We start from the raw sequence: 115343 nt of genomic DNA, 5'->3' as shown, positions 1-115343 counted from the left end.
TGTGATAATGATACTTTACTTGTCAATGTTTATCCCAATGGGCCAACCTGCCACACAGGAGCAGACACCTGCTGGAAAGAAGATAATAAAGCGACTTTTGGATTCCTAACCAACTTAGAATCAACCATTGCTCAACGCAAACTGGAGGCTAATTCTAAAGAGAGTTATGTGGCTAGTTTATTCGAAGAAGGAATCAATAAAATCGCTCAAAAAGTAGGAGAGGAAGCTGTTGAAGTTGTTATTGAAGCTAAAGATAACGATGATAATTTATTTTTGAATGAAAGTGCAGATTTGCTTTTTCATTATTTAATTCTGCTTCAACAAAAAGGATTTCAACTTGAGGATGTTGTAGATGTTTTGGAGCGACGAAATAAAAAATAAATGTCAATTTGATTTTTAGTTCAAAATGCAGTATAAACGTTTCTACTATCTCATTCAGCTTCAGTATTTAGGCTTTCGGTATCACGGCTGGCAAAAGCAACCTGGTGTCCTTACAGTGGAGCATATGCTCCACAAAACTCTAAATTTTATACTGGAGAATCAGCGTTTTAAGGTTCTTGCTGCTGGACGTACAGATGCTATGGTATCTGCAAATCAAACCTACATTGAATTGTTTGTTTATGAAGATGAACTTGATTTGGAAACCTTTCTAGATCAATTCAATAAAAATCTTCCTCAAGATATAAGGGCTTTGTCTATAGAAGAAACCACTGCCGACTTTAATATTATTCAGCATCCAAAAATTAAAGAATACCTTTATTTTTTCTGTTTAAAAGAAAAAATGCACCCGTTTTGTGCCCCATTCATGGTAAATTTTCAAGAAGATCTTGATATTGAATTGATGAAGCTAGGAGCTAGGCTTTTCGAAGGAGAGCATGATTTTTATTCCTTCACGTTCAGACCCAATCCAGAAACCAAGACCGAGGGGAATATAGAACGCTGTGAACTCAGAGAAAATGATATCTATACTGCCAACTTTTTTCCAAACCAAAGTTTTGTCTTAAAGGTAGTAGGAGAAGGTTTTAAACGTCAACAAATTAGATTGATGATGGGTGCTTTAATCGATCTGGGGAGACATAAGATGAGCTTGGAAGAATTGGAAAAAACCATCGACGGTAGTCATAAAATAAAGCTTGAACACATAGCTCAAGCTTCGGGGTTAATTCTTAATAAAGTGAGTTTAAAACTTTAAAACCATTTCTTTTTTCTGAAATAGAAAATGAGGAGAGCAGTCATTAATATCATGACTCCCCAAACGATAAAATATCCAGATTTCAACTTGAGTTCTGGCATATAGTCGAAGTTCATCCCGTAGATACCGGCTAAAAATGTAAGTGGAATAAATATGGTAGACATAATAGTTAACACTTTCATGACTTCATTCATCTTAATGCTCAAACTACCCATGTACATGTCCATTAATCCCCAGACAATTTCTCTATAGATATCTATATTTTCTGTGACTTGAAGAATATGATCGTATAGATCAGCAATATATGCTTTTGTAGATTTATCATAAAGCTGATGTTTTGAGATCTGCAGCTTGTTTATAAGTTCTTTTGCAGGAAAAACAGCCTTTCTAATGCTTAAAATCTCTCGTTTCAGTAGCTGTATTTCTGAGGTTGAAGCTTTGTTGGCATCCTCAATTATTCTTTCTTCAAGATCTTGAATTTTTTCTTCCATGGTTTCTAATAAATTGTAGTAATTATCTACAACTGCATCTATTAGGGCATAAAAGAGATAGTCTGTATTCCTCATACGAATTCTTCCTACTTTATTATGAATTCGCTCTCGAATAGAATTGAAAATGATATCCTGAGACTGCTGAAACGAAATGATATAAGACTTATTAAAAACAAGTCCAAAATGATTTTTAATCAATAGGTCTGTTTCGTTATGATAGATCATTTTTAAAGCAAAAAATACATAATCTTCAAACTCATCTAATTTTGGTCGCTGTTTGGTATTGGCGATATCTTCAAGCACTAAGGGATGGATATCTAATAGGGTACCAAGTTTGGATAATTTTTCCACATCATGGACTCCTATAAAATTAATCCAATGTTTGAATTGAGTTTCGTGAGTCACGAGATCGAGCACTTTTTCTATAGAACAATTGCTATTATAAATAACCTTCTCCTCGTTATAACTAATCACATTTATAACTGTATCCTCCGAAGTTTCCTCACCTACATAAGTTATTTTACCTGGAATTTGATTCTGGATAGGTTTACGTTTAAAACTTAAACGCTTAGGGTATTTTAAGCTCGGAAGAGTTTTACGCACTTTGTTTTTCAAAATAGTGGATCTGAGTTTGTAGGCGTTCTTTAGTTAAATTGATAATCCTTTTATTCACTTCTGAAGCATTTTCAATATAAAATTTATACTCATCAATTGTAAAATGCCCCATAAAGATTCCCCTTATAAGATTTTTAAATTTTGAGTCTTTCTTGACAGTATTCTCAATGTATTTAAGCTTTTCCTCATGTCCAAGTTTATGGAACACATTTTTATATCGGATGATATAATCTTCAAAAATAGATAGTAGAATATCATTTTGAAATTTAGCGATAGGTCTTAAGGTCGAATTCTGAAAAGATTCAAAGCTTAAGGTGAGAGAGCTTACTTTAGCATTGGGAACTTCTACGCGTATAGATAGAATCTCCTCATCTCTTGTCTTCATAATATAAGTTTTGTCTAAAGTAAGGATTCTTTTTTAAAAGGTAAAAATTATAAAGAATACACTTCTAAGTATATTTAGCTTTAAGAATAATAGATATACTTCCTTTAAAATATTTTATTATTGCTAGATTTGAAACATAAAAAAGCTGTCCGTTATATGTTTTAAAGTATTTAAAGGACTAATTCAGGAAGAACTTTAAATATCAGCAGAACATTAAGGACAGCTCTTTTTTTACGACAGAGTTCGTGGAACTTATGCTATGTGTTTTTACTCTACAGTGACATCAAAAGTCACTTCGATATCTGTTTCTCCTCCAACTTCAGGAGATAAATCTCCTTCACTTGCTCCAGGAACATTTTTATCACCTTCATGAATAAGAATTACAGTAAAGTTCCCTTGGCTAGCTTCACCTATTGCTAAGCTAAATTCTACACCAATAGGGTTCCCGTCGTTGTCTAAAGCTCCAGTATAAGTAGGAGTAGCGTCTAAAGAATCCTCTACAATATAAAACACTTGATGCTCTTCAGCTTCTTCAAGAACCTCAATGGTGATGTCTTCAGCAGGATTTTCCAGCTCATTCAAAAACTGTACACGTCCAGTATAGGTAGTATTCGCAGATAGTGCTGGACTTATAATTTCTGGATTGGATCCATCTGCATCCAAATCTCTGTAAATAAAATCAATAGTTTCACCACCTCCCTCAGGAGTTAATTTTAAATTCAAAGTCGTAATTACTTCTTCTTCGTTGATCACTTGTGGTGCATCATCGTCATCAGAACAGGCGCTAAAAACGAGCGTTGCTAAAAGGCCTAAGCTTAATAATTTAATTGTTTTAATTGTTTTCATAGATTTAATTTTTAAAAATTTAATTTGTGTTAATAATTGAGTTTTAATTGTAACATAGCATTAGTGCCAACTTCATCGGCATAAAATCTTAATCTATTGAGATAATCTCTATAATTGGTATTTAAAACGTTGTTGATCATCACGTTGATGCTTAGCTTAGTTTTATCAAAGTCGAAGTCTAGTCCTGAGCTAAAATTGAGAAGATGATAAGCTTCTGGTGTAGAGCTAACATCCACTTCAACTTCTTCAAATTCGCCAGTAGTAGTATTGACTATATCTGTCCTAAAATTATTATCAGGAAAAGCATTTTGCTGAGTAACCAACTGGCTATTTAAAGAGATATAAAAGTTATTCCATTCTTTTTTGGAATAGGTTATTGTATTTGAAACATTGAATGGAGGCATATGTATAAGCGCCTCATTTTGTTCGACGTCTCTTCCATTGACATAAGCAAAATTGGACGAGAACTCCAAATTGTCAAAACTATAATTTGCACTTACATCTATACCATAAAGTCTTGCATTGGTTTGTCTATACTCATATACGGGAAAAGCTCCTCTTATAGTTGTTTCTATACCATTGGGCTCCAAGACTATAAAGTCTTCAATATAATTGATATAAGGCTGAATATTGAAGCCAAACTTTTCTACAACACCTTGAAATCCGACTCCTGCTTTAAAGGATTGTTCTGAATTGAGCTGAAGATCACCAAGTTCTATACTAGAAATGCTGTGATGTAAGCCATCACTGAACAATTCTGATGGGTTTGGTGCTCTACTTGCTGAACTTAAATTCCCAATCAATTTAAAATCATTTTTGAAAGTATATGATGCTCCTACAGTTGCAGAAATATTGTGATAGTCGAACTGTGGATTGGTTAAAATCTGATTTCCATCTTCTCCAATTTCAAACTCAGGAAAGAGTTGATCGTAACCTAAATTTTCCCATCTCGAAGTGATATAGAACTTATCGGCATCTATAGTATTAAAGTCATAGCGAACTCCCGCATCTAGATCCCAACCCTCTGAGACCTTATAAGCGGTGGTGGCAAAAATTCCAGCAGTGTACATGTTATAGTCTGGAATAAGTCTTCTCACTCCAGTATTTGGATTTGCAAAGTTATTCTGAGCATTGAATTCTAAACCAAAATTAGAGTCAAAACCCTCCAAACTCGTCCATTCCAGTTGAGTGAGTAGGGTATGGGTTTTAAGTTCCATATCCATAGCGGGAGTGTCTCCACGTCCTCCGCGTCGAATATCAAACTCCAATCGGTTATTTTGTTGAAAAGAATATTGTAAACTTAATTCCCCAAGGTTTTTAAGTTTTTTGAAAGTTTCAAGTTTATATATTTGATGTGTCACTTCTTGTTGTGGGCTATCGATTGTATAAGAAAAATCTTCAATAAAAAAAGGCTCCTGTCTGTTGATAGAATTTACTAGATCTCTAGCGTTTCCGATATGGGATGCTCTCAAAATACCAATTTCAGAATTAGTTAATCGATAACTAAAATCAATCCCATAATCTATTTTATTGAGGCCAATCCCCAAACTGATATTGTTTTCCCTTTGTCCTGTATTGGTCAGTTGATAATCTGGGGCTCTGAGATCGCCAAGACGTTTTAAACTCCCTTGAAATCTATAATTGAATCCTGAAGATTTTGCTTTTATAAGGCTGGTAGAGATACTTCCCCCTCGGCCATTGCTAGAACCATTAAGAATGGTTTTACCCATCACTGTGTCTTTAATAGGGGCTTTTTGTGGTTCTATGACAATGGTTCCTCCAATAGCATCACCGCCATACTTTAAGGCTGAGGCTCCTTTTATGACAGTTATATTGGCTGCGGAGTTAATATCGACATTGGGAGCGTGATCAACACCCCATTGTTGGTCATGAAGTCTCACATTGTCGTTGATGACAAGAACTCTCGAACTATGTAAACCTTGTATAATGGGTTTAACAATAGAATTTCCAGTATTTAAAGAGGATACGCCACTTATACTCTTAAGTGCATCTCCTAAAGAGGCATTGCTAAATTTTTCAAGCTTCTGTGTTTTTATTTGATTGGATATAGAGGAATTAGATTCGTTATTATAAAGCTTACCTTTAAGTAAGACTTCATTCAATTCTTCAAGATGATGTTCAAGTTTAAAATGGATTTGACGATTTTCTTTCAGATAGATACTTTTTGTTTTTGGTTCACAAGAAGGATGAGAAACTTTGAGTTGGACTTCACCCTCACAGATACCTTCAATCTTGTAAAGACCATATTCATCCGTATAAACGCCTTTATTAAGTCCAACGAGTTGAACAACAGCTCCAAATAAAGGGGAGTTATCGTGTATATCTATCACTTTCCCTGATATAGCTAACTCACAATCTTGAGCTTGAATAACAAATGAAAAAAATATAAATAGGTACAAAAGAATAGACTTTTGGTACATAAAATCCAGTGTAAAAAATTAGTATTCTAGTATATAATAAAAAGAGGAAGGTAAAGACTATACTAGAAGAGAGGGAGGAGGCTTGTTGTAATACTCACCTGAAGGCCTTAAAATAATAGTTAATGAAATATCTATTATATCAGATTTTAATGTCAGATATTCAAAAGAGTTTGGAATATCGACATCTAAAATAGGGGGAGTAAACAGAACATTATTAGAATGTGTGACAATAAATTCATCACAAGTGTCACATTGTTCTACTGAAGATATATCGTCATCAAATAAATGGCTAAGCGCATGTGCATTAACAACGGATGTTGTTAACAACATTAAAAGACAAATACTGATGATTTGTTTAAACTTCAAAGTGAAATTAATTTTGGCAAAGTTAAGCAATTTATAAAAAACTAAAATAATTATTATTGAAATAAAAAACCAAGCCCTAATCTAGAAAGCATTTTCTTTTCGAAATTCCAAAAAAACTTATTTTGTCCAAACAGAGTTCCAATGGCAACCAACAAAACTTGATAAATTGGAAAAATAATTAATATTCGTAATGAGTAATAACCAAAGGTTCCAAAGAAATGCTCTGGGAAAGAAGTCCTTGTTAATTCCAATAAATTTAAAATGGGCTTTGCTAAATAGGCCGATAATGAACCTGTAATAGCGAAAACGATAAAAATGATGACCAATTGAAAGTTGGATTGTATACCCCAGCGTTCTTTTAATTTCTTCATTTTGCAAAAATACAAACCTTATCTCAATCTCTGATTATATTTTTCTTCAAAAAATAAAAAATAATGATAGAGTAAATAATTTACCTCGTATCCGTAATCAACATCCATTTCATAATTTATACGAAAAGGATATAAATTCGGATCAAAACTCATGGGGTCGTTTACTCTCATGTTATAAATAGTAACGTAGAATTTATTGCGTTGATCTAGATAATTGAGTCCATAATAGCCTCTAGGTCTTTGAGAGGCTAACCAAGCGTTAAAACCTGGTTCTATAATAACGATTTCGTATTCAAGGGAATCATTGGCGATTCTAATCGTATCGTTGTCTACTTTTGAATCCTCAAACCTCTGGTTACCCCCTTTTTTCTGGGTGGAGCAACTCATTACAGAAGCTGCTAGAAGAAGTATGATTAAATAACGCATTTTTAAATTTAATCTTTTATAGTCATATCTACAATGAAAGAGTCAGGATATTTATCTAACATTCTGCTCTGAAAGTTTTCTGCTGCTTTCCTGCTTTTATATTGGCCTAAAATGATTGTATAGACCTTGGACCCGCTAACCGTTTTTACCTGCACAAGCACTTCATTGTTATAGCTTACTTTAAGCCTGTTGGCCATTCTTAATAGATTTTCAGTATCCTGGAAACTCGCAATTTGTACGCCGAAGAAATCTGGTGTGATTTCATCGATATTCATCTCATAAAACTCATTTACCTCAAAGGTCTCTTTAGATTGCATTGGCGAGTTATTGCTAGTTTCATCTTTATTTGATGCAGGTTTAGCAATAGGTGCTTGAGGCGTTGAAGGTGGTGTAGATGCTGAAGCTATGTCAACATTTTGGTCTTTTAAAACTTCAATTTTCACCTCTGTGACACCATCATCTAGTATGTCTAGACTCTGTGCAACAGATCTTGACAAGTCTATAATGCGACCTCTTATAAAAGGGCCTCTATCATTAATGGTAACTGTAGCCGTTTTATAATTCTGAAGATTTATCACTTTCACCTTGGTTCCAAAAGCTAGTTTTCTGTGAGCTGCGGTAGGTAAGTTGTGCTTATAAATTTCACCACTTGCAGTCTGTCTGCCTTCAAATTTATCAGCATAAAAAGAAGCTTTGCCTGTTTGTGTTTGAGCTAAAGCAATACTGCTCAATATAAATAAAAAATAAAAGAGGTAAAGTTTCATGTGATTTAGTTTAAGTAAGATAGGATTTGATTAGCTAATTCAATAGCGATTCTATCTTGAGTTTCCTGTGTGGCTCCGCCAATATTTGGACTCAAGGATAATTTAGGATTCATCAGTAATTGGATTGGAGGTTGAGGCTCGTCTTCAAAGACGTCTAATGCGGCAAATCTCAACTCATTACTTTCAAGTGATTTAACCAAGGCTACCTCGTCTATAGCTTTAAAGTACGAAGTATTTATTAGTCCTGCTGTAGGCTTCATCTCTTTGAGCTCTTTAGCACCAATAAAATAATTTTTTTGTTTAGTGGTTACATGAAGACTTACAAAATCTGAAGTTGAAAGCACCTCTTTCAATGGTGATGATGAAAGATTGAATTTTACAGTTTGTTGATCATAAAAGTCTAAAGTGATTTCAACATGCTCTTCATTTTTATCATAATATAAAACCTTCATTCCTAAACCAATGGCCTTTTTAGCCACTTCTTGTCCCACATTTCCAAAACCAATAATCCCAAGTGTTTTACCTTCAACTTCTGTTCCTGCAGAATAAGAGTGTCTTAAATTTTCAAATTTACTATCCCCTTCGAGGGGCATTTCTCTATTAGAATCTTTTAAATGTCTCACACAACTGAGGAGATGACCAATAGTCAATTCTGCAATACTAGTGGAGGAAGCGGTTATCGCCTGAAAAACGCTTAAGCCTTTTTGTTCTGCAAATTCAACATCGATATGAGTGGAGATGATATCACAATTACCAATAAATTTTAAGGTTGGGCTCTCAGAAAGAATTGCCTTGGTAAGTGGAGTAGACCTTTTAACCAAAACACCATCAAACTCATTGGTAGTAATGTAGTTTGATAACTGGTTCTGTGCTACTTTTTTTATAATAACTTCGTGGCCAGCATTTTCGAGCAATTGAACTCCTATGCCTGAAAGACCATCTGTTGCTAAAATTTTCATTTTCATTTTTTATGCGGTTTTTTCAAAATGTTTCATAACGTCAACAAGTACTTTAACGCTATCTAGAGTCAATGCATTATACATAGAAGCTCTATACCCTCCTACGCTTCGGTGACCGCTTAAGCCATTGATATGGCTAGCTTTCCATAATTCGTCAAATTTAGGGCCAAGTTGTTTTTCTTTTAATGAGAATGTTGCATTCATCATTGAACGATCCTCCAAGGCTGTAAATCCTTCAAATAGGGGGTTTCTATCAATCTCAGAATAAATTAAATCAGCTTTGGCTTGGTTCTTTTTCTCTATGGAAGGAACGCCACCATTTCTAGAGAGCCATTCCAAATTCAACATAGAAACGTAGACCGAAAATACTGGAGGTGTATTGAACATGCTCTCTCTTTTGATCATTAATTGGTAATCCATCATAGAAGGTATTGCTCTAGACACCTTGCCTAAAATATCCTCTTTCACTACAACGAGGGTTGCTCCCGCAGGCCCCATATTTTTTTGGGCCCCAGCATAGATCAAATCGAATTGTGAATAATCGAGTTGGCGAGAGAAAATATCGCTACTCATATCACACACTAAAGGAGTGTTTGCTTTTTTCGGGAACGTCTTCATTTGAGTTCCATAGATGGTATTATTACTCGTATAGTGAAGATAATCTAAGCCTTCTGGGATCGAAAAATCTTTTGGAATATAGTTATAATTGCTACTTTTTGAACTGGCCAAAACTTCAGTTTCTCCAAAATTATTAGCTTCTTTTATAGCATTAGAAGACCAAGTTCCAGTGTCTAAGTAGCCCGCTTTTTTTTCTAATAAATTATAGGCTGTCATTAAAAACTGCAGACTAGCTCCTCCTTGTAAAAATAAGGCTTTATAACCTTTGCCCTGTAAATTAAGATGCTCTAGTGCAAGTTCTCTTGCTTTCTCTATAATCCCCACAAATGCTGTACTTCTATGAGAAATTTCCAAAATAGAAAGTCCAGAGTTATCCAAATCAATTACCGATTGTGAAGCCTTTTCAAAGACTTCCAACGGAAGTATACAAGGGCCTGCACTAAAATTATGTGGTCTTTCCATGTCTTATCGTTTTAGTGTTGGATTAAAAATTCTAAAGTGTCCACTCCGTCTGCATAATCCGACAACTTTGGATGTTGTGTTTGCCCAAAGTTAACCTCCGCAAAATCTTCATTTCCAACGATACACTGTATGTCATCACGTCTTTTTCTCAGGGTGATTTTAAGCTCCTTAGTATTGGTGTACTTTTCATAAAACAAAGTCCCAATGGGGGATGAAAATTGTTTGTCTTCTTTTAAGAGTAAGAAACCATTGTCTAAAAGTTTTACGGAGCTCATTAAGTAAACGGCCTTATTATAATCGTAATTATTAGCGTATTTGTGATGATTGATGTAGTCTTTAAATTTAAACATAGCTTTGTAAAATTCATCAACATCATAATCTTCAGGGATAAATAGCTTTGATACGTTTCTACATCCCAAGCCAAAATATCTAAATACATCCTCCCCTAAGGCTTCAAGTTCAGCTTTAGATTCATTTCCGTTTAAAATAGCTACAGAATTTCTATTTTTTCGAATAATGTGAGGTTTATTTTTAAAGTAATATTCAAAATACCTTGCTGTATTATTACTTCCTGTAGCTATAACCATATCAAATTTTGGTAATCTATCTTTTGTAAATTCAATCTTATCTTCAAAACCCGGTTGAATTTTAATCAACTCTTCAGCCATAAAAGGAAGTAGCAAATTATCGTTGGAAGATAACTTACCAATCACTTTGTGGCCAATAATAAGAACGCATAAAAAATCATGAAAGCCCACTAAGGGTATATTTCCAGCCATAATAACAGCGACATCTTTTTTAGGCATCGGCGATATCTTGTAGGGAGTAAGCCAATTACGAAGCTGTTCTTTTGTTAAAGCTTTTGCCCAAGCCGCTATCGATAAATGAACCTGGTCTTGAGTAAACCAGGCATTTTGGATTTCAGCTTGCCTAATGATATTAGTCAATTTTTGTGAAAAATTAGAGCTTAAATCTTTAGAATCTGTGTAATTTTGTAGGCATAATCCAAGTTCTGAAAAGGCATCTATTCTATCATCTAAAGTCATAAAAGTTGGCTAACCGTTAGAGTATTCCTATTTTTGAACAAACTTACATAAATATTACTCAAATGGCTATAAAAATAACAGACGAATGTATCAATTGCGGTGCTTGCGAGCCAGAATGCCCTAATACAGCAATCTATGAAGGCGGTGATGATTGGAGACACGCAGATGGAACAGATTTGGAAGGTGATGTTGTTCTTCCAAACGGAAAAGAGGCAAATGCTGAAGAAGCTCAGGAACCTATTAGTGATGAATTATATTATATAGTAGCAGACAAATGTACGGAGTGCATGGGATTTCATGAGGAACCCCAATGTGCAGCGGTTTGCCCAGTAGATTGTTGTGTTCCTGATGATGAACACGTGGAATCTGAAGAAACACTTTTAGAAAAGCAATCTTTTATGCATAAAAAATAAGCTTACTCGATACTTTTAATTTGCTAAAGCCTTCATTATGAAATTAATGAGGGCTTTTTTGGTTTTTAAAAATATTTCTACCTTAAAGATGCTCCAAAAGCTTTAAGATTTTAAATTTGTGCTATGATTTTTATTTTACAGAAATCGTAGTATATTTCGATGTTGAGAAAAACTATGGCACAAGAAACAAAGTACACAGAGGATAACATAAAATCACTAGACTGGAAGGAACATATACGCATGCGTCCGGGTATGTACATAGGTAAACTTGGAGATGGGTCTAGTGCAGACGATGGTATTTATATTTTATTAAAGGAGGTTTTGGACAATTCTATCGATGAATTTGTAATGGGATCTGGAAAAACTATCGAAGTATCTATACAAAGCTCAAAAGTCATTGTAAGAGATTATGGACGTGGAATTCCCTTAGGGAAAGTGGTGGACGTAGTTTCCAAAATGAATACTGGAGGAAAATACGACACCAATGCCTTTAAGAAATCTGTTGGTCTTAATGGTGTAGGTACCAAAGCCGTTAATGCACTTTCGAGTTATTTCAGGGTTGAATCTTCACGAGATGGAAAATCGGTGTCTGCTGAATTTGATCAAGGTAATTTAGTAAATAAAGAAGATCTTGAGCAATCCTCAAGACGCAGAGGCACTAAAGTAACTTTTATTCCCGATGAAGTTATTTTTAAGAAATATTCATACAGAAATGAATATATCGAAAAGATGCTCAAGAATTACGTCTATTTAAACCCAGGACTTACTATAATGTTCAATGGTGAGAAGTTTTACTCTGAAGAGGGTTTAAAAGACTTACTCAGCGACAGAATCCGAGAGGAAGATCGATTATTTCCTATTATTCATTTAAGGGGTAACGATATTGAAGTGGCGATCACCTTTAGTAAAGCACAATATTCTGAAGAATACCACTCTTTTGTAAATGGTCAAAATACCACACAAGGGGGAACTCACCAGACTGCTTTTCGAGAAGCTATCGTGAAAACCATTAGAGATTTCTACAAGAAAAACTTTGAACCCAGTGATATAAGAAAGTCTATTGTTTCTGCTGTGAGTATTAAAGTCATGGAGCCTATTTTTGAAAGTCAGACCAAAACAAAATTAGGTTCTACAGACATGGGAGGGGACTTACCAACGGTTAGAACCTTTATCTCGGATTTTATGAAGCAAAAGCTTGATAATTACCTCCATAAAAATAACGAGACTGCTGAACAATTACACAGAAAAATTCTAAGAGCAGAGAAGGAGCGTAAAGATCTTTCTGGAATCCGAAAACTAGCAAAAGATAGAGCCAAAAAATCAAGTGTTCATAATAAGAAATTAAGGGATTGCAGAATACATTTAGAAGATACCAAAAAGGAAGGTTATCTTGAAACTACACTGTTTATAACCGAAGGAGATTCGGCTAGTGGAAGTATTACAAAATCTAGAGATGTAAATACCCAAGCCGTATTTAGCCTAAAAGGGAAACCTCTAAATTCTTATGGACTGAGTAAAAAAATCGTTTATGAAAACGAAGAATTCAATTTGCTTCAAGCCGCTCTTAATATCGAAGATTCTCTAGAAGACCTGCGTTATAATAATATAGTGATAGCAACCGATGCAGATGTAGATGGTATGCACATTAGGTTACTTATCATCACCTTTTTCCTCCAATTTTTTCCAGAACTAATTAAGGAAGGTCACCTTTATATTTTGCAAACACCACTCTTTAGAGTTAGAGATAAAAAGGAAACGTTTTATTGTTATTCTGAAACAGAAAGGCGAGAAGCTTTAAAAAAATTAAGAGGGAAGCCAGAAATCACCCGCTTTAAAGGACTAGGGGAGATCTCTCCAGATGAGTTTAAAAATTTTATAGGTGATGATATCCGTTTGGATCCTGTAATGTTGGATAAATATAAAAGCATACCCGAAATTTTAGAGTTCTATATGGGGAAAAATACACCAGATAGACAAAATTTCATCATAGATAATTTGAAAGTAGAAATCGACCTCGTAGAAGAAGTCAAAGAAGAAATTAATGAGGTTAAGTAATCATAGATTGGTAAAGGTTATTCCGGGAGTGTATTACTTTTCAGTAATACTTTTTCTATTAATTATCTTTTTAAATTATCAATTAGGTCAGCAATTGTTTCCTTCCGAGAACTACTTTTACGCAGCTTTGACAGGGGTGGGATTGTGGTTAATTTATATTTACTTCGCTGGAAAGTATTTTGAATATGACAGTGAAGGGAGTTTAGTTTCATTTTTAAACAGAGGAGCTATACTATCTGAATTCGTAAATTATAGGACCAAAATTCATGAAATAAAAAAAGACAAAATAAAATCTTATAGAATAACCAACTTCATCATTTACAGAAGATTACATATTGTGCATTCAACAAAGAATTCAATAAAAGATGTTCATACCAATATCAGCTTATTAAGCCCCAGAAAAACTAGATATTTGAAATTATCCTTAGATAAAATCATAGCAAAAAACCAAACTAACTTATGAGTGACGATCTAGATTTAAATCCTGAATCTCAAGAGCCTTTCGATCCTACTGCAAAAGACGAGTCTGTAAAAGTAACTGGAATGTTCCAAGAATGGTTCCTAGATTACGCTTCATATGTTATACTAGAAAGAGCAGTACCCGCCATAGAAGATGGTTTTAAGCCTGTACATCGTAGGATTTTACATTCTATGAAAGATCTAGATGATGGAAGATATACAAAGGTTGCCAATATTGTAGGCCATACGATGCAATACCACCCGCACGGAGATGCAAGTATAGGGGATGCTATCGTTCAAATTGGTCAAAAAGACATTTTAATAGACACTCAAGGTAACTGGGGAAATATTCTTACAGGAGACAGTGCGGCAGCATCTCGGTATATAGAAGCAAGGTTATCCAAATTTGCTCTGGAGGTTGTTTTTAATCCAAAAACCACGGAATGGCAAATTTCGTACGATGGCCGGAAACAAGAGCCCGTTAACTTACCGGTTAAATTTCCAATGGTATTGGCCCAAGGTGCGGAAGGTATTGCTGTGGGTTTAAGCACAAAGATTCTTCCCCATAATTTTATTGAACTTATTGACGCGTCCATCAAGCATCTAGAAGGTAAGCGTTTTACAATATTCCCAGACTTTGCAACTGGAGGAATCGCGGATGTCTCAAATTATAACGATGGCCTTAGAGGAGGGAAAATAAGAGTGAGAGCCAATATTGAAGTAAAAGACAAGAATTTACTGGTGATTACCGAAATTCCCTATTCAACAAACACATCAACACTCATAGATTCTATCCTGAAGGCAAATGACAAGGGTAAAATTAAAATTAAAAAAATTGAAGATAATACGTCTTCAGATGTTGAAATATTGGTTCACTTACCCAATAACATTTCACCAGACAAAACTATAGATGCTTTATTTGCTTTTACCAATTGTGAAGTTTCAATCTCTCCCTTAAGCTGTGTTATCATTGACGATAAGCCTCATTTCCTAGGAATGTCCGAGCTATTGAGAATGAGCACTGAAAATACAGTAGAGCTCTTGAAAACCGAGTTAGAAATAAAACTTGGAGAACTTGAAGAGCAATGGCATTTTGCGTCCTTAGAGAAGATATTTATAGAGAAACGCATCTACCGAGATATTGAAGAAGAAGAAACTTGGGATGGTGTTATAGATGCTATTGATAGGGGGTTACAGCCTCATATAAAGCATTTGAAACGAGATATTACTAGAGACGATATTTCTAGGCTTACTGAAATCAAAATCAAAAGAATTTCAAAATTCGACCTTGACAAAGCGGAGCAAAAAATAGAAACCTTGGAAGCGGATATCGAAGCCGTAAAGAAAGATCTTGACCACTTGATAGATTATTCTATCAATTACTTCAAAATGCTTAAAGAGAAATATGGCAAAGGAAAAGAACGCAAAACGAGAATTCAATTATTTGAAGATATCGAAGCCACCAAAGTCATAATCCGAAACACTAAGCTTTACGTCAACAGAAGTGAAGGCTTTATAGGCACTTCAATGAAGAAAGATGAATATGTTACCGATTGTAGTGATATTGACGATATCATTTGTTTTACTGAAGATGGGACTATGATGGTAACTAAGGTAGAGGGGAAGACCTTTATTGGAAAGAATATCTTGTATGTAGGAATCTTCAAGAAAAAAGATAAAAGAACCATCTATAATCTCATCTATCGGGATGGAAAAGCTGGTTATAACTATATGAAGCGTTTTGCAGTTACCTCGATAACAAGAGATAAGGCATACAGTGTTGGAAAAGATAAGCCGGGTACAAAAGTTTTATATTTTTCTTGTAACCCTAACGGTGAAGCGGAGTTGGTGACTGTCTTTTTAAGACAAAAGAAAGGTTTAAAACGCTTAAAATTTGATATTGACTTCTCAGATTTAACCATTAAGGGCAGAAATGTGAAGGGAAATTTAGTCTCCAAAATGCCCATTAAAAGCGTTGAGCTAAAAGAAGAAGGAGTTTCTACCTTAAAACCAAGAAAAATATGGTTCGATGAAACGGTAAGACGTCTTAACGTGGATGAAAGGGGAGAGCTCTTGGGAGCCTTTAAAGGTGAGGATAGGTTACTCATCATTAGACAAAACGGAATTGCTAAAACCATTGTTCCTGAACTTACTACCCGTTTTGAAAACGACATCATAGTTATGGAGAAATGGAATTCTAAAAAACCAATTTCGCTTGTATACTGGGAGGGAGAGAAAGAAAAATATTACGTCAAACGCTTTCAAATTGATAACCCCGACAAGGAAGAATTAATTATCACTGAACATCCTAACTCTCAACTGGAAGTAGTCTCTACAGACTATATTCCTCAAATTGAAATTGAGTTTAAAAAGACTAGAGGTAAAGAGAGAAGATCCAATGAAGTCGTAAATCTAGAAGACTTTATATCTATTAAAGGAATTAAGGCTCAAGGCAATCAACTCACCTCAGATCAAATTAAGCAGATTGATCTGATAGAACCATTACCCTCTGATAAAGAATCCGAGGAAGTTATAGTCCCAGAAATAGAAGATAAAAAAGAAGATAACCAGCAGTCCTCATTGTTTGATTAATCCACTTTTACGACCCGTCCTTTTTGCTTCTTATTTTTCCCTACAATTTTATACTCAAAAGTATAAGAATTGTTTGTGGTAGATATAATTTTCATGTGGATGGGCTTTTCTTCCGCTAAATTTTTCGGATTCAAGGATTTTAAAACGTATTCACAGTCATTAATCCAACGAATCGAGGCCGTATCTTTTTTGTCCTTGTAGATTTCGATTTCTGTCGAATCATTTCTTATAAAAGTAGTCTTAACTAAATCTCCTTCCAAATAAACTTCAAACTCAAAAGTTCCTGTTTTGAAATCTTCACAATTTCTTTCAGGATTATAACAGGATATAAAAAGGAGACATAAAATTAATACAGAGAGGTAACGCATGTTTTTAAGCAAAAATAATTAAATCAAAAGTTATTAGAGTAGACTATAACAACTAATTCTGAAAAGATTCGAAGCTACCATCGGTGTAACATATAATTACTTTTTGAATTTCTTTTTTAGGTTGTGAAGCCTGATTTGGATTTAATAGAGATTCCGCAGTCTTTGGTTCAACTGGTTTTATGTCATCGACAAGCTCTTCCTTGGTACTATTGCCATTCCTATTATCTTTGGAAGAGGGGAATTGCCCTTTTCCATTTAAAAGCCAATACAGCTCAACTTCCTTAAAGCTGGATACAACTTTCATTACAAAATCTAAACTTGGTTTGTTACGTCCAGATAGGATGTGAGAAATAGAAGCTCTGCCCACATCAATTTGATCTGCAAATGAAGAAGCAGATAGGTCGTAATACTCAAAAATTTCTTTGAGTCGTTTTGTAAAATCAGCACTGTTTACCATTGTAAACTATAAGTAGTTTAAACATTTAAATTATATACGAATGTATACAAAAAAATTGAAACAGAGTGTATTCACTTGTTCATAAGTCACTCATGGCTTAAAGTAAACATCCTCAATATACACTTAACTAACTGTAAACATGTAATTTAATCTCTAAAAAAAGGGCTTTGGGAAAATTTCCAGTGTGAGTTAGTCTTCATCGACCATAGTGATCAAAACTAAGTTACAAATGTAAATTATAGAATACTTTTATTTGTTTACAATTGTATATTTTAGTTTTTATACATTTGTAAACATGAAATTAGACACACTAGATTTTACTCAGTTATTAGAAGATTATTCTCATTTCAAAGTTTCGTCTTTGCGGGGTCGATATTTAAAGGAGGAGGATTTAATCAAGGAGTTTAAAGCCATCTCTCATAAATTTAAAATCAATAACGAAGGCTATTCAGAAGAAGATAGAATTATCTCTTCATTTCATTTAGGTCAGGGGTCTAGAAAGATTTTAATTTGGTCTCAAATGCACGGTAATGAAACCACAACAACAAAGGCTGTTTTGGATTTACTTAATTTCTTTAGCCTATATAAAGATATTACCGATTCCATTTTTGAACTCTGTAGTTTTGTTATCATCCCTGTTTTGAATCCAGATGGTGCAGTAAGATATACGAGAGCTAATGCAAATTTAGTAGATTTAAATCGCGATGCCTCTAGTCGAACTCAATTAGAAAGTCAATTATTGAACAGAGTCTACACTGAGTTTCAACCTGATTTTTGTTTTAATATGCATGATCAAAGGACTATTTTTAGTGCGGGTACCAATCCTTTTCCTGCAACAGTTTCTTTTTTATCCCCTTCCTTTAATGAAGAAAGAGGACTCAATGTCACTAGAAAGAAGTCTATGAGTTTAATTGCTTCTGCAAGTCTTATGCTAGAAAAGTTTATTCCAAATCAAATAGGACGCTACGACGATAGTTTTAATTTAAACTTTATAGGTGATTTTTTTCAGGCTCAAGGGACTCCAACTATCTTATTTGAGGCTGGACACTTTCCTAATGATTATGCACGAGAAGAAACTAGGAAATATATTTTCTTAGCCTTACTGAAAATGGTTCAAGATATTTGCCTTGATGTTGAAGACCAATTAATTGACGTCTACTTTGAAATTCCGGAGAATAAAAAACTCTTTAATGATGTGATTGTTCGAAATGTGAAAAGTGAAGATTCTACTATAAAGGATATTGTTATTCAATATAAGGAAGTGGTGGAAGATGAACATATAAACTTTGTTCCTTTTATTGAAAAAATTGAAAAAAATATACCTTTCTTTGCCCACCGTGAAATCAATGTAGATGGACAATCTTTGATTTTGGAAAAGCATTTTTCCTTAAAAGTGGGTGATGTTTTATCGTCATTTAAAGTCAACGATAACGTTTTCGTTATCTAATTAATAAAGATTTTGATTAATCTTTCCTTTTTAATCAGAAATATTGATTATTTTTGATTTTTATTAAATATAATATAATTCACAAATGAAAGGAAAACTCAAGTTAGACGAGACTGATCACCAGATTCTTAATATGCTAATTGATAACACACGTACGCCTTTTACTGATATTGCAAAAAAATTAGATATATCTGCAGGAACTGTACATGTAAGAGTCAAAAAAATGGAGGAAAGTGGAATCATCGTTGGTTCTTCGTTAACCTTAAACTACAAAAAATTAGGCTACACGTTTATAGCTTATGTTGGTATTTTTCTAGAAAAAACATCTCAAACTCAATTTGTACTGAATAGAATTGAAGAAATCCCAAATATAACTGTCGCTCACGTGACTACTGGGAAATTCAATTTGTTTTGCAAGATTAGAGCTAAGAATACTGAGCATGCCAAAAACATCATTTTCCTTATTGATGATATAGATGGAGTAAGCAGAACAGAAACCATGATTTCAATGGAGGAAAGTCTTAATGATAAAACGAGGTTGATGAAATCTATTTTTGAAAATATGTAACGGTTTCCAACCTACATTATAAATTAAAAGGCTAGATATTCATCTGGCCTTTTTTATTACTCTTCCATTGTATGGTAAACGTTTTGCACATCATCATCTTCTTCAATTTTTTCTAAGAGCTTATCGACATCTTCTTTTTCTCCTTCACTCAAGCCTTTTGTTACTTGAGGAATTCTATCAAATCCAGAAGTTAGAATTTCAATATGACTCTCCTCAAAGTGCTTCTGGATATCTCCAAAATTTTGAAAGGGAGCATAAATCATTATTCCGTCTTCATCCTCAAACACTTCTTCAGCACCAAAGTCGATCATTTCTAACTCTAGCTCTTCCACATCCTTACCCTCAGAGCTTATTCTGAAATTACAAGTATGGTCGAACATGAATTCAACAGACCCAGATGTTCCTAGGTTTCCGTTACACTTGTTAAAATAAGATCGCACATTTGCAACCGTCCTGTTGGTATTATCTGTAGCTGTTTCAACCAATATGGCAATACCGTGAGGAGCGTAGCCTTCGTAAAGCACTGTTTTATAATCCCCTAAACTTTTATCTGAAGCTCTTTTTATGGCCCGCTCAACATTATCTTTTGGCATGTTGGCGGCTTTGGCATTTTGAATAACAGCTCTCAACTTGGCATTGGTCTCCGGATCGGGTCCTCCTTCTTTTACCGCCATTACAATGTCTTTTCCAAGACGTGTAAAAGTTTTGGCCATAGCAGACCACCGCTTCATTTTTCTAGCTTTTCTAAATTCAAATGCTCTTCCCATACAATGTCTTATTCAGCAAATGCTTCCATTTTGCGATTATATTCTCTTATTTCAGCCTTGTTCGCTGGATTTTCAGACTTTTTAATCAAATTGATTAAATAGAGTAAGCTATCAGAACCAGTGATAATTTCAGAAGCTTCAGGTTCAATATCCTCTCCAGTTTCTTCATCTGTTAAGGGCTCATCCTGAGGTATAGGTATCGCAAAAACTTCGTTTTCTTCAATGTGCTCACACACTAGTCTAAGTGTTTTAGCAACTACTGGTAAGCTTTCTTCAACTGCAAAAGGTCTTAGTTGTTTTACCATTTCCACCACATCGTCTGTAACGATTTGATTGGATTCAAGATCCTTTACAATAGATTCAATAAGTTTTGTTGCTTTTTTATTTTCCAAGGTTTTTGATTTTAGAGTTGCTATGCAAAAATAATTTTTAGTTTATATATATGAGTGCTTGTCAATACTATTTTTGAAAATAACTTGATCTAAAGGTAAATCAGAAGAATGATCAAAGCCAAAAAGTACTTGTTTTTAGTTTATAATTTGCTAAAATATTTCCTTAAACCCTTTAATCTCCTTATTTTTGCGAATCTTAAAATTTAAATCACCCCTCAACTCAAGGAATTTTATGCTTGAAAATACTGCTGAAAAAAGTTTATACGGTTATCAAGAAAGTGATCTACAAAAGATTTTTGATAAGATAGAGAACTGTCCAGATAACTTCAACCTCTTATATCAACTGCCTACAGGCGGAGGCAAAACTGTGGTTTTTTCTGAAATCGTGAGACGATATATCGAAAAAACAGGAAAGAAAGTCATTGTCCTTACGCATAGAATAGAGCTCTGCAAACAAACCTCGGATATGTTAGAGGGCTTTGGTGTGCAAAATAAAATTATCAATTCTAAAGTCAAAGAACTTTCCGATGATAACGAATACATGTGTTTTGTTGCCATGGTAGAAACCTTAAACAACAGGTTGAATGAGGAGAAGTTAAATATGAAAAATGTTGGCTTAGCAATTATTGATGAAGCACACTACAATTCATTTACTAAGCTTTTTAAATACCTAGAAAAAGCATTTATCCTTGGAGTGACTGCTACCCCTTTAAGTTCCAACATTAAGCTTCCTATGCATAGGAATTATGAAGAATTGATTGTTGGCAACTCCATTTCGTCGCTTATTGAAAAGGGCTTCTTGGCTGAGGCCAAAATGTTTAATTACGACGTTGGGCTTGGTTCCCTTCAAGTGGGAATTACTGGAGATTACACGGTTAAATCTTCTGAAGACCTCTACACCAACCTGGATATGCAAGAGAAACTTATCCAAGCTTATGAAGAAAAGTGTAAGGGAAAGAAAACGTTGATCTTTAATAACGGAATCAACACCTCTTGGTACGTATATCAAACTTTCAAAGATGCTGGTTACGAAATAAAGCACTTAGATAACACACATAATCGAAAAGAGCGAAAAGCAATTTTAAAATGGTTTAGGGAAAAACCAGATGCCATTCTTACTTCGGTGAGTATTCTTACAACAGGTTTTGATGAACCTACTGTAGAAAATATCATCCTTAATAGGGCAACAAAATCTCTGACGTTATACTTCCAAATGATTGGACGTGGATCTCGGAAACTTCCACATAAAGACATCTTCAATGTTATTGATCTTGGTAACAATATCGCTAGGTTTGGACCTTGGGATGCTCCAGTAGATTGGCAGCTTATTTTTGAAAATCCAGATTATTTCTTAGATAATATGGTTTCGGATGAAGATATTGAGCTCAACTTTAAATATGAAATGCCCGATGAAGTAAGGCAGATGTTCAAAAATTCTGAAGACATTACCTTCGACATTAGGCGACGGTATAATGAAACAGTCAATAATGGTGATAAATCTAAACTTGTCCTAGAAGAGTCGATAATGCAACATGCTAAAATGTGTGCAGAAAATTCTGAAGATGTATTTGATGCAAGAATTCTAGCTAGAGAACTTAAAGACGATATTAAAGATCGGATAAAGCGTTATTCCAATTGCATCATCAACAATACAAAAAACTACAGGGATTGGCTTTTCGAAGATTACGTGCGTAAGCTGAGAGTGAAAATAAATGACCACTTTATGGATTAACTTATAAAACGACTAACTAAAGGCTGTGTTGTCACACAGCCTTTAGTTATTTAAAACCTCACCAAATGCCTAATAAAGTTGAAAGGAGTGATGAAAAAAAGTCAATTTTTGGTTTGAAACTCAACGGACGAGTATTTTTTACATCCGCTTTTTTAATTTTCTTATCGATTGTTTTGACCTTAGTTTATAAAGACTCTGCGAAATCTTTTTTCAATGCTACTCAGCTTTACGTGACTGAAAATGGAGGATGGTTTTATATTCTTGGGGTTAATTTTTTTCTTGTATTTATCCTATACATCGCCCTTAGCAAATATGGGACATTGAAGATTGGAGGAGAACATGCTAAACCTGAGTTTAAAAAAATATCGTGGTTTTCTATGCTTTTTAGTGCAGGGATGGGAATAGGCCTGCTATATTTCAGTGTCTCAGAACCTTTAACCCATTTTTCTAATCCACCTTTCGGCGAAGGAGGAAACGCAGAAGCAGCACGACAAGCCATGCAATATACCTATTTGCACTGGGGAATTCACATTTGGGCGGTGTATGCTTTAGTAGGACTATCACTTGCTTATTTCACTTATACGCGGGGATTACCGCTAACACTTCGCTCTGTATTTTATCCCTTTTTAAAGGAGAAAATATATGGAATATGGGGAGATATTATAGACATATTTGCTGTTTTAGCTACGCTTTTTGGTTTGGCTACGTCTTTAGGCTATGGCGTTAAGCAAGTTTCTGCAGGGCTTAATTATGTATTTGGCTTTCCAGATACCATTACCACACAAGTTCTTTTGATAGCAGGAATTACTCTCATTGCCACGGGTTCTGTAGTCTTAGGTATTCATAAAGGTATCAAAGTGCTAAGCGAGTGGAATATTAGAATAGCATTAGTACTTCTGCTTTTAGTCCTTTTCCTTGGTCCAACACTTTTTATTTTCAAGTCTTACGTTCAGAACATAGGAGCTTACTTAGGCGATTTTATCGAGCTATCCACTTGGACAGAAACCTATTCACAGGACAATTGGCAAATGCCTTGGACAGTCACATATTGGGGATGGTGGATCGCTTGGTCCCCATTTGTGGGTATGTTTATCGCTAGAATTTCTAAAGGAAGACAGATACGAGAATTTATTTTTAGTGTTTTGTTTTTACCTACACTTGTTATCTTTTTTTGGATGACTGCCTTTGGTAGCGCTGCCATTAACGATGTTCTGTTAGGAGATAATTCTGTTTTGGAAGCTGTCAATACCAATGTCGATATATCATTATTTGCATTTTTTGAAAATTATCCTTTTACACTCGTTCTCAACTTGGTTGCTATAATTTTAATAGTTAGTTTTTTTGTGACTTCTTCAGATTCAGGGTCGCTAGTTATAGATAGTTTAACGAGTGGAGGGAAGATAGATGCTCCTGTGGGCCAAAGAGTATTTTGGGCCGTTATAGAAGGAGCTATAGCTGCCGTATTGCTAATAGGAGGAGGGCTGGAAGCTCTTCAAACCGCTTCTATAGTATCAGCTCTTCCTTTTACAGTAATTTTATTTGTAATGTGCTACTCCCTGTTTTTAGGTTTAAAAGAAGATTTTATAAAAAAGGAAAAACAAGCTAATTCAAAAGTAAATAATGAAAACGGATTAGAACACTCTCATAAAACTGATGATAAGTTTTCGAAGGATAGTTAAAGGGCTCCAAAGATAAGTGCACCATAAATAGCAAACCTGAGTAATCTTAAAATTCCATAGAGCAAATAACTTCCGAAAGGAAATTTGATTATCCCCGCAGACATACTAGCAATAGCAAAAGGCAAAGGAAGAATTGCTCCAGCAATAATAAGAATGCCGCCCCATTTCCTCATGTTTTTTATATGCTTGGACATTTTTACTTCCAAGAACACAAAAACGGATGGGATGCTGGCAATTCCTCGACCTACAAAGTAGGAAATGATCCCGCCGAAATAAGAAAGTATCGCGAGTATGCTGAGAAATCCCCAAGGATAAGTTGATTTTCCACACCAAGCAATGAAAATCTCTGGAGGAATAAGCCCTAGAATAGATTCTGAAGCAAAGAAAATGGCAAATACTCCAATTGGGGGAAAATTATCTGTCACGTAAATCAACATCGTATTGACATCGATGACAAAAAAATGAATACCTAAAAGGATAGCTATAAAAATAAAAATAGGGGGGGCTGCTTTTATCAAACTCCTCCCTAAAAAACTGTAAAATCCTGTATAAGTATAATACTGGTGTAATAATCTCCAATGAGATTTACGGTTAGGATTTTTATTTTTCTTGCTCATAATAGCTCACAAAAGTAAGGTTTATGCTTAATTGTACCATATTTTTAACTAATCAAATAAATTAAGTATTTGTTAAATTATCTTTGAACTCCGGTCGTTTGTATCCCTTTTATGCGTTGAGCATTTAATGCACAGACTACTAAGAACCCAAATAAGCTCAGCATTATAGTTTGTATACTGTACCCACTGTCAATCATCCATCCAACAATTAAAGGACCTAATGCTGTACTGACTACCATAAACATAGTAAATAAGCTTCGTATAGCACCAAGTTTTTCAATGCCATAGACTTCGGCTAATATGGAGGACTTGATAGTTCCGGACATCCCAACTGTAACTCCCATTAAAAGTAAAAATATAAGAGCTCCAGCAATACTATTTATCACTGCAAAAGCCAATAAACCTAGAGTAAGAGGTATTAAATAGAACCTGAACATCTTTTTAGCTGAGAATTTATCTACCCAAACTCCTCCTGCTAAAGAAAAAAGCAATCGCGTTACTGCATATCCTGTAAAAAAAGCTGCGTATAATTGGGGAGACCATCCTTTCTGGTCTACAAAAACATATTGATAAAATATTACAGCGGTAACGGTGAAGCTTATAGCAAAACTCGTGGGCATTAAAATCAAAAATCGCTTGTCGTTTACAATGCTACCAAAATCTTTAATCAGACTTAAGGACGATGGTCTTCCTCGGCTTAATTGTTTATTGAAATGAGTGAGGTCGGTAAAGTATAGTCGTATTAAGTACAAAATGAGTAGGATACCAGAACCTATCATTGCCCATCTCCAGTTAAACCAGCCAATAACTAAAGTAAGCAATAGCGGTAGAACAATTTCACCTGAAGAAAAACCGAGCGTCGAAAAGCTGATTGCTTTCCCTCGATTTTCATCATAAAATTTGGATAGAATGGTCATGCTAATATGACTTAACATCCCTTGGCCAGTAAGCCTTAAACCAATTAAACCTATAAAAATAAAAGCGATGTGGTAGGAGAGTCCCATCAATATGGAGGAAAACGCCAAACACAAAATCGTAAAGGTCGTAACCTTTTTTACAGAAATGTGATCGACGGTATGTCCCACAGATAACATGATAAAAGAAGCAGCCACTGTGCAAATGGCATAAATAGCTCCAAAGCTTCCTTCTGTAATGGCAAATTCAGCGGAAATTTCTGTCACATAAAGGGATATCAAATAAGTTTGACCAAAACTGGACAAGAAAGTTAACATCCAGCCAAAACTCAATTTTCTAAAATTCCCCTTTATAAAGAAGATAAAGTCTCTCATTTAGAACCAGAAGCTTTGAAATTTGGTGATAACTTCTGTATGTCTTTGGTGGTCGGAGATTCAAAACATTCTAGATCAAAATACGGTACTGAAGCAAGCAGGTGATCAAAAATTCCTGCGATCACGCGTTCATAATTTTGCCAAACTTTATCTTTTGAAAAGGCATAAATTTCTAAAGGAATACCTTCAGGAGTAGGAGCCAATTGTCGAGTCATCATCATCATGTCTTTATTGATTTCTGGATGCTTTTCTAAATAGCGATCCACGTAGACTCTAAAGGCTCCAAAGTTGGTTTGGTTTCTGCCGTTGATGGATATGGATTTATCAATCGTATGAGAGGTATTAAACTCATCAATTTCTTGTTGTGCATTTTGAATATAGTCTGTAATAAGTCTAATTTTTTTTAGGTTTTCAATATCATCTTCATTTAGAAATTTAATGCTATTAGCTTTTATTAAGATCGAGCGTTTTATTCGTCTTCCGCCAGAAATACTCATCCCACGCCAGTTTTTAAACGAATCTGAAATCAGATAATAAGTGGGTATTGTAGTAATGGTATTATCAAAATTTCTAATTTTTACAGAAGCTAGATTGATTTCAAAAACATCCCCATCTGCACCATACTTTTCCATGGTAATCCAATCTCCGAGTCTTACGGTGTCGTTCACCGTTACTTGTATACTCGCTACAAAACCTAAGATGGTATCTTTAAAAATCAAAAGCAGTACAGCAGAAAATGCACCAAGAGCGGTTAAAAAACCAACAAGTGGTTTTCCGGTTAATTTTGAAAATACAACTACAATTCCTAGGACCCAGACAAGGATCATAAAGACTTGAATATAACTCTCTATAGGTTTATCTTTAAAAGAATTGAAAGTTCTTAAATAATCTTTAAATGTCAATAGCAGACTTCTTACAATCCAAATCCCAACAAAAGTGATAAGAATCTCAATAAATTTTTCAAAATAAATTTCAGAATCAGTAAAATCAATAAGAACAACAGGTATGAGTTCGTATATAATAAATAGAATAACTAGATTAGAGAGATAAACAAAGACCCTATTTTTTATCAAATAATCGTCGAAGCTGGTTTTGGTTTTAGTGGCTAAGTTGTGTAAAATACTTAGCGCTGTATATCTCAAAATTTTAAATAAAAAAAAACTCAAGATAATAATGATCAAAAAGTTGAGGGCAGCATTTAAATAAGTAGCTGCAAAATCAGAAAAATACCCACTAGATTTGAGAAGCTCATAAAAGTATTTTGCAACCGTTGTCTTATCCATGATCAAATTTTTTGCAAATTTACATATAATCTTACATCTTTGATCTCTTAAACCATAAGTAATAAGCTGTGAAACAGAATTTAATTGTCTTTTTAATAATTGCAGGTGTACTGTTTTTCGTGGCTGGAACGTATTGGTTTTTAAAACCCAATTATTCCTACACAGGTGAACTGCGCATTTTAAAAACATTTGAGCTTCCGGAATCTTTAAAAGAAGTTTCTGGAATTAGTCATATAGATGATTCTAAGCTTGCTTGTATTCAGGATGAAAAAGGAAGTATCTATATTTATGATCTCAACCTCGAAAGCGTTACAAGAGAAATTCAATTTGGACCAAGAGGAGATTATGAAGCCATTAGAATTATTGATTCTACAGCTTACGTCATGGATAGTAGTGGACAACTTTTCAGAATCGAAAATTTCGAACTCGAAAGTCGGATAGTCGAAGTCTTTCAAACTGAATTTTCAAAAAAACATAACATCGAAAGTTTTGATATCAATAAAACTACAGGTGAAATTCTTACAATTCCAAAAGAAAATAACCTTCTAACCACTAGGGATCGCTTTCTTATTTATGAATTAGATCCCACTACATTTGACACCAAAGAAGACTACTTTATAAATTTAAGTTACAGAGATCCGATATTTGAAGTAGATGCTTCCTGGTTTATGGAAACTAATTTCTTTCCTTCAGAATTGACGATTCATCCAACTACACAGGAAATTTATATTTTAGATTCGAAAACTCCTAGAATTTTAATATTAGAGCCAGATGGATCTCCGAAAAAAATGCACCTCTTAGATCCCGAAAAGTTCCAACAACCAGAAGGTTTATCCTTCGATTCTAAAGGGCGAATATATATTTCTAATGAGGAAGGGGATTTTCAAAAACAAAACATACAACTTATAGAATTTAAGTGATACTTATTTCTTTTTTGAGCTAAAAAGACGACTAAAAAAGCCTTCTTTTTTATCTTCCTTCTCGGTTTCGTCGTCAAAATTCTTTTCAGTTTCGTCTTTTGTAAATAGGCGTTTGAAAAAACCATCACGCTTTATACCATTGCAATTTAAAGCTTCCCTTTGGTTTTCGGAGAGTGACGGGAATTTCGCTCTAGTGATCTCATTAAAGCGATCTTCTTTAACCATCTGTTGATACATAGTTCCAAAAATGGGCAACGCTGAATTTGCACCTTGACCTAGTCGAGTAGTTTTAAAGTTGATGCTTTGGTTATTATGCCCTACCCATGTAATATTGACCAACTTTGGAGTAATCGCAGCAAACCAACCGTCCTTGTTCCCCTGAGTTGTACCGGTCTTCCCAGCCAGATCTTGGCGGAGTCCGAAGGTAGTTCGTAATCGACTGGCTGTACCTTCATCAACAACATTTTCTAAGATGGCCAATAAGATTCGGTTTTGCTCAACCTCCAGTTCTGAAGATTTAGGTTGAGCAGGAGTAAATTCAGCAATCACTTCGCCAGTTTTTGATGTGATTTTTGTTATAAAATGAATCTCAGGAACTTTACTTTGGTTGGCGATACTCGAATATACCTTGGCTAATTCTTTCATATTCAATTCTGCAACTCCAAGAGCTAGAGAAGGTTCACTAACCATATTGGAAGTTACTCCCATACTCTTCGCTAGTGTAATTGTATTTTCAATTCCTGCCTTTTCCAATACTTTTACACTCACCGTATTTAAAGAGTGGGTGAGGGCGTGTTTCATAGAAAAATTGAGGTAAGGATCTTCTTCCTTATGAGATGAGTTTTCTGGCTTCCAGTCTTTAAAGTTAGTATAGGTGATCTCTTTTGCTAAAAAATAATCACAAGGCTTTATTCCAGTTTTTAAGGCAGAAGCATACACAATGGGTTTAAAAGTTGACCCCACTTGGCGTCTAGAATTTTTGATGATATCAAATTTTGAGGTTCTGTAGTCTACACCACCAACGTAAGCCAATATGGCTCCAGTTTTTGGATTTACACTTAGGCTTGCCGCATTTATTTGCTTCAAGCTATAGCTTATACTATCTAACGTAGATAGCTGTAATACAGTGTATTCTCCATTTTTTAAAACCTCAATAGGTCTCTTCTTTTGGAGACTATCTAGGAGTTGATCTTTAGAAATTTTAGACCTTTTTAATCTCTTATAGACCTTGGTGTTTTCAGCAATTTTTAAAAGCAGTGCTTTATTTTTCCAAGGTAAATCGGTGTTATATTCTGCTTCAAACTGAGGCTGCAAATTGCCTATATGCTTTTTAACAGAAGCTTCTAAAAGCTTTTGTTGATCAAGATCTAGGGTAGTGTGAATTTTTAAGCCATCTTCTTCTATACTATATTTATAATCATTTTTGGAATTGATACTATCAAGGATACCTTCAACTTCAGACTTGATAAGGTCAACGAAAAATTGACGTTGAAAGGTGTTCCGCTTAGAGAGTTTCAATTGAATAGATTCACTCATAGCAGAACTTGCTTTTTCTGAAGTCAGGTAGCCATATTTTTGCATTTGAGAAAGAACTACATCACGTCTCAACTGACTTCGTTCAGGGAAAAGTCTTGGATTGTAAGAATGGTTAGCCTTAAGGGTTCCCACTAAGGTCGCCGACTCTGGAACAGATAAGTCGGATGTGGTTTTATCAAAAAATTGATTTGCCGCACTCTCTATACCGTAAGTATTACCACTAAAAGGAACCGTATTGAGATATAATTCTAAAATTTCTTTTTTAGAATACACATTTTCAATCCTTTTGGCAATGATGCTTTCCTTCAACTTGTTAACGGGTAGACTAAAAAAACCATAAGATTTTCTCCCATAGATATTTTTGACCAACTGTTGCGTAAGTGTACTTCCTCCTCCAGAAGACTTATCACCAGAGAGGATAGTTTTAAAAAACACGCGCAAAAGACTATAATTATCCACACCATCATGTTCATAAAACCGTGCATCTTCAGTAGCGACTAATGCCTCTACAAGGTGTTTGGGGAAAGCTGAATATGAAATAGACTGTCTATTGTATTTATAGAATTTATCAATGTCTTCTCCTTTATGATCTAGAATTTCTGTGGCTTCCGACTGCTTTATATTTTGAAGATCGCTCTTTGTCTGCACTTTCCCCCATAACCCTATATAAATGCTTCCAAAGAAAATGAAAAAACTTCCAATAAGAATCGTCATCCCCCAAAGGAAAAGTCTGAAAAAGCTATTGTTTTTTTTCTTTTTTGACTTTGTCATGAATTTTAATTTTGCTCAAAAGTAATTTTAAACTTCAAACGATGACGTTAAAAGTTTTAAAAATGAGGATGAAGTTAATACCTAGACATTAACTTTAAATAAATCAAAAAATTATTTAGAAAATATGAAAAATAAAGTTGCTTATATAACAGGCGGAAGTAAAGGAATAGGTTTTGGTATTGCAGATGCCCTGATGAAACAAGGGGTTCATGTTGCTATTACTAGCCGAACGCAGTCTTCTGCTGACCAAGCTGTAGAATTGCTTAAAAGTTCCAATCCCAATGCAAAAGCTATTGGTATTGAAGCAGACGTAAGAGAATTGAAGCATCAAGAAAAAGCAGTACAAAAAATTTTAAGCGAATTTGGTCAACTCGACTACGTTATAGCTAATGCAGGATTGGGCCACTATCACTCTATTGAAGATTTGACAGAAACCCAATGGAAAGAAACTATAGACACCAATCTTACAGGAGTATTTTTTTCGATTAAAGCTTCTGTAGAGGCTTTAAAAAAGAGTAAAGGATATTTTATAACCATATCTAGTCTTGCAGGAACCAATTTCTTCGCAAAAGGATCTGCTTACAACGCCAGTAAATTTGGAGTAACAGGATTTACGCAAGCTGTGATGATGGATTTAAGAGATTACGGTGTAAATGTGTCTACTATCATGCCTGGGTCTGTAGCTTCTCATTTCAATGGAAATACTCCAGATGAAAGTGATGCTTGGAAAATTCAACCCGAAGATTTGGGAGAATTGGTTGTTGATTTATTTAAAATGAATCCTAGAACTCTACCGAGTAAAGTAGAGGTAAGGCCATCTCAACCTTCCAAGAAATAATTTACCTCAAGGCCATTCTGAATGGCTTTTTTTACGTTTATAAAGTATCTAGGATTAGCCTAAATATTTCTTAAGCATTTTATTTTTGGATTGATGTTTCAATCGTCTAATGCCTTTTTCTCTAATTTGTCTTACACGCTCTCTACTTAAATCGAACGTATCTCCAATTTCTTGAAGCGTCATCGCTGGTTGATTGCCAATCCCATAATTTAAACGAATAACATCTGCTTCTCTTTGAGATAGGGTTTCTAAAGCTCTATTGATTTCGATACTCAAAGAGTCTTTCATCAATTGATCATCTGGAGTAGGGGATTCAGCAGAACTTAATACATCATATAAGTTCGAATCGTTTTCACCTTCCTTAAAGGGTGCATCCATAGAGAGATGACGACCAGAATTTTTAAGAGCTACTTTCACTTGAGCTTCACTCATATCGAGCTCTTTAGCAATTTCAATAGCAGATGGTGGACGCTCGTTGACCTGTTCTAGGTGAGAAAAGGTTTTGTTTATTTTGTTAATGACTCCAATTTTATTTAAAGGAAGTCTTACCACACGTGACTGCTCTGCTAAAGCCTGAAGGATAGATTGTCTAATCCACCATACAGCGTACGAGATAAATTTGAAACCACGGGTTTCATCAAATCGCTTGGCTGCTTTAACAAGACCAACATTACCTTCATTAATTAAATCAGGCAATTTTAAACCTTGATTTTGATATTGTTTTGCAACTGAGACGACAAACCTTAAATTGGCATTAGTTAATTTTTCCAAAGCTGCTTGATCGCCTTCCCGAATCCGTTGAGCTAATTCAACTTCCTCCTCAGCTGTAATTAAATCTACCTTACTAATGTCTTGTAGATATTTATCTAAGGACTTAGATTCACGATTGGTAACCTGTTTGGTAATTTTAAGCTGTCTCATATATAATTTTTATATAATAATAATAAATAACTGGAATTTGGCTATAATACGACTTTAAACTGGTAAAGTCAAGTATTATTGCTTTTAAGATGTCTTAATTCCAATATTTTATAATAGCCTTAAGAAGAAAGCCAAATCACACCGTAAATAAAGATAAAAGTCCATTGAATGGTGCGTATCCAATTCCCTTTGGTTAACCTGTTAGCCGATGACTTTAAGTCTCTATTGACTTCGATATTATGATGTAACGGTACAAAATAAATAAAGGTGCTGAACCAGGTTGAGACCACTAAAATTAAATAGACCAAATGGACTGTTGAAAAATCAAAAATGCACAAGTACAGCGCTATTCCCATTTGAATGAACATGAGTGGAGCTACAATAAACGTAATTCTGGGTGTGTACGTTTTATGCCAATTCAATAAATGCTCTTCGGAGTAGAAGGTGAATCCTGGATAAACAATGAGTTGAACCATCCAAATCAAGACTACAAGTCCAAAATCGGCTAAAAGCCTTAACATACATAGATGTTCGAGTATACTGTTCATCTAGTCGGTTAGTTTCCAGTTGTAATCTTGATGAACTTTTTTCAAAATCAAGAAAAAAGGAATCCACCAAATGAAGTCATTGGTAATAAGCGTATAAAAAAACTCAAAAGGAACTTTGCCTTCATAATAATTAAACACAAAACCCAAGGGACCAAAAATCTTTCCTAAGAAACCAACTGCAACAATTGGCCAGTGCCTTAGAGGGTTAAAGGACGCCCACCAATATCCTATACCGTACACTCCTATAACCATTCCCATACCTTGCCAGATCATAGGTTGAGTAGGGAGTTCCATACCCACAAGTTGAAAAAAATGATTTGGAAAAATAACCACCCAGGCGCCCCAGAGGATATTATATATAGCTGCTAATTGTAATGTTAATTTCATGGGTGCAAAAATAGATAAGCCATCATAAACAACTTTAAATTTTATTAGAATACTTTGCATAAAAAACACTCAAGCTTATAAAGACTTGAGCGTTTTTAAGAGTTAGCAAAAATTACCTTCTATTTTTCCCACTTGAATTCAGCAAACATATCATCGACTTTAGTTTCTGAAATGTGATTGATATAGTTACTTAGCGTCTTCATACCAACCCCAGTAATAACACCGGCTACATGTTGATCGGTATAGCCTGCTTGTTTTAAGGCATTTGTAGCCTCTTGAGTAGGGAAGCCACGCTCCTTGGTAACAGATACAGCAAACTTGGAAAGCGCTTCGTATTTAGCCTCTGATAATTTTTTACGATCTCGTAAAGCATCGATAACTTCCTTAGAGACTTTACTTTGATGCTTAGCGATAAAGCTATGTGCTGCTACACAATAAGTACATTCATTATAAACAGCTATAGAAAGCAAAATCACTTCTTGTTCTTGAGGAGTAAAACCAGAATCCTTTCTAAACGTTTCATCGGCTTTCGTATAAGCGTTTAAAAGGGATGGATTGTTAGCCATCATTTTGAACATATTAGGAACTGCGCCCATTTTAGATTTTGTAGCTTCTAAAATACCTTTTGCAGGTTCTTGAGCTTCATTAATTTCAATAGGTTTCATATATTTATTTTTAAATTCGATTGAATAGTCGTTTAGAAGGTAATGAGATTACAAAAAAAAACCACTCGTAAAGAGTGGTTTTTGAATTCTAAAATTGAATAGATTTAGCTTTTTATTTCAACTAATTCCAATTCAAAAGTAAGATCGTGTCCAGCAAGTGGATGATTAGCATCGACAACGATGTGATCTTCATTCACTTCTGCAACTCTTAATTGACGTTCAGTTCCATCAGGATTTTGAGAAACTAATCCCATACCTACTTCAGGTTTTATATCCTCTGGAAGTTGATCTTTACCAACTTGTTGGAAAAGTTCTTCCTTAACTTCACCGTAAGCTTCTTCTTTAGGGATTTCTATAGTTTTTTTCTCAGCTTCTTTCATATTAAGGACACCAGTTTCAAAACCTGGAATAATTGTACCTTCGCCTAGCGTAAATTCAATAGGTTCTCTTTCTAAAGAACTATCGAAAACTTGTCCGCTAGTAGCTATTTTTCCTGTGTAGTGAACTTTTACTGTGTCTTTTTCTTTTACTTGACTCATAAATATTAATTTATTGATTTCTAATTAATTAGAACTTTTATTTAACAATTAATACAAAGATATCATTTAGATAGCCAAACCCAATTATATCGGTTATTAATTCTCTTTTTTAATGCAATTTTAACCTTAAGTAAGGCAATTATTGAAATAATTGAACATAATTTCGCTTAAATTATTTAAAATTTCAAAATGGGCAACAACTCCAAAAAGCCAGATCAGGTAGTTTACAATGAAGATACCAATAAATATGAAGCGGGTTTATTGCCTTATGCTACAAATTCTAGTGCTCCAAAGATCACTCCTACAGATTTAACAGGATGGAAAAACTCCAATGTGAGTAAAGTCAATCATCAAATCAAAACAGAGTACGAAGAATTAAAGCAGAAGTATGAAAAGTTGATGGCGCAATACGAATACAATAATCTTATTTACAGTGCTGAGTTTAGTTTTGAACCTATTGTAGGTGAGATTTATCATCTATATGAAAATAAAAAGAGAAAAATATTCTTATCTATTATATCCCCTAATGAGTGTAATTTTGATTTTAAAGGAAGTTTTAAACTCAATGAAGACAAAATGTGGGTTCGATTGGATTCTAAAGGAAAACTCACCTTAACCCATTAACCATTACTCTATGAAAAATTATCATTGGATACTATTATTTACGCTCACAGTAAGTGTATTAGCTTGTAAGGCTGATAAAAAGGAAAACACTTCAGAAGAAAATGTAGAAGTAGTCCAAGAAGAAAATTCGACCGAGATAATAGGAAATGAAATTTCCTATCAAGCCTCAGACTCTATAATGCTAAACGGATATATTTCCAGAAATACTGCTACGTCAGGTAAAAGACCTGGAATTATTGTAGTACACGAATGGTGGGGTCACGATGAGTTCGCAAGACAAAAAGCAGATGAACTTGCTGAAATGGGTTATGTAGCTCTAGCCGTCGATATGTATGGAAATGGAAAACAAGCTGAACATCCAGAGGAAGCTATGGCATTTTCTAGCAACGTGATGAAGAATTTTGACACTGCTAAAAAACGTTTTATGGCAGCGATGGAAACTCTAAAAGCTGATGAGAATGTAGATGCAGAAAAGATTTCAGCTATAGGTTTTTGTTTTGGTGGAAGTGTAGCCTTGTCGATGGCCAATTCTGGTGCTGACTTAGATGGAGTTGCTGTCTTTCATAGTGGACTTGGTTTACCAGTTATGCCAAATGAAGATTTGAAAGCCAAACTTTTAATTCAAAATGGGGCCGAAGATATGATGATTACCGATGAGCAAGAAAAAACATTCAAATCTCAATTAGATGCTATCAACGCTGATTATGAGTATATTGCTTATGAAGGCGTGATGCATTCTTTTACCAATAAAGATGCCGATAGCTTAGGTGAAAAATTCGATCTTCCACTAGCTTATGATAAAGAAATAACAGAAAAATCTTGGGAAAAAATGACATTATTTTTTAAAGACCTTTATAGCGAATAAGTAAGTTTGTTTGTTGTAATTGAAAAGCCTGCTTGGATGTTTACAAGCAGGCTTTTCTTATTTATAGTGAATTCTTTTATTTTTTTAATATATCCATGTAACGGTCCACCTTAGGTAACAGAAGAATAGTGGTTCTTCTATTTTTTGCGCGACCTTCTTTGGTTGCATTATCTGCTACAGGATAATAATGAGCTCGGCCAGAAGCAATAAGACGATCTCCGCCCACTCCAAACTTATCTTCCAAAGTCCTCACTACGGAAGCTGCTCTACGAATACTTAGATCCCAGTTATCTACGATGTATGAAGATTCTGAAATTTTCATATTATCGGCGTGACCTTCAACTCTAATGTCCATATTTGGCTCCGAGTTGATCACCTCTGCAATTCTGGCTAAAAGGTTATAAGCCTTTTTATCGACCCAATAACTTCCGCTTTTAAATAAAACTTTATCAGTTAAGGTTATTCTTACAATAGGCTCTTCCACAGTAATTTCAATTGCCTCATCTGCAACTTTGTCTTCATCCTTCATCTGTTTTAAAAGGTTCGACTTGATGTTGTAGGCTACAGCAAGGTTGATCGAATCTTCCAACGTATTAGCTTTAGAACGTTGGTCGACTGGCATTTTAGAAAATACTTTTCTCACATTCGATTTGGTGTTTTCAGAAACCAGCATACCTTTATCGGTAAGTTGGATTTTGTTTTCAGCATCACCTTGTAAGTTGGCAATTTTCTGCTTGTAAGACAAAACTTCGTCCTCAAGCTCTGCATAGTTGTCGTTGGAATTTTGCTGTTCAGATCTCAGATCAGAAAGTTCTTGTTCTAAGGCTGTTTTTTGATTCTCAACTTGGTTCATTTTCTTCTTAGAAACACATGAGGTCATCAAAATAGCAAATAAAAGTGTAATTGTAGCAATTTTAGTCATAAGTGATTAGATTTGAGTTAAATGTAGATATTTTTTTCAAAAAAATCACAATTTTTTTCCAAAAGCTAAATCACCTGCATCTCCCAATCCCGGAATAATGTATCCCTTCTCATTTAAAGTGTCATCCACGGCAGCAATCCAGAGTTGTGTATCTTCAGGGAAGTGTTCTTCGAGAAGATCAACTCCCGGCTGGGCGCCAATAACAGATACGACATGGGTTTGTTTAGGTTGGCCTAATTTCTCCAAGGCTTTATAGACATTGAGCATAGACCTACCAGTAGCCAGCATAGGATCTGCCAAAACCAAGGTTTTTCCTTCTAAGCTGGGAGAGGATAAGTATTCAACTACTATTTCAAAATCTTTTCCATTGCTTTCCACTTTTCTAAAAGCTGAAATAAAAGCATTATCTGCTTCATCTAGATAATTAAGAATACCATTGTGCAAAGGAATACCTGCTCTTAATATAGAACAGACCACTATTTCATCCTGGCAGAGATGAGAGGTCGTTTCAGCTAGGGGAGTTTGAAAGGTTTGGGGACTGTAGGAAAAGGTTTTACTCATTTCATAAGTCAGTATTTCTCCAATGCGCTCAATATTCCTTCGAAACTTCATCCGGTCTTGTTGTACCGATTCATCTCTCAATTGGTGGATGAAGTGATTAAGGATAGAATGGGTTTGACTTAAATTATGAACTTTCATAAGTTTTTTTTCAAAAATAGGAGTTTTTACTGTAGTCTCAAACCTAATTTGGAAGAAGCCGTGGCATTAAAGTATCGTTAATTTTGTTCTGAGTTGTTCAATAATTTCTAATTTAATGTTCTAATATATTTATATATGACTCCACTAAATGTTACTCAGAAACTCATCAAATCTCATCTTATCGAGGGAAAAATGATACCCGGCGAAGAAATTGGCCTAAAAATAGATCAAGCTTTACTTCAAGATGCCACGGGGACTTTGGTTCAATTGGAACTCGAGGCCATGGGGTTGGATAGAGCCAAAACCGAAGTTGCAGTTCAATATGTTGATCACAATCTTTTACAAACGGATTTTAAAAATGCAGATGATCATAAATTTTTAAAATCTGCAGCTCAGCGTTTTGGGTTATGGTATAGTAGGCCAGGAAATGGAGTAAGTCACCCAGTACACATGGAACGCTTTGGTAAACCAGGCAAAACCTTAGTTGGGTCAGACTCTCACTCTTGCGCTGCAGGATCTTTAGGTATGCTTGCTATTGGAACTGGCGGTTTGGATGTGGCGGCAGCCATTGCAGGTCAGCCGTATTTTGTCAAAATGCCAAAAGTAATGGGAGTAAAGCTCACTGGTAAATTACCCGATTGGGTGAGTGCTAAAGATGTTGTGCTCGAAATGCTTAGACGTCACGATGTGAAAGGAGGAGTTGGTAAGGTGATAGAATATTACGGCGATGGTCTTAACGAGTTGAGTGCTATGGATAGACACGTCATTGCCAATATGGGCGCAGAGCTTGGCGCTACCACGACAGTGTTTCCTAGTGACAAAGAAACTAAACGCTTTTTAAAATCACAGAATAGAGAAGGGGATTGGTCTGAATTGTTAGCCGATGAAGGTTGCGAATACGAATTTCATGATGAAATTGTCTTAGATAATTTGGTCCCTCTAATTGCTTTACCAACCAGTCCTGGTAATGTTGTTCCAGTGTCTGAAGTAGCGGGTAAACCCATAAGTCAAGTGGTTATTGGCTCTTCAGCCAATCCTGGATTACGAGACTTTTGGATTGCCAGCGCGATTGTAGAAGACAAGAGCATCAGTCCTGAGGTGAGTTTTGATGTCAATCCAACGTCTAGACAAATCATGCAGAACATGATTGATAATAAAGCTTTTGGAAACTTGATAAAAGCGGGGGCAAGATTTCACCAATCAGGTTGTATGGGCTGCATTGGTATGGGGCAAGCTCCAGCAAGTGGAACCATTAGTTTAAGAACTATGCCACGTAATTTTCCAGACAGAAGCGGAACCAAAGACGATCAGGTTCATTTGTGTAGCCCAGAAACTGCAGCAGCTTCAGCACTTATGGGAAAAATTACCGATCCTCGAGATCTGGAGAAAGAATTTGATATGACTTACCCAAAATTTGAATATCCAACCTATGAAATCATCAATACCGATATGCTTATCGCACCAGTAGAGAATAATAAATCGGTAACATTGGAAAAAGGACCTAATATTAAAGCTTTACCAGAAATCCCAGAGCTAAAGGACCATTACCGAGTTCCTGTATTATTAAAAATGGGCGATAATGTTTCGACCGATGAGATCCTAAAGGCTGGCGCAGAAGTGCTTCCCTTCAGAAGTAATCTTCCAGAAATTAGTAAATACTCCTTTATGGTTATCGATGATAGTTTTTATGATAGGGCTATGACTGCAAAAGAGTCTCACGGGGGTCACGTCGTCGTAGCTGCCGAAAATTATGCGCAAGGCTCCAGTAGGGAACATGCAGCTTTAGCTCCAAAGTACTTAGGTCAAGTGGCTGTGTTGGCTAAAAGTTATGCTAGAATCGCTTGGCAAAATCTGGCAAACTTTGGGATTTTACCACTCGAATTCATCAATGAGTATGACTATGATAGTATAGAGCAAGGTGATGATGTAGAATTGAAAGATGTGATTCAATCTGTCAAATCTAAAGAGAACGTAAAAGTGGTAATTCACAAATCTAAAGGCGATTCAAAAACCATTGAGATGAAACATACTTTAAGTGATAGACAAATTCAAATTATCGTGAAAGGTGGAATCATCAACGATTTCAAAGAAAAATTATAAACCTTCAGAAATGTTGAATATAAAAAGCGCTCCATTTGGAGCGCTTTTTTAGTATCCATATATGTCCTTAGGTCTAAGGCAACTTAGCGTCTTTAGAATCATTTTCTTGTAAAGACATCAAATCATTTATTCCCTTCACCTCAATTATTTTTTCGCCCCGCATGGCAATGGGATGCATCAAAACCTCTGGATTTTTAGCCAATACCTTTAAGGCTTGGTTTTCCTCTAAATTCGGATGGTCACTTAAAGTCTTTTTTATAAAAGGGTGATCGGTATTGATTAATTCTGAGGGTTGCTTTTTCAGAAGTCTAGAAAGTTCCGCCCACTGAGTTTCAGTAAGTTTAATTTCATTGAGGTTAATCAATACTTTTTGAGCTTTGGTGGCTTCGGCGATTGCAATACTTTGTTTGGCAATCCTACTATCTGGATGATAATATAATTTTAATTCGCGATCATTTTTTGCTATAACTCCCATATCTTTGTTACTCATGGTTAATATTTTTTCTAAAGTAAGAATTAATCCAGTGGTTCGGAAACATTTAGTAATATTTTGAGGTTTATATCTATAGAGAATATAGACCTTATCGGAAAAACGATACATCAATGCAAGATCAAAAAATTGCTATCATAGGAGCAGGATTAAGTGGCCTTGTCGCAGCTATTAATCTCGAAAAGGCAGGTTTTCAGCCAGAAATTTTTGAAGCGACAGATCGAGTAGGGGGCAGAGTAAAAACCGATTATAGAGAGGGATATACTTTCGACCACGGCTTTCAAGTCTTACTCACCCACTATCCAGCAACTCAAAAATACTTAAACTATGACTTGTTAGAGCTTGAGAAATTCTACCCTGGTGCCGTTATTTACAATCAAGGACAGCAAGACAAAATAGGAGATCCCTTGCGACAATTAAGCTTGTTGTTTCCAACCTTAACCTCCAAAATAGGAAGTTTCGCCGATAAACTGAAAATCTTAAAACTCAATACCGAGCTCAAAAAGAAAAGCTTTGATGATATCTTTTTGGCTGAAGAAAAAACCACTTTACAGTATCTTCAGGATTACGGATTTTCATCAGACATCATTCATAATTTTTTTAAACCTTTTTTTACAGGAATTTTCTTGGAGCACGAGTTAACGACCTCGTCCAGGAAATTCGAATTTGTTTATAAAATGTTTGGAGAAGGAAGCGCTGCAATCCCCAAAAAGGGGATACAAGCCATTCCCAATCAACTGATGGCTCAATTGAAACAGACTAAAATTCACTTTAATACACCCGTTGAATCTATTCAAAATCAGAATGTTATATTTAAAAACGGAGGAGAAGCGGAGTTCGATTTTGTGATTATCGCCACTGAAGCTTCTCACCTTATTTCCAATTTAAACAATCAGAATACGCTCTGGAAAAGCGTCGATAACTATTACCTAAGCGTGAAGCAACGCGCCTTTAAAGAACCGATGATTGGTTTAATTGCAGACGAGGACGCATTGGTTAATAATTTTTACTATGTATCCAAACCAAAAGCTGAGGAGCATTTGCTATCGGTAAGTATAATTAAACCCCATGAGTTATCGCAAGAAGAACTTGAGGCTAGAATTACAGAGGATTTAAAAACCTATGTGGGTATAGACACCTTAGAATTTAAGCGGTTTTACCACATCAAAAAAGCTTTACCTATTATGCAAACGGTGAGTTATATGCTACCAAAGTCGGAGACTCAATTAAAAGATCAGATCTTTCTAGCGGGAGATCATTTAGCGAATGGCTCGATTAATGCGGCAATGTTAAATGGAGAGTCTGCAGCGCAAGCGGTGATCTCCAAAATTAAAAACGGTATTATAAATCTAGGCTAAACGTGATGAACACCAACATGGTATTGACATTGTGTTTAGATCATAAATCCTTTATCATGAAAGTTAACAAAAATATAGTATTTTTTGCCTTTACAGTTATATTGTTGAGTATCGTTTCTTGTGGATCGTCCAATGTGTATACAGCTCAAGAAAAAGCAAGCTTAGAAAAGCTCGTTACCGATCGCAATTTTGAAATAGAACTCCAATGGGCCAGACCTTTGGTGACCAATAGTTTGAATCAGTTGGCCGATGCAGGACTTTTTAGGCCAGGAGACAACGCCTCACAGATAAACTTACAAGGTAATCAGAACACTTTCAAATTCGAAAACGATACTGTTTCGGCCAATTTACCGTATTACGGAGAACGCCAAATGGGTGGCGGATATAATTCTGATGGCGGAGGTATTGACTTTGAAACTACTCCTAAAGAATTAACTTTAACCAAAGACGATGATAAAGATTACTACCTGATGGAGTTTAACGTTAGGGATAAAGACAGTAATGAAAACTATGATGTAAGCCTAACACTGTACCCAAGTTTAAATGCTATTATCAATATTTGGTCATCGCAACGGAATACCATTCAATATAATGGAACACTTAAAGCAATTACAGAACCAAAAGAAGAGTAAGAGATCTTGAGGATGTTTATGATTTATCTAAAATTTGTGTAATTCTATTTTACATAATATAAATTATAGGACAACATATCCACAATTTATAAAACAAGTATATGGAACATTGACAATTCTAATAGCCATAATCCTGTTATATCGGGTTTAGGTCTATAACTTTGGATTATGTCACAGCCATTTTAAGACATATGTTTATTATAGATGATAAGCTTGAAGGAGTCGTTATGTAAAATATCTCAGATTACTTGTTTGGCTTCATCTACACTACGTGTGGATTATTAAGCTTATTAATGTTTTTTATGTCAACCTATTTCAGGACTTGACGCTTATGTGTTTTTAATGAGTTACAGTCATCAATATCATTCTTATGAGTAACTGAATAGTCCATGGCTTTCTTTACGACGTCATTTAAAGAAATCCTTGTCATTAGGTAGTCAAACATTCGTATTTTTGCATGGCGTCTAATTTTAATCAGGAACTAAGATATGGTTATACCTAAACTACATTATATATCACAAGGGAGCTCTCCAGAAGAACATCTAGAAAACATTCAAAAAGCCTGTTCTTACGGTGCAGAATTAGTGCAATTAAACTTAAAAAGCCTTCCAAAGGATCCTGCGAGCATTTCAGAAAAAAAATATTTAAAAATAGCTGAAGCTGCTAGAGAAACCACTACACATTTTCAAACCCGATTAATTATTAACGGTGATTATAAAATTGCAAAAACCCTTAAAGCAGATGGAGTGCATTTAGAACCCACAGATCGCTGCCCTACTGAAGCTAGAACGCATTTATACACTTGGCAAAGTATTGGGGGAACAGCAAATACCTTACAAGAGTGCGAAACATTATTAGATAAAGAAATAGACTATATCCATTTAGGTCCTTTTAGAGAAACCGCTAAAGAAGCTAACAGGCCTCCTGTTTTAGGTTTGGATGGTTATAGAGTGATTATGGATGTTCTAAAAACCCCAATACCCATTATAGGTGTTGGCGGTATCACTACAGAAGATGTTACAGCCCTATTGGAATCTGGTATCGCTGGTGTTGCGGTATCTACCGAGATTACTCGCGATTTTAACAAGATAAGATTATTTAATCAACTACTCAACGCCTCTTCAACAGCAGAACAACGACATACGTTTGAATAGAATTAGAACACTGTTTAAAACCAAATATTTTATTCTTGATACTATTTTCACTCATAGAAATGAATAAAATAAACTAGCATTAATTAGTTGTGAAAAGCTCATATTATGTTGTTTTGTCTCATTGAGTATTCCGACTTTCTCGTCGGGATGTATCGAGATGTTTTTTGTTATCTGAAGAGTTTCCGATACGACTTCAATGATTTTTTTGACTTTTTGTCGTTTTTTTCTTTGCCTTCATTTGCTGAAACAGTTCTTTAAACAAGCCCCGGGCAATCAATACCTTCATAATCTCATTGGTTCCAGCATAAATTCTGGCGACTCTATTATCGGCATACATGCGCGCAATGGGGTAATCCCATATATACCCATAACCTCCAAATAATTGCAGGCATTCATCTACAACTTTACCGTGCATTTCTGTTGCTGAATACTTCGCCATTGAAGCACTTTCAGCAGTGAGTTTATGATCTGATACTAATAGTGTACACCGATCTAAAAACGCTTGATGCACCTGTAATTGCGTAGCACATTCGGCCAATTTAAATTGGGTGTTTTGGAATCCCGCGATGGGTTTGTTAAAAGCGGTTCTTGTAGAGGTATAGGCCATCGTTTTTTCTATGGCTCCCTCTGCCCCACCAATAGCATTGAGCGCTACAGACAAGCGCTCTCTTGCCAATTCTGTCATCATAATTTTGAATCCTAAGCCTTCTTCTCCCAATAAATTTTCCTTAGGAACTTTTACGTTATCAAAAAATAATTCACAGGTATCTTGAGCTTTCATGCCTATTTTCTTGAAAGGAATCCCCTTTTCGAAACCTTCAAAATGGCTTTCCATGATTAATAAAGATACTCCTTCTTCCGCTGTTCCCACATTGGTTTTTACAGCAACTATAGACATATCACTCATATAACCATTGGTAATAAAGGTTTTCTGTCCATTGACCAAATAGTGGTCACCTTTATCCACCGCGTTTGTTTTAATCGCTTGAAGATCACTACCGCAGTTAGGCTCAGTCATACCTATAGATGTAATTATTTTTCCAGCAGCCATTAGAGGTAGGTATTTTTGCTTTTGAGCTTCGGTACCGTACTTTAGCAGATAAGGTGCAACAATATCTGAATGCAATGAAAAACCAGGACCACTGAGGCCTTCTTTTGCCATTTCTTCAATAAATAGGGCGCTAAAGCTAAAATCCAAACCACTTCCTCCATAATCTTCGGGCATATCGATACATAGCAAACCCAATTCTCCAGCACGTTCCCAGATGTCTCGGCTAACCATACCCTTTTCTTCCCATTCTTCTGTATGATCAATAATTTCATTATTAATGAAATCCTGAATCATTTTTTGCATCATTTTATGTTCTTCTGATGCATATATTTCGCGTTCTAATAAAACATTTTGTAACATATAAACCAGTTTATAATTCTTAAAAACATACTGAGCCCTCCAACATCCCTAAGATAGGTTAAAACAAACGAATTTCTTGACCTATTTTACTATGACCTTTCCTAAGGTTTGTTGAAGGTTTAGTAAACAGGAGATGATTAATTACCACAAGAAAGTTAAGAATGAATTATTTGATTTGCGTTTTTTAAAATGCAGTCGTTTACGAGAATTCCGCAGCTAATTAATCTGTAGATATTATTTAAACCAGGTATTGATTTGAGACCTTCAAGTTCGTTTTGTCTCAGTCGCAAAGTTGATTTCGATATTAGCCTTCAGGTTAAGATGTTTAAAATTTATTTCACGCAAAGCGCACAAAGAAAAAAAGCAAAGTAGCGCAAAGTGATCATTCGCTATTTATACTTCGGGACTTTTGAGAAAGGCTTAGCGCTCTTAGCGTGAAACTTTGTTTAATGTTTAGGTTTTATTTTAAGAAATAAGTAAATGTAAAATTGATAATTATCATTATTTAAATCATATTTCCATAATAATTTTATCAATAAATTATAAATAATAAGTTATGAAAACATCAAAATTGTATTTAGTATGTGCAATATCACTACTTATGTCAAGTATAACTTTTGCACAAAACAAATGGTCCGTTGAGTTAAGACCAGGAATTAACTTTCCAACTGAAGATTTTGTCGACTCTAATGTCGAAACTGGCTTTGGATTTGAAGTTGCCGGCAGCTACCGTTTTATGGATCATTTGGGGGCTTATGCAGGCTGGGGCTATAATACCTTTAAAATCGAAAATTCCGACCTTGATTTTGACTTAACGGGATACATTTTCGGTTTAGAATTTATCCATCCAATAGGAACTTCAGAAAAACTTTCTTACCTGTTAAGAGGAGGTGGAATTTACAATCACATTGAAATTGAAAACACCGATGGTGATATTGTTGAAGATTCTGGTCACGGATTGGGCTGGGAACTTGGAGTCGGTCTTAATTACGAGTTGGGAGCTAACTGGAACTTAAGGCCCCAATTTGGTTACCGAGAACTTTCTAGAGATGTTGAATTTGGCGAGTCAACCTCGAACGTTGATGTTAATTACTTTGTATTTGCTGTAGGCGTTGCAAAAATATTTTAAAACTGAGTAATGAAATTTGTTTTTAGTTTTATACTTCTATTGCATACACTCATTCACCTAATGGGTTTTGCAAAAGCATTTCAATTAGTAGAAATAAATCAATTATCTCAAAGTATTTCGAAACCTATGGGAATACTTTGGCTGATTACTGCACTTATGTTTATTTGTTCAGCAGCACTTTTTCTAACAAAACAAGAATTGTGGTTTATAGTCGCTTTCATTGCAATACTTAATTCTCAAGCACTGATTATATTATTGTGGAAGGATGCTAAATTCGGAACCATTATCAATATCATCGTTCTATTGGTAAGTATTTCTGCTTTTGGAAATTTTCGATTTAATAAAATGGTTCAAAAAGAATCAGCGCAAATACTCCAAAATATTCAAGTTGAAAATACTCCTGTGATTTCTGAGAACGACATTTTACATTTACCAGAAATAATACAAAAATGGATTAAAAATTCTGGAGTTATAGGAAAAGAAAAAGTAATCTCTCTTCGCTTAGAGCAAATTGGACAAATGCGAACCAAAACAGATAGTAAATGGATGCCATTTACTGCGATTCAACATTTTAACGTTGTAAACCCTTCTTTTGTTTGGACAACCAAAGTTGATGCAATGCCAGTATTAAAGATGGTTGGCCGAGATAAAATGTATAATGGAGAAGGTGAGATGCTCATTAAATTGGCATCGCTAATTCCTGTGGTGAATGAAGGCAAAAACAAGAAAATAAATCAAGGAGTCATGATTCGATTTTTAGCCGAAATCTGTTGGTTTCCTTCTGCAGCTTTAAATGATTATATGACTTGGGAAACGATAGATGCAACTTCAGCAAAAGTAACATTAACAGCAGATGGCCAAAAGGTATCAGGCGTATTTTCATTTTCTGATAAAGGAGACTTAGTTTCCTTTGAAGCAAAACGTTATTATGGAAGTGAAACCAATTCTAAGCTTGAAAAATGGCATATAGAAGTAGTCTCTTTTAAAACATACAATGGCATTAAAATCCCAAATAAAAGTAATGTGATCTGGAAATTAGAAGAAGGCGATTTTAAATGGCTTGATTTAGAAATTGTTGATTTAGAATATAATGTAGTTTTTTAAATACTATTAATAAAGACGATATCAATATCATAAGTTAGGAAAGGACATCCCCAAAAAAACAAGAGATTATAAAAAAAACTAAGGCAAAGTTTTTTTAATTGTGTTGATAAAAAACAACTGCATTGAAAAGATGAAGTGTATAAAAATAAAAAGCCCCATCAGTTTTGATAGGGCTTTTTGTAGAAAAATATGGATATATATTAGAGAACTCTTACGTTTACTGCATTTAACCCTTTGTTTCCTTCTTGTAAATCAAATTCAACTTCGTCACCTTCTCTAATCTCATCGATTAATCCTGAAGCGTGAACGAAATGATCTTTATCAACACCTTCTTCTGTGATGAATCCAAATCCTTTAGTGTCATTGAAAAATTTAACTGTTCCTTTATTCATTTTAATGTAATTTATTGATTATAATAAGTCACAAATATATTTAATAAAATTGAAATAAAAAAATTATAATTCAATTAAATAGAAAATATATTTCCACTCCTATATTTTACCGACTTTGCTGAGGTAAAAACTTTTACAAATTACTTCATCATAAGCTAAAATTAATTCGATTACGATCTGAACCAATAATTGAATAAAACATTTTCCCACTATTCAGAAAACGCTAAGACCAAATTGAACTAGTGGTGAGTAATGAGTAGTGAGTAATGAGTAATGAGTAGTGAGTAGTGTAAATTTTCTTTTTCTGAAATATTAAGTTTACGTAACTAATCAATCAATTTAAAATTCTTTTTTTAAATGTATTGAATTCCAATTTCTCAAAAAGTTTCACGCAAAGAACGCTAATCCTATCTCAAAGGTCACGAAGTTGAATAGCGAATGATCACTTTGAGCTACTTTGCGTTTATTTCTTCGTGCGCTTTGCTTGAAATAAGTCTAAAATTTTAAACAACCTAACCTAGCTCATTAGTTACAAGTCTACATAGACAAATATTAACGAATAAGTAAATTAGCGACTCTCCCTATTTGATTCGCCCTTAAGTTTTACCTTTGAGTATTAATTTATTTAAATAAAAAAGTTGCAACAAATCAAAGCATTTTTAGATAAAATAGTTCCCATATCCGACTTAGATTGGGACTTCTTTACGTCAAAATTACAACCTCGTGTTTTCCCTAAGAAATCGGTTTTTTTAAAAGCAGGAGATATAGAAAACCACATTTCCTTTATCGAATCTGGCGCTGTTCGTTTGTTCATTCCTAAGGAAGACCCAGACAAAGAGATCACCTTTGGTTTTAGTTTCAAAGATGAATTTGTGAGTGCTTACGATTCCTTTTTAACCAGAACTCCTTCTGCTTATCAATTACAAGCCCTTACAGACACAAAGATGTTGAGCATTACATATGCAGATTTGCAGTTGGTCTACAAAAATACGCAACTAGGCAATCTTATAGGGAGGTTAACAGCTGAACGCCTTTATTTGATAAAATCCAAACGCGAGCAGAACTTATTAAATCTCACTGCAGAAGAACGCTATTTGAATCTATTTGAAGAACGCCCAGAACTTTTAAAAGAAATTCCTTTAAAATACATCAGCTCTTATATTGGAGTGACTTCACAGGCTTTAAGCAGAATTAGGAAACGTCTATAAACCTCGTTTTATTGATTTGGGTTCATTGTTTCACAGCTTACATCAAGGTATCTTTGTAAAAAAAAATTATGTTGATAGTTTTATTCGTTGCAATACTGTGGTACGGAGGCTTATTTTTTCAATCCTTCTTTTTACACCGTTACGCAGCACACCAGGTCTTTACGATGTCAAAAACAATGGAACGCATCACCTTTGTGCTTACTTGGATATTTCAAGGCCCAAGCTACTTAAGTGCTTATGGTTACGGTATTATGCACCGCATGCACCATGCTTATACCGATACAGAAAAAGACCCCCACTCTCCGTCTCATGACGCGAACTTATTTGCGATGATGTGGAAAACAAAAACGATTTATCAAGACATTAATCAGCAGCGGGTTGAAGTGGACCAGAAGTTCACCAAAAATGTTCCTCAATGGAAAAAATTTGATCTTTTTGCAAGTTCCAGGGTGTCTCGTTTGCTGTGGGTTTCTGCTTATATTTCGTTTTTCGCTGTCTTTGCAACCACTTGGTGGGAATGGTTATTATTGCCGGTCACCCTTGCAATGGCGCCTATACATGGAGTCATAATCAATTGGTTTGGTCATATCTTTGGTTATGTGAATTATACCGTGAAGAATACTAGTAAAAATCTCTTCCCATTTGATTTTTTAATGATGGGTGAAGGTTATCATAATAATCACCACAAACACGCCAGTAGTCCAAATTTTGGTGTGAAATGGCATGAAATTGATATCACTTATTTGATCATAAGAGTCTTGGATGCCTTTGGATTTATTCAATTGAAACCCATTCCAGTGAGGAGCTAATAGACAAGCAAAAACCCAAGTTTCCCTCCTACACTTCAGCTATGCTCAGTGTAGGTTTTTCAGTTGTGCTAAGAGTAGTATATTAACGGGTTATGTGACTTCCAATTTAAATTGTGTACTTTAATTTAGATTCAAATAAATGTCTAGCCTATACTCCTAGTCGATTAACTCCAACACTTTATTGATGTTTTCTTGACTTGCCAAATTAGTACCTTCAGTCATCGTTGTCGCGACACCACAAACGACGCCCCATTTAAGGATTTCCTCAGAGGAAAGTCCTTGTTGTATAGCATAAACCATTCCCGCAACCATGCTATCTCCAGCTCCTATTGTACTTTTTACTTTAACGGATGGTGCGCTTTTATAAAAAATACCTTCTGAAGACGCTAAAAAAGCGCCTCGAGCACCCATAGAAACAACTACAAGTTTTGCTTTTTTTGAATTTATTAGTTCCATGGCAAAATCTTCCTGCTCATTTTTAGATAAAAATTCTTTACCAGCGAGCTGTGCCAATTCTCTTTGATTGGGTTTTACTAAATAGACATTTTCCTTTAAGGTTTCTATCAAAGCCTGACCTGACGTATCAATAACAACTTTTACATTTTTACCGGCTAGCATTTTTAATAAGGTTGCATATAAGTTTGAAGGTGTTTTTTCGGATAAACTTCCACTTAATACCAAAATAGAATTATCCTTTACTTCATTAGTAAGTTCAGTTTTTATTAATTCTATATCACTAGTATTTAAATCATTCCCAGGCATGCCAAAACGATATTGTAACTCTGTTTTGGTATCAACAATAGATAGGTTTTCTCTTGTCCAGGAATTAACAGCAATCGTTTTTAAATCGATGTTTTCTTTTACCAAAAGTTTTTTTAGATATAACCCTGTATCACCACCTGAGGTGAATATGCACTTGTTTTTAACTTGAAGTGTATGTAATACCCTAGAAATATTAACCCCTCCTCCACCAGCTTGATATTGTATGGAATGGCATTTAAGCTTTTGCTCTGGTACAAATTGATCTACTTGTGCGCTTTTATCTAAGGCAGGATTTAGAGTTAATGTCGTTATATCCATCGGTTTAGAATTATTTTATTTTCTAAGTATTGATTTGTAGGCTTAAAGATCCAATTTACGCTTACAAATCTAAATTAGTTAAAAAACCATTGTTATACCAATTTAATTTTTAACAAGAAAACATAATAAAAGTCAGAAATAATCAAAGAGGATTCTCTCCAAGTAACTCTATAAGAAAGAACTTCATTTAAGTAAGAAAGGCTTAGATACTTTGGGTGCGTGTAGTTAGAACCCATTTGAGCTAAGTGCTTAAAGGCAAAGAGCTTAGTATCCACACTTCGGTTATGCTCAGTGAAGGCTCATCAGGTAAGTTAAATGAAATCTAGGTAAGGCTAGGTTGTCGCTCAAACAGCCTCTTGCTCACGTTTAGACATTCTAAAAGTGTAATTAGGATAGATGGAACGTTTAGCAAAACGGTTAACTTTATTGCTGTTAATCATTTTAATATAAATCGGTTTAGTCACACCAAAATACTCGTAAGTGCCGCCATCCACAAACGTGATTTCCAATAACATTCCTTTATGATGAAAGTCAGCAATACCTGAGTTGATGCTTTGTGTATATTGACCTGCATTCGCTTCAATAGTTTCCGGAGCAATACTGACTAAGAAATGATACCCATCAATAATTCTTCGGCTTTGGATCTCTGCTTCTTCTTGTAAAGCATCTCCCGCTTGGAATTTATCTGGATGCCATTCTTTTACCAAATTGCGATAGGCTTTTTTTAAAGGCTTTAACTCAATGTTTGTCTCAACTCCAAAGAGTTTTTTATACTCACTTATACGCTTCATTACTCATTTTATTTAAGTCTGCAAAATTACGTGTTAATAACGTATGAATTACATCGAATTTCAACTAAAATTAGGGGTGTTTTTAAAATAGTGTTCCTGTAGCATATTAGCCCTTCTTGAAATAATTGGTCACCACTTTCCTATTCCCTGTATCCCTCTGCTTGAAGTTCAAACAGTTCTGCATAAAGTTTAGGTTTAGCTAATAATTCTTCGTGAGTTCCCAGTTCTAAAATACTTCCGTTTTGAAGTACCAAAATGCGATCGGCCATTCGCACGGTTGAAAATCGATGAGAAATGATAATGCTCGTCCGGTCTTTGGTCAAGCCTATAAACCGCTGGAAAACTTCCGACTCTGCCCTGGCATCCAAAGCCGAGGTGGGTTCGTCTAAAATAATAATGGGTGCATCCGACATATACGCTCTGGCCAAAGCGATTTTCTGCCATTGGCCACCAGAAAGTTCTGCCCCTTTTTTAAAACGTCGACCTAAGCCTTGATCGTACCCCATGGGTAAACTTTCAATAACATCATTGGCGAGACTTTGTACTGCAGCGTCTTTTATTTTTTCGCTGTTGTGCTGTTCGTCAATATTCCCCACTGCAATATTAATTTTAGCCGTTAAGTAATACTTCACAAAATCCTGAAAAATCGCTCCCAACATTTTTTGATAGTCTTCTTTTCTATACTCACGAATCGGTACGCCATCCATTAAAATTTGACCACCAGTTGGTTCGTAAAGTCGCAATAAAAGTTTAATCAGAGTTGTCTTTCCTGCTCCATTCTCCCCAACTAAAGCGAGCTTCTCCCCTTTTTTCAAGTCAAACGTCAGTGAGGACAATACCATTTTCTCTGACTGTGGATAGCTAAAGCTCACATTTTCGAACTGTATACTGTGGTTAAATTCTGAAGGTGCTTCTCGATATTGCTCTGGATTATCACTACTAAAGTCCATATCGATAAATTCGAAATAATCCTGGAGATACATGGCGCTTTGGGTGATATTTGAAAAGCGAGAAAATACGGTTTGTAACTGGTTTCTCAACTGACTAAAGGAACCTGCCAAAAAGGTTAAGTCACCAATGGTTACCAAGCCAGCGACTGCTTTTAAAACTATAAACACATAAGCGCCATAATAGGCTAAATCGCCTAAAATGTGAAAAACACCCCCCCATAAACTTTTTTTAATGGAAAGCTTTTTATTGGCTTTATAGTATTTATCGGAAATACGTTTGAAGGTTGAGCTTATAAAATCAGCTAAACCAAACAATTTAATTTCTTTGGCGGTAACATCACTTGCTCCAATCATTCGCATATAGTCAAGCTCACGACGTTCTGGAGTCCAGCTCTTTTGAAGCGAATAACTAGACTGGCTATATTTCAGCTCATTAATAAATGAAGGAATAATAGAGATAACCAGTAACAAAATCAGAATAGGATAAAAATAAATCAATCCAGAGACCAAGGATATAATTGTGATAATATCTTGGATTTGAGCCAAGACGTTAGACATTAAAGACACTCGGCTGGTGGTTTGCTGTCGAGCACGTTCCAGCTTGTCGTAGAACTCGGAATCTTCGAGACTTGCCAGCTCTACTTTTGCAGTTTTTTGAATCAGTTCTATTGACGATGTATTGGAATATAAATCACCCAGAAGTCCATCGGTTAAGGATATAAGCCGATTAAATACGTCACTGAGTATAGCTAAGAGCAATTCTATCCCAATCAACCAATATAGTCTGGTTAAATCTGAAGGATCTAGATCGACTTGCAGAATAACTTCATCTATAATTTCCTTTCCTACCCAAAGTAAAGTAATAGGGATAAGGGATTTAAGCAATCTTAAAAACACATTCCCAATAAATAGACCAGGATGGGTGTGGTAAACTCTACTTAAAAATCGAGGTATAAACCGCAGGGAAGCGAAATCATTTTTATTCTCGGATGCTCTAGCCATATATATATTATCTCTGCAAAGTTAAACGTTTACTGGACTCAAAAGTAATCACAACTAGCCTTCTCTTCGCAACACTTCCAAAGGAGAACTGCGTAAGACGGTTTGAATATTACTTAAGCCAATCACTAAAACCAAAAGGGTAATACCTGGTAAAAAGACTAAAAATGGAATCAAGGAAGGCACAAAGGGCTCTTTGAAAACAAATAGCGCTAAACACAGGCTACTCAATAAGGCCAATAAAATTCCAACTAAACTCCCCAGCAGTCCTAAAAACACATATTCCAAGGCGGTGATTTTTAAGATCTGAGTGTTTTTAGCCCCCAAGGTTCTTAACAAGACACTTTCCTTAATACGTTGGTATTTACTGGTTCGCACAGAACCTATCAAAACGATAATGCCCGTAAGGATACTAAAGAAAGCCATAAAATTGATGATCCAAGAAATCTTATCTAGAATATCTTCCAAAATAATGTAAACCTGTCGCAAATCTATCACCGACACATTAGGGAATTTAGCTACCAAATCTCGCTGTAATTTTGCTGAAGCTTCTTCATCTGGAACAGCGGTGGTAATCACATTAAACTGTGGAGCTTTGTCTAAAACGCCCTTTGGAAATACAATACTAAAATTAAGCTGAATTTGTCCCCAGTCTACTTTACGAATACTACCCACGGTGGTTTCCATTAGCACGCCTTGCACATTAAAAACAATGGCATCGCCAACGCCAACTTTAGCATCTTCAGCAAGGTTATCGGAAATAGAAATCTCCACGGGATCTCCAGACTTTAACTCTGGGGTCCACTCCCCTTCAATAATTTCTTCTGAGCCAATCAACGTATCTCGATAGGTAGTTCTAAACTCGTGGTTCAAAATCCAACTGCGAATCTGGCTGGTTGAATCCTGCCGTATCTCATTCACCAGTTGATCTTTAATTTTTTGCATTCTCATAGTCACCAACGGGATGTTATCAAGAATAGGTAAATCATTGTCGGTAAGTTGTTGTTTTATGGCATCACGTTGATCAGTTTGCACATCTAAAATGATCATGTTGGCAGTTTCCGCAGATTGCTCTATATCGGTTTTATCCAGTAAAATATCTTTCGTAAAATATAAGGTACTGATCAAAAATGTCCCTAAACCAATAGCGACCACTAAAACAACAGTCTGATTATTGGGCCTAAATAAGTTCAAAAGACTTTGTCGAGTGGTAAACCCCAAACGTTTTGGAAAGTAGGTTCTAATGAGTTTCATGCACAACAAAGCAGTCCCGGCTAGAATGGCAAATGTAATTAGCGTAGCACCTACAAAACCTGAGGCATAAAGTACATCCTCGAGTAACCAAAATGAAAATAAAAACAGAAATACAAGTATCCCAGCGAATACAAAAAATCTTGCCTTTTTTGGGCCTTGTGAAGCTTGTTCATTAACACGTAACACTTCTAGCGGCGATACATACCAAGTTCTTAGTAAAGGCAAAAGCGCAAATAACACCGACATAAACAGCCCTAGAAAAACGCCCATAAGTATGGGTTGGAGGGAGATACTTATTTCAACTGTAAACGGAAGAAACTCCTGTAAAATATAGGGGAATAAAACTTGAAGTCCAACGCCTATAAGCGAACCCACCAAACCACCTGCAACCCCGATACCCGCAATTTGTATAAGGAAAATAAGAAAGCTTTGCTTTCTAGACGCTCCCATGCATTTTAAAACGGCGATGGATCTCAGTTTTTCTTTGATATAAATATGAACAGAACTGGCGATCCCAACACAGCCTAAGAGCAAAGCAATAAAGGCTGCCAGGTATAAGAATTTACCCACATTATCATAACGGCTTCCTAAACGTTCGCTGGTACTAGTGTGTGTATCTAAATCGGAATTTTCTGCATCCAACATGGGATCTATTTTCTCCTTAAACTGACTCAAATTTAAAGTATCTGAAGCTTTGTAAAAGAATTGATATTCCTTACGACTGCCAAACTGAAGGAGCTCAGTGCTTTCTACAAACCGATTAGGAATAATTACTGGTGGAGCTACAGAAGTTGAAATCGCCGTAGTCCCAGGAATAGCTTTTAAAGCACCTGCAATAGGAAGAGTAAGTTCTCCTACTTTTATAGAATCTCCAGGTTTAATGTCAAACTGAAGTAATAAAGTCGCATCAACCAAAGCTCCACCTGACTCTTGATAAGTACTTGCTGCTGAGGCAGGTTCGGTATCGATCGTCCCATAAAAAGGAAAGTCTCCTTTTAAAGCACGCACCTTTACCAGTTTGGTGCCCCCACTTTTGGGAAAGGCAATCATCGACACAAAGTTGACTTCCGAAGCATCTGGTTTTAGAGAGTCTATGATCGCTTGAGCACGCTCTGTAGGCTGCTTCCTACTGTCTATAATATAATCGGCGCCCATTAAGGCCTTGGACTGGAGCTCTATATTGTCTTTAAGATTGGTACTGAACAATTGTATGGAAACTACTGCCGCAATACCTAAGATGATAGAGGCCATAAATAAAAGTAGACGCACTCTACTCGCTTTGGCATCACGCCAGGCCATTTTAAAGAGCCATTTTGTAATTTGATTCATAGGGACAAAGATGAATTCACAGCACTTCTGTGCGTTGGTTAGTTAAAATTTGACCGCCTTTCAAACGAAGTATCTGCTGGGTTCGGTTGGCTAACTCTAAATCATGCGAAATAATCACTAGCGTCGTTCCAGCTTCTTTATTCAAATCGAATAATAATTTGATTACTTTTTCTCCAGTTTCCTCATCTAAGTTTCCTGTAGGCTCATCGGCAAATAAAATAGAAGGCGCGTTGGCAAAGGCTCTGGCTAAAGCAACACGCTGTTGTTCACCTCCTGAAAGCTGAGAGGGATAATGATCTGAACGGTCGGCTAAGCCCACTTTCTCCAATAAAGCCATACTCTTTTTGGTTGCGGCTTTATCTCCTTGTAATTCTAAAGGAACACTTACATTCTCAAGAGCGGTAAGGGTTGGTAACAATTGAAAGTTCTGAAAAATAAAACCCACCTCCTTATTCCGTAATTGGGCCCGTTGGTCTTCATTTAAGTGGCTTAAATCCTGACCACATAACTCCACACTCCCCGCGTTTGGGTTATCTAAACCCGCACACAAGCCCAGTAAAGTTGTTTTTCCACTTCCGGAAGGTCCAATAATAGAAAAGGTTTGTCCTTTTTCAACCTCAAAAGAGATGTTTTGCAAGACCGTTAATTCTTTGTGACCACTGGAATAAGTCTTTTCTAACCCAGTAATCTTCAATATCTTTGGCATATAATTTTAATTAAAATGACAGCTTATGTCGAAGGCTCAAAATAAACAAATGAATCTAAACTTACCAACTTCCGCTATGCAGAAACTCTTAAGGCTTTGTTATATTATTCCTTTGGTTTTAATCTTGGGCTGTGGCGGTGATAAAAAGAAGAATCCTAAACAAGAAGAAACAATACCGGAACAAACCGAACCATCCAAACTCACTGAAGCTTCAGAAAATAGTACTGAAACTATTTTATGCTTTGGAGACAGTATTACAGCGGGCTATGGATTGGAGGATAGCAATGATGCTTTTCCTGCTTTATTACAAGAAAAAATTGATTCTTTGGATTTAAATTATGTGGTTGTTAATTCAGGCTTAAGCGGAGAAACGACTGCGGGTGGTAAAAGCCGAATTGACTGGGTCTTGAATCAAGATATCGATATTTTTCTCTTGGAACTAGGAGCAAATGATGGCTTACGAGGAGTCCCTTTATCTGAAACACGTGCTAACCTTCAAGCGATTATAAATACCGTAGAAGAAAAAAGTCCGAACACCAAGATTATTCTCGCTGGTATGCAACTACCGCCAAACATGGGACAAAAGTACACCACCGAATTCAGAGAGCTCTATGCTGAAATAGCCGAGGCTAATGATCTTGCTTTTATTCCTTTTATCTTAAAAGATGTTGGCGGTATTGCAGAACTCAATCAGAGTGACGGCATCCATCCTACGGTTGAAGGTCATAAAATAGTAGCCAATACTGTGTGGGAAGTCTTAAAACCGATGCTGAAGTAATTAGGAATTTTTAATTACCAATTTTAAATTTGTTAGTGTTTGATAATGAATTGAAGTCGAGTATTAAAAACGTTTCACGCAAAGGGCGCTAAGTTTTCGCAAAGGCCGCAAAGAATCTGTTAAAGTTAATTTTCTCCTTTGCGCTTCTTTGTTTTTTTCTCTTTGTCTGCTTTGCGTGAAATAGTAAACTGAATTAAGTGATCCACCCTAACTCATTAGTGACTTAAAGTGAATTCATTATTCCCAATCATTTTTTATTGATAATGAATTGAAGTCGAGTATTAAAAACGTTTCACGCAAAGAGCGCTAAGTTTTCGCAAAGGCCGCAAAGAATCTGTTAAAGTTAATTTTCTCCTTTGCGCTTCTTTGTTTTTTTCTCTTTGCACTTCTTTGTTTGAAATAACAACCTGATTTAAGTGATCCACACTAACTCATTAGTGACTTAAAGTGAATTCATTATTCCTAATCATTTTTTATTGATAATGAATTGAAGTTGCGAATTAAAAAAGCTCTACGCAAAGGGCGCTAAGTTTTTCGCTAAGGCCGCAAAACATTAAGAAAAGGGTAGTTTCTCCTTTGCGCTTCTTTGTTTTTTTCTCTTTGTCTGCTTTGCGTGAAATAGTAAACTGATTTTATATGATTTACCCCAATTTATTAGTCGCTTAAAGTGAGTTCATTATTTCAAATCTTTTTTAATGATAATGTATTGAAGTTCAATTATAAAGAAGTTCCACGAAAAGGGCGCTAAGTTTTTTGCAAAGTCAGCAAAATATTAAGAAAAGGGTAGTTTCTCCTTTGCGCTTCTTTGTGTTTTTCTCTTTGTCTGCTTTGCGTGAAATAGTAAACTGATTTAAGTGATCCACCCTAACTCATTAGTGACTTAAAAGTGAATTCATTATTCCCAATCATTTTTTATAGATAATGAATTGAAGTCGAGTATTAAAAAAGCTCCACGCAAAGGGCGCTAAGTTTTTCGCAAAGGCCGCAAAGAATCTGTTAAAGTTAATTTTCTCCTTTGCGCTTCTTTGCTTTTTCTCTTTGTCTGCTTTGCGTGAAATAACAAACTGATTTAAAATTTACCCTTACTCATTAGTGACTTAAAGTGAGTTCATTATTTCAAATCTTTTTTAATGATAATGAATTGAAGTTGAGTATTAAAAAAGTTCCACGCAAAGGGCGCTAAGTTTTTCGCAAATGCCGCAAAATATGAGTAGATGATAAATTATCCTTTGCGCCTCTTAGCGTTTTTTCTTTGTTTGCTTTGCGTGAAATAGTAAACTGATTTAAGTGATCCACCCTAACTCATTAGTGACTTAAAAATCAATTTAAAATTCAAAATTAACTTTCAAGCACCGTAATCCTCACCTTCTTTTTCTTTAAACGAGAATTGCTTAACTTTTCTACCAATTCATCGGCTAGGCTTAGCGGAATGGCAACAAACGCACAATCTGGTTTGAGCTCGATGTTTCCCAATTGATCTTTGTTAAGACCGCCTTGTTTGAAGAACAATCCTGCAATATCCCCTTTAGAAATTTTATCTTTTCGCCCACCAGAAATAAATAAGGTCTCCCAATATTGGGGCTTTGGTTCTATTTTTTGTGACGATTTTGAAGAGACATCAATACCTTTTACATCTTTAATAAATTCAGGTAAAGACTCCCGTTCCCATTTTAATATATAAGCCGTTCCTTTAGAGTTTACTCTAGCTGTTCTTCCATTTCTATGAATAAACTCTTCTTCATGGCGTGGGAGTTCATAATGAATAATGAATTTCAGTTCTGGAATATCGATACCTCTTGCAGCCAAATCTGTAGCCACTAAGATCTGTGAGCTCCCATTTCTGAATTTTATCAAAGCCCGTTCCCTATCCTTTTGTTCCATCACACCAGAAAAACAGGCATGGCTGATGTTTTGTCGATTTAAATAAGCACTCACTTCGTTGATGCTATCTCTTAAATTACAAAACACAATTCCAGGCGCATTGCCAAGATGATGTACCAAATCTACCAGTGTTTTCAACTTATTCTGACTTGGTGAAACCACCGTTTTAATAGTTAACTTAGATGGTGTTTTTTTATCCAAATAGTTAACAATGCTAGGCTTATCCAATCTTACAAAACCAGGAATAGAAATACCTTGTGTTGCAGAGGTTAACACCCGTTTGTTAAGGTTGGGCAACTGACTAATAATAGCCTTCATCTCTTCCTCAAAACCGACTTCTAAAGATTTATCGAACTCATCTAAAATAAGAGTTTGAATGCTAGTTTTGGAAAAACGCTCACTATTGAAATGATCTAGGATTCTACCTGGGGTTCCGATTAGAATAGCAGGGTTATGTTTGATTTCAATTTTGTCTTTGGAGACAGGTCTGCCCCCGTATACCGCATTGACTTTATAACCAGATCCCATCGAACGAATCACTTGCTCAATTTGAATCGCCAATTCTCTTGACGGCACTAGTATTAAGGCTTGGACATCTGGAGATTCAGGGTCTAAAATAGTTAATAAGGGCAATGAAAATGCCAAGGTTTTACCAGTTCCTGTTGGTGATAATAGAATGGTATTAGTGGTGTTTTCAATTAAAGGAATCGCTTCCTCCTGCATAGGGTTCAAAACTTGGATATTTAATTTTTGCAAAATATCCTCTTGTGATTTTATATGATTTGCCATAGTGCTTATTTCTTTTTAGAACGGTCAAACGTTGAGTGCTCAGTACTGGACTGAGCCAAGTGATGTGCTAGTACTTTATCGACGAGTTCTTCTTTGGTTAAATGATGGAATACCGTTTTGATCTTCGTTTTAAACTCTTCAGAGACCTCTCGATTTGGTTTGGTTTTAAATATTTTTTTAGCCCATAATAACGCATTGTTTTCTTCTATGCTTTGGGCATCTGCTTTTTTGAATTTATTAAATATAATGCCCAATTCATTTTCAAAATCAGCAATCTCTGTAATTTCTTCGTGTTGTAAAATCGTTAATGAAAGTCCCTTTGCTCCAGCTCTAGCCGTACGTCCGCTTCTATGGACATAAGCTTCATAAGTATCGGGCAAATGATAATTGACGACATAGGACACTTCTTTAACATCAATACCACGCGCAGCTAAATCGGTTGCCACTAAAATATCGATATGACCTTCTCTAAATTGACCCATAATACGGTCCCGAATGCCTTGAGTTAAGCTACCGTGTATAGCTCCTGAAGAGAATTTATTGATGGCCAATTTCTTAGCTAGCTTATTCACTGCCGCTTTGGTTTTACAAAATATAATACCACGCTCACCTCCTTTAGAATTTAGAAAGTGTAATAAGACATCTAGTTTTTCAATCGGTTCTACAACCACATAATGATGGTCGATCCCCTGATGTCCAAGAGTGGTTGTATCCACTTCTATGGTAACAAGGTCTTTCGACATATAATTCTGCACCAATTGTTTAACCGTCCCAGGCATAGTTGCCGTAAATAATAGCGTTCTTCTGGTCTTTGGTATGGCTTTTATAATGGTATCAACTTCAGATTTTAGGGCGCTTAGCATTTCATCAGCCTCGTCTAGCACAACATATTTTAAATGCTTTAAATCAATGGCCTCCCGGTTCATGAGATCAAGCAATCGTCCAGGTGTAGCTACCACAAGATGGGTTGTGCTGTTTAGCTTCTCGATTTGAGGTTTTATGGGCGTCCCACCACATAAGGAGGCGATATGTATCTGGTCAATATGACTAGCAAAAGAGATGAGATTATTATAAATCTGTTGACCTAATTCTCTAGTAGGCGCTAGGATAAGCGTCTGTATAGCTGTGTTTTCAGTATCTATCAATTGTAATAAAGGCAAGCCAAAAGCAGCGGTTTTTCCTGATCCTGTTTTTGATAAAACAACTAGATCTTCGCTTTGATTTAGGACAATGGGAATGGTCTTTTCTTGGACTTCAGTAGGAACAGAAATCTGTAAGTCGACTAAACTTTGTTGTAAGTACTCATTTATCCCTAAATCTAAAAACTGTTTTGACATAAAAAATATTTTTGCAAAGGTAACCTTTTATAAGCCCAAAAAAGCCCCAGTTCAAATTTTGAACTGGGGCTTTAGCTCTATAGGGTGTGATGTTCTACACGTTAAATCTAAAATTCATAATATCACCGTCCTTGACGATGTACTCCTTACCTTCAACGCTAAGTTTACCAGCATCTCTTATTTTTGCTTCACTGCCAAAGTGCACAAAATCATCAAATTTGATAACCTCTGCTCGAATAAAGCCATGCTCAAAGTCTGAGTGTATCACTCCAGCTGCTTGTGGTGCCGTTGCTCCTACCTTTACTGTCCATGCTCTCACTTCTTTTTTACCAACGGTAAAATAAGTTTGTTGATTTAACAATCTATAAGCCGAGCGGATCAATTTTCCTGCACCTGCTTCTTCTAAACCAATATCTTCAAGGAAAAGCTTACGCTCCTCATAGTCCTCCAATTCTGCAATATCAGCTTCAATACCGACGGCAAGAACCAAAACCTCAGCATTTTCATCAGTTACCGATGCCATCACACGATCTACGTGCGCATTGCCATTCACGGCAGAGCCTTCATCAACATTACAGACATACATCACAGGTTTATCGGTAATGAGCTGCATGGGCTTTACAATATCCTCGCGATCTTCTTCAGAAATCTCCAGAGCTCTTACCGACTTGCCAGTTTCCAAACCGGTCTTTAATTTTTCTAGAACGGACATTTCTCGTTGTGCCTCTTTGTTTCCCGTTTTGGCAGCGCGCCTGGTTTTTTCTAGCTTTTTATCAACAGCCTCTAAGTCTTTAAGCTGCAATTCGATATCTATGGTTTCCTTATCGCGAATAGGATCTATATTCCCATCAACGTGTATAATATTATCATCATCAAAACATCTCAACACATGCAAAATCGCATCAGTTTCTCGTATGTTTCCCAAAAATTGGTTGCCTAGGCCTTCGCCTTTACTCGCGCCTTTTACCAAACCTGCAATGTCTACAATCTCAACCGTTGCTGGTACGACGCGCTGTGGATCGACTAGTGATTCCAGTTGCTCAAGACGAGGATCTGGAACATTCACCACGCCAATATTAGGTTCTATCGTACAAAACGGAAAATTAGCGCTCTGCGCTTTCGCATTGGACAGCGAGTTAAATAAAGTGGATTTTCCTACGTTGGGTAAGCCTACAATTCCTGCTTTCATAAAAGTAAATCTTCAAATTTCAAGTTTGCAAAGATAAGGTTTTTTTGCGCGTTGCCTCCCTATGCGGGATATCAAATTTATAGAGAAATCTATGTCTTTTTTAGGTTGATTTTGTGTCTGCTCCACTTGGAAATTTTTACCAGTTAGTTTAATTCTTTTGCGTTCACTTCTAGCCGTTTGCCAAAGGTGAAGGAATTGCTGAAGGTTTTGCGTTAGCTTTTGGATTAAACATAGTTTCACTCTAGCCTTTTTAGAATTTTAACCAAAACAATTTTCAACTGAGATAAATCAAAAAAATTATGTAAATTTGTATCCATTAGGATACAATTCGTGTTCTTTATTGAAAAAACATCTGAATTTGATAAATGGTTAAGAAAGCTAAAGGATTTGAGAGCCAAGGCTAAAATTCTGTTCAGAATTCAGAAAATTGAAAGTGAAGGTTACTTTGGTGATTATAAACCTGTAGGTAAAGTAATTAAAGAGTTCCGTATAAATTTTTCAAAAGCTTATAGGGTATATTTTAAAGAAAAGAATGGATAAATAATTATTTTACTAATTGGTGGAGACAAGTCATCCCAACAAGAAGACCTTATGAAAGCTCAAGAAATATGAAAAAATTAGACAATTAAATAGCATGGAAAGTACAAGATTTGATATAGCAGATTATTTAGACAGTAAAGAAATGATTGCAGAATATCTCAATACGGTTTTAGAAGAAGGAGATCATGCAGATATGATTATTGCCATCGGACATATTGCAAAAGCAATTGGAATGACCAAAATATCTAAAGAAACAGGGCTAAGTAGGCCTAGCTTATACAAGGCTTTGTCCGATGGTGCCAAACCTCAATTTGGAACAATAATGAAAGTTTTGAAGGCTATTGGTGGGCAGATCCGAGTAAATCCAATTTCTTCCTAAAAAAAAGAATTTTATTAAGCTGTTTTTTCTAGAAACAACTCAAAGAACTTCTTTTTCTAATTTGCTTTTCATCAGTGGTCTATTGCATTATTTTTCGTTTAAATGCATTTATTTTACTTCAAAAATAAGATTTTTCTCTTTTTAGCCTCTATATCGTTTTTCGAATAATTACACTATTTTAATGTTTAACGTAGTTTTTTAAAAGCTCACCTTTATCATTAGGATATACAAAACTTTTGATCCATTTACCACCTTCTATCATAAGCTAACCATCTACCTTCAAATGCGATTCCTCATCACCAACCTTCACTTCTATAATACTCCCTAGATTGGTCGTATAGGCTTGAGATAAATGCTCTCTGCGCATTTTCCATACCTTTCCTAAATCTTGACTTCCAAAACGCACCGCTCCTGTTCCGTAGGCGCCGTTCAGCCTATCTATTTTTTGCATCAATTGCTTGTGTTTGGGATTCTCTGCCGTAAAAAAAGCTAACTGACGTTGGTCTTCAGGAACCAAGCCCATAACAATAACACCTGCCTTTTTGTAGTAATAATCGGGCTGGTAAATTTTTTTGAGCCCCTCTACGGCAAACTTAATCAAATCTATACTAGAATTCGTAGGATAGCCTGTTTGCACCACAATGCTGTTTTGATACTGCGGTAGATCCTGCCGGAATTTATTGGTTTTTAAAAACACATAGACCATCTGGCAGCAACTCCCCTGCCGGCGGAGTTTCTCTGCCGATTTGATGGCAAAACTACTCACGCGCTCCTGGATATAGTCGAACTCTTTATACTGCTTATCGAAAGACCGCGTAGTCGCAATGGCTTTTTTATGAGCAGGTGTTTCCAGTTCCAGAGTCCGTCGACCTTGGAGTTCGTTCTTAAGGCGTAAGCCTACCACACTCATTTGCTTTCTCACCCACTCGTCTGGTAATTCAGAAAAGGCATAAGCGGTATGAATGTTATGTTTTTTTAGTCGTAACGCATGCTGCCGCCCTATGCCCCATACATCTTCTATCTTCAACCATTTTAAAGCTTTTATTCTGGCAGCATCGTCCTTCATAATAAACACACCTTTGGTCTGTTCCGGGAATTTTTTGGCAATTCTGTTGGCGACTTTACTCAAGGCCTTGGTTGGCGCAAGGCCTATGCTTATGGGAATTCCTGTTCCTTTTTCCACCACATATTTTATCTTTTCGCAATAGGCCCGCATATCGTAATTGTCAAAGCCACTAAATTCTAAAAAAGACTCATCGATACTATAGATTTCCACATCTGGGGTAAAGTTGCTTAAGATGTTCATCACCCGTGAACTCATATCCCCATAAAGCGCATAATTGGATGAAAAGACTTGAATATTATGCTGCTTAAATATTTTTTCAAACTTATAGGTGGGAGCGCCCATCGGGATGCCCAAAGCTTTTGCTTCGTTGCTTCTCGCGATAACACAGCCATCGTTGTTGGATAAAATCACCACAGGCTTATCACGCAGATTGGGGTTGAACACACGCTCACAAGAGGCATAGAAATTATTACAGTCGACTAGTCCAAACATTACTCTACGTTTTTAATCACAGTTGTCACCATACCCCAAATTACAAACTCGTTATCGGCAGTAAGCTTTATAGGCGGATACTCTTCGTTTTCTGGGATGAGCCAAACGGTATCTTTTTCTTTTTTGATGCGCTTTACAGTGAATTCTCCATCGACAAAACACACCGCTATCTTATTATTTTCAGGCTCTAAGCTTTTATCAATAATAAGCAAATCTCCATCGTTGAGCCCTGCTCCTACCATACTTCGTCCTCGGACGCGGGCATAAAAAGTGGAGTTAGGGTTTTTAATGAACTCCCGATTCAGATCGATTTTGATGTCCAAGAAATCATCTGCAGGACTGGGAAATCCTGCACTAATTCCCTGGTTTACAAAGGGTAAATCCAGATTTCTGGAGAGATCTGGTGGAAAAATTTCAAGGGCAGGCTGCCCGTGGTGGTGGACCACATGTAACATAGGCTTTTTCTACAAATTTAGGATATATTCCGAATATTTGGAATATATCCGCCTTAATTAACGTTTGTCAACTTTATAAAGACTTATGAGCAATTTCAAGTCAAAATAAAACATTGATAATCAGACGATAAACTATTTTATACTTATGCTATCCATAATTTTCTGGTGCTTTGTTTGCCTCATGCAAATGGTTTACCTCGCTGTGCTTGTGGACAGTTGAAGTTTTGTTCAAAATAGGTTTAGCATGTTAAGAGCAAAGGACTTTTTAACTATCCTATCCATTCAGGGAGATGATAATTTTCACAAAAGACCTTTAGACTATTTTATTGACTTAAAACTAAAAGGCATTAAACATCAATTAGACCCCTATATACCTCTTTTTTCAATTTTTAGTTCATGGATTATTCAGGGTAAACTATTTTATGAAAAAATCTGAAAACGTATTCAATTTCACTTACTTTTAAATATCCTTTATAAAAAACTCATGCATAAAAAATACCATATCACTTTAGGATTATTTTTCCTTTTCAGTTTACCGTCCAAAGCGCAACAATTTATTGAAAGTTGGGATGGCACACCCAACTTAGAGCGACACCAAGTTACCTTCAATTTTTTTGTTCCAGGAATACGATATGAATTAGGCTTGTTTAAGAATGTTAGTGTTTCAACTAGTTTTTCTCCCGGACTCGCCTATTACCAAGAAGGATATACTTTTGGGTTCGTCTGGCACACTCGAGTGAGGTATTATCATAATTTTAAAACGCGCTATGATATGAATAAAAAAGTAATAGGTAATTCTGCTAATTACATCGCCCCAGCAAGAAGTGTATTTTGGCAACCTTTACAAATTAGCAATAACTTGGATGGGCAGAAAAATTTCTCGCTTGCTTTTTTTGGTTTATTGTACGGGTTACAAAGAACCAACGAAAAGGGATTTAATACAACCTTAGAATTTGGATTTGGCTATTACGATGGTTTTGGTGTCCCTAGTGGTTATGGACCTTTATTCAATTTTACGTTTGGTTGGGTAGCCACGAATAGAAAGTCTAGGAAAACAGTTGGTGAACCCGTTTTATTAGATTAAATATTGATTATTAGACAATTGGATTAGCTATTTTCTAGAATAGCTTCACTTCGCTTGCGTATATCTTCTAGATCATGGCTTTCTTCAAAAGAGTTTTCAGCTACTTTCATGATCATCTCGACATGCTCTCTCACTGCTTTTTTATGAATGCTGTGATGTGTGTAGTTATAAATAGTGATCATCGCTTCCATAAGCCGAATCACTACAGAAGGACTTCCTTTTGAAAATTGACGAATTTGTAAAAAAGCGGCATCCAGAGCACCTTGATAAGTTAAAGGCTCATGTACATACCTAAGTTGGTCCTCCTCATCGAACTTGTATTTGGAAGGAAATTTCACTTCAGTGAGATAACATAAAGTGGAGGTAAGATTATCGATACAACTGATGGCTGTAAAGGGATCATTGATTCCCGGAGAGAGGGCTCTACAAGCAATTTCTACCATTTGATGGATAGAATGTTCAGCATCTCGTTGTGTCGTTCTCGAGTTACCAAGAATCATATGATCTTCGAAATTAATAACAGACTCCTCGGTAAATTCTGTTTTGGAATAGAGAGTGATGATGGGTTGATTCTTAACAATGTAGCTCCCTATACGGTGGAGTGTAACGATAATGTACTCATGTTTTTTGGCTACTTTAAAGAGAGATTCGTTATAGAGGTATTGCAAGTATCCACTTTTGGGGGACTTTAATTCTTTTGAATGGGGGAATTCCTTGGTGTAGTGGTCTAAGCTTTCAGTATTAGAAGTTCCTGTAGGATTTTCCTCATCAAGTTCTTCAGAAAAAATAGATTCTATGTTTTTCATTAGAGATGAAGAAATATCAGAAATGACTTTACTGGCTTGAATGCTGATGGAAATATGGTGTATAAAAACAATGAGCAGAATAATATTGCCAATGGCAGCCAAAATAGCGACTAGAATAGATAAGGTAGGAATAAAGACTTCATTGTCGTTATCTTTAACAACATTCAATATGATAAGACAATAGACATAAATGGAAACATAGGTACCTAAAACCACTTGATTAAGGCGCTCGTGCATAAAGTTTTTTAGTAATCGAGAACCAAATTGAGAAGAAGCCAAGGTTAAAGCAACCAGAGTAATGGAGAAGACTGTTCCGGCAACGCCTATCATGGCGCCAGAAATTGTAGACAGAACACTTCTGGCAGAGTCCGCACTTTCTGTGAGTATATTTCTGAGTATGCCCATAGATTCAATATCCACAGTTCTGTCGAAATAGATGAGCATAGAGGCTAATCCGATGGAAAATAAGATAATAAGAATGGGAATAAACCAAAAGCTTCCCATAAGCTCCTCCCATAAAAACCTTAATTTACCCATAAATTCTAAAATTTAAATTCTAAATGTAAAGTTTTTGATTCATACTAAAACCTAAGCCTTTGTAGATTTTAATTAAACTAGTCTAGTTTAAAGATAAAAAAAGACCAACATTTTGTATTGATCTTTTTACTCAAAGAGTTATATCAGATTAACAAGCAGCTTGTTCTACTCATATCGGTTGATTTTTGCTCCAATAGCTTTAAGCCTGCCGTCGATATCTTCATATCCTCGATCGATCTGTTCTATGTTGTGGATAGTGGAGGTGCCTTTTGCAGACAAAGCCGCAATTAAAAGGGAAATACCAGCTCTTATATCTGGGCTGGTCATCGTTGTCGCTTTGAGTTCTGATTCAAAATCGTGACCTATAACTGTCGCCCGGTGAGGATCACAAAGAATGATCTTAGCACCCATATCGATTAATTTATCAACGAAAAAAAGTCGACTTTCAAACATTTTTTGATGAATTAACACACTCCCTCTAGCTTGAGTGGCTACTACCAAAATGATACTGAGCAAATCTGGTGTAAATCCTGGCCATGGCGAATCACTAATGTTCATGATAGACCCATCTATAAATGAAGCGACTTCATAACCGTTCGTATGCGCAGGAATATAGATATCGTCTCCTCTTTTTTCTAATTGAATTCCTAGCTTTTTAAAGGTGACGGGGATAATACCTAAGTTATCCCAGCTCACATTTTTGATAGTGATTTCACTCTTGGTCATCGCAGCCAAACCAATCCAAGATCCAATTTCAATCATATCTGGTAAAACGCGATGCGTACATCCCGATAAACTTTCAACGCCTTCAATTTTTAATAAGTTGGAACCAATGCCTTCAATTTTTGCGCCCATAGACACCAACATTTTACACAATTGTTGAATGTAAGGTTCACAAGCAGCATTATAGATACTTGTTTTACCTTTGGCAAGAACAGCCGCCATCAAAATATTGGCGGTTCCAGTTACCGAAGCTTCTTCCAAGAGCATGTCGGCTCCCTTCAAGCCTTTTGGGGCCTCTACTCCATAAAAGCGTTCTTCTTTGTTGTATCTAAATGTTGCACCGAGTTCTATAAATCCACCAAAGTGGGTATCCAAACGTCGTCTTCCAATTTTATCACCTCCTGGTCTTGGTATATATCCTTTCCCGAATCGGCCTAAAAGTGGTCCAACAATCATGATCGACCCTCTTAAACTACTGCCTTCTTCCTTGAATTTCTGGCTTTCTAGGTAATCTAAATTCAGTTCATCCGCCCTAAATGAATAACTTCCTTTGCCTAATTTCTGAATTTTCACTCCCAAGTTACCCAATATTTCGATGAGTTTACTTACATCTCTAATATCTGGAATGTTATGGATCTTGATTTCGTCTGAAGTTAATAGGACAGCACAAAGAATTTGTAAAGCTTCATTTTTCGCCCCCTGAGGTTGGATTTCACCTTTAAGTTGGTGTCCTCCTTCGATTTGGAAAGTTGCCATTTAGTATTTGCGTTTTCTATTGCGGTTGTTGTTCTTGAAGTTTTTCTTTTGTGGTTTTGAGCGTTTATTGGCTTGGCGTACCAAAGAATTGGCATCACTAAGCTCTTCGTTATCACTTTTTAAATCGAGTTGACCTTCACTTAAATCCCTCAAATGATCGAAAATAATTTTATCAGACACGGAATCTTTGTTCCAGTTCAAATAACATTTTTTCATGTGATTGGCGATGTTGAACATCAAACCATCTTTCATTTCTCCATCCTCAATTTTAATAGCTTCATCAATCATCCGTTTGATGTTATTACCGTAAAATCTATATTTAGGAAAGTTTTGTGGATATGGCAATGGCTCTGGTCGAGCATATAGCTCCTCTCGAGAAGGCATTGGGAACGGTGACTCTACATCCAACTCAAAGTTACTGATGATAAAAAGTTGATCCCAAAGTTTATGTTGAAAATCTGGAACATCTCTCAAGTGAGGACTCATATTCCCCATCACATCTATTATACCTCTAGCGGTTCTGTTCCGCTTCTCATCATCTTCGATGGTCTTGGCGTATTCTACCATTTTCTGGATATGTCTTCCATATTCTGGTATCTTTAGTTCGTTTCTTTCGGAATTGTACTCTAAGTAAGTTATCAATGGTCTGTATGTTTTAATATGAATGCAAAATAAGCATTTAATTTTGTTTCTGTTTAAAGAGAGATCACATTCTCAATCTCCTCCCCGACTTGTTTATATTTTTCAATGACAATATCTGGGGATTTTAGGGTAACATTTATAGAAACGCTGGTATATTTGCCCTTTGAAGATTTTTTGGTTGAAATAACAGCGCCAAGATTATCAAAAATGGAAATCAATTTATCCAAATTAGCTTGATCTGATGAAGGGACGATGAATTTATACAAGTACAGAGAAGGCCAATCGCTGGTTTTCTTGAGTCTTTTTCGCAACTTTGTATAAAATTCATCTGAAGAATTATCGGATGTCATTTTAATTTTTTTATGCAAATATACTGTTATTCGTCGTTTTTATAAATCATAGCCTTATAAATCCCTAATGAAAATAAAGTCCGTCAAAAATTTACTTATAGGTGGCCCAAGTACTGGAAAATCTACAGTTATAGAAGCGCTGTCCGACTTAGGTTATTTTTGTTTCCCAGAAGTATCCAGAGAAGTTACCTTGGAAGCAAGACAGCTAGGGATAGAGCATTTGTTTTTGAACGAACCTTTGCGCTTTAGTGAAATGCTCTTAAAAGGACGCATAAAGCAATTTGAAGAAGCTGAAACTTTAGACACTCATCATGTTTTTATGGATAGGGGCATCCCCGATGTGACGGCTTATATGGATCATTTTCAAGAGGATTATCCGAAGGAGTTTCAAAAAGCAAACAAAACCTATGTGTATGATAATGTCTTTCTATTTCCGATCTGGAACGATATTTACACCCAAGATAATGAACGTTTTGAAGATTTAAACCTTGCTGAAAGTCTACAAGATTCACTAGTGAAGACTTATCGAGACCTAGGCTATCCGTTGATAGAAGTACCCAAAGCCAGAATCCATGAGCGCATGGACTTTATTCTTAACAGCATAAAACCCAAATGAAACCGATTCCTCTAGATATACTTAAGACCTATTGGGGGTATGAACAATTCAAACCCTCACAGGAACTTGCGGTAGATTCTATTTTGGGACAAAAAGATACCTGTGTGTTTTTACCTACTGGTGGAGGAAAGTCTATTTGTTTTCAAGTACCTGCCCTAGTAGAGCCTGGCATTTGTATTGTGATATCACCTTTAGTCGCTTTAATGCAAGATCAAGTAGAAAATTTAAAATCTAGAGGAATAAAAGCACAACTGCTCAAAAGTGGTATGTCTTATGTCGAGGTAGACCAGCGACTGGATAATTGCATTTATGGCAACTATAAATTCCTCTACCTTTCTCCAGAGCGACTTCGGCAGGAATTGGTTAGGGAGCGCATCAGAAAAATGAATGTTAATTTTATAGCCGTCGATGAAGCTCATTGTATTTCACAATGGGGTCACGATTTTAGACCTGCTTACAGAGAAATTCATTTATTGAAGGAGTTACAGCCTGGTATATCCATCATTGCTCTTACTGCCACCGCCACAGAGCAAGTTAAGCAAGATATTATCACAGAACTAGAACTTGAAGACCCTGCGGTTATTTCAGAGAGTTTTAGGCGACCCAATATTGCTCTTCTTACTGATTTTACGGCAGATAAAATGAATGCCTTGTACTCACAACTTAACACCGCCACAGAAAACAGCATCGTTTATGTTAGAAATCGATCTGCCTGCACCGAGTTATCTGAGTTTTTGAATAAGAAAGGACTCCGTTCCACTTATTTTCATGGGGGTATTTCACAGACAGACAAGCAAAAAAAATTAGCGAACTGGCTGAAAGAGGACGTTCCTATTATGATAGCAACCAATGCTTTTGGAATGGGAATCGACAAAGCCAATGTAAGACAAGTAATTCATTACCATCTGCCAGAAAGTTTAGAAAGTTATTATCAAGAAGCAGGAAGAGCAGGTCGTGATGGAAAGCCTGCCAAAGCTATCGTCTTGTTCAACGAAAGCGACAAACAGAGGCTCAAAAATCAGTTTATCAAAACCATCCCTAGTTTTGAAGCAGTGCAAAAGGTGTATAAAGCTTTAATGAGCAACTTCAGAATAGCTTACGGCGAGGGAGAGAACGAAGTTTTTGATTTCAATTTTTACGAGTTCTGCTCTCATTATAAACTACATACGATATTAACCTACAATACTCTGAATCTTTTAGATAGACTAAGTGTCATCAGCTTAAACAAATCATTTCAGAAAAAAGCAAAGCTAAAATTTTCAGTATCCAGTAAGGCTGTGATAGACTTTATCGACAGTCATTCGCAATTTGCTTTATTAATTAGGACTATTTTGCGAACCTATGGAGGAGTGTTTGACAATGAGTTGACTTTAAACACGCAACTCATCAAAAAGAAAACAGGATATAATGACAAAGAGGTTTTTGCCCAACTAGAAGCTTTAGAAAAACATGGCATCCTATCGGCAGAATTTATTAAGCAAGATTTGAGCATTACCTTTATTCTCCCACGTGAGGACAAATACACTTTGAATCCTTTAAAGAAGTATGTAAATCATTATCAAACTAATAAGCTTCAAAAAGCAGAAATGGTTTTGCTGTACATCGAGGAGAAGAGGTTGTGTTTACAAAGTTTTATTTTGAAGTATTTTGGCGAAAAAGAGTCCAAGCCTTGCGGAAAATGCTCTGTTTGTTTAGCAGCTCAAGCCAAAAGAAATCCAAAATCAGCTTCCAAATATCAAGACTTAAATCGTTTTATCTTGGAAGAATTAAAGCAGTCCAACTTAAGTTCAAAAGAACTTTCTCTGAAGAGCAAATATCCTAAAGAAGCGCTACTAGAGTCATTACAACAACTTCTGGAAAGCGGTAAAATAAGATTAGAATCTAATAATACCTATAGTTTTAACCTATGAGAACCTTACGAATACTATTTATGGGAACGCCAGAATTTGCTGTCGGCATTTTAGATCGTTTACAAACGTCCAATTTTGATATCGTTGGAGTGGTCACTGCGGCAGATAAGCCTGCAGGACGTGGTAAGCAGATGAAATCTTCTGCGGTGAAGACGCATGCCCTCAATCACGATTTGGAAGTCTTACAGCCTACAAATTTGAAATCTGAAGATTTCCAGGATGATTTGAAACGCCTAAATCCCAACTTGATTATAGTGGTGGCTTTTAGAATGCTCCCAAAAGCGGTCTGGAATTTCCCTGACTATGGCACTTTTAATCTTCATGCCTCCTTACTTCCTCAATATCGTGGTGCTGCTCCAATCAATTGGGCGATTATTAATGGAGAAAAAAAGACGGGAGTCACTACTTTTTTTATCGATGAAGAAATCGATACTGGGAAAATCATTGACTCTAAATCTATTCTTATAGCTGAAGAAGACAATGTAGAGACCTTGCACGACAAATTGATGACTCTTGGAGCCGATGTGGTTCTAGAAACCGTCAAGGCGATTGAACAAGCTAAGGTAGAGCCTAAGCCACAAGAGAATACTTCCAAATTAAAAGCAGCGCCCAAACTAACGAAAGAAAATACAAAAATAGATTGGGACCAATCTGGGAAGGCTATTGTTGACTTTATAAGAGGCTTATCCCCCTTTCCAGTCGCTTGGACTGAACTCATTATAGACGATGAACTAAAAAAGATTAAAGTTTATAAGGCTAGCTATAAGGTATCGGACCACCAAAGGGAAATTGGGTCAACACATTCGAATACTGAAATAAAAACAATTGATGTTGCTGTAAAAAATGGATATGTACACCTCGAAGAACTCCAATTTCCAGGAAAAAAGAGGATGAAAGTGAAGGCCTTGCTCAACGGAATGGCATGGAAAAGCGATTACCGATTTTGTTAAAATGCATCTCAACCTTGGAATATTTTATAGAAATAGAAGAAAAAAGCCTGTTTTTCGCCTATTCGGCAAGGATTTTATGCGCAAACTCTTGCACAGTAATATTTTCCATATAAATTTGTAATGTGTTAATAAAATGTTTAATCAACAAAATCTAAATTTTACATTATGAACAAAACGAATTTAATTGATGCCATGGCAGAAGATGCTGGTGTTACAAAAGCAGAAGCTAAAAAAGCATTAGAGTCTTTTCTAGAAAACGTAGAAGGTGCTCTTAAGAAAGGAGATCGTGTATCTTTAGTTGGATTTGGATCTTGGTCGGTATCTAAAAGAGCTGCTCGTGAAGGTAGAAACCCACAGACTGGAAAAACTATCAAAATTGCTGCTAAAAATGTAGTAAAATTCAAAGCTGGATCTGACTTGCAAAAAGCAGTCAACTAAGCTAAAGAATTTACATTTTTTTTAGAAATTAAAGACCTTTCTTCCAAAAGGTCTTTTTTTATTGATAATTTTTTATACTTTTAGTTAAATTGTTAATTCTTATACGTTCACCATGGAAAAACTTCAACCCCACCGAGGGGATGTTTTAGTATCAGAACCTTCTACGATTGGCGATTTAACCTTCAATCGCTCAGTCATACTCCTCGCCCACCTCGATACTGAAGGTGCAGTAGGTTTTATTCTCAATAAACCCTTAGATTTTGACCTTGAAGAATTAATTCCTGAAATAGAAGAAAATTTTAAAATTTTCAATGGAGGACCTGTTGAACAGGAAAATCTATACTTTATTCATAATGTTCCACACCTCATTTTAGAAAGTGTGGAAATTAAAGAAGGCATTTATTGGGGAGGCTCTTTTGAAACTATTGTGGAATTGATCAATTCTAAACAAATCACTTCGGCTAACATTAAATTTTTCTTAGGCTATTCTGGATGGGATCCGTCTCAATTAGAAACTGAAATCGATTTGAATACTTGGGTCATAGACTCCGAAACTAAAGCGAAAGACATTCTCAACTCGTTGAAAGATGGTCAATTCTGGCAAGAGAAAATGAAAAAACTTGGCGGAGACTATCTTATTTGGTCCAATGCGCCTGAAAACCCAAACTACAATTAAATATCTACCAACCTTGCTTTAGCATTCAGCTTTCCAACCAAGTTTCTAGCTACAGTATTGGTATACGATTTCTTTCTATATTTAGTAATCGGTTGAATGCCTTGTATGGCATTGGTAAAGAATATTTCATCAGCCTTTTGAAGTTCGAAAGGGGAAACAGTCTCCTCTTTTAAAGTGAAGTCTTCAGATTTATTGAGTATTTCTATGAGTTGTTTTCTGATAATTCCATTCAAACATCCATCAGATAATGGCGGCGTTTTTATTTCCTTCCCCTTAATAATGAACACATTACCATTGGTCATTTCAAGTACTGATTTATTTTGATTAATTAAGAAACAATTATCAAAGCCATTTTCCTTAGCATAGATTCCTGCTAAAATATTCACTAATTTATTGTTAGACTTAATCGTTGAAAGCATGCCAGAAAGCACATAATGGTCTTTGTATAACTCCACTTCATAAGGATCATCACTAATTGTAAAAAAAGCACCATCTAAGGGTTTTACACTTATAAAATAACCAATAGAGTTTCTCTCGGGTGTATAATAACCCCCTGCTTCTCTATGGATATTAATTTTAACGCGAACAGCTGAAGACTCTAGATCATTAGCTTTAACTAGCTCTATGATCTTTTCTTCAAGAAATTCTGGAGAAAAGTCCATAGGAATGGACATTCTTAAAATTCTCATGGACGACATTAATCTAAAGTAATGGGTTTCCCAAAACATAATTTTAGAATTAATGACTCGCATGGTCTCAAAGAGACTATCGCCGTAATTATAACCTCTATTATTAAGATTTAGTGTTGCTTCATCAGATGGTAAAAGATTACCATTAAAACTTACTTTCATACCAAGTTTGACTTTAAGAAGATCCTAGAATTTGTTTTAAATCAGATACCATGTTACTCCAAAGCATCTTGCCCTCATCTTCTTCACCTTCTTCAGCAAAATCTGTGATCATCAAAGACACATCTTTAGTGATTTCATCCACTTGAATTTTCATTTCAAAGAAATAATTTAAGCCCTCTTCTTCATCTTCAGTCCATCTTAACTTGATTCGATCGTCTGCTTTTTTTGAGAGGAGTTTTGCTTCCTCTTCGCTCCCTTCCCACATAAATGTAAATAACTCGCCTCTTGAGTTCACATTATCTGCAAACCACTCGCTTAATCCAGAAGGGGTAGAAATATATTGGTATAGCAAAGATGGGGAAACCTGTATAGGAAATTCCATCTCGTATTTTACTTTATCACTCATTGCAAAGAATTTTATTTTAAAAAGCAATATATGGATAATTGCGTGAAGTATAAAAACTTTATTTGAAATTATTATACAATCAAATTTGTGAAAGCAAAAGATAATATTATCTTTGCAAACCTTAAATGGCGTGGTAGCTCAGTTGGTTAGAGCGTCGGATTCATAACCCGGAGGTCACGAGTTCAACTCTCGTCCACGCTACATTTTAAAACCTCACAACTAGTGAGGTTTTTTTATACACAAGTTTTTGTTTTTTAAAACTTAAGAAAGCATTATATAACCTTAGCACCAATGTCTTTAGCTAAGTACAAAGCTTAATATAAACAAATTGTAAGATTTGTCCGAAACGAATATTTAAGCGTTTCAAATATTTAAACCCAGTATTTATGCTATTGATTTACATTTAGAACTAAAAGAAAATAAACTCATCTAGACTTTAAGTCATAACTACAGTTGTAATTATTTAGCTCTTTTGGTCGCTGACTTCTTACGCTTGTCTTGGGCTTCTACTTCTTTATCTTGTTGTTTTTTAAGCTTTTCTTTTGCTAAAAGTTCTCTATCAAAATGAACACCATCCCCGTGCATATCGGCTAAATGCACTTCATGTTCAGCTTTGCCTGCATTTTCCCAAGGCCTAATGCCTTTATATTTATTTCTCGTTCCCATAGTTTTTTATTAAATGTAATGATAAATTCACATTTACACTATGTAAGAAAGCGTTAAAAGTTAAAATCCTTAATAATTTGATAGCTTTTTTATTAATTCTTCTAGGTTAAAGGATTCCTGTTCTCCAGACTTCATGTATTTTACATTATAAACTTCAGATTGCATTTCAGTACCTCCAGCTAAGACCACAAAAGGAATATTCCGTTTATCAGCATAAGTCATTTGTTTTTTCATTTTATCAGCGTCGGGATATAATTCAGCGGCTACAGAAGCAGCTCTTAAAGCGTTAACAGCCTTCAAGGCATATAAAGCCTCTTCTTCCCCAAAGTTTATAAATAAGACTTTTGTCGTTTCTTCTATAGCTTTGGGAAATAAATCCAATTCTTCTAAGACAAGATAAATCCTATCTAGTCCAAATGAAACACCTACTCCACTCATGTTCTTCAGTCCAAAAATACCGGTAAGGTCGTCGTATCTTCCGCCGCCACCTATCGACCCCATTTTGACTTCTTCTGGAGCAGAAATTTCAAAAATAGCCCCCGTGTAGTAATTGAGTCCGCGAGCTAGAGTCACATCCAAGTCCAACTGAGCAGTCTTAAGAGGCAAGGACTGTAGAGCCTTTTCTATAAATTCAAGCTCTTGGATTCCTCTTTGCCCTACTTCAGAATCAGAAAGTAAGGATTTTAAAAGTTTAATATTTGTCGAAAAATTACCTTCAAGGCTGAAAATAGGCTGAATGTTTTTGAGAGCGTTTTCAGAAATTCCTTTTTCAAGCATTTCTTTTTTTACGCCCTCCTCGCCTATTTTATCTAACTTGTCTAAAGCTACCGTAAAATCTATCAATTTGTCACTTTCTTCTATAACTTCAGCTAGTCCAGAAAGGATTTTTCTGTTATTCATTTTTATAGTTACCCCTTCTAAACCTAAACTTGAAAATACAGCATCATATAGCTGAATAAATTCCACTTCTTGCCATAAACTATCACTCCCAATTACATCGGCATCGCATTGTAAAAACTCTCTGAATCTACCTTTCTGTGGTCGATCTGCTCTGTAAACATTTTGAATTTGATAACGTTTAAACGGAAAGTCGATTTCGTTTTGGTGTTGTACCACATACCTTGCAAAGGGAACAGTAAGGTCATATTTTAAAGCTTTTTCTGAAATTTGAGTCGATAGTTTCAGGCTATCTTGAGAATTATAAACATCTGAGTTTACTTTTCTTAAAAAGTCTCCAGAATTCAATATCTTAAAGATGAGGCGGTCGCCTTCATCGCCATATTTCCCCATCAAGGTTTCAGAATTCTCGAAAGTTGGAGTTTCTATAGGTTGAAAACCAAAGGTTTTGAAATGTTTTTCAATTGTAGAGATAATATAGTGTCTCCTGCTCACTTCAACTGGAGAAAAATCACGTGTCCCTTTTGGTATTGACGCCTTGCTTGCCATGTGTTGTGCTAAAAAATTATAAAAAAGCTAAAATATAGTTACTTTTCAACCATACCACTAAAATATTGATAAAGTTTGCCTTTGGTAATGTGTGCTCCTTGTTTAATCAGCGCAAAAATGTCCTTATTTCTGTCCTCACTTAAAGCCTTTCTAGAGGTGTAAATATGTACATCCTCATTCAGCAAGCTATCCCTAAGCCATTGGAATCCTTGTTTAGTATTAATATCGACCGCTTCGTTTTCAATTTTAATACCTATAAGATCTATATGCTGATCTGTAAATTCAAAAAGAAACAACTGCTGCGGTGAGAAATGCTCTAGGTAGTTAACGTTGTTCAACACCCCTTCCCAGACCAAATCGCTAAATACATCCAGTTCATCTTCTGCCACCTGCGGTTTGTTGGTTTTGATCTCCTCCCATTCTTCATTGGTGATAGATTGGCTTGCCAAGAAATTTATAAATTCTTGGTGCATTTCCTTTAGCTGTTCCTGTGTAAGTCTTTCGTATTTCATAGTTGCAAAAATAAAAAAAGATCGGTAGTTGGTCTACCGATCTTCTCTTTGTTCATTATTTTATTTTAAAAAATATAGCGCAATCCAACTTGCATTCTCCATCTAGAGAGTAAACTTGTGTTAACGACAAAGGTATCTACTCTATTCGCATTGTAAGTATACACGGGTTCGTTGGTCACAGAATCCACTGCCACCCCTACAGGCTGTTGATTAAATGGTTCTTGAACTATACCCCAATCTGAATTCAATAAATTTCCAAAATTCAAAATATCAAGACTTATCTGGATTGTGTTGATTTTAGTATCGTTAACTTTAAAGTTATAATCTTGAAGTATTTTAATATCCACTGTACTTCTCCATGGGGCTTTAGCACCATAACGTCCAAAATAACTTCCTCGATTATCACTCATATAATCGTTATTTTCAATAAAAGTATTAAAAGCCTCAGCTTGTCCAGGACCAGAAAAGGTCATTTGATCCAACTCCTGAACGGTAGGGATATATAGCAAATCATTTCTATCTGACCCATCATTATTGATATCTCCTCCGTAGGTAAAGTTATAACGTCCACCTTGAGCATATTCTATAAAACTAGACACTGTTGTTTCCCATTGATTAATCTTCCCGTATTCCCAATTTTTGGAAATAACAGCTATAAACCTATGTGTATCTCCATATTTGGAAAAGCCTAACGCATCATTATTGGCGTTTCCTACTGTTGGGTTAAAGGTAAAAGCATCTCCTGTAATTTCAGCTTCTATAGAGTTTACATCTTTAGCATTCAAATAGCTATAAGATGTGCTAATATAGAGTCCATTATCAAAAAACTTTTTCAAAGTTCCTACTGCATTAAAAATGCGTCCTTTATTGGAATTTGTAAAGACATACGCATCGTTTTCGCCCTTATCTGCTGCCCTATAAATAGCTCTGCTATCTACGCCTTCCAAAGTTCCTGTTGGCTCTTTGAGTCCCCAGTTTTGAACATGTGCAGCATTAAGGTCTTCCGTATAAGAAATATCTGAACTTGCAATAAGTCCATTTTCAAATTTATAATCTAGTCCAATATTGGTTCTCCAAACTTGCGGAAACTTAAAGTCTGGATCTACGATTTGGAAAAATCCTTGATCGGCTCCACTTACCTGATTACCGATCCAAACAAAAGGTAATCTACCAGTAAACACTCCGGTTCCTCCACGGATTTGAAGGGTTTTATCATTTCTAACATCCCAGTTGAAACCCATTCTAGGAGATATTAAAAATTGATCTGTAGGTAATTGAGTTGAATTTAAAGTCGTTTCTGCATTGGTTTCAGGATCAAAATAGACCGTTGTTGGATCCACTGTAGCGCCATTATCGATATCTATATATTTTTGAATCTTCTCATCGGTATCAAAATATAAGGGTTTGTCTAAACGCAAACCGAAGGTTAGCTTGAAATTGTCGGTCATACTCCATTCATCCTGAGCATAAAAAGACAGCTGACCTACATTGGTTTCAGAGAGTCTCCAACCTCCGTCGTTTCCAACACCATTGTCATTTCTAGAATCGAAAGTAGATTGAGCAAAAGCTAGATTTTGAGCAATTGCACTTTGGGCACCTGCACTTGCATCTGCTAGAAATGCATTGACAGAAGGATAAGCATTAAAAGTTCCAAAATATCCATTAGGATTACCGAAATTATCATATCCCCCTAAATTAAAGGAGTTATCAAATTCAAATCGTTCAAAAGCCCCACCAATAGTTATCGAATGGTCCCCAACAAAAATATTGACATTATTGGTCACTTGAAAAACTTTCTGTTGCAATTCGTTATTGATAGAAAAAGGTTCGTGTCCAGCAATGATGTAATTGGATCCGTTCCCATCTTGTATGGTAATAGGAGGTGCTGGAGTCGAAAATGGATTTCTAAAATCATCAAAATAAGTGTAACCAGCTTGAAATTTGTTAGAAACATTCCCAAACGTTGAATTCAGTTCAAATTGAAAAGAATCGAGGTTGTTGTTGATTTCATAGGCTGAATTCTCAAATTGAATAACCGAAGGACTAGGACCTCTAAAGCCTAAAGCTGTTCTGTTAGCTGGAGTATCTTTTGAAGCTTTCAAGAAATTATAGATAAAAGCTGCTTTGTGATTTTGATTGATATTCCAATCCAATTTAATAATTCCCTTGGTCGATTCTGAATTGAAATTAAAGTCTTCAAAACGTCCTGTATCGTAGCCTAAATCTGACAAAGCTTGAGAAACCGCAATCATATCTGAAGCTAATACTCTAGACTCATTAATAGCTCCTGTACCTCTATTTGGTGAAAATGGAGATCCTAGATCTGTACGATCATCTTTTTCGAAATTGACAAAGAAAAATAATTTATTTTCAACAATTGGCCCTCCAATACTCACACCGTATTGTAGTTGCTCTAGATCTGCTTTGGGAACGTCCTGACCTTCAATTTTACCACCGGTTAAATCTTCATTTCTAAAGAAAGAATATACAGTTCCTTTAAAGGTGTTGTCACCACTTTTAGTCACTGCGTTCACAGAAGCTCCTGTAAAACCAGAAAGTGTAACATCATAAGGTGCTGTAGTTATCTTTATTTGCTCAATAGCATCTAAGGACACAGGCTGCGCCCCTGTTTGTCCACCAGGAGTTGGTGAATCCAATCCAAAAGGATTATTGAAAACAGCTCCATCTAACGTAAAGTTGTTGAATTGATCATTTCTACCTCCAAAAGAATTTCCACTTGCTGTGGGCTCAAGCCTTGTAAAATCTTGAGCTGATCTGGAAATGGTGGGCAAGCGTTTTAAATCTCTACTCGTTACTTGAGTTGCCGCTCCAGTTCTTTGACTTGAGAACGTAGGATTGTCTGATACGGTAATGGTAACTTCATCTAAGGCATTAGAAGAAATAAGTAAGGTCACTTCAATATTGAAAGTTTCGCCAAGATCTAGGTTGATATTTTCTAAGGTCTCGGTTTCAAAGCCAACATAAGAAATAGCCACTGTATAAGGCCCACCTATTCTCATGTTATTGATTCTAAATCTTCCATCGATGTTGGTCATTGAACCGTATACAGATCCTGTGGGGACATGAGTAGCAAGGATGTTTGCTCCAGGAAGCGTAAGGCCAGAATCGTCTTTTACTAAACCAGACATAGTAGAAGTCGTAACTTGAGCCATGCTCACAAAACTGATTAAAAATAAGATAATTAAAAAGTAATTTTTTTTCATAATGGATTGTGTTTGAAATTTGATTCATAGGTATAATAAAAAAGCTGACTCGTTTGGGAGTCAGCTTTTTTTTAAGAAAATCTTAGTTAAAACATTAGCTTTCAGAGATTACTTCGAATGAAAAATCTAATATAACATCTCTGTGGAATCTTAGCTTAGCGTCATATTGACCTAAACGTTTGATGTTCCCACCTAGAATAGTAATGAATTTTTTATCGATATCTACTTCATGTTTCGCTAGGTGATCTTTAAGGTCTGCAGTAGTAATACTACCAAACAATTTATCTCCAGTTCCAGTTTTTGAAGTGATCTTAAGGTCGATCTCTTTTGCTTTTTCAGCACGAGTTTTAGCCTCATCGATAACTTTTTTCTCTTTATAAGCACGTTGCTTTAGGTTTTCTGCCAACACTTTTTTCGCAGAAGGAGTTGCCAAAACAGCAAGACCTTGAGGAATTAAGAAGTTACGTCCATATCCATTTTTCACGGATACAAGATCGTCCGTAAAACCAACATTGTCAACGTCTTTTTTTAGTATAATTTCCATTTTTCTGCCTTTTTATTTTAATAAATCACCTACATATGGCATCAAAGCTAAATGACGTGAACGTTTGATAGCTTGAGAAACCTTTCTTTGGTATTTTAAAGATGTACCTGTTAAACGTCTTGGTAAAATTTTACCTTGTTCGTTTACAAATTCCATCAAGAAGTCGGCATTTTTGTAATCTACATACTTAATACCAGCTCTTTTAAAACGACAAAAACGCGTTTTGCTTTTTGTTTCAATATCTAACGGGGTAAGATACCTGATCTCACCGTCGTTTTTTCCTTTTGATTGTTCTTCAATTGTTGCCATAATTACGCGCCGGTTTTAATTCGTTTAACTCGTTCTTTAGCCCAATCGATAGCATGTTTGTCTAGCTTAACAGTAAGATAACGCATCATACGCTCATCTCTTCTAAACATAACTTCTAAAGGCTCGATAGTAGGACCTGCCACTTCGTACTCAAACATGTGGTAAAATCCACTCTTTTTGTGTTGAATTGGGTACGCTAATTTTTTTAGCCCCCAATCTTCTTTGTTCACCATCTTGGCACCTTCAGAAACAAGAAAATCTTCGTATTTCTTCACTGTTTCCTTTATCTGGTCTTCAGATAAAACGGGATTCAAGATGAAAACAGTTTCATAATGATTCATAATTTTACATTTTATTTTAATGCCTGCAAAAGTACACTATATTTTGAATACTGCAAACCTGGTTTAAAGTTATATTATGAGGCACTTCAGTTTATTTAAATAAATTCATTCCCTTATCTTTACTCAAATTTTCCATTTATGATAAACACCTATATAGATCATACCTTATTAAATGCTGAAGCTACTTTAGTACAAATTCATAAGTTATGTGAAGAAGCCCTTGCTTATAAGTTTGCAACGGTATGCATCAACCCAAGTTATGTAAGTGCCGCCGCAAAAATCTTAGAAACATCCGACGTTAAAGTCTGCACCGTAGTAGGATTCCCACTTGGTGCGACCTCTACAAGGTCTAAAGTTGAGGAAGCCAAACAAGCTATAAAAGAAGGTGCCTCAGAAATTGATATGGTGCTTCATCAAGGACAATTAAAAAGTAAAGAATTTCAATATGTTGAAAACGATATACGAGCTGTCAAAGATGGTATAGGATCTCATACCTTAAAAGTGATCTTAGAAATCTGCAACCTTACAGATGAAGAAATTGCCGAGGCTTGCCGGATCGCTGAACGAGCTGGCGCCGACTTTGTGAAGACTTCTACTGGATTTGGCAGTCATGGAGCTACGCTAAAGGCTGTCCAAATCATGAAGGAAAACATCTCAAATCGAGTTCAGATTAAAGCCTCTGGAGGCATCAAGGACTCTAAGACCGCTCAAGAATACATCAATTTAGGTGTAACAAGAATTGGAGCTTCTTCAGGAATTGCTATTGTAGAGGGAACGTCTTCATCCACTAATTACTAAAAATTATAAAAATGAGTGTACATATAAATGCCAAAAAAGGAGAGATCGCAGAAACTATTCTTCTCCCTGGTGACCCTTTAAGGGCAAAATGGATTGCAGAAACTTATCTAGATAATGCTGTTTGTTATAACAAAGTTAGAGGAATGCTAGGATATACAGGAACTTACAAGGGTCGTAAAATGTCTGTACAAGGGACTGGTATGGGTATTCCGTCTATTAGTATTTATGCCCATGAATTAATCACAGAATTTGGAGTGAAAAACCTCATACGTGTAGGAAGTGCAGGGGCAATAAAACAGAACATCAAAATGCGCGATGTTATTTTTGCTATGTCGGCGTCTAGTTCGTCTTCTTTAAACAGAAATCGATTTAATGGTGGAGATTTTGCCCCAACCGCTAGTTTTGATTTATTTGATAAAGCGATAAAGACTGCTAGGGATCAAAAGATCTCATTTAAAGCAGGAAATGTCCTGTCCTCAGACTTTTTCTATACAGACGATCCTTTGGATCATGAAAAATGGGCTGCCTACAACGTCCTTTGTGTGGAGATGGAAGCAGCTGGGTTATACTCTATAGCCGCAAAGCACAACGTTAATGCTCTAGCTATTTTAACCATCTCTGATTCTTTGATTACTGGAGAACAAACTACAGCACAAGAACGAGAATCTACATTTAGTAATATGATAAAAATAGCCCTGGAGCTTGGATAGTAAAGATTCCGACCTACAAATTTTAAAGCAATACCAAGGATTTTTGAAAACTGGAATGATGGTAAATCAACTTCCAGAGACAAAGATCCTTGCAATGCAATCCACTCTAAGTCCAAAAATTACACCTTTAGAAGTTTTTCCTTTTGAACTGGCTAGAACCTTCAGCTTTTTGGGAAAGCGCGCTGAAGTGTTTTTTCAATTATATCTGAAACAGTCTAGACGCTATAGGGAGATTGCTTACAGTCTTCAAATCATAAAAGACAAAACAACTCTTGGTGAGTTCGATTTCATCTGTTTTGATAATGACACTGATAAAGTTATTCATGTAGAATTAGTGAACAAAATTTATTTGTTTGATGATGGCCTTCACGAAGATCCAGATTTTTGCTGGATAGGCCCTAATAGGCGCGATCGATTTATCGATAAGGTAGAAAAATTAAAAGCTAAGCAGTTTCCTTTATTGTACCATCCAGATGCTGAAGCCACTTTAAATGAGCTTGATCTGGACCCGTGGAAAATTCAGCAAAGACTATGCTTTAAAGCGATCTTATTTTTACCCGAAAATGGTCATATAAGGTTCCATAAGACCAATCTCAATTGCATCTCAGGATACTATTATACCTTGAAGGAGTTTTTAGACAAGCCCTGGAAAGATCATAAATTTTATATTCCTAAAAAAATCAATTGGTTTGTAGATGAAACTCAACATACCCATTGGCATTCTTATTCCAAAATCTTAATGCAGCTTCAACACTTGTTAGAACAAAACCAGTCTCCCATGCTGTTCAGAAAAGACGAGAGTGAAAACACATTTAAATGTTTTGTGGTCTGGTGGTAAATTATAGATGCATTTCGATCACGTCTTCAGCTTGCATTTGTTCGATGGTCTGCTCCCCTATTCGATAGCGAATTAGTCGTAGAGTTGGAAGGCCTACTTTGGCAGTCATTTTTCTTACTTGTCTAAATTTACCTTCAGTAAGCGTAATAGACAACCAAGAGGTTACTCCATGATCGTTTTCATTTCTAATATCTTTGGCACGTTTTGGTAAATCTTGAGGTGGATCCATCAGTTCAACTTGACAAGCTAGTGTCTGGTAGGGCTTACCATAAATACTAATCTCTAAGCCTTGAGACAATTTTTCAACATCCTCTTCCCTTGCAATACCATCCACTTGCACCCAATATTCCTTCTCAACGCCGGAGGAGGTAATATGATGGCTAAATTTACCATCTGTTGTTAAGAACAATAAACCTTCAGAGTCTTGGTCCAATCGACCCACCGACATTATTCCTTCAGGAAAATCGCTAAGCTCACCTAATAATCTCTTATTTTTGCGTCGCTTTTGGTTATAGACAAATTGACTTAACATGCCGTAAGGTTTAAAAATTTTATAACAAGCCATTAATAAAAATTTCAATAATTATATTTAAGCAAAATTACATTAAGAAGTATGATAGATCAAATAAAAAGTAACTACGGGCATATTTTTGAAGAGGAGTTGATTCAAGAAATCAATGAGGTTGGGGTAATTAAATCTATTGAAGCTGGAGGAGAATTGATTCGCCCTGGACAGTACATGAAGGCTATGCCCTTATTACTAGACGGTGTTATAAAAGTGATGCGTGAAGACGATGATGGTTTTGAACTTATGCTATATTTTTTAGAAAAAGGAGAAACCTGTGCTATGACTCTCTCTTGCTGTACGGGTTCTGCCATTAGTGAAATAAAAGCTGTAGCAGAAACCGATTCAGACTTATTAATGATTCCTATTGAAAAGATGGAAGAATGGTTGGGAAAATACAAATCTTGGAGAAACTTTATTTTTAATAGCTACCACGAACGCTTAATGGAAGTTCTTGAAACTATAGATAATATAGCCTTTAAAAGAATGGATGAGCGTTTGATAGACTATCTTAGAAACAAGTCCAAACACTATGTTGATTCCGAGATTAAAATAACTCATCAAGATATTGCCTACGACCTACATACAAGTCGCGTTGTTATTTCAAGACTTTTGAAACAACTAGAAAAGATCAACAAAATCAAACTTAATAGGAATTCTATTAAAATATTAAACATTGGATAGTGAGTAACTTTTGTTACTGTCTTTTTTGATTAAATGCCGTTTATTTGTTTAAAATTTAATGTGTCTTTTAAAACACTATTCAATATATTCAAAATAGAAATGTTTGATATTGAATTTGTTAACAGATAAAAATTAAACAATTAGATAAAATTATGACAACTACAGTTTTAATACAGAATTTGAAATGCGGTGGCTGTGCCCATACCATTACAAAGAATTTAGAAACTTTAGAAGATGTTTCTCAACTAGAAGTAGATGTTGAAAACGAAAGAGTTTCTTATGATTACAACAATCCATCTACGGTAAGCCTAGTCGAAGAGAAGCTTAGGGTTTTAGGATATCCTATAATTGGAAACTCTAATACCTATTTCAATAAAGCTAAATCTTTTATAAGTTGTGCTACTGGAAAATTAAATCAATAATTAAAAAAAACAGTTATGACAATTAAACAATATAACGACAAACCCTTATCGCATTTATCTTACGCTATTGTGAGCGATGGAAAAATGGCACTCGTAGATCCCGCTAGAGACCCACAACCTTATTATGACTATGCAGAAGAGCAAAAAGCAAAAATAGTTGCTGTCTTTGAGACGCATCCTCATGCTGATTTTGTGAGTAGTCACCTGCAAATACATCAAGAAACTGGCGCTACAATTTACGTGAGTAAATTGGTGGGTGCAGATTATCCGCACCAAAGTTTTGATGAAGGTGAAGAACTTAAAATGAATGATATTACTTTTAAATGTATCCACACCCCTGGACATTCTCCAGATGGCATAACCATTCATGCAGTAGATAAAGCGACTACCAAAGAAGCTATTTTTACTGGAGACACTCTCTTTATTGGGGATGTAGGCCGACCAGACCTAAGAGAAAAAGCAGGAAATATGACTGCTAAGCGAAAAGAGTTGGCGCAGGCAATGTATAAAACAATGACTACCAAATACAATCACCTATCCGATAATGTATGGGTCTATCCTGCTCATGGAGCTGGAAGTTTATGCGGTAAAAACATGAGTACAGACACCACCAGTACATTAGGTAACGAACGTATAGGTAACTGGGCTTTCCAAGAGCAAACTGAAGAAGAATTTGTTGGTGAAATCTTGGATGGACAACCATTTATTCCCTCTTACTTTGGGCATAATGTAGATATCAACAAAACTGGAGCTGCAGCATTTAGGAAGTCTATTTCTGATATTCCTGTTCACCTGAACGTGGAATCTTTTGATGCAGATGCACCAATCATAGATACTCGTCCCCAAGCCGTTTATAAAGCCAACCATTTGCCAAAAAGCTTCAATATCATGGCTAGGTCTGAGAATGATAAAATTGAAACTTGGATTGGATCTATAGTCCAACCTAACGAAGAGTTCTATTTAGTATTAGACTCTATTTCAGATTACGATGAAATTCTGTCTAGAATTGCTAAAATAGGGTATGAATCTCAAATAAAAGCGGTCTTAACGCTTGGCCAAGTAAATTTTGAATCTTCTAATGATTTAGATTACACGGATTTTAAACAACATCCAGATCACTATACTATTATAGATATTCGGAATGTAAGCGAATTCAACGAATCTCAAAAATTTGATTCCGCTAAGAATTTTCCTCTTAACGAATTGAGAGCTTCAGCCAAAACTATTCCAACAGACAAGCCTATTATGGTCCACTGTGCTGGAGGATATAGAAGTGCTGCGGGAAGTAGTATTATAGAATCTATCTTGCCTAAAGCTAAAATCTTCGACTTAAGTGAACGCATTAACGATTTTGACTAAATAGATTTATAATTCATTTATTTTAAAGGTTGGTGAATTCTCACCAACCTTTTTTTTATAGTATTTTTGTAAATATGAATAAAAGTATAGTTTACCTCGGTCTTGTTTTAGCTTTAATTGGCTGTATGCAACCTTTAGAAAAAACCAACAACAAACAAACGTATTTAGTTCAAGGTAGCATCAATGGGGATTTTGAAGACTACATCTATATCCGTTTTGATGGAGCTCTAGACAGTGCTGAGGTGATTAATAACAGCTTCCAGTTTGAAGGGGAAGTATCCTCTCCTAAAGCCTTTCAATTTGAATTCGATTCGATCTCTACCTCAGATGTTTTTTATTTGGAAAACGATACGCTTCTTTTCGATATTCTTATTGATGAAGAAACCATAGACGGCCAAAATTTCAAACTCTTCGAAACTAAGCAAGTGAGCGGAGGTCAAACTCCAACTCTAAAAAAAGAGATAGAAACCTACTTCAAATCTTTTTCTAAATCCAAGAAAAACAGAGATGCTCTATACTCTAAAATGGACAGCTTGATTAAAAAGTATCCAAATCATGATTATTTAGGAAAAGTACTTTCACAAATAGCAATGGAACAAAATTTACTATTTAATGACATCAGAATGTTATACTCTAACTTGGATGTTGATGAGCTGAACCCAAATGATGTCGCTATTTTAGAAAATTACCAAGACAAACGAAAAGCATTTCAAATAGGAAGTGAGATTCCTAACTATGAATTAATATCCATAGACTCTAAAGCAGTTGAATTCAAATCCCATTTATCTCAGTATACCCTCATTCAATTTTGGAACAGTTGGTGCGAGAAATGTAGACTTCAAAACAATACCTTAAAGGAAATCTACAAAAAATATAATTTTAAGAACTTTGAAATTATAAGTATATCTTTAGATACCAATCAAGAGGATTGGGTCTCTGCGGTTATGGAAGACTCTACACCTTGGGAGTCCTATAGGATTGAAAAAGGCTTTACTGGTAAAATGGCATCTGATATGGGGATTATTCATCTCCCACAGTATTATCTTGTCGATAAGAAAGGTAGAATTATTGAAATCAATTTAAGTACAGATGAGTTGGATACAATTTTATCTGTTTTGTTAAACTAAACTAAGTTCAAAAACGTTGTTATAAAAACTTTTAATTATGAAAAATGCTATAAAAAGTGTGATCCTAGTATTTGTTTTCTTTTGTTCAACTCAGGTTAGCGCCCAAAGTTTAGATTTGGGAATCAAAGGAGGTATTAATTATGCATCATTATCAAATTTAGATTCTGACGGTAGGTTAGGCTTTACAGGAGGTATTTTTGTTGGGGCCCGTTTCAACACCCTAGGACTTCAGGCAGAAGTTCTTTTTTCTCAACAAGGTGGTCGTCTTAATCAAAAAGATATCGAAACCGATTACGTCTTGGTTCCTGTTCTCGCCAAATTGCACTTCCTAAGAATTTTTAATTTACAGTTTGGTCCTCAATTTAGCTATCTTTTGAATGATTCAGATTTCTTAGAATCCGAAAAAGTAGGCATTTCTGGGGCCGTTGGATTGGGTTTGAGCTTAGGTTCTGGACTTCGAGTAGATGCCAGATATAATTTTGGATTTTCAGATGCCGTTGGCTTCGAAGGTGCATCAGGAAAAAACAGATTTATTTCTCTGGCTCTGGGATATTCTTTTTTATAAGTTTAGCTTGAATAGTCTCTTGATTTTCGTCTATTTTTAATCTGAGCATTTCATAATTGGGGTGCGTAAAAATAAGCTCGTCTCCCCTGTTTTTGGTATTTATCCTAAAGGAGCCATTGGAACTCGTTTTGGAATTTAGATCGGTCCCCATAACCTGTACCAAGACATTTTCCAAAGGTTCATCAGTTTCAGTTGTGACTTTACCATCGACGAGTTGACTATCGCTTCCACAAGATAAAAATGCAAAGGACAGAAGAACAAAAACAATTTTTTTCATAGTATTATTGTAATAATTTTTATATTAAAATTCTTATGAAACGAATATACATTTTCCTTTTCATCTTCTCTTTTTCCTTAACAATGCACTCACAAATAGTGAACGCTAATCGAGAAACATTTAGTAAAGCAGATACTTTGAGAGGCGGTTTACGCCCGGAACGCACAAGTTTTGATGTCCTCTCTTATACCTTGGACATTAAGGTAAATCCAGAAAAAAGATATATTCAAGGTTTTAATGAGATTGAGCTTGAAGTCAAAGCTCCGACCAAGCGTATTCAATTGGATTTGTTTCAAAATATGCAGATCGACTCTATTATTTCAGAAGGTAAATCTCTAAGTTATGAAAGAGAGTTCAATGCGGTTTTTATCAATTTCAATAAGCGGCTTCAAAAGTCGTCTGTCCAACGCCTCAAATTTTATTATTCTGGGTATCCAAGGGTTGCGAAAAACGCTCCTTGGGATGGTGGTTTTGTGTTTTCTAAAGATAGGAATGATAATCCATTTATAGGCGTAGCTATTCAAGGAACAGGAGCGAGTTTATGGTATCCAAATAAAGATCACCAAAGCGACGAGCCTGAGTCTGTTGACATAAAAGTAGCTGTGCCCAATGGACTTATGAATGTTTCCAACGGAAGGTTAATTGCTAAAACAGCCTTAGAAGATGATTATACGCAGTGGCATTGGAGAGTAGAACATCCTATCAACAATTATAATATCACGTTGAATATTGCTGATTATGTTCATTTTGAAGACCAGTACAACGAGTTGTCCTTAGATTATTATGTTTTAAAAGAAAATTTTGACAAAGCAAAGCAACAGTTCCAACAAGTTCAACCTATGATGGATTGTTTTTATGAAAAATTCGGAGAGTATCCTTTTCAAAAGGACGGTTTTAAACTCGTGGAAACCCCTTATTTAGGAATGGAACATCAAAGTGCTGTAGCTTATGGAAATGGCTACCAAAATGGATATTTGGGCACTGACCTTTCCAAAACTGGTATTGGGCTGAAGTGGGACTTTATTATTATCCATGAATCTGCCCATGAGTGGTTTGGAAATAGCATCTCTGCAGCAGATATCGCAGATATGTGGATACATGAAAGCTTTACAGCCTATGCAGAATCTGTTTTTGTTGAATGTGAGTTTGGTAAAAAAGAAGCGATAAGGTATTTATACGGCCTAAGAGATATTATAGCAAACGATAGGCCTATAATAGGCAAATATGGAGTGAATAATGAAGGCTCTGGAGATATGTACTATAAAGGGGCTAATATGCTGAATACATTGAGAAGCGTTGTTAATAATGATGAAAAATGGTGGAGTCTGTTAAAAGAGTTTCACGAAACGTTTAAGTATAAAACCATCCATGCCAATGATGTTATCAATTTCTACAACAGCAGGACCAAACTTAATCTCAAACCTATTTTCGAACAATACCTTAACTACGCTTCTATTCCTGAATTACAACTTAAATTTGACAAGAATAAAACGCTATATCTACGATGGAAAACCGATGTTGAAAATTTCAAAATGCCTATTGATTTTCAAAATGCAAAAGAAGGTAATTTATCAAGAGCCCTCATAGACAACAATTGGAAAAAGATTAAGGTAGAATTGGAAGATCTTGGAGACTTGGCTATCAATAAATATGGATACTATATAAGGATTAGCCAAGTAGAATAAGATGAGTCTTTATCCCATCAATCTTTTTAAGGTTTTTTGGCGATGAATTTTACCAGAAGGAGTTTCTTCAAACTTTTCGATGAGATAAACATTTTTAGGCTTTTCGTATTTGTCAAATGCCTTTAAGTTTTTAACGATCTCTTTTAAATCGCTTAAGAACTTTTCGTTTTGGGGAGCTTCTACAAACAAAACCACTTGTTCACCCAAAGAATCATCTGCTAATCCTGCAATAAAAAAACGCTGAGTAATACGTTTTTGCAGTTTTTCTTCTACAGATTCTGGAAATATTTTAACCCCCCCAGAATTGATGACGTTATCTAACCTTCCTTTCCAATAGAATTTTTTAAAGGTTAAAATGTCTACAATATCATTGGTCTGAAGCTCTTCTTCTAAAATTTTCGGAGCTTTTATAATAAGGCAATTCTGCTCGTTTTTTGAAACGCTTACGTTTGGTAAAGCTTTAAAAGGACGCTTTTCTTTATTATCTTTTTTAGGATTTAGCCTTCTGGCTGCAATGTGAGAAATGGTTTCTGTCATCCCATACACTTCAAAAACTTTGGTAGGAATACCTTGAATTGAGCCAATAAGATGTTCAGAAACGGTGCCACCACCAACAATTAATTTTTTAATTAAATGCAACCTCCCTAAAGAATTGTCCATTTGAAAGGGGGTCATAGCACAAAAATCGTAGGTTTTAAAAAGATCATCTAGGGGGTTGGACTTAGGCTCTACAATATCCAAATCCCATCCTAAAATCATTGCTCTAACTATCATCATTCTGCCGCCAATATAATCTGCAGGTAAGCAGAGTAAAGCGGTGGTGCCCTCTTCTACTTTGAAGAATTTACCCGTCGCTAAGGCACTGTTAACCATCTTTTGTTTGTCTATAAAATAGATTTTAGGATCTCCAGTAGACCCGGAAGTTCTTACTTTAATTGTATCATAATCATCATTAAGCCAATCGATTAAAAAATCTCCGATTTTTTCTTCAAAAGCTTCACCTTCTTTTACATAACTATAAGCGACTGAATACAATTCATTTCTATCAAAATGAACCCCATTAATTTTGAAATTAGGATGGATTTCTAAAGGAGTATTAATCATTATAGTTTTGTATTTGTGAAATCAATACTAAATATTATTAAAATAATAATCACTATTAAAATGTTAAATTTACATTATCGTGTTGATTCAGGCAAAATTACCTTTCCGAAAAGCTTCTGTTTCCAGTTTTTCCACTTAAAAACTTTAGCCATTATCAATAAATAAATAGGATAAATGATGAGAACAGGAAAAAAAACATCAAAACCTACCATAGGTTCTTCCGTATAAATCAAAATTGACTCTGTCTGAAAAGCAGTCCAATCTGCTGTAACCAGCAAAGCTGTAACTAAATTATTCCCGGCGTGATAACCAATTGATAGTTCTAAACCTTCATCCATAAGCGCCATAATTCCCAAAAGAAAACCAGTGCCAATATAGCTTACCATAATGATATACCCGAGTTTTCCAACTTCTGGATTTCCAAGATGGAGAAGTCCAAAACCCAGTGAGGTTGCTATAAGAGGTAACCATCGGTTTTTAAAAATAACGCCCAAACCTTGCATAAAATACCCTCTGAAATAAAGCTCTTCAAAAGTGGTTTGAATAGGAACCATTATAATACCTATGATAGCTAGAATGATAAATTGATCCCATTTAAGGTTCCATAAATAATCATCTGGATTAATCACATAGTCCAAAATAGTCATAATTACTATAAAAAAACCAACTATACTAAAGCCGAATACAACGCGCTTCCAGTCAAATCGAGCTCTAGTGGTTAAGAGGTCTTTAAATTTCTGATTATGAAAAAATCTTACTATAAGCCAAACTCCAAAAAAACCAACAGCAAAAGAAAGCAACATCAAGAAAAAAGTAAGGTTGGAGTCTAACGTACCCATTAATACTTCATAATTACCAATTTCAGAAATACCATTTCCTTCACTCGTCAATTTATATGTAACAGCAGCTAAAAAAGGGATCGACCCCACTTGCCAAATCATGAATATTAAAAATGCGCCTACCAGATATCTCCACCATTCGGTATATCCTTTTGATGCTAATGCGATGTAATCTTTCATAAATTGAATTTATTTTCCCAAGGGTGTTCTGGTTTGTACTTGATCTTTTCTCCCTCTACCGTTAAGGGACTTTGCATATTATTTGTATAAAGGCTTCCTGTTCCTAAGCCTTGAGGCATTTCATTGTGTTGCGTAAATGTAAATTGCGAAATCGCATTTAGCCCGATATTGCTTTCTAAGGCGCTAGTCATCCACCATTTTATATGGTGTTTATTTGCCAAATCTATCCATTCCTGTGAGCCTTTAAAACCACCGATAAGACTAGGTTTTAAGATAATATACTGAGGCTGTATGATTAGTAAAGCTTTTTCCTTTTTTGTTACATCTTTAAGGCCAATTAATTCTTCGTCTAAAGCAATTGGTAGAGGTGTTTGTCTACATAAGTCTGCCATAGACTCCCATTGTCCTGCGGCAATAGGCTGTTCGATACTATGCAAATTAAATTCGCTGAGTTGCTTTAATTTTTCTAAAGCAGAATCTTTAGAAAATGCACCATTCGCATCTACTCTCAATTCAACTTCTGACGCTGAAAATTCACTACGGATGTACCTCAACAAGTCTAATTCTGATGTAAAGTCGATAGCACCAATTTTAAGCTTAATACAGCTAAAACCTTGTTTGATTTTCTCTTGAATTTGAGATTTCATAAAGGACTTCTCGCCCATCCAAATCAATCCGTTAATGACCATTCCCTTTTTTCCTTCGGTAAATTCTGAAGGAAAAAGAACATAAGGGTTTGAAGAAGAAAAAGAGTTGAACGCCATTTCTAGACCAAATTGAATAGAAGGGTAATCTGCTAATTTAAGATATAAAACATCTAAGCCTAAATGGATATTTTCACACACCCAATGAAGAGTTGCTTCATACTCTTCTGTAGGATCAATACTCAATCCTTTCAAGAGTCCACACTCACCTATTCCATACTTAACATCGTTCTCTAATTTGATATACCAAGAGTCTTTTGTTTTTAAAACTCCTCTTGAGGTTCCGCTTGGTTGTTTGAAATTCAATGTATGTTTAAAGTAAGTTGCTTTCATCTTCAAAATTTGCATAAAAATAAAAAAGCCATTGTCTTCACAACGGCTTTTTCATAATAATTAAGAAACCTTAATTAATTGATGATAAGTTTTTTGGTTATCACTTTAGAATTACTTATAACTCTTACGAGATAAACACCAGCACTCAACTCCAATGCTATTCTATCTCCAGAGTTTACTTTAATCTCCACTGCTTTTTTACCTGTCATTGAATACATTTGAATAAGAGAGTCCTTTGAAATTCCTTGAAGCTGAATATAACTTGAAGCAGGGTTAGGATAAATCGATATCTGTTCTGTACTGTTTTGAGTTAGTGAAAGGGATTGATTCCAAACCTCCCCTTGATTATTTCCCCAGATATAACTTGCTAGCTCTGGATAATCTATGAAGGGATTTCTATTGTTTTGCCAAGTATACGCTATATTATTCCTGTTCATTTCAAAATCATCCACAGGATCGTCTAGATGCCATTGCAATAAGGTTTGTAAATCGCCAAGCTGACCAGTACTATCTGGAAATCCATCTACGACCGAAAGATCATTAAAGCGTATAGATAAATAAAATACAGCTCGTGCTACATCTCCTCTAAAACTGCCTAGAGTTCCTTCAGGCCCTATATATTCTCCAAAATGTTGGTTACCTCTTGAACTATTCTCGTTAGCATCTGTGGCTCTGAGTCCATGAGCATCAGAATTAGCATGTCTTAAGGAATCCGCATTGGTCACCCACCATTCATTAATTCCTGTAGCAATTTCATCATCTTCTATACTAAAAAAACCACCCCTAGACCTAGGATATACGTGCTCTCTGTTCCAAAATCCAGTTCCTGATGAACTAAGTTGATATAGGTATTTGGGTCTAGACTCTTCTCTGTAGGCTAACCAGACTTCGTTGCTATTCATCGGGCTTTGATCAGCAGATTTAAGAATATCAATAATATCTGCATAGGTATGAATTTTAACCACTCCTTCTTCTGCAATGATATCTTGAATAGCCTGACTTAGATTAGGACCAGATTCTCCATTTAAACTTCCGAAATAATGAGTTGGTCCCGTGGGCTCAACTTTATCGAAAGTTGGATCAATAGGAGTCCCCCAACCGGCGATAGTAAAGTCATTATCAATGGCAATAACTTGAATAAAGTTACTATTCAAAATATAGGGCTCACCAAGAATATCAACCGCTATGGAGATAAACTCATCGCCTTCGTCTACCTCATCATCAACTAAATTGATAGCTACAGAACCTGAGTTTGTACCTGCTGGAAGAGTAACAGAAGTCTGTCCGGTATAGTCCTCTTCAGTAAACCCTTCGTTAATCAAACTGAAAGTAATCATGATCTCCTCTGTCAATAGTTCTGAAGTTTCAAAATCTATTGTAAAGCTATCACCTTCATTAACGAGATTGGAACTTGGTGTCACGTCTATATAAACAGGAGTTATTCCACTTCCATCGTTAGGTATTCTGGGAGTTGGTGTGCCAACAAACCAAGATCCATCAAAGTTTCTTTGCATAGATTCTGAGTCCGAATTACCATTCACATCTTCGTCTATTTGTTCGGTTTGTGCTAGGAGATTTAATAAATCTTGATCTACTGGATCACTTGTCCCATAAACCAGGGCATCTACAAGATTATCTATAGTGGCGAGAGTTCCCTCTTCAAAATCTTCCACACTGGCCCTATACACAGCAACAGCATCTGCCCCATTTTGAATGAAATTTTTAAACAATAGATAATTAGGACTTGGAATAAGTTCAGGTCCACCTAGCACAAATAATCCGTTAAAGTCAGTCACAAAACCATCAAGACTCAAAGCAAAGTAACTAGAGTCCGCTCCAGAACTGGATCCATTAAAAAGAACGAGAACATACCCATCCAATGGTGACTCTTCAACTTGAGTTCTCAACTCTATAAATTCTTGAGTATCTACGCTAGGCGTATCAGAATCTACTTCGTTTATTATAACTTCTTGAGAAAAGATAAACTGACTCCATAAACAGAATACTAAAAAAGTAATTTTGTTCATCACATGTTTTTAACAAAGATAACTAAGTTTTCCCTTATCATCTGAAATTCAGATAACTATGTGATTAATTTTTAAATACAAAAGCTCTCTACAGAATTGTAGAGAGCTTTTGTATTTAAAAAAATAGCTTAATGTTATCTAACCAATTTTTTATACTTAATTCGTTTTGGCATTAAATCACCGCCCAAACGTTTTTTCTTATTTTCTTCATAATCACTAAAGCTACCTTCGAAAAAATAAACTTCAGAATTACCTTCAAAAGCAAGAATATGAGTACAAATTCTATCTAGAAACCATCTGTCGTGAGAAATAACTACGGCACACCCTGCAAAGTTTTCTAAACCTTCTTCCAATGCTCTAAGTGTGTTAACATCTAGATCATTGGTTGGCTCATCCAAAAGCAAAACATTACCTTCTTCTTTCAAGGTCATTGCTAAATGAAGTCTGTTACGTTCTCCACCAGATAATTTGTTGACTTTCTTATTTTGTTCGCTACCATTAAAATTAAAACGGCTTAAATAAGCTCTAGAATTAACTTTCTTACCCCCCATCATGATTAGATCTTGTCCTTCACTAAAGTTTTCCCAGATGGATTTATCTGGATCAATATTAGAGTGAGCTTGATCTACGTAAGCAATTTTAGCAGTTTCACCAACTACAAATTCACCCTTATCAGGTTGAATTTCATCCATGATCATTTTAAAAATAGTTGTTTTACCAGCACCATTGGGGCCAATGACTCCAACAATCCCAGCTTGTGGAAGTTTGAAATTTAAGTTGTCATACAATAACTTCTCATCAAACCCTTTGCTTACTCCACTGGCATCAATTACATTGTTACCTAAACGCGGTCCATTAGGAATATAGATTTCAAGTTTTTCATCAAGTTTATCTTGGTCTTGACTCATCAACTTATCATAATTATTCAATCTAGCTTTTTGTTTAGATTGTCTCCCTTTTGGAGCCATTTTAACCCATTCTAACTCACGCTCCAAGGTTTTTTGACGTTTGCTAGCTTGCTTATTTTCTTTAGCCATTCGCTTGGATTTTTGATCTAACCAAGAGGAATAGTTTCCCTTCCAAGGAATTCCTTCTCCTCTATCTAGTTCCAAAATCCAACCCGCTACATTGTCCAGAAAGTATCTATCGTGAGTCACTGCGATGACAGTTCCCTTGTATTGTTGCAAATGATTCTCAAGCCAATGCACAGATTCTGCATCTAAGTGGTTGGTGGGCTCATCGAGGAGGAGAACATCTGGTTCTTGAAGAAGAAGTCGGCACAAAGCTACACGACGTTTTTCTCCACCAGACAAATTTTCGATTTTTTGATCGGAAGGTGGTGTTCTTAAAGCATCCATAGCTACTTCAAGCTTGTTATCGAGTTCCCAAGCATTGGTAGCATCAATTTTATCCTGAAGTGCTGCTTGACGATCCATTAATTTTTGCATCTTATCCGCATCTTCGTATACCTCTGGTAGCCCAAAATCATCGTTGATTTTATTGTATTCATCTAAGATCGCTACCACTTCAGAAACTCCTTCTTTTACAATCTCCAGCACTGTTTTTTCAGGATCCAGTTCGGGTTCTTGCTCAAGATATCCTACGGAATAGTCTTGGGAAAAAACAACATCACCACGGTAGTTTTTTTCGATTCCCGAAATTATTTTCATCAAAGTAGATTTTCCAGAACCATTAAGTCCTAAAATCCCAATTTTTGCACCGTAAAAAAAACTTAGATATATATTTTTTAAAACAGGCTTATCTTCACCTGGATATGTTTTGGATACTCCCGACATGGAGAATATCACTTTTTTATCATCTGCCATTATTTATTTTTTTCTTTATTAAACTCTTCCTTTTAGCGCATTAAATACCCATGCTATTGCAAAAAACCCAATGCCTACAGAGGCAAAGCCCCATCCTGCAATTTCATTATACCTGAACGCTCCTAAAGCAATTAGTCCTAAGCCTACAATGATCATAATAAAAGTAGCCCAGGCTAAAACAGTATTCTTATTCATACCTTATCTTTTTATAATCCGCTAATTTACAAAAACGATTTTTAATCTTATTTCACAACTCCTAACTATATTGATTATTTCTTAGATAAACACAAAGAATTTTACCTTTACCAATCTAAGTTCTTCTCTAGACATTTATAAAGTGCTCTACTAAGATGTTTAACATGTGCTTCCTCTGCAAATAATTTCTGATTTAATTCTAGTTCTATTCCAAGATATTGTTCTTGAAACTCCTGCCTTAAACTAGTTGTAAAGCCATCTGCTTTGCCAAAATAGGGATAGTTCATTCTTATTCGTTGGTCTGGTAAATGCTGATTTAAGTCCTTTTTAAAATGCTTCGCCCATTTTTTTTCTTCAGATCTTCTGGGATCATAGAGCAAACCCACCTCTGCATTTCTTGTGTCTCCACCCAAAACTGGGGTAAAACTGTGTACCGACAGATGTAACACAGACTCTCCCTCTGCAATATAGCTCTGTATTTTCTTCTGAATCTGTTCTCGATATGGCTTATAATAGTCTTCTATAAGTTCTCGCCTTTGTTCTTCACTAAATGATTTTGAAATACTAGAAAAAAGTTGAGAATGCTGAAGTGATCTATTCACTTCTATCAAAAGCCGACTCCAAGGATAATGCGATGAAAATGTAGCTAGAGGTTTGAGGGTTTCAAATGTACTGAACGCTCCAAGATCATATCCTTGATGTGTTTCTAATCTGTGCTTGAATTCGGAAAAATAAGATCTATATTTTTTTGGCAAAGCATTACTGGCATGCTCACAAGTCAAGACCAATTTCAAGGTAGAAAAAGTTGATTGGTAGATAAACAGTTTTCGAGTTGTTTATAGACCCGCAAAATAGTGGCCTCAGAATAATCCTCATTTATAGCTTCTAGAATTCTCGTTGACAAACTCCCGTTTGTAAGAATAAGACCAATAGCATCTTGGTGCCGCTTGTCCAAACGCTGTCCCACTCTTTCAAACAAATGAACCCATATAGCACTAACTTGCATAGACTCCGAATCAATGCCAAGTACCTTTAAATATTTTTCATTGGTTACTGTAGCTTCTTCGGCTTGAGATATGGTGGTTTTCAAAATATCAAATAAGTCATTTTCATGCCATGACTTTTGGTCAATAAGACTAGAATAAACTTCATCGACCAACTCTTTTAAAACCTCTACAATAAAACAGCTGATAGAAATATCTGCCAGTGGGCATTCCTGTAAATCTAAGACCCGAATTTCGATAGCATTCCTATCAAATCTAGCAATGGCTCCTCTTGAATTTAAAAAATGATGCTCCAAGATATGTTCTTTATCGTAAGGAGCTATAGCAGTATTGATAGGGTCGAAGATTTTAATTTGATAATCCTTTTGAGTAAATACTTGCTCTGGGATAACTTTACCTGTCATTTCGGGGATTTCTCGTTGATTGGTCAGATACATCTTCATCCTCGCATCTTTAAAGCCCGTATTCTTACCATCCAAAATCGGAGAACTTGCGCTTAAAGCTGGAAGAATGGGAAGGATAAGTCTTACTGCGGCATGCAGTTTTTCGAATTCCAAATCGTCATAAAAAGGGAGGTTGATGTGCATACTTTGCACATTGGACCAGCCATGACCTTTACAGTCAAAGATCCTGTTATAAAGCGCATATACTTCACTGTAAGAATGCTCCCAGAGCTTCATTTCCAAATCTGGATTCATCAAGGGATGAGAAGCCGTTGGCCATAACACCATCTCTTTTGGTTTCAATAACTTATTGATCTCAAGGATGTTTTTATGGAACTCGAGATCTAATTGATTCAAATCTTTGGTCGGTCCATTGGTTTTAAGTTCAATGACATGGGCCGCCAATTCATTACTCCATTCTATAGCTCCATTATCCACATCAGACACCAATTGACCTGTTTTAAGCTTCATCAATTCATCTACTGAAGGCTTAATTTTTCCTGTAGAGCTATCTACAAGCATGTATTCTAGTTCTATCCCGAGGACTTCAAAAAGATGGTATTTCATAGCTCCTGTTTAGAATTAAGACGGTCTTTTAGAGAGGTAAGAATTGTATTGTAAACAAGATCTCCGTATAGGCCATCTTCCACTCCAAAATCTATATTTGGGTTGTCGTTTATTTCTATAACCAAAGCCTTTCCTTCGACTTCTTTTATATCTATTCCATAAAGACCTTTGCCCATTATTTTAGCAGATTTCAGAGCAGCTTTCATCACCTTTTCAGGAACATCTTCAATGGCGAAACAGTCTGCATTCCCATCTTGATCATCCTTTTTATCGGCAGACCAATTGTAAATTTGCCAGTGTCCTTTCGCCATGAAATAGCGACAAGCATAAAAGGGCTTATCATCTAAAATGCCAATTCTCCAGTCATATTCTGAAAAGGTATACTCTTGTGCGATAACCAAGTCGGAAGTTTTGAACATCTCTGTGATCAAACTTTCAAACTCCTCCTCAGTCTTTGCCTTTTTCACTCCAAAAGAAAAAGTAGAATCCGGTGATTTCAAAACACAAGGTAAGCCGGTTATTTTAAGAACTTCGTGCTTATTGTCTTTATGAACGATGACTGTTTTAGGCGTGGGAATTCCATTTTTTTGAAGCGCTTCCGCCATAAATACTTTGTTGCAACACTTTAAAATTGAATCCGGATAATCAATGATAGCTAAACCATCTTGCAAAGCCTTTCTAGCAAAAGCATAAGCCTCGTTATTCACCTCTGTGCTTTGTCTTATGAAAAGAGCGTCAAAAGAAGAAAGTCTGTAGAAATCCTTTGGGGTTATGACTTCCACGTAAAAGTTCATCTTTTCTGCTAGCTCTACAAATTTCTTAAGAGCTTTAGGATTACTTGGTGGCGCAGGGTCGTTGGGTTGGACCAAAATCGCTAAATCGTATTCTGCTTTATTGGCCTTTGGTGTATCGTATCTTTTTTTAGAAAAATACTGGGAAGCAAAATAATACATACTTTCCAGATGCTCTTTTGGAATTTCTGAAATGGAAATTGCCTTAATTGACTTTATATTCCATTTGGTTGAATGTTTGAAGACGACTCTTAAAAATGGAATCTGAAAATGCCTGAAAATAAGAGTACTCAAAGCCTTATACTTTTGAGCTACATTTTGACCAAAGTATATACTGAGCGTAAATTCTTGTGACTTGATGTTTTTTAGACTTTTCTGAATTTCTTCTTCAAATTCTTCTGAAACAATTTTTACGAGCTTTTTCTCTCCTAAATCTACAAGATTATTGATAGTAGGTACGGCGTGATGACCGCGAGCTTCTGCCAGTAAGGATACGTAATAGCCTTTGGATTGGTAACTGTATTTGTCACTTAGATTAAAAACTCTCGCATTTTTTAAATTTGCATACTCGGGCTTTGTTAAATAATCTTGAGACGTAATAATGGACGTATGATCCGTTGAACTAGGCCATTTTTCGGGTTGGCTAACCACTATTAATTTATTCATTTAAAAGATATAAAACCTATCAAAAGTAGCCTAAAAATTGATTCAAAAGGATGTATAAAAAAATAGTTTTAAACTCTTTTGTTGATAAATTCTCGCATTCTTTCATTGATGTTTTTCCAATACTGATGAAGGTTAACCAAGGTTTGTTCATCCGCCTTGCCGGTATTCTCTCTTAAATTTACCTCGAGTGTTTTAAGGTCTTGAATTGATTTGGCATTTACTTGAGCAAATCGAGAAGACAGCTTGTGAATAACTTCAGCTAAAACCTTATCATCTTTCACTTTTAAAGCTAAACTAAATTTGGAAAGTTCCTTATCATTTTCTTCAACTAAAGTCTCCACCAAGTCTTTCAAAAGGTCTTCATCATCATTTGCATACACCATAAGGTCTTTAAAATTGAAGGGCTCCCCCTCCTCATTTATTTCCAAATTTGTAGAATACAACTCTTCGATACCCTCAAGATGAAGAAGTCTTGCAACCTTTTCCAAGATAACCTCTCGTTTTACCGGTTTAAAAACCTGAGCATCAAAACTATCTAGCATCCCTTTTTCAGTCTCATCTAACATGACATTGGCAGTCGAGACCAAGGTGTTTTTCAATACAATACCTTCTTTTTTAAGATTCTCAAGCACTTCATAACCTGTCATAAAAGGCATCTTGAAGTCTATTAAATATAAATCATAATCATGATGGTCTAAAAGATGTTCAAAACCGAGTTTAGCATCCGTAAAAACGCTTAACTTGGGATGATAAGGTTGGAACAGTTTTTCATAAAGTCTGGCGATCAATTTATCGTCATCCAGAATAAAAATACGTTTCCCCTTTAAAGCATTGTCAGATAAATTAAACTCCTTTCTTTTTTTCTCGATGTTACTATCCTCTACTTTTTCAAATTCAAAATTCAGCTTAAAACTGGTTCCTTTATGAAGTTCGCTTTCCACATCAAGCTTCCCTCCCATTTCCTTCACTAGCTTTTGAACGATGCCCAATCCCAATCCCGTTCCTTTCATTTTGTTTTTATGAGTTCCCGCTTGCTGATAGTCTTGGAAAACAGTTTTTAATTCCTGTTCTGTTATGCCTATTCCAGAATCTTCAATCTCTATGGATACAGCAAGTTTATCGTTTTTATCTTCAGATCTCACCTCAAGCTTAATAAATCCCTCCTCTGTATATTTCAAGGCATTATGCATTAAATTATAAAGGATTTGTTGCAGCCTATGTGCATCTGTCTTTACCAACAAATCTTCTTTGGGAAGATTAAAAATAGGATCTAGCTGCTGATTCTTAATTAACTCTTTAAAGCTGCGTTTGATGTCGTCAAAAACTTTAGAAAGATTATTAGGAGTAGTTTCTATGTCAATAATTCCAGCTTGTATCTTTGCCATATCCAGAATCTCATTGGTCATTTGGTAAAGGTAATTGGATGCTACTTTGATCGATTTTACATTTTCATCCGCATCATCTAGCATATCAGAATACCCTATAATGGAAGTTAAGGGAGTTCTCAACTCATGACTCATAGTCGATAAAAACTTTTGTTTTTCTATAGCATCCCGTTTTGCTTTCTCTTCGTCTGCTTTTAGTTTATTTTGATAAAAAATACTTTTATTAATGTCTTTAAAAATGATAAAAATGGCAATGATAGTTATTAAAATCAAAATAAAGATGATAGCTCCTAGTTCATAGAAATAGGTAATCGAGTCGGTCTTCAGATTTTTGATGGAGTTCTCATAATGTTCATATTCTTCGAACAAAATTTCGTTTAATGTATTTTCTACGTAATTATTAACTTCAATGTTTTTTCTGAAAATTTCCTGTTCTTGGCGTTTCAGGGAATTTAATAGTTGAGTGCGATTGCGCTGATATTCTTTTATGGCGGGAAGAATATCAAGAGTTGCTTTTTCTTCTTTATTTCTTGAAAATACGGTATCTATAGACTGTCTTACCAAGGTATCCCTAGAACTAGTTCTAGCTATCGCCGTATCATTTCCTGGTCTTGAAGAACCAAATAATCGTTGAAAAAAACCTCGCTCATCTTCTCCTTGTTGACTAAGCTCTGTCTTTTCGTAGATCTCGGAGTTGATTTGTTTTATAATCGTAATAGAATCTGAAGGTTTTGCTTCAATTTTAGAAAGTTCATCATCAACAAGAAGTCTAAGTTCATTTATAAACACTTCTTGAGTCTGTTCTTTTTTATTCTCTAGCTCAAAGTAATCATCTCGAATCTGTCTTAAAAGTTTGGGAATGGTATCCAAATTTCTGTCCTTGAGAATACGCTCTTGGTTAATGTTGTTTTTAACTGAATCTACGTTCTTTTCAATATTTGCTATTAGACTATCAGATTTAATAGAGTTAAAACGATCTGAGTCTACGAGATACAAGTTGTTCAACTTGTTCAGATCTACCATGATTTTCTTCAGGTTATCCGATCTTTTATTGGGTGAAAGAGTGTTTTCTACCTTATCGCCTAAGGCATTGAGACTATCATAAAAATAAAAACCTATCGCCAAGAGTCCACTGGCGAATAAGGCAAACAACCATAGCATTTTTCCTTTTAGCTTAAACATACTGTTACAAGTATTGATTTATAATTTCAAAAGTTTTTTAGGAATCCATGCCTTTTAATATAGTCCAAAGCTCGCTATTCTTTGTTTAAACCTTCCTAAGCTTCAACTAAAAGGAGACTGAAATACCTTTAGAATTTTTATTCTTTTTCATTTAGCATACTACTCACCTTAATCCTTTTTATATTAAGTAATCTAGAATCTTAACCTATAAAATCAAAGGTATACTTATCTATCAAATCTTTTGCAAACATAGTGCTTAGCGTTTTATGCCATTTAGCATAGCCTTCATTTATATTCGCCAGATATGACTAATCAAAGCAGAATAGGTCAACTCAAAAAACGATTTACAAAAATTGTGCAAAGTCTCAATTTTTTAATAGCAACGTGAACTAACCAGTTTCATTCATAGCAAATGTTTTACTTTTCAGGAATCGAGTAATCCAAAGGAAACTGCATACAAAATCGACATACTGTGGAAGAGTTCAACAAAAAGAGTAATCCTGAGTAAATGAAAAACAAAATCAAATGTTATTTTTTTAATTTAAGCAATTCGATAGACTTCGATTTGATATTTTAGCAAGAAAATACTGTGAGCAAAATCTTAATAGTCGACGACGACCCATTTTTCAATAAAACGCTTTCCAATTATTTAAGGAGATTCGATTATAGTATAGAAACCTCTAGCTCTTCTGAAGAAGCTTTAGAAGTTTTAAAAACAGAAACTTTCGACTTAGTGATCACAGATTATAGGTTACCAAAAATGAATGGTTTAGAATTAATCGAAAAGATTAAAACACATTGGAACACTCCAGTAATTTTAATCACTAATTATTCTGATATTAGAACTGCTGTGAAGTCTATTAAACTGGGAGCTTTCGAATTTGTTTCCAAACCTGTTATCCCCGAAGAGTTTAGATTAGTCATAGAAAATGCACTAAATTCTCCTTCAACTAGTAAAACTAAAGACCGAAGTTCATCTATAAAAAAGAGCTCATCTAAAGGAGCTAGTTCAACTTCTGTAGTTAAAGGGAATAGCGAACAAGCCCAAGAACTATGGTCTTATGCAAAACAGGTAGCACCTACTCAAATGTCGGTCATGATAACTGGAGAAAGTGGAACTGGTAAAGAATACGTCGCCAAATTTATTCATAACCATAGTAAAAGAAAAGACCAAGCTTTTGTGGCTATAGACTGTGGTGCTTTACCCGAGAATATTGCCTCTAGTGAACTTTTTGGTCACGTAAAAGGTGCTTTTACCGGTGCAGATCGCGATAAAAAGGGCCAATTTGAATTTGCCAATGGAGGAACTTTATTCCTTGACGAAATTGGAAATTTATCTTACGAATCTCAAGTAAAGCTACTACGAGTCTTACAAGAACGAAAAATAAGACCCGTTGGAGGAAACAAAGAAATTGAAATTGATGTTAGAATTATCGCTGCGACCAATGAAAATTTAGCCACTGCGATTTCTGAAAATGAATTTAGAAATGATTTATACCATAGGTTAAATGAATTCTCCCTAAACATTCCTTCTCTTAATGAGCGACTAGAAGATTTTGAAGAATTTATTCACTTTTTTATTGCTGAAGCTTGCGACGAACTTGAAAAAGAAACTGTAGATATAGACCCTAAACTTATAGAGGACTTAAAAACATACGATTGGCCTGGAAATTTAAGAGAGTTGAAGAACTTGCTAAAGCGAGCGGCTTTACTTTGTCAAGAAGGCCCCATTTTACATAAGCATTTACCACAATCTATTTTTGAAAAAAAAGAAGTTTCTGTCGACCCTTCACTTCACTCTAATGATTTAAAAGAAGTTAAGGAACATCATGAAAGAGAAATGATTCTTAAGTGCTTAAAGAAAAATAAGTATAACAAAAGCAAAACTGCTAAGGAATTGAATATAGACAGGACGACCCTATACAATAAAATCAAGTCGCTTGGGCTTGATGTTTAATCACAAGGTTTAAATCAAGAAATTCACTTATACAATTGTTTATAAAAATTATTTTAAATTGTAAATTAAAAACCTTTGCTGGAGTATACCAACAAAGGTCATTTTTACTTTTTTCAGAAAGAACCTATTTTTCAGTAGGAGTCGTTCTCAAATAGGATTTTATGGTTTTATATCCTGGAAACTGTTCTTTTGCTTCTTCATCATTTACCGACGGAGAAATAATTGCATCCTCACCTGGCTTCCAATCTGCTGGGGTTGCTAACTTTTTATTAGCCGTTAATTGAAGACTATCAATGACTCTTAGCAATTCGTCAAAATTTCTACCTGTAGAGGCTGGGTAAGTCAATGTTAATTTAATTTTTTTGTCTGGACCAACTATAAATACGGAACGTACTGTGGCCTTTTCAGAAGCATTTGGATGAATCATGTCATATAACTCTGCTATTTTCCTATCGCTATCTGCTATAATTGGAAAATTAACAGTAGTGTTTTGAGTCTCGTTGATGTCTTTGATCCACTCATGATGATCTTTTAAAGGATCTACGCTCAAAGCAATAACTTTTACATGCCTTTTATCAAACTCATCTTTAAGCTGAGCTGTTCGACCAAGTTCGGTCGTACATACAGGTGTGAAATCCGCCGGGTGAGAATAAATGATTCCCCACTGACCTCCTAACCAGTCATGAAATGAAATGTTTCCTTCGGTAGTTTCAGCAGTAAAATCTGGAGCTATATCTCCTAATCGTAAATGTGCCATAATATGAGGTTTTAGTGTTTATATTATTTTGCTAATGAGTAAATGTTTTACCAACCTATAAAATTAAGCAATGGAATGGAAGGTGAAGGACCTAAACCTAAGTTTAGCTTTTTATTTAGACTTTATAAATACTTCTTATCCCAAAAAAATGAACCTCCCCCCTATTAAAAAATACCTATCGACTCTTATATAAAATCAATTTTCCCCAACCCATCCATATCGATTTCGTCTACTATGATTTTATGCTTTGTATTCACTAAATCCGGATTCCAAAAGGTTTTTACTTTGACATAATACTGTGTAAAACCATGTATGTAAACTGATTTATTTTTGCCTTCAAACAAAACCTCATATTTTGTATTGAGTAGGCTCTCTTAGAATGCTCGTCGTTTTTTAGCCGAAAGACTTCACAACATTTTCGGTAACGCTACAAATACTTATGACCCCAACGTCAGGATGTTCTTGAAACTCAACTCTTTCATAGCCTTCAACTTCAAAATTTATCGTCATGTTGGACGCTTCAAAGGAAATCAATTTACAGCCTAAAATATAAAAAGCAAGTTTTGGTGTAGATATTTTTTACCTGTTTTGATCGGTATGAGTGCAACGTGATAACTAGAATCTTCTATCTTCGCAACAGTTGGCATAGATAATAACTATAATTTATTTAATAAAATTGAAACACCTTTTATCACCTTCGTTTATTTTTCTGCTGAATTTATTGATTCTAGCTTCCTGTTCTTCTCCAGAAGTAAACAATCGGGATCACTTAGTCTTCAGATATAACGAACATGCTAATATTACATCTCTAGATCCAGCTTTTGCCAAAGACCAACGGAACATTTGGCCTACACACCAGATGTATAATACATTGGTGAAACTAGACTCAACTCTTTCCATAGAAGGAGATCTTGCCCATTCTTGGACAATTTCTGAAGATGGCTTAACCTATACTTTCCAACTGAGACAAGACGTATTATTTCATAAACATACTATCTTCGGAAAAGATTCCACCCGTCATGTTTCTGCAAAAGATGTAGAGTATAGTCTCAAAAGGCTTACAGATCCTAAGGTTGCTTCACCTGGAAGTTGGGTCATGTCTAATGTAAAACGTATTGAAGCCAAAACTGATGATTTGATTGAAATTGAGTTAGAACACCGATTTCCTGCGTTTTTAGGCTTATTGTCTTCAAAATTCTGCTCGGTGATTCCAAGAGAAATGCAAAACTTAGATTTTCAAACTTCACCTATTGGAACAGGTCCCTTTAAATTTAAACGTTGGGAGATTGGAGAAAAGATGGTGTTGAGAAAAAATGAATTGTATTTTAAAACAGATGCCAAAGGAAATGCTTTGCCCTATTTGGAGGCCATTTCTATCACCTTTTTACCAGATAAACAAAGTGAATTTTTGGCCTTTATCCAAGGTAAGCTTGATTTTTTAAGTGGTTTAGATCCTTCCTATAAAGACGAACTTATCACCACCAGCGGAAAGTTAAGCTCAAAATTTGAAACTCGTGTGGATATGGATAAAAGTCCCTACCTAAACACAGAATATTTGGGGTTTTACTTAGATTCCCCTTCAACAGAGATTCAATCTCAAGACTTTAGAAAAGCAATCAATTATGCGTTTGATCGAGATAAAATGATTAAATATCTAAGAAACAATATTGGAATCCCTGCACATAAAGGTTTTATTCCAGAAGGATTGGCAGGGCAAACCACTGTAGAGGGCTATTCTTACCAACCTAAAAAGGCCAAAGCTCTTATAGAAAAATTCAAGAAAGAAACAGGAATCAACTCACCAAAATTGATAATAAGCACAAATCCCTCCTATATAGATTTGGTGGAATTTATTCAAAAAGAGGTTCAAAAAATTGGGGTCCAAGTGGATATCGATGTGATGCCACCCTCCACCATTCGTCAAAAACGCTCTGCAGGACAACTGGATAATTTTAGAGCCAGCTGGATTGCCGATTATCCAGATGCTATCAATTACTTATCCTTATTCTACAGTGATAACTTTTCACCAAACGGTCCCAATTATACCCATTTTAAGAATGACACTTTCGACAGACTCTACGAAGAAGCTTTGAATATAACAGAAGATACAATCAGATATAAACTTTATTCACAGATGGATTCTATCTTAGTAGAAAAGGCTCCAATGATTCCTCTCTATTATGATGAAGTCATTCGCTTTAGGTCAAAATCTGTGAGTGGGCTGGGCATTAACCCCTTCAATTTGCTTGACCTTTCAAAAGTCAAAAAATCAAAGTAGGCCAAAAACCAAAAATTGGTCTACGGTGGAGATTCTCTTTATATCTTTGAAAAAACATCCTTATGGAATTCGCACTCTATATTTTTCTTGGCTTGTTTGCTTTAGCTTTAGGCTTTTTGTTGGCAAAACTGATGGATAGATCTACGATTGCTACCTGGCAAACCAAATCGTCCCACTTTCAGTCGTTATATGAAGAATCCGTTGGACGAGAGCAAAAATCAAAAGACGATTTCATTACCGCTAACGAAAAACTTAGAGCTGAATTGAAAAGTGAAGAAAATGAACGCTTCCAAATTCAGAATAGACTCACCAGAAAGGAAACAGAATTGGAAGGCTTGGTCAATAAATGGACGGAGCAAAAATCTGAAATGCAAGCTCTTCAAAAAAAGTTTAGTGAAGAATTTGAAAATCTTGCACAGCGAATTTTAGAACAAAAATCTGAAAAGTTTACGATCCAAAATCAAAAAAATATAGCTCATATTTTAGATCCCTTAAAAGATAAGCTGATATCCTTTGAAACCAAAATTGAAAAGACGAATTCTGATTTTCTGAAAGGTCACATTCAACTTGAGGAACAACTAAAATATCTCAATGAACAGAATTTAAAAATTTCGGAAGAGGCTAATAATTTGACCAAAGCTCTGAAAGGTAGTAGTAAAACACAAGGCAACTGGGGGGAAATGATTTTGGAAAAAGTTCTGGAAAAATCTGGGTTAACAAAAGGGCGAGAATACGAAGTACAACAGCACTTTAAGGATGAAAATGGCATCAGCAAATTACCTGATGTTGTGGTGTATTTGCCCAATGAAAAGAAAATGATTATAGACTCCAAAGTGAGTTTAAAAGCCTATGAGCGGTACACCAATTCTGATGATGAACAAGAAAAAGCTGTACTATTAAAAGCTCATGTAAAATCTATGGAAACTCACCTCAAAGGCCTAAAAGACAAAAACTATGAGCTACTTGGCGGAAATTCTACCCCAGATTTTATTTTGATGTTTGTTCCCATTGAACCCGCTTTATTTCTTGCGCAAAGTGAAAATTCAAATTTCTTTTACTCTGCTTTCCAAGATAATATTTTGATGGTAAGTCCCACCACTTTACTCTCTACATTAAGGACTGTAGACATGGTTTGGAGCAATGAAAAACAACAGCAAAATGCTGTGCAAATCGCTAAACACGCTGGTGATTTGTATGACAAATTTGTCAATTTAATCGAGGGCTTGGATGAGGTTGGAAACCGCATTGATTCTACAAAATCAACCTACGATAAAGCGATGAAAAAATTAACTGGAAAACAAAATTTGATAAAAGATGTAGCCTCATTAAAAGAAATGGGCGTTACTTCCAAAAAAGTCTTAAACTCAAAATGGACAGACACTCAATAAAACTAAGCTATGACTAAAAAATTCAAACATCCGTCAGATTCAGTGGTCGTCTTATCACAACTCATGTTACCCTCCCATTCAAATTTTGGAGGAAAGATTCATGGTGGATTTATCCTATCACTCCTAGACCAAGTTGCTTTTGCATGCGCAGCCAAGCACTCCGAAAATTATTGTGTCACGGCAAGTGTAGATCGTGTAGACTTTTTGAACCCTGTAGAGGTTGGAGAACTTCTTACCCTAAAATCCTCGGTAAATTACGTTGGAAGAACTTCGATGGTTGTAGGAGTTCGAGTAGAATCTGAGAATATACAAAACGGAGCCAAAAAACATTGTAATTCCTCTTATTTTACCATGGTAGCTAAAGATGATCATGGAAAATCCATTGAAGTTCCAGGCCTTAGATTAAGCGCAGAAGATGATTACAGGCGTTTTATCAAAAACATTAAACGAATGGAAAACAGGAAACAACACGATGAAACCTTCAAAAATTTTAATTTTAATAAAACAGAATACAGTGAAATTTTAAAGGACTACAATGTCAAGCTCGAGTAGTTAAGGGTTATGGAAAGAAATTTTTAGCAAGATACTCGTCACTAAATTTATTAACAAAATAAGTATTTGAGTAATTATATTTAACTATATCAAAATATATACTAGATTATATAAAACGCCCCCTCCTAAATAGGGGGTGTTTTATTTTATTATATGTTTTATATATATTTACAACAAAATTTTAGGGGATATGAAAAAAATAGAGGCGATTATTAGAAAGTCTCGTTTTGATGAAGTTAAAGAAGCACTCCATCAAATAGAGGTAAATTTCTTTAGTTATTGGGATGTCACGGGTGTAGGAAATGAAAAACAAGGTCACTTATATAGAGGGATTTCTTATAGCACAAGTGATATTCAAAGACGATACTTAGTGGTTATTGTATCTGATGATTTTGTTGACAAAACCATAGAAACCTTAATTGAAAAGGCTAAAACTGGAGATGTTGGAGATGGAAAAATATTCATTTCCAATATTGAAGAGTGCATAAGAATAAGAACAGGCGAACGTGGAACTCAAGCTATTAAATAAAAACTATGGATAACGCTCTATTTACTGCGAATAATGTGTGGATGATGCTTTGCATCGCTTTGGTTTTTTTAATGCACTTAGGTTTTTCTCTCTTAGAGATTGGCTTAACTCGCCGAAAAAACACCATTAATATTTTATTCAAAAACTTTTTCATCATTTGCTCTGGACTAGTACTTTATTATATAGTGGGCTTCAACATAATGTATCCAGGAGACTTTAATGGATGGTTTAGCCTAAGTGAAGTTGGATTGCATTTACCAGACAATGGTCTAACCGCCGACTATGCAGATGCAGGCTATACATATTGGACAGATTTTTTGTTTCAAGGGATGTTTGCTGCGACAGCAGCAACAATAGTCTCTGGTGCTGTAGCAGAACGTATTAAAATTGGTGCCTTTATGGTATTTTCAATTATTTACGTAGGCTTTATATACCCCATTAGTGGATCTTGGCTTTGGGGAGGTGGATTTTTAAGTGATTTTGGGTTTTATGATTTTGCAGGGTCTACATTGGTGCATTCTGTAGGGGGTTGGGCGGCCCTCATGGCTGTGGTTTTCCTAGGACCCCGTATAGGAAAGTTTAAGGGTAAAAAGATTTTTGCCATTCCTGGTCATAATATTCCTTTAGCTGCAACTGGAGTGTTTTTACTCTGGTTTGGTTGGTTTGGATTTAATGGAGGCTCAGTACTTTCTGCAGATCCAGCCAGTACTTCTATCGTACTCGTCACCACAAGTTTAGCAGCTGCATCTGGAGGTTTAGGAGCTTGCCTTAGTAGTTTTTTGGTCTTCAAAAATTTTGACGTAACGATGTTTATGAATGGTATATTAGGAGGACTTGTAGGAATAACAGCAGGCGCCAATTTGATGTCGCCCCTAGAATCTATTGCCATAGGACTCATTGCTGGGCTAATCATCATTCTAGCCGTTAAATTAATGGATATTATAAGAGTAGACGATCCTGTAGGAGCTATTCCTGTTCACTTGTGTTGTGGTATCTGGGGAACTTTGGCGGTAGGACTATTTGGAAATATGGCAGGAATAGAACAGTTTTTTATACAGTTGGTGTCTATATTAACTATTGGTGGATTTTGTTGCTTTAGCGCTAGTATTATCCTATGGCCGATCAAGAAATTTATGGGCTTAAGAGTATCTTCTAAACATGAAGTTGAAGGTTTAGATATTCACGAACATGGTATGGATGCTTATTCAGATTTTAGTTTAAATCAGAATTGATTTAATACCGATTGGATCTTATGGCGGAAGGAGCGATCAAACCAGATTCTTTTTGCCATTTTTCCATTAAGTCCATAAGATTAATTTCAAACTTAGGAGATTGTCTTTCAAGATGCTCAGATTGAAATTCTCTTTGTAAAATATCTTCAATATAAAAGTCTTCCTTAATTTCCGAAGGATTAAATTCTTCTTTTAAAGAAATACTAAACAAGCTAGCAGTGGTATTGTACCAAAAGGCTCGCCATCCAGAATGGAGGTCTTTTACCAGATCGAAGGTGGTTATACCAGTTTGGCGATGAATTAATTTGACTAGAATCTGACCTTCAGTTTTGGTTAGTTTTTTCAATTCATCTGTAAACTCTTCTTCTACATACCTTTGAATAACTCTTGTATACTGTCTTTTTGAACGTTTGGATTCAATACTCGATAGGCGTTTGTTTAAAGTTTCAAAACGCTCTGAAGCTAATTTTACATAAGGCCATACCTTTTTAGTTTTGCGTTTCAATATGAGGTAATCTCTAAAGTCGTCTCGACTTTTAAATTTAAGTTTAGGATATATAATTACTTCCTCTAGCTCAACTTCACTTACCCAAGAGGTATCTTGACCTATGATAAGGTATTGTTGATTAGAGCTAGTTAATGTGTCTTGATATTTTGTCTCCTGAGCACTAACTGAAACACCTGCAAACAGAAAAAAAGCTATAGCCAATTTCAAAATAAAGTGATTTATCATATTAACCTCTAAAATTGTTCCAAAATTAAGGATTCGTTTTCAACTATATCTCAATACTTTACTAAATTAGCACAACAAAAAAAAAGATATGAACGATAATTCACTAAAATTTTTAGAAAAGTACTTAAATAATGCCGCTCCAACTGGTTATGAATCGGAGGGTCAAAAACTTTGGATGGACTATCTAAAACCTTACGTAGATGAATTCATTACAGATACCTACGGAACAGCCGTTGGAGTTATAAATCCTGAAGCTGATTTTAAGGTAGTCATAGAAGGTCATGCCGATGAAATATCCTGGTACGTCAATTATATCACCGATGAAGGTTTAATTTATGTCATTAGAAATGGAGGCAGCGATCATCAAATAGCAACTTCTAAGCGGGTAAATATCCATACCAAAAAAGGTATTGTAAAAGGGGTTTTTGGATGGCCAGCCATACACACCAGAGATAAAACAAGCGAGCAATCACCAAAATCTGATAACATTTGTATAGATGTTGGATGTGCTACTAAAGAAGAGGTTGAAAAGCTTGGAGTCCATGTTGGTTGTGTTATTACCTACCCAGACGAATTTTTCATTCTGAATGGAGATAAGTTTGTGTGTAGAGGTTTAGATAATAGAATGGGGGGCTTTATGATTGCTGAAGTGGCTAGAATGCTAAAGGAAAACAAAGTAGAGCTGCCATTTGGACTGTACATCACCAACTCTGTTCA

The 115343-nt window shown here is 35.6% G+C and carries 115 protein-coding genes and 1 tRNA gene (2 of these 116 cut by a window edge); 48 read left to right on the top strand and 68 right to left on the bottom strand.

Features of this window, described 5'->3' with window-relative positions:
- Both hisIE and PGOND44_RS06720 read left to right on the top strand, forming a co-directional pair.
- Positions 1-381 carry the 3' portion of a bifunctional phosphoribosyl-AMP cyclohydrolase/phosphoribosyl-ATP diphosphatase HisIE gene (gene hisIE / locus PGOND44_RS06725; protein ID WP_003438793.1) on the top strand. The gene continues 222 nt to the left of window position 1, outside the view, so the window shows 381 of its 603 coding nt (coding positions 223-603); its start codon lies off the left edge, out of view; it ends in the stop codon at positions 379-381.
- 25 nt (positions 382-406) lie between these two features.
- Positions 407-1192, top strand: a complete 786-nt coding sequence (locus PGOND44_RS06720) for a tRNA pseudouridine synthase A (RefSeq protein ID WP_003438790.1) — start codon at positions 407-409, stop codon at positions 1190-1192.
- Here the strand turns inward: PGOND44_RS06720 and corA are convergent.
- The 11 genes from corA to PGOND44_RS06665 all read right to left on the bottom strand — a co-directional run bounded on the left by corA (position 1189) and on the right by PGOND44_RS06665 (position 10982).
- Positions 1189-2298 (bottom strand): magnesium/cobalt transporter CorA, encoded by a 1110-nt coding sequence (gene corA / locus PGOND44_RS06715; protein WP_003438788.1) that lies wholly within the window; start codon positions 2296-2298, stop codon positions 1189-1191. The genes PGOND44_RS06720 and corA overlap by 4 nt on opposite strands.
- Entirely contained in the window at positions 2279-2683 is a 405-nt protein-coding gene (locus tag PGOND44_RS06710; RefSeq protein WP_003438786.1) for a hypothetical protein, read from the bottom strand. The genes corA and PGOND44_RS06710 overlap by 20 nt, the downstream gene beginning before the upstream one ends.
- Before the next feature lie 267 nt (positions 2684-2950).
- Positions 2951-3529, bottom strand: coding sequence for a hypothetical protein (locus PGOND44_RS06705; RefSeq protein WP_003438784.1), 579 nt, complete (start codon positions 3527-3529; stop codon positions 2951-2953).
- A 29-nt stretch (positions 3530-3558) separates the two neighbouring features.
- The gene (locus PGOND44_RS06700) at positions 3559-5970 is read right to left on the bottom strand and encodes a TonB-dependent receptor (protein WP_003438781.1); all 2412 of its coding nucleotides are present in this window, start codon (positions 5968-5970) and stop codon (positions 3559-3561) included.
- 57 nt (positions 5971-6027) lie between these two features.
- Entirely contained in the window at positions 6028-6336 is a 309-nt protein-coding gene (locus tag PGOND44_RS06695; RefSeq protein WP_223810181.1) for a hypothetical protein, read from the bottom strand.
- 53 nt (positions 6337-6389) lie between these two features.
- Positions 6390-6707 carry a DUF6787 family protein gene (locus PGOND44_RS06690; protein ID WP_003438777.1) on the bottom strand — a complete coding sequence of 106 codons (318 nt, stop codon included), beginning with the start codon at positions 6705-6707 and terminating at the stop codon, positions 6390-6392.
- Between the two features lie 18 nt (positions 6708-6725).
- Positions 6726-7133 carry a DUF6146 family protein gene (locus PGOND44_RS06685; protein ID WP_003438775.1) on the bottom strand — a complete coding sequence of 136 codons (408 nt, stop codon included), beginning with the start codon at positions 7131-7133 and terminating at the stop codon, positions 6726-6728.
- Between the two features lie 8 nt (positions 7134-7141).
- Positions 7142-7897: a septal ring lytic transglycosylase RlpA family protein gene (locus PGOND44_RS06680; protein WP_003438772.1), complete on the bottom strand. Its 756-nt coding sequence runs from the start codon at positions 7895-7897 to the stop codon at positions 7142-7144.
- Between the two features lie 5 nt (positions 7898-7902).
- A complete protein-coding gene (locus PGOND44_RS06675) occupies positions 7903-8862 on the bottom strand; it encodes a D-2-hydroxyacid dehydrogenase (protein ID WP_003438771.1) in 960 nt (319 codons plus the stop codon).
- A 3-nt stretch (positions 8863-8865) separates the two neighbouring features.
- Positions 8866-9936, bottom strand: coding sequence for a 3-phosphoserine/phosphohydroxythreonine transaminase (gene serC / locus PGOND44_RS06670; protein WP_003438769.1), 1071 nt, complete (start codon positions 9934-9936; stop codon positions 8866-8868).
- A gap of 11 nt (positions 9937-9947) precedes the next feature.
- The gene (locus tag PGOND44_RS06665) at positions 9948-10982 is read right to left on the bottom strand and encodes an acyl-CoA reductase (RefSeq protein ID WP_003438766.1); all 1035 of its coding nucleotides are present in this window, start codon (positions 10980-10982) and stop codon (positions 9948-9950) included.
- A 62-nt stretch (positions 10983-11044) separates the two neighbouring features.
- Here PGOND44_RS06665 and PGOND44_RS06660 point away from each other — a divergent pair, with 62 nt between their 5' ends.
- The 4 genes from PGOND44_RS06660 to PGOND44_RS06645 all read left to right on the top strand — a co-directional run bounded on the left by PGOND44_RS06660 (position 11045) and on the right by PGOND44_RS06645 (position 16501).
- Positions 11045-11395 (top strand): 4Fe-4S dicluster domain-containing protein, encoded by a 351-nt coding sequence (locus PGOND44_RS06660; protein ID WP_003438763.1) that lies wholly within the window; start codon positions 11045-11047, stop codon positions 11393-11395.
- A gap of 174 nt (positions 11396-11569) precedes the next feature.
- Positions 11570-13450, top strand: coding sequence for a DNA topoisomerase IV subunit B (locus tag PGOND44_RS06655; protein WP_003438760.1), 1881 nt, complete (start codon positions 11570-11572; stop codon positions 13448-13450).
- The gene (locus tag PGOND44_RS06650; protein WP_003438758.1) at positions 13437-13913 is read left to right on the top strand and encodes a hypothetical protein; all 477 of its coding nucleotides are present in this window, start codon (positions 13437-13439) and stop codon (positions 13911-13913) included. Before PGOND44_RS06655 ends, PGOND44_RS06650 begins: the two co-directional genes overlap by 14 nt.
- Positions 13910-16501 carry a DNA gyrase/topoisomerase IV subunit A gene (locus PGOND44_RS06645; protein ID WP_003438756.1) on the top strand — a complete coding sequence of 864 codons (2592 nt, stop codon included), beginning with the start codon at positions 13910-13912 and terminating at the stop codon, positions 16499-16501. The genes PGOND44_RS06650 and PGOND44_RS06645 overlap by 4 nt, the downstream gene beginning before the upstream one ends.
- Here the strand turns inward: PGOND44_RS06645 and PGOND44_RS06640 are convergent.
- Together PGOND44_RS06640 and PGOND44_RS06635 are read right to left on the bottom strand one after the other, a co-directional pair.
- On the bottom strand, positions 16498-16869 hold the full coding sequence (locus tag PGOND44_RS06640; protein ID WP_003438753.1) for a hypothetical protein: 372 nt from the start codon (positions 16867-16869) through the stop codon (positions 16498-16500). The genes PGOND44_RS06645 and PGOND44_RS06640 overlap by 4 nt on opposite strands.
- Positions 16870-16921: 52 nt before the next feature.
- Positions 16922-17326: a helix-turn-helix transcriptional regulator gene (locus tag PGOND44_RS06635; protein WP_003438751.1), complete on the bottom strand. Its 405-nt coding sequence runs from the start codon at positions 17324-17326 to the stop codon at positions 16922-16924.
- Between the two features lie 295 nt (positions 17327-17621).
- Between PGOND44_RS06635 and PGOND44_RS06630 the strand changes: the two genes are divergently transcribed.
- Together PGOND44_RS06630 and PGOND44_RS06625 are read left to right on the top strand one after the other, a co-directional pair.
- Complete coding sequence (locus tag PGOND44_RS06630; RefSeq protein WP_003438749.1) at positions 17622-18773, top strand: M14 family zinc carboxypeptidase; 1152 nt, start codon at positions 17622-17624, stop codon at positions 18771-18773.
- Positions 18774-18858: 85 nt separating this feature from the next.
- Positions 18859-19341, top strand: coding sequence for an Lrp/AsnC family transcriptional regulator (locus PGOND44_RS06625; RefSeq protein ID WP_003438747.1), 483 nt, complete (start codon positions 18859-18861; stop codon positions 19339-19341).
- Between the two features lie 56 nt (positions 19342-19397).
- On the opposite strand, the gene PGOND44_RS06620 is transcribed toward PGOND44_RS06625, so the two are convergent.
- Both PGOND44_RS06620 and PGOND44_RS06615 read right to left on the bottom strand, forming a co-directional pair.
- Positions 19398-20108: a YebC/PmpR family DNA-binding transcriptional regulator gene (locus tag PGOND44_RS06620; protein ID WP_003438746.1), complete on the bottom strand. Its 711-nt coding sequence runs from the start codon at positions 20106-20108 to the stop codon at positions 19398-19400.
- Positions 20109-20116: 8 nt separating this feature from the next.
- Positions 20117-20500 (bottom strand): hypothetical protein, encoded by a 384-nt coding sequence (locus PGOND44_RS06615; protein ID WP_003438743.1) that lies wholly within the window; start codon positions 20498-20500, stop codon positions 20117-20119.
- Positions 20501-20732: 232 nt separating this feature from the next.
- Between PGOND44_RS06615 and PGOND44_RS06610 the strand changes: the two genes are divergently transcribed.
- Complete coding sequence (locus PGOND44_RS06610; protein WP_003438741.1) at positions 20733-22232, top strand: DEAD/DEAH box helicase; 1500 nt, start codon at positions 20733-20735, stop codon at positions 22230-22232.
- 65 nt (positions 22233-22297) lie between these two features.
- A complete protein-coding gene (locus tag PGOND44_RS06605) occupies positions 22298-23911 on the top strand; it encodes a BCCT family transporter (protein WP_003438739.1) in 1614 nt (537 codons plus the stop codon).
- Here the strand turns inward: PGOND44_RS06605 and PGOND44_RS06600 are convergent.
- From PGOND44_RS06600 to PGOND44_RS06590, 3 genes are all read right to left on the bottom strand, one after another.
- Positions 23908-24528, bottom strand: coding sequence for a YqaA family protein (locus PGOND44_RS06600; RefSeq protein WP_003438736.1), 621 nt, complete (start codon positions 24526-24528; stop codon positions 23908-23910). The two genes, PGOND44_RS06605 and PGOND44_RS06600, sit on opposite strands and share 4 nt — an antisense overlap.
- A 77-nt stretch (positions 24529-24605) precedes the next feature.
- Positions 24606-25817: an MFS transporter gene (locus PGOND44_RS06595; RefSeq protein WP_003438733.1), complete on the bottom strand. Its 1212-nt coding sequence runs from the start codon at positions 25815-25817 to the stop codon at positions 24606-24608.
- Entirely contained in the window at positions 25814-27100 is a 1287-nt protein-coding gene (locus PGOND44_RS06590; protein WP_003438730.1) for a mechanosensitive ion channel family protein, read from the bottom strand. The genes PGOND44_RS06595 and PGOND44_RS06590 overlap by 4 nt, the downstream gene beginning before the upstream one ends.
- 68 nt (positions 27101-27168) lie before the next feature.
- Between PGOND44_RS06590 and PGOND44_RS06585 the strand changes: the two genes are divergently transcribed.
- On the top strand, positions 27169-28020 hold the full coding sequence (locus PGOND44_RS06585) for an SdiA-regulated domain-containing protein (protein WP_003438728.1): 852 nt from the start codon (positions 27169-27171) through the stop codon (positions 28018-28020).
- 3 nt (positions 28021-28023) lie between these two features.
- Here the strand turns inward: PGOND44_RS06585 and PGOND44_RS06580 are convergent, their stop codons facing one another.
- Positions 28024-30327, bottom strand: coding sequence for a transglycosylase domain-containing protein (locus PGOND44_RS06580; protein ID WP_003438727.1), 2304 nt, complete (start codon positions 30325-30327; stop codon positions 28024-28026).
- 124 nt (positions 30328-30451) lie between these two features.
- On the opposite strand from PGOND44_RS06580, the gene PGOND44_RS06575 reads away from it, so the two are divergent.
- Positions 30452-31165, top strand: a complete 714-nt coding sequence (locus PGOND44_RS06575) for an SDR family oxidoreductase (RefSeq protein ID WP_003438726.1) — start codon at positions 30452-30454, stop codon at positions 31163-31165.
- 54 nt (positions 31166-31219) lie between these two features.
- On the opposite strand, the gene PGOND44_RS06570 is transcribed toward PGOND44_RS06575, so the two are convergent.
- The 5 genes from PGOND44_RS06570 to PGOND44_RS06550 form a co-directional block, all read right to left on the bottom strand.
- Positions 31220-32086, bottom strand: a complete 867-nt coding sequence (locus PGOND44_RS06570) for a sigma-70 family RNA polymerase sigma factor (protein ID WP_003438722.1) — start codon at positions 32084-32086, stop codon at positions 31220-31222.
- 119 nt (positions 32087-32205) lie between these two features.
- The gene (locus PGOND44_RS06565; RefSeq protein ID WP_236611969.1) at positions 32206-32634 is read right to left on the bottom strand and encodes a hypothetical protein; all 429 of its coding nucleotides are present in this window, start codon (positions 32632-32634) and stop codon (positions 32206-32208) included.
- The gene (locus PGOND44_RS06560) at positions 32635-33081 is read right to left on the bottom strand and encodes a hypothetical protein (RefSeq protein WP_003438718.1); all 447 of its coding nucleotides are present in this window, start codon (positions 33079-33081) and stop codon (positions 32635-32637) included. It lies immediately after the preceding gene.
- A 59-nt stretch (positions 33082-33140) separates the two neighbouring features.
- Positions 33141-33686 carry a carboxymuconolactone decarboxylase family protein gene (locus tag PGOND44_RS06555; protein ID WP_003438716.1) on the bottom strand — a complete coding sequence of 182 codons (546 nt, stop codon included), beginning with the start codon at positions 33684-33686 and terminating at the stop codon, positions 33141-33143.
- Between the two features lie 104 nt (positions 33687-33790).
- Positions 33791-34225 (bottom strand): FKBP-type peptidyl-prolyl cis-trans isomerase, encoded by a 435-nt coding sequence (locus PGOND44_RS06550; RefSeq protein WP_003438714.1) that lies wholly within the window; start codon positions 34223-34225, stop codon positions 33791-33793.
- Positions 34226-34414: 189 nt separating this feature from the next.
- Between PGOND44_RS06550 and PGOND44_RS06545 the strand changes: the two genes are divergently transcribed.
- A complete protein-coding gene (locus tag PGOND44_RS06545; protein ID WP_003438711.1) occupies positions 34415-34849 on the top strand; it encodes a DUF2452 domain-containing protein in 435 nt (144 codons plus the stop codon).
- 10 nt (positions 34850-34859) lie between these two features.
- The gene (locus PGOND44_RS06540) at positions 34860-35714 is read left to right on the top strand and encodes a dienelactone hydrolase family protein (RefSeq protein WP_003438708.1); all 855 of its coding nucleotides are present in this window, start codon (positions 34860-34862) and stop codon (positions 35712-35714) included.
- A gap of 76 nt (positions 35715-35790) precedes the next feature.
- On the opposite strand, the gene PGOND44_RS06535 is transcribed toward PGOND44_RS06540, so the two are convergent.
- Together PGOND44_RS06535 and upp are read right to left on the bottom strand one after the other, a co-directional pair.
- A complete protein-coding gene (locus PGOND44_RS06535; protein WP_003438706.1) occupies positions 35791-36636 on the bottom strand; it encodes an OmpA/MotB family protein in 846 nt (281 codons plus the stop codon).
- 45 nt (positions 36637-36681) lie between these two features.
- A complete protein-coding gene (gene upp / locus PGOND44_RS06530) occupies positions 36682-37335 on the bottom strand; it encodes a uracil phosphoribosyltransferase (protein ID WP_003438704.1) in 654 nt (217 codons plus the stop codon).
- A gap of 135 nt (positions 37336-37470) precedes the next feature.
- On the opposite strand from upp, the gene PGOND44_RS06525 reads away from it, so the two are divergent.
- Positions 37471-39435 carry an aconitate hydratase gene (locus PGOND44_RS06525; protein WP_003438702.1) on the top strand — a complete coding sequence of 655 codons (1965 nt, stop codon included), beginning with the start codon at positions 37471-37473 and terminating at the stop codon, positions 39433-39435.
- Positions 39436-39508: 73 nt separating this feature from the next.
- On the opposite strand, the gene PGOND44_RS06520 is transcribed toward PGOND44_RS06525, so the two are convergent.
- On the bottom strand, positions 39509-39925 hold the full coding sequence (locus PGOND44_RS06520; protein WP_003438701.1) for an arsenate reductase family protein: 417 nt from the start codon (positions 39923-39925) through the stop codon (positions 39509-39511).
- Positions 39926-40038: 113 nt separating this feature from the next.
- Between PGOND44_RS06520 and PGOND44_RS06515 the strand changes: the two genes are divergently transcribed.
- The 3 genes from PGOND44_RS06515 to PGOND44_RS06505 all read left to right on the top strand — a co-directional run bounded on the left by PGOND44_RS06515 (position 40039) and on the right by PGOND44_RS06505 (position 43069).
- Positions 40039-41283: an NAD(P)/FAD-dependent oxidoreductase gene (locus PGOND44_RS06515; protein WP_003438699.1), complete on the top strand. Its 1245-nt coding sequence runs from the start codon at positions 40039-40041 to the stop codon at positions 41281-41283.
- 56 nt (positions 41284-41339) lie between these two features.
- Entirely contained in the window at positions 41340-41915 is a 576-nt protein-coding gene (locus PGOND44_RS06510; protein ID WP_003438697.1) for a DUF4251 domain-containing protein, read from the top strand.
- 488 nt (positions 41916-42403) lie between these two features.
- On the top strand, positions 42404-43069 hold the full coding sequence (locus PGOND44_RS06505; RefSeq protein ID WP_003438695.1) for a thiamine phosphate synthase: 666 nt from the start codon (positions 42404-42406) through the stop codon (positions 43067-43069).
- Positions 43070-43262: 193 nt separating this feature from the next.
- Here the strand turns inward: PGOND44_RS06505 and PGOND44_RS06500 are convergent, their stop codons facing one another.
- Complete coding sequence (locus PGOND44_RS06500; RefSeq protein ID WP_003438694.1) at positions 43263-44480, bottom strand: acyl-CoA dehydrogenase family protein; 1218 nt, start codon at positions 44478-44480, stop codon at positions 43263-43265.
- Positions 44481-45036: 556 nt separating this feature from the next.
- Between PGOND44_RS06500 and PGOND44_RS06495 the strand changes: the two genes are divergently transcribed.
- Complete coding sequence (locus tag PGOND44_RS06495; RefSeq protein WP_040555853.1) at positions 45037-45609, top strand: outer membrane beta-barrel protein; 573 nt, start codon at positions 45037-45039, stop codon at positions 45607-45609.
- A gap of 9 nt (positions 45610-45618) precedes the next feature.
- Positions 45619-46713, top strand: a complete 1095-nt coding sequence (locus PGOND44_RS06490) for a DUF6544 family protein (RefSeq protein WP_003438690.1) — start codon at positions 45619-45621, stop codon at positions 46711-46713.
- Positions 46714-46913: 200 nt separating this feature from the next.
- Here the strand turns inward: PGOND44_RS06490 and PGOND44_RS06485 are convergent, their stop codons facing one another.
- Positions 46914-47105, bottom strand: a complete 192-nt coding sequence (locus PGOND44_RS06485) for a cold-shock protein (protein ID WP_003438688.1) — start codon at positions 47103-47105, stop codon at positions 46914-46916.
- Between the two features lie 638 nt (positions 47106-47743).
- On the opposite strand from PGOND44_RS06485, the gene PGOND44_RS06480 reads away from it, so the two are divergent.
- Together PGOND44_RS06480 and PGOND44_RS06475 are read left to right on the top strand one after the other, a co-directional pair.
- Positions 47744-48313, top strand: a complete 570-nt coding sequence (locus tag PGOND44_RS06480) for a Crp/Fnr family transcriptional regulator (protein ID WP_003438684.1) — start codon at positions 47744-47746, stop codon at positions 48311-48313.
- A 68-nt stretch (positions 48314-48381) separates the two neighbouring features.
- Positions 48382-49122, top strand: coding sequence for an acyl-CoA desaturase (locus PGOND44_RS06475; protein ID WP_040555852.1), 741 nt, complete (start codon positions 48382-48384; stop codon positions 49120-49122).
- A gap of 156 nt (positions 49123-49278) precedes the next feature.
- On the opposite strand, the gene PGOND44_RS06470 is transcribed toward PGOND44_RS06475, so the two are convergent.
- The 5 genes from PGOND44_RS06470 to PGOND44_RS06450 form a co-directional block, all read right to left on the bottom strand.
- The gene (locus PGOND44_RS06470) at positions 49279-50202 is read right to left on the bottom strand and encodes a 1-phosphofructokinase family hexose kinase (RefSeq protein ID WP_003438679.1); all 924 of its coding nucleotides are present in this window, start codon (positions 50200-50202) and stop codon (positions 49279-49281) included.
- Between the two features lie 344 nt (positions 50203-50546).
- Complete coding sequence (locus tag PGOND44_RS06465; protein WP_003438677.1) at positions 50547-50993, bottom strand: KTSC domain-containing protein; 447 nt, start codon at positions 50991-50993, stop codon at positions 50547-50549.
- A gap of 140 nt (positions 50994-51133) precedes the next feature.
- Positions 51134-52945 carry an ABC transporter ATP-binding protein gene (locus tag PGOND44_RS06460; protein WP_003438675.1) on the bottom strand — a complete coding sequence of 604 codons (1812 nt, stop codon included), beginning with the start codon at positions 52943-52945 and terminating at the stop codon, positions 51134-51136.
- Between the two features lie 54 nt (positions 52946-52999).
- Positions 53000-55495: an ABC transporter permease gene (locus PGOND44_RS06455; protein ID WP_003438672.1), complete on the bottom strand. Its 2496-nt coding sequence runs from the start codon at positions 55493-55495 to the stop codon at positions 53000-53002.
- Between the two features lie 46 nt (positions 55496-55541).
- A complete protein-coding gene (locus PGOND44_RS06450; RefSeq protein ID WP_003438669.1) occupies positions 55542-56231 on the bottom strand; it encodes an ABC transporter ATP-binding protein in 690 nt (229 codons plus the stop codon).
- 25 nt (positions 56232-56256) lie between these two features.
- On the opposite strand from PGOND44_RS06450, the gene PGOND44_RS06445 reads away from it, so the two are divergent.
- Positions 56257-57009, top strand: coding sequence for an arylesterase (locus PGOND44_RS06445; RefSeq protein ID WP_003438665.1), 753 nt, complete (start codon positions 56257-56259; stop codon positions 57007-57009).
- 1338 nt (positions 57010-58347) lie between these two features.
- Here PGOND44_RS06445 and PGOND44_RS06440 read toward each other — a convergent pair.
- The 3 genes from PGOND44_RS06440 to ychF form a co-directional block, all read right to left on the bottom strand.
- A complete protein-coding gene (locus PGOND44_RS06440) occupies positions 58348-59679 on the bottom strand; it encodes a DEAD/DEAH box helicase (protein ID WP_003438662.1) in 1332 nt (443 codons plus the stop codon).
- Between the two features lie 5 nt (positions 59680-59684).
- The gene (locus PGOND44_RS06435) at positions 59685-61016 is read right to left on the bottom strand and encodes a DEAD/DEAH box helicase (protein ID WP_003438659.1); all 1332 of its coding nucleotides are present in this window, start codon (positions 61014-61016) and stop codon (positions 59685-59687) included.
- Positions 61017-61110: 94 nt separating this feature from the next.
- Positions 61111-62205 (bottom strand): redox-regulated ATPase YchF, encoded by a 1095-nt coding sequence (ychF, locus tag PGOND44_RS06430; RefSeq protein WP_003438656.1) that lies wholly within the window; start codon positions 62203-62205, stop codon positions 61111-61113.
- 330 nt (positions 62206-62535) lie between these two features.
- Here ychF and PGOND44_RS06420 point away from each other — a divergent pair, with 330 nt between their 5' ends.
- Both PGOND44_RS06420 and PGOND44_RS06415 read left to right on the top strand, forming a co-directional pair.
- A complete protein-coding gene (locus PGOND44_RS06420; RefSeq protein ID WP_236611968.1) occupies positions 62536-62745 on the top strand; it encodes a type II toxin-antitoxin system RelE/ParE family toxin in 210 nt (69 codons plus the stop codon).
- A 94-nt stretch (positions 62746-62839) separates the two neighbouring features.
- A complete protein-coding gene (locus PGOND44_RS06415) occupies positions 62840-63124 on the top strand; it encodes an addiction module antidote protein (RefSeq protein WP_003438650.1) in 285 nt (94 codons plus the stop codon).
- A 265-nt stretch (positions 63125-63389) separates the two neighbouring features.
- On the opposite strand, the gene PGOND44_RS06410 is transcribed toward PGOND44_RS06415, so the two are convergent.
- Entirely contained in the window at positions 63390-64682 is a 1293-nt protein-coding gene (locus tag PGOND44_RS06410; RefSeq protein WP_003438642.1) for a Y-family DNA polymerase, read from the bottom strand.
- Positions 64682-65137 (bottom strand): LexA family protein, encoded by a 456-nt coding sequence (locus PGOND44_RS06405; protein ID WP_003438638.1) that lies wholly within the window; start codon positions 65135-65137, stop codon positions 64682-64684. Before PGOND44_RS06405 ends, PGOND44_RS06410 begins: the two co-directional genes overlap by 1 nt.
- Before the next feature lie 484 nt (positions 65138-65621).
- Here PGOND44_RS06405 and PGOND44_RS06395 point away from each other — a divergent pair, with 484 nt between their 5' ends.
- Positions 65622-66221, top strand: a complete 600-nt coding sequence (locus PGOND44_RS06395) for a hypothetical protein (protein ID WP_003438632.1) — start codon at positions 65622-65624, stop codon at positions 66219-66221.
- A gap of 23 nt (positions 66222-66244) precedes the next feature.
- Here the strand turns inward: PGOND44_RS06395 and PGOND44_RS06390 are convergent, their stop codons facing one another.
- The 4 genes from PGOND44_RS06390 to PGOND44_RS06375 all read right to left on the bottom strand — a co-directional run bounded on the left by PGOND44_RS06390 (position 66245) and on the right by PGOND44_RS06375 (position 70035).
- The gene (locus PGOND44_RS06390; RefSeq protein WP_003438629.1) at positions 66245-67564 is read right to left on the bottom strand and encodes a DUF2254 domain-containing protein; all 1320 of its coding nucleotides are present in this window, start codon (positions 67562-67564) and stop codon (positions 66245-66247) included.
- A gap of 165 nt (positions 67565-67729) precedes the next feature.
- Entirely contained in the window at positions 67730-69043 is a 1314-nt protein-coding gene (murA, locus tag PGOND44_RS06385; RefSeq protein ID WP_003438626.1) for a UDP-N-acetylglucosamine 1-carboxyvinyltransferase, read from the bottom strand.
- Entirely contained in the window at positions 69044-69685 is a 642-nt protein-coding gene (locus tag PGOND44_RS06380) for a DUF4290 domain-containing protein (RefSeq protein ID WP_003438624.1), read from the bottom strand. It abuts the gene before it with no gap.
- A 53-nt stretch (positions 69686-69738) separates the two neighbouring features.
- Positions 69739-70035, bottom strand: a complete 297-nt coding sequence (locus PGOND44_RS06375) for a DUF493 family protein (RefSeq protein ID WP_003438622.1) — start codon at positions 70033-70035, stop codon at positions 69739-69741.
- Positions 70036-70102: 67 nt separating this feature from the next.
- Between PGOND44_RS06375 and PGOND44_RS06370 the strand changes: the two genes are divergently transcribed.
- The 5 genes from PGOND44_RS06370 to PGOND44_RS06350 all read left to right on the top strand — a co-directional run bounded on the left by PGOND44_RS06370 (position 70103) and on the right by PGOND44_RS06350 (position 74625).
- Entirely contained in the window at positions 70103-70651 is a 549-nt protein-coding gene (locus PGOND44_RS06370) for an AAA family ATPase (protein ID WP_003438620.1), read from the top strand.
- A complete protein-coding gene (locus tag PGOND44_RS06365; protein WP_003438618.1) occupies positions 70648-72561 on the top strand; it encodes a RecQ family ATP-dependent DNA helicase in 1914 nt (637 codons plus the stop codon). Before PGOND44_RS06370 ends, PGOND44_RS06365 begins: the two co-directional genes overlap by 4 nt.
- Positions 72558-73511 carry a methionyl-tRNA formyltransferase gene (gene fmt, locus PGOND44_RS06360; RefSeq protein ID WP_223810185.1) on the top strand — a complete coding sequence of 318 codons (954 nt, stop codon included), beginning with the start codon at positions 72558-72560 and terminating at the stop codon, positions 73509-73511. Before PGOND44_RS06365 ends, fmt begins: the two co-directional genes overlap by 4 nt.
- A gap of 165 nt (positions 73512-73676) precedes the next feature.
- On the top strand, positions 73677-73949 hold the full coding sequence (locus PGOND44_RS06355) for an HU family DNA-binding protein (protein WP_003438613.1): 273 nt from the start codon (positions 73677-73679) through the stop codon (positions 73947-73949).
- Between the two features lie 112 nt (positions 73950-74061).
- Positions 74062-74625, top strand: coding sequence for a YqgE/AlgH family protein (locus PGOND44_RS06350; protein ID WP_003438609.1), 564 nt, complete (start codon positions 74062-74064; stop codon positions 74623-74625).
- Here PGOND44_RS06350 and PGOND44_RS06345 read toward each other — a convergent pair.
- Together PGOND44_RS06345 and PGOND44_RS06340 are read right to left on the bottom strand one after the other, a co-directional pair.
- On the bottom strand, positions 74622-75476 hold the full coding sequence (locus PGOND44_RS06345) for an aminotransferase class IV (RefSeq protein ID WP_003438606.1): 855 nt from the start codon (positions 75474-75476) through the stop codon (positions 74622-74624). The genes PGOND44_RS06350 and PGOND44_RS06345 overlap by 4 nt on opposite strands.
- A gap of 13 nt (positions 75477-75489) precedes the next feature.
- The gene (locus PGOND44_RS06340; protein WP_003438603.1) at positions 75490-75882 is read right to left on the bottom strand and encodes an START-like domain-containing protein; all 393 of its coding nucleotides are present in this window, start codon (positions 75880-75882) and stop codon (positions 75490-75492) included.
- Positions 75883-76009: 127 nt separating this feature from the next.
- Here PGOND44_RS06340 and PGOND44_RS06335 point away from each other — a divergent pair.
- Positions 76010-76083, top strand: a tRNA-Met gene (locus PGOND44_RS06335).
- Positions 76084-76341: 258 nt separating this feature from the next.
- Here the strand turns inward: PGOND44_RS06335 and PGOND44_RS06330 are convergent.
- From PGOND44_RS06330 to rpsF, 7 genes are all read right to left on the bottom strand, one after another.
- Positions 76342-76548: a hypothetical protein gene (locus tag PGOND44_RS06330; protein ID WP_003438600.1), complete on the bottom strand. Its 207-nt coding sequence runs from the start codon at positions 76546-76548 to the stop codon at positions 76342-76344.
- Between the two features lie 69 nt (positions 76549-76617).
- On the bottom strand, positions 76618-77994 hold the full coding sequence (gene hisS, locus PGOND44_RS06325) for a histidine--tRNA ligase (RefSeq protein WP_003438597.1): 1377 nt from the start codon (positions 77992-77994) through the stop codon (positions 76618-76620).
- 38 nt (positions 77995-78032) lie between these two features.
- On the bottom strand, positions 78033-78506 hold the full coding sequence (locus PGOND44_RS06320) for a DUF6495 family protein (RefSeq protein WP_003438594.1): 474 nt from the start codon (positions 78504-78506) through the stop codon (positions 78033-78035).
- Positions 78507-78571: 65 nt separating this feature from the next.
- Entirely contained in the window at positions 78572-81730 is a 3159-nt protein-coding gene (locus PGOND44_RS06315; RefSeq protein ID WP_003438591.1) for a TonB-dependent receptor, read from the bottom strand.
- Positions 81731-81824: 94 nt separating this feature from the next.
- Complete coding sequence (gene rplI, locus PGOND44_RS06310; protein WP_003438587.1) at positions 81825-82274, bottom strand: 50S ribosomal protein L9; 450 nt, start codon at positions 82272-82274, stop codon at positions 81825-81827.
- A gap of 12 nt (positions 82275-82286) precedes the next feature.
- The gene (rpsR, locus tag PGOND44_RS06305; RefSeq protein ID WP_003438584.1) at positions 82287-82583 is read right to left on the bottom strand and encodes a 30S ribosomal protein S18; all 297 of its coding nucleotides are present in this window, start codon (positions 82581-82583) and stop codon (positions 82287-82289) included.
- Between the two features lie 2 nt (positions 82584-82585).
- Entirely contained in the window at positions 82586-82924 is a 339-nt protein-coding gene (gene rpsF / locus PGOND44_RS06300) for a 30S ribosomal protein S6 (protein ID WP_003438579.1), read from the bottom strand.
- 138 nt (positions 82925-83062) lie between these two features.
- Between rpsF and deoC the strand changes: the two genes are divergently transcribed.
- From deoC to PGOND44_RS06285, 3 genes are read left to right on the top strand one after another with little or no spacing between them, the layout of a single operon-like run.
- Positions 83063-83722 (top strand): deoxyribose-phosphate aldolase, encoded by a 660-nt coding sequence (gene deoC / locus PGOND44_RS06295; RefSeq protein ID WP_003438578.1) that lies wholly within the window; start codon positions 83063-83065, stop codon positions 83720-83722.
- Between the two features lie 11 nt (positions 83723-83733).
- Entirely contained in the window at positions 83734-84432 is a 699-nt protein-coding gene (gene deoD, locus PGOND44_RS06290) for a purine-nucleoside phosphorylase (protein ID WP_003438577.1), read from the top strand.
- Entirely contained in the window at positions 84425-85270 is an 846-nt protein-coding gene (locus PGOND44_RS06285; protein WP_003438576.1) for a DUF1853 family protein, read from the top strand. The genes deoD and PGOND44_RS06285 overlap by 8 nt, the downstream gene beginning before the upstream one ends.
- A gap of 1 nt (position 85271) precedes the next feature.
- Here the strand turns inward: PGOND44_RS06285 and PGOND44_RS06280 are convergent, their stop codons facing one another.
- Entirely contained in the window at positions 85272-85835 is a 564-nt protein-coding gene (locus PGOND44_RS06280) for a pseudouridine synthase (protein WP_003438575.1), read from the bottom strand.
- A gap of 48 nt (positions 85836-85883) precedes the next feature.
- Here PGOND44_RS06280 and PGOND44_RS06275 point away from each other — a divergent pair, with 48 nt between their 5' ends.
- The 5 genes from PGOND44_RS06275 to PGOND44_RS06255 all read left to right on the top strand — a co-directional run bounded on the left by PGOND44_RS06275 (position 85884) and on the right by PGOND44_RS06255 (position 89992).
- A complete protein-coding gene (locus PGOND44_RS06275; protein ID WP_003438553.1) occupies positions 85884-86519 on the top strand; it encodes a Crp/Fnr family transcriptional regulator in 636 nt (211 codons plus the stop codon).
- 152 nt (positions 86520-86671) lie between these two features.
- Positions 86672-86941, top strand: coding sequence for a heavy-metal-associated domain-containing protein (locus PGOND44_RS06270; protein ID WP_003438551.1), 270 nt, complete (start codon positions 86672-86674; stop codon positions 86939-86941).
- Positions 86942-86956: 15 nt separating this feature from the next.
- Complete coding sequence (locus tag PGOND44_RS06265) at positions 86957-88300, top strand: MBL fold metallo-hydrolase (RefSeq protein WP_003438550.1); 1344 nt, start codon at positions 86957-86959, stop codon at positions 88298-88300.
- A gap of 74 nt (positions 88301-88374) precedes the next feature.
- Positions 88375-89427, top strand: coding sequence for a thioredoxin-like domain-containing protein (locus tag PGOND44_RS06260; RefSeq protein WP_051044074.1), 1053 nt, complete (start codon positions 88375-88377; stop codon positions 89425-89427).
- Between the two features lie 37 nt (positions 89428-89464).
- Complete coding sequence (locus PGOND44_RS06255; RefSeq protein ID WP_003438547.1) at positions 89465-89992, top strand: outer membrane beta-barrel protein; 528 nt, start codon at positions 89465-89467, stop codon at positions 89990-89992.
- Here PGOND44_RS06255 and PGOND44_RS06250 read toward each other — a convergent pair.
- Positions 89958-90269, bottom strand: coding sequence for a carboxypeptidase-like regulatory domain-containing protein (locus tag PGOND44_RS06250; protein WP_003438545.1), 312 nt, complete (start codon positions 90267-90269; stop codon positions 89958-89960). The two genes, PGOND44_RS06255 and PGOND44_RS06250, sit on opposite strands and share 35 nt — an antisense overlap.
- Before the next feature lie 35 nt (positions 90270-90304).
- On the opposite strand from PGOND44_RS06250, the gene PGOND44_RS06245 reads away from it, so the two are divergent.
- Entirely contained in the window at positions 90305-91954 is a 1650-nt protein-coding gene (locus PGOND44_RS06245; protein ID WP_003438543.1) for a M1 family metallopeptidase, read from the top strand.
- A 9-nt stretch (positions 91955-91963) separates the two neighbouring features.
- Here PGOND44_RS06245 and PGOND44_RS06240 read toward each other — a convergent pair whose 3' ends face one another.
- From PGOND44_RS06240 to PGOND44_RS06200, 10 genes are all read right to left on the bottom strand, one after another.
- A complete protein-coding gene (locus tag PGOND44_RS06240) occupies positions 91964-93058 on the bottom strand; it encodes an AMP-binding protein (protein ID WP_003438540.1) in 1095 nt (364 codons plus the stop codon).
- Positions 93059-93132: 74 nt separating this feature from the next.
- On the bottom strand, positions 93133-94077 hold the full coding sequence (locus tag PGOND44_RS06235; protein ID WP_003438537.1) for a CPBP family intramembrane glutamic endopeptidase: 945 nt from the start codon (positions 94075-94077) through the stop codon (positions 93133-93135).
- Entirely contained in the window at positions 94074-95114 is a 1041-nt protein-coding gene (locus PGOND44_RS06230; protein ID WP_003438535.1) for an o-succinylbenzoate synthase, read from the bottom strand. The genes PGOND44_RS06235 and PGOND44_RS06230 overlap by 4 nt, the downstream gene beginning before the upstream one ends.
- Before the next feature lie 74 nt (positions 95115-95188).
- A complete protein-coding gene (locus PGOND44_RS06225) occupies positions 95189-97141 on the bottom strand; it encodes an endonuclease (RefSeq protein ID WP_003438531.1) in 1953 nt (650 codons plus the stop codon).
- A gap of 134 nt (positions 97142-97275) precedes the next feature.
- Complete coding sequence (ettA, locus tag PGOND44_RS06220) at positions 97276-98967, bottom strand: energy-dependent translational throttle protein EttA (RefSeq protein WP_003438527.1); 1692 nt, start codon at positions 98965-98967, stop codon at positions 97276-97278.
- Positions 98968-98985: 18 nt separating this feature from the next.
- The gene (locus PGOND44_RS15710) at positions 98986-99162 is read right to left on the bottom strand and encodes a CAL67264 family membrane protein (RefSeq protein WP_003438524.1); all 177 of its coding nucleotides are present in this window, start codon (positions 99160-99162) and stop codon (positions 98986-98988) included.
- 107 nt (positions 99163-99269) lie between these two features.
- A complete protein-coding gene (locus PGOND44_RS06215) occupies positions 99270-99956 on the bottom strand; it encodes an N-formylglutamate amidohydrolase (RefSeq protein ID WP_003438517.1) in 687 nt (228 codons plus the stop codon).
- Complete coding sequence (locus tag PGOND44_RS06210; RefSeq protein ID WP_003438516.1) at positions 99953-101176, bottom strand: carboxylate-amine ligase; 1224 nt, start codon at positions 101174-101176, stop codon at positions 99953-99955. The genes PGOND44_RS06215 and PGOND44_RS06210 overlap by 4 nt, the downstream gene beginning before the upstream one ends.
- The gene (locus PGOND44_RS06205) at positions 101173-102633 is read right to left on the bottom strand and encodes a RimK family alpha-L-glutamate ligase (RefSeq protein WP_003438515.1); all 1461 of its coding nucleotides are present in this window, start codon (positions 102631-102633) and stop codon (positions 101173-101175) included. The genes PGOND44_RS06210 and PGOND44_RS06205 overlap by 4 nt, the downstream gene beginning before the upstream one ends.
- 68 nt (positions 102634-102701) lie before the next feature.
- Complete coding sequence (locus PGOND44_RS06200) at positions 102702-105200, bottom strand: ATP-binding response regulator (protein ID WP_003438514.1); 2499 nt, start codon at positions 105198-105200, stop codon at positions 102702-102704.
- Between the two features lie 589 nt (positions 105201-105789).
- Between PGOND44_RS06200 and PGOND44_RS06195 the strand changes: the two genes are divergently transcribed.
- Positions 105790-107157, top strand: a complete 1368-nt coding sequence (locus tag PGOND44_RS06195; RefSeq protein ID WP_003438512.1) for a sigma-54-dependent transcriptional regulator — start codon at positions 105790-105792, stop codon at positions 107155-107157.
- Positions 107158-107281: 124 nt separating this feature from the next.
- On the opposite strand, the gene PGOND44_RS06190 is transcribed toward PGOND44_RS06195, so the two are convergent.
- From PGOND44_RS06190 to PGOND44_RS16065, 3 genes are all read right to left on the bottom strand, one after another.
- On the bottom strand, positions 107282-107914 hold the full coding sequence (locus PGOND44_RS06190; RefSeq protein WP_003438509.1) for a peroxiredoxin: 633 nt from the start codon (positions 107912-107914) through the stop codon (positions 107282-107284).
- 185 nt (positions 107915-108099) lie between these two features.
- A complete protein-coding gene (locus PGOND44_RS15540; protein WP_155943805.1) occupies positions 108100-108258 on the bottom strand; it encodes a hypothetical protein in 159 nt (52 codons plus the stop codon).
- 49 nt (positions 108259-108307) lie between these two features.
- Positions 108308-108490: a hypothetical protein gene (locus PGOND44_RS16065; RefSeq protein ID WP_081606518.1), complete on the bottom strand. Its 183-nt coding sequence runs from the start codon at positions 108488-108490 to the stop codon at positions 108308-108310.
- 100 nt (positions 108491-108590) lie between these two features.
- Between PGOND44_RS16065 and PGOND44_RS06185 the strand changes: the two genes are divergently transcribed.
- From PGOND44_RS06185 to PGOND44_RS06165, 5 genes are all read left to right on the top strand, one after another.
- Positions 108591-110192: an ABC transporter substrate-binding protein gene (locus PGOND44_RS06185; RefSeq protein ID WP_003438505.1), complete on the top strand. Its 1602-nt coding sequence runs from the start codon at positions 108591-108593 to the stop codon at positions 110190-110192.
- Positions 110193-110254: 62 nt separating this feature from the next.
- Entirely contained in the window at positions 110255-111580 is a 1326-nt protein-coding gene (locus PGOND44_RS06180) for a DNA recombination protein RmuC (RefSeq protein ID WP_003438503.1), read from the top strand.
- Between the two features lie 9 nt (positions 111581-111589).
- Positions 111590-112132, top strand: a complete 543-nt coding sequence (locus PGOND44_RS06175) for an acyl-CoA thioesterase (RefSeq protein ID WP_003438501.1) — start codon at positions 111590-111592, stop codon at positions 112130-112132.
- Positions 112133-112322: 190 nt separating this feature from the next.
- Positions 112323-112661 carry a P-II family nitrogen regulator gene (locus tag PGOND44_RS06170; RefSeq protein WP_003438499.1) on the top strand — a complete coding sequence of 113 codons (339 nt, stop codon included), beginning with the start codon at positions 112323-112325 and terminating at the stop codon, positions 112659-112661.
- A gap of 5 nt (positions 112662-112666) precedes the next feature.
- The gene (locus PGOND44_RS06165; RefSeq protein WP_003438496.1) at positions 112667-113893 is read left to right on the top strand and encodes an ammonium transporter; all 1227 of its coding nucleotides are present in this window, start codon (positions 112667-112669) and stop codon (positions 113891-113893) included.
- Position 113894: 1 nt separating this feature from the next.
- Here the strand turns inward: PGOND44_RS06165 and PGOND44_RS06160 are convergent, their stop codons facing one another.
- Complete coding sequence (locus PGOND44_RS06160; protein ID WP_003438495.1) at positions 113895-114626, bottom strand: DUF4294 domain-containing protein; 732 nt, start codon at positions 114624-114626, stop codon at positions 113895-113897.
- Between the two features lie 88 nt (positions 114627-114714).
- Between PGOND44_RS06160 and PGOND44_RS06155 the strand changes: the two genes are divergently transcribed.
- Positions 114715-115343, top strand: partial view of a M42 family metallopeptidase gene (locus PGOND44_RS06155; protein WP_003438494.1) — the 5' portion only. Its footprint extends 442 nt past the window's final position; the window shows 629 of its 1071 coding nt (coding positions 1-629); the start codon lies at positions 114715-114717; its stop codon lies beyond the right edge, outside the window.

The organism is Psychroflexus gondwanensis ACAM 44, assembly GCF_000355905.1.
Lineage (GTDB): Bacteria > Bacteroidota > Bacteroidia > Flavobacteriales > Flavobacteriaceae > Psychroflexus > Psychroflexus gondwanensis.
Note: the sequence above shows the minus strand (reverse complement) of the source record. Positions and strands in the feature narration are given on the sequence as shown.

Coding starts and splice junctions, on each gene's coding strand:
- PGOND44_RS06720 (WP_003438790.1), top strand. CDS start 407: ATGCAGTATAAACGTTTCTACTATCTCATTCAGCTTCAGTATTTAGGC.
- PGOND44_RS06710 (WP_003438786.1), bottom strand. CDS start 2,683: ATGAAGACAAGAGATGAGGAGATTCTATCTATACGCGTAGAAGTTCCC.
- PGOND44_RS06705 (WP_003438784.1), bottom strand. CDS start 3,529: ATGAAAACAATTAAAACAATTAAATTATTAAGCTTAGGCCTTTTAGCA.
- PGOND44_RS06700 (WP_003438781.1), bottom strand. CDS start 5,970: ATGTACCAAAAGTCTATTCTTTTGTACCTATTTATATTTTTTTCATTT.
- PGOND44_RS06690 (WP_003438777.1), bottom strand. CDS start 6,707: ATGAAGAAATTAAAAGAACGCTGGGGTATACAATCCAACTTTCAATTG.
- PGOND44_RS06685 (WP_003438775.1), bottom strand. CDS start 7,133: ATGCGTTATTTAATCATACTTCTTCTAGCAGCTTCTGTAATGAGTTGC.
- PGOND44_RS06680 (WP_003438772.1), bottom strand. CDS start 7,897: ATGAAACTTTACCTCTTTTATTTTTTATTTATATTGAGCAGTATTGCT.
- PGOND44_RS06675 (WP_003438771.1), bottom strand. CDS start 8,862: ATGAAAATGAAAATTTTAGCAACAGATGGTCTTTCAGGCATAGGAGTT.
- serC (WP_003438769.1), bottom strand. CDS start 9,936: ATGGAAAGACCACATAATTTTAGTGCAGGCCCTTGTATACTTCCGTTG.
- PGOND44_RS06665 (WP_003438766.1), bottom strand. CDS start 10,982: ATGACTTTAGATGATAGAATAGATGCCTTTTCAGAACTTGGATTATGC.
- PGOND44_RS06660 (WP_003438763.1), top strand. CDS start 11,045: ATGGCTATAAAAATAACAGACGAATGTATCAATTGCGGTGCTTGCGAG.
- PGOND44_RS06655 (WP_003438760.1), top strand. CDS start 11,570: ATGGCACAAGAAACAAAGTACACAGAGGATAACATAAAATCACTAGAC.
- PGOND44_RS06650 (WP_003438758.1), top strand. CDS start 13,437: ATGAGGTTAAGTAATCATAGATTGGTAAAGGTTATTCCGGGAGTGTAT.
- PGOND44_RS06645 (WP_003438756.1), top strand. CDS start 13,910: ATGAGTGACGATCTAGATTTAAATCCTGAATCTCAAGAGCCTTTCGAT.
- PGOND44_RS06640 (WP_003438753.1), bottom strand. CDS start 16,869: ATGCGTTACCTCTCTGTATTAATTTTATGTCTCCTTTTTATATCCTGT.
- PGOND44_RS06635 (WP_003438751.1), bottom strand. CDS start 17,326: ATGGTAAACAGTGCTGATTTTACAAAACGACTCAAAGAAATTTTTGAG.
- PGOND44_RS06630 (WP_003438749.1), top strand. CDS start 17,622: ATGAAATTAGACACACTAGATTTTACTCAGTTATTAGAAGATTATTCT.
- PGOND44_RS06625 (WP_003438747.1), top strand. CDS start 18,859: ATGAAAGGAAAACTCAAGTTAGACGAGACTGATCACCAGATTCTTAAT.
- PGOND44_RS06620 (WP_003438746.1), bottom strand. CDS start 20,108: ATGGGAAGAGCATTTGAATTTAGAAAAGCTAGAAAAATGAAGCGGTGG.
- PGOND44_RS06610 (WP_003438741.1), top strand. CDS start 20,733: ATGCTTGAAAATACTGCTGAAAAAAGTTTATACGGTTATCAAGAAAGT.
- PGOND44_RS06605 (WP_003438739.1), top strand. CDS start 22,298: ATGCCTAATAAAGTTGAAAGGAGTGATGAAAAAAAGTCAATTTTTGGT.
- PGOND44_RS06600 (WP_003438736.1), bottom strand. CDS start 24,528: ATGAGCAAGAAAAATAAAAATCCTAACCGTAAATCTCATTGGAGATTA.
- PGOND44_RS06595 (WP_003438733.1), bottom strand. CDS start 25,817: ATGAGAGACTTTATCTTCTTTATAAAGGGGAATTTTAGAAAATTGAGT.
- PGOND44_RS06590 (WP_003438730.1), bottom strand. CDS start 27,100: ATGGATAAGACAACGGTTGCAAAATACTTTTATGAGCTTCTCAAATCT.
- PGOND44_RS06580 (WP_003438727.1), bottom strand. CDS start 30,327: ATGACAAAGTCAAAAAAGAAAAAAAACAATAGCTTTTTCAGACTTTTC.
- PGOND44_RS06575 (WP_003438726.1), top strand. CDS start 30,452: ATGAAAAATAAAGTTGCTTATATAACAGGCGGAAGTAAAGGAATAGGT.
- PGOND44_RS06570 (WP_003438722.1), bottom strand. CDS start 32,086: ATGAGACAGCTTAAAATTACCAAACAGGTTACCAATCGTGAATCTAAG.
- PGOND44_RS06565 (WP_236611969.1), bottom strand. CDS start 32,634: ATGAACAGTATACTCGAACATCTATGTATGTTAAGGCTTTTAGCCGAT.
- PGOND44_RS06560 (WP_003438718.1), bottom strand. CDS start 33,081: ATGCAAAGTATTCTAATAAAATTTAAAGTTGTTTATGATGGCTTATCT.
- PGOND44_RS06555 (WP_003438716.1), bottom strand. CDS start 33,686: ATGAAACCTATTGAAATTAATGAAGCTCAAGAACCTGCAAAAGGTATT.
- PGOND44_RS06550 (WP_003438714.1), bottom strand. CDS start 34,225: ATGAGTCAAGTAAAAGAAAAAGACACAGTAAAAGTTCACTACACAGGA.
- PGOND44_RS06545 (WP_003438711.1), top strand. CDS start 34,415: ATGGGCAACAACTCCAAAAAGCCAGATCAGGTAGTTTACAATGAAGAT.
- PGOND44_RS06540 (WP_003438708.1), top strand. CDS start 34,860: ATGAAAAATTATCATTGGATACTATTATTTACGCTCACAGTAAGTGTA.
- PGOND44_RS06535 (WP_003438706.1), bottom strand. CDS start 36,636: ATGACTAAAATTGCTACAATTACACTTTTATTTGCTATTTTGATGACC.
- upp (WP_003438704.1), bottom strand. CDS start 37,335: ATGAAAGTTCATAATTTAAGTCAAACCCATTCTATCCTTAATCACTTC.
- PGOND44_RS06525 (WP_003438702.1), top strand. CDS start 37,471: ATGACTCCACTAAATGTTACTCAGAAACTCATCAAATCTCATCTTATC.
- PGOND44_RS06520 (WP_003438701.1), bottom strand. CDS start 39,925: ATGAGTAACAAAGATATGGGAGTTATAGCAAAAAATGATCGCGAATTA.
- PGOND44_RS06515 (WP_003438699.1), top strand. CDS start 40,039: ATGCAAGATCAAAAAATTGCTATCATAGGAGCAGGATTAAGTGGCCTT.
- PGOND44_RS06510 (WP_003438697.1), top strand. CDS start 41,340: ATGAAAGTTAACAAAAATATAGTATTTTTTGCCTTTACAGTTATATTG.
- PGOND44_RS06505 (WP_003438695.1), top strand. CDS start 42,404: ATGGTTATACCTAAACTACATTATATATCACAAGGGAGCTCTCCAGAA.
- PGOND44_RS06500 (WP_003438694.1), bottom strand. CDS start 44,480: ATGTTACAAAATGTTTTATTAGAACGCGAAATATATGCATCAGAAGAA.
- PGOND44_RS06495 (WP_040555853.1), top strand. CDS start 45,037: ATGAAAACATCAAAATTGTATTTAGTATGTGCAATATCACTACTTATG.
- PGOND44_RS06490 (WP_003438690.1), top strand. CDS start 45,619: ATGAAATTTGTTTTTAGTTTTATACTTCTATTGCATACACTCATTCAC.
- PGOND44_RS06485 (WP_003438688.1), bottom strand. CDS start 47,105: ATGAATAAAGGAACAGTTAAATTTTTCAATGACACTAAAGGATTTGGA.
- PGOND44_RS06475 (WP_040555852.1), top strand. CDS start 48,382: ATGTTGATAGTTTTATTCGTTGCAATACTGTGGTACGGAGGCTTATTT.
- PGOND44_RS06470 (WP_003438679.1), bottom strand. CDS start 50,202: ATGGATATAACGACATTAACTCTAAATCCTGCCTTAGATAAAAGCGCA.
- PGOND44_RS06465 (WP_003438677.1), bottom strand. CDS start 50,993: ATGAAGCGTATAAGTGAGTATAAAAAACTCTTTGGAGTTGAGACAAAC.
- PGOND44_RS06460 (WP_003438675.1), bottom strand. CDS start 52,945: ATGGCTAGAGCATCCGAGAATAAAAATGATTTCGCTTCCCTGCGGTTT.
- PGOND44_RS06455 (WP_003438672.1), bottom strand. CDS start 55,495: ATGGCCTGGCGTGATGCCAAAGCGAGTAGAGTGCGTCTACTTTTATTT.
- PGOND44_RS06450 (WP_003438669.1), bottom strand. CDS start 56,231: ATGCCAAAGATATTGAAGATTACTGGGTTAGAAAAGACTTATTCCAGT.
- PGOND44_RS06445 (WP_003438665.1), top strand. CDS start 56,257: ATGTCGAAGGCTCAAAATAAACAAATGAATCTAAACTTACCAACTTCC.
- PGOND44_RS06440 (WP_003438662.1), bottom strand. CDS start 59,679: ATGGCAAATCATATAAAATCACAAGAGGATATTTTGCAAAAATTAAAT.
- PGOND44_RS06435 (WP_003438659.1), bottom strand. CDS start 61,016: ATGTCAAAACAGTTTTTAGATTTAGGGATAAATGAGTACTTACAACAA.
- ychF (WP_003438656.1), bottom strand. CDS start 62,205: ATGAAAGCAGGAATTGTAGGCTTACCCAACGTAGGAAAATCCACTTTA.
- PGOND44_RS06415 (WP_003438650.1), top strand. CDS start 62,840: ATGGAAAGTACAAGATTTGATATAGCAGATTATTTAGACAGTAAAGAA.
- PGOND44_RS06410 (WP_003438642.1), bottom strand. CDS start 64,682: ATGTTTGGACTAGTCGACTGTAATAATTTCTATGCCTCTTGTGAGCGT.
- PGOND44_RS06405 (WP_003438638.1), bottom strand. CDS start 65,137: ATGTTACATGTGGTCCACCACCACGGGCAGCCTGCCCTTGAAATTTTT.
- PGOND44_RS06395 (WP_003438632.1), top strand. CDS start 65,622: ATGCATAAAAAATACCATATCACTTTAGGATTATTTTTCCTTTTCAGT.
- PGOND44_RS06390 (WP_003438629.1), bottom strand. CDS start 67,564: ATGGGTAAATTAAGGTTTTTATGGGAGGAGCTTATGGGAAGCTTTTGG.
- murA (WP_003438626.1), bottom strand. CDS start 69,043: ATGGCAACTTTCCAAATCGAAGGAGGACACCAACTTAAAGGTGAAATC.
- PGOND44_RS06375 (WP_003438622.1), bottom strand. CDS start 70,035: ATGACATCCGATAATTCTTCAGATGAATTTTATACAAAGTTGCGAAAA.
- PGOND44_RS06370 (WP_003438620.1), top strand. CDS start 70,103: ATGAAAATAAAGTCCGTCAAAAATTTACTTATAGGTGGCCCAAGTACT.
- PGOND44_RS06365 (WP_003438618.1), top strand. CDS start 70,648: ATGAAACCGATTCCTCTAGATATACTTAAGACCTATTGGGGGTATGAA.
- fmt (WP_223810185.1), top strand. CDS start 72,558: ATGAGAACCTTACGAATACTATTTATGGGAACGCCAGAATTTGCTGTC.
- PGOND44_RS06355 (WP_003438613.1), top strand. CDS start 73,677: ATGAACAAAACGAATTTAATTGATGCCATGGCAGAAGATGCTGGTGTT.
- PGOND44_RS06350 (WP_003438609.1), top strand. CDS start 74,062: ATGGAAAAACTTCAACCCCACCGAGGGGATGTTTTAGTATCAGAACCT.
- PGOND44_RS06345 (WP_003438606.1), bottom strand. CDS start 75,476: ATGAAAGTAAGTTTTAATGGTAATCTTTTACCATCTGATGAAGCAACA.
- PGOND44_RS06340 (WP_003438603.1), bottom strand. CDS start 75,882: ATGAGTGATAAAGTAAAATACGAGATGGAATTTCCTATACAGGTTTCC.
- PGOND44_RS06330 (WP_003438600.1), bottom strand. CDS start 76,548: ATGGGAACGAGAAATAAATATAAAGGCATTAGGCCTTGGGAAAATGCA.
- hisS (WP_003438597.1), bottom strand. CDS start 77,994: ATGGCAAGCAAGGCGTCAATACCAAAAGGGACACGTGATTTTTCTCCA.
- PGOND44_RS06320 (WP_003438594.1), bottom strand. CDS start 78,506: ATGAAATACGAAAGACTTACACAGGAACAGCTAAAGGAAATGCACCAA.
- PGOND44_RS06315 (WP_003438591.1), bottom strand. CDS start 81,730: ATGAAAAAAAATTACTTTTTAATTATCTTATTTTTAATCAGTTTTGTG.
- rplI (WP_003438587.1), bottom strand. CDS start 82,274: ATGGAAATTATACTAAAAAAAGACGTTGACAATGTTGGTTTTACGGAC.
- rpsR (WP_003438584.1), bottom strand. CDS start 82,583: ATGGCAACAATTGAAGAACAATCAAAAGGAAAAAACGACGGTGAGATC.
- rpsF (WP_003438579.1), bottom strand. CDS start 82,924: ATGAATCATTATGAAACTGTTTTCATCTTGAATCCCGTTTTATCTGAA.
- deoC (WP_003438578.1), top strand. CDS start 83,063: ATGATAAACACCTATATAGATCATACCTTATTAAATGCTGAAGCTACT.
- deoD (WP_003438577.1), top strand. CDS start 83,734: ATGAGTGTACATATAAATGCCAAAAAAGGAGAGATCGCAGAAACTATT.
- PGOND44_RS06280 (WP_003438575.1), bottom strand. CDS start 85,835: ATGGCTTGTTATAAAATTTTTAAACCTTACGGCATGTTAAGTCAATTT.
- PGOND44_RS06275 (WP_003438553.1), top strand. CDS start 85,884: ATGATAGATCAAATAAAAAGTAACTACGGGCATATTTTTGAAGAGGAG.
- PGOND44_RS06270 (WP_003438551.1), top strand. CDS start 86,672: ATGACAACTACAGTTTTAATACAGAATTTGAAATGCGGTGGCTGTGCC.
- PGOND44_RS06265 (WP_003438550.1), top strand. CDS start 86,957: ATGACAATTAAACAATATAACGACAAACCCTTATCGCATTTATCTTAC.
- PGOND44_RS06260 (WP_051044074.1), top strand. CDS start 88,375: ATGAATAAAAGTATAGTTTACCTCGGTCTTGTTTTAGCTTTAATTGGC.
- PGOND44_RS06255 (WP_003438547.1), top strand. CDS start 89,465: ATGAAAAATGCTATAAAAAGTGTGATCCTAGTATTTGTTTTCTTTTGT.
- PGOND44_RS06250 (WP_003438545.1), bottom strand. CDS start 90,269: ATGAAAAAAATTGTTTTTGTTCTTCTGTCCTTTGCATTTTTATCTTGT.
- PGOND44_RS06245 (WP_003438543.1), top strand. CDS start 90,305: ATGAAACGAATATACATTTTCCTTTTCATCTTCTCTTTTTCCTTAACA.
- PGOND44_RS06240 (WP_003438540.1), bottom strand. CDS start 93,058: ATGATTAATACTCCTTTAGAAATCCATCCTAATTTCAAAATTAATGGG.
- PGOND44_RS06235 (WP_003438537.1), bottom strand. CDS start 94,077: ATGAAAGATTACATCGCATTAGCATCAAAAGGATATACCGAATGGTGG.
- PGOND44_RS06230 (WP_003438535.1), bottom strand. CDS start 95,114: ATGAAAGCAACTTACTTTAAACATACATTGAATTTCAAACAACCAAGC.
- PGOND44_RS06225 (WP_003438531.1), bottom strand. CDS start 97,141: ATGAACAAAATTACTTTTTTAGTATTCTGTTTATGGAGTCAGTTTATC.
- ettA (WP_003438527.1), bottom strand. CDS start 98,967: ATGGCAGATGATAAAAAAGTGATATTCTCCATGTCGGGAGTATCCAAA.
- PGOND44_RS15710 (WP_003438524.1), bottom strand. CDS start 99,162: ATGAATAAGAATACTGTTTTAGCCTGGGCTACTTTTATTATGATCATT.
- PGOND44_RS06210 (WP_003438516.1), bottom strand. CDS start 101,176: ATGAAATACCATCTTTTTGAAGTCCTCGGGATAGAACTAGAATACATG.
- PGOND44_RS06205 (WP_003438515.1), bottom strand. CDS start 102,633: ATGAATAAATTAATAGTGGTTAGCCAACCCGAAAAATGGCCTAGTTCA.
- PGOND44_RS06200 (WP_003438514.1), bottom strand. CDS start 105,200: ATGTTTAAGCTAAAAGGAAAAATGCTATGGTTGTTTGCCTTATTCGCC.
- PGOND44_RS06190 (WP_003438509.1), bottom strand. CDS start 107,914: ATGGCACATTTACGATTAGGAGATATAGCTCCAGATTTTACTGCTGAA.
- PGOND44_RS06180 (WP_003438503.1), top strand. CDS start 110,255: ATGGAATTCGCACTCTATATTTTTCTTGGCTTGTTTGCTTTAGCTTTA.
- PGOND44_RS06175 (WP_003438501.1), top strand. CDS start 111,590: ATGACTAAAAAATTCAAACATCCGTCAGATTCAGTGGTCGTCTTATCA.
- PGOND44_RS06170 (WP_003438499.1), top strand. CDS start 112,323: ATGAAAAAAATAGAGGCGATTATTAGAAAGTCTCGTTTTGATGAAGTT.
- PGOND44_RS06165 (WP_003438496.1), top strand. CDS start 112,667: ATGGATAACGCTCTATTTACTGCGAATAATGTGTGGATGATGCTTTGC.
- PGOND44_RS06160 (WP_003438495.1), bottom strand. CDS start 114,626: ATGATAAATCACTTTATTTTGAAATTGGCTATAGCTTTTTTTCTGTTT.